The 115,343-nt window shown below is 42.3% G+C and carries 85 protein-coding genes (1 of these 85 running past the window's edge); 46 read left to right on the forward strand and 39 right to left on the reverse strand.

From position 1 onward, the window contains the following. The first annotated feature begins 99 nt into the window (after nt 1-99). On the forward strand, nt 100-630 hold the full coding sequence (locus DXB58_RS00005; RefSeq protein WP_122135507.1) for a DUF4376 domain-containing protein: 531 nt from the start codon (nt 100-102) through the stop codon (nt 628-630). Here DXB58_RS00005 and DXB58_RS00010 read toward each other — a convergent pair. The 5 genes from DXB58_RS00010 to DXB58_RS00030 are packed head-to-tail and all read right to left on the reverse strand — an operon-like array spanning nt 600 to nt 2,694. Next, the gene (locus DXB58_RS00010; RefSeq protein WP_122135508.1) at nt 600-1,142 is read right to left on the reverse strand and encodes a DUF4376 domain-containing protein; all 543 of its coding nucleotides are present in this window, start codon (nt 1,140-1,142) and stop codon (nt 600-602) included. The genes DXB58_RS00005 and DXB58_RS00010 overlap by 31 nt on opposite strands. Nucleotides 1,143-1,154: 12 nt before the next feature. Beyond that, nucleotides 1,155-1,643 (reverse strand): hypothetical protein, encoded by a 489-nt coding sequence (locus tag DXB58_RS00015; protein ID WP_147338711.1) that lies wholly within the window; start codon nt 1,641-1,643, stop codon nt 1,155-1,157. Continuing rightward, nucleotides 1,570-1,983: a hypothetical protein gene (locus DXB58_RS27835; protein ID WP_199613110.1), complete on the reverse strand. Its 414-nt coding sequence runs from the start codon at nt 1,981-1,983 to the stop codon at nt 1,570-1,572. The genes DXB58_RS00015 and DXB58_RS27835 overlap by 74 nt, the downstream gene beginning before the upstream one ends. 25 nt (nt 1,984-2,008) lie before the next feature. Then, nucleotides 2,009-2,413, reverse strand: a complete 405-nt coding sequence (locus DXB58_RS27840) for a hypothetical protein (protein WP_199488025.1) — start codon at nt 2,411-2,413, stop codon at nt 2,009-2,011. A 26-nt stretch (nt 2,414-2,439) separates the two neighbouring features. Then, nucleotides 2,440-2,694, reverse strand: coding sequence for a hypothetical protein (locus DXB58_RS00030; protein ID WP_122135510.1), 255 nt, complete (start codon nt 2,692-2,694; stop codon nt 2,440-2,442). A 233-nt stretch (nt 2,695-2,927) separates the two neighbouring features. On the opposite strand from DXB58_RS00030, the gene DXB58_RS00035 reads away from it, so the two are divergent. Next, on the forward strand, nt 2,928-5,117 hold the full coding sequence (locus tag DXB58_RS00035) for an alpha-galactosidase (RefSeq protein ID WP_369906964.1): 2,190 nt from the start codon (nt 2,928-2,930) through the stop codon (nt 5,115-5,117). A gap of 169 nt (nt 5,118-5,286) precedes the next feature. On the opposite strand, the gene DXB58_RS00040 is transcribed toward DXB58_RS00035, so the two are convergent. Next, nucleotides 5,287-7,716, reverse strand: a complete 2,430-nt coding sequence (locus tag DXB58_RS00040; protein ID WP_233527199.1) for a glycoside hydrolase N-terminal domain-containing protein — start codon at nt 7,714-7,716, stop codon at nt 5,287-5,289. A 169-nt stretch (nt 7,717-7,885) separates the two neighbouring features. Between DXB58_RS00040 and DXB58_RS00045 the strand changes: the two genes are divergently transcribed. The 4 genes from DXB58_RS00045 to DXB58_RS00060 all read left to right on the forward strand — a co-directional run bounded on the left by DXB58_RS00045 (nt 7,886) and on the right by DXB58_RS00060 (nt 17,609). Beyond that, complete coding sequence (locus tag DXB58_RS00045) at nt 7,886-11,905, forward strand: hybrid sensor histidine kinase/response regulator transcription factor (protein WP_122135680.1); 4,020 nt, start codon at nt 7,886-7,888, stop codon at nt 11,903-11,905. Between the two features lie 141 nt (nt 11,906-12,046). Then, entirely contained in the window at nt 12,047-14,071 is a 2,025-nt protein-coding gene (locus DXB58_RS00050; RefSeq protein ID WP_199487911.1) for an alpha-galactosidase, read from the forward strand. 18 nt (nt 14,072-14,089) lie between these two features. Then, nucleotides 14,090-15,640, forward strand: coding sequence for a glycoside hydrolase 43 family protein (locus tag DXB58_RS00055; RefSeq protein ID WP_122135514.1), 1,551 nt, complete (start codon nt 14,090-14,092; stop codon nt 15,638-15,640). A gap of 10 nt (nt 15,641-15,650) precedes the next feature. Then, complete coding sequence (locus DXB58_RS00060) at nt 15,651-17,609, forward strand: sialate O-acetylesterase (protein ID WP_122135681.1); 1,959 nt, start codon at nt 15,651-15,653, stop codon at nt 17,607-17,609. A 144-nt stretch (nt 17,610-17,753) separates the two neighbouring features. Here DXB58_RS00060 and DXB58_RS00065 read toward each other — a convergent pair whose 3' ends face one another. Continuing rightward, complete coding sequence (locus DXB58_RS00065) at nt 17,754-18,662, reverse strand: NAD kinase (RefSeq protein ID WP_122135515.1); 909 nt, start codon at nt 18,660-18,662, stop codon at nt 17,754-17,756. An 87-nt stretch (nt 18,663-18,749) separates the two neighbouring features. Then, nucleotides 18,750-20,438 carry a leucine-rich repeat domain-containing protein gene (locus tag DXB58_RS00070; protein ID WP_122135516.1) on the reverse strand — a complete coding sequence of 563 codons (1,689 nt, stop codon included), beginning with the start codon at nt 20,436-20,438 and terminating at the stop codon, nt 18,750-18,752. A gap of 250 nt (nt 20,439-20,688) precedes the next feature. On the opposite strand from DXB58_RS00070, the gene DXB58_RS00075 reads away from it, so the two are divergent. From DXB58_RS00075 to folE, 14 genes are all read left to right on the forward strand, one after another. Further along, the gene (locus DXB58_RS00075; protein ID WP_004297247.1) at nt 20,689-21,405 is read left to right on the forward strand and encodes a pyridoxine 5'-phosphate synthase; all 717 of its coding nucleotides are present in this window, start codon (nt 20,689-20,691) and stop codon (nt 21,403-21,405) included. Continuing rightward, nucleotides 21,402-22,118: a MotA/TolQ/ExbB proton channel family protein gene (locus tag DXB58_RS00080; RefSeq protein ID WP_122135517.1), complete on the forward strand. Its 717-nt coding sequence runs from the start codon at nt 21,402-21,404 to the stop codon at nt 22,116-22,118. Before DXB58_RS00075 ends, DXB58_RS00080 begins: the two co-directional genes overlap by 4 nt. Before the next feature lie 7 nt (nt 22,119-22,125). Then, nucleotides 22,126-22,542: a biopolymer transporter ExbD gene (locus tag DXB58_RS00085; protein WP_004305499.1), complete on the forward strand. Its 417-nt coding sequence runs from the start codon at nt 22,126-22,128 to the stop codon at nt 22,540-22,542. 6 nt (nt 22,543-22,548) lie between these two features. Beyond that, the gene (locus DXB58_RS00090) at nt 22,549-23,424 is read left to right on the forward strand and encodes a cell envelope integrity protein TolA (protein ID WP_122135518.1); all 876 of its coding nucleotides are present in this window, start codon (nt 22,549-22,551) and stop codon (nt 23,422-23,424) included. A gap of 27 nt (nt 23,425-23,451) precedes the next feature. Beyond that, nucleotides 23,452-24,003 (forward strand): DJ-1 family glyoxalase III, encoded by a 552-nt coding sequence (locus DXB58_RS00095; protein ID WP_117934574.1) that lies wholly within the window; start codon nt 23,452-23,454, stop codon nt 24,001-24,003. Between the two features lie 7 nt (nt 24,004-24,010). Continuing rightward, nucleotides 24,011-24,670 carry a 2-C-methyl-D-erythritol 4-phosphate cytidylyltransferase gene (locus DXB58_RS00100; RefSeq protein ID WP_122135519.1) on the forward strand — a complete coding sequence of 220 codons (660 nt, stop codon included), beginning with the start codon at nt 24,011-24,013 and terminating at the stop codon, nt 24,668-24,670. After that, nucleotides 24,671-26,767: an ATP-dependent DNA helicase RecG gene (gene recG / locus DXB58_RS00105; RefSeq protein WP_122135520.1), complete on the forward strand. Its 2,097-nt coding sequence runs from the start codon at nt 24,671-24,673 to the stop codon at nt 26,765-26,767. A 223-nt stretch (nt 26,768-26,990) separates the two neighbouring features. Further along, nucleotides 26,991-27,455 carry a nucleoside-diphosphate kinase gene (ndk, locus tag DXB58_RS00110; protein ID WP_122135521.1) on the forward strand — a complete coding sequence of 155 codons (465 nt, stop codon included), beginning with the start codon at nt 26,991-26,993 and terminating at the stop codon, nt 27,453-27,455. 19 nt (nt 27,456-27,474) lie between these two features. Continuing rightward, nucleotides 27,475-28,344 (forward strand): peptidoglycan DD-metalloendopeptidase family protein, encoded by an 870-nt coding sequence (locus DXB58_RS00115; protein ID WP_122135522.1) that lies wholly within the window; start codon nt 27,475-27,477, stop codon nt 28,342-28,344. A 123-nt stretch (nt 28,345-28,467) separates the two neighbouring features. Then, the gene (locus tag DXB58_RS00120; RefSeq protein WP_004297257.1) at nt 28,468-29,010 is read left to right on the forward strand and encodes a DUF1599 domain-containing protein; all 543 of its coding nucleotides are present in this window, start codon (nt 28,468-28,470) and stop codon (nt 29,008-29,010) included. Further along, nucleotides 29,000-30,358, forward strand: a complete 1,359-nt coding sequence (locus tag DXB58_RS00125) for a BT_3928 family protein (RefSeq protein ID WP_122135523.1) — start codon at nt 29,000-29,002, stop codon at nt 30,356-30,358. The genes DXB58_RS00120 and DXB58_RS00125 overlap by 11 nt, the downstream gene beginning before the upstream one ends. Before the next feature lie 106 nt (nt 30,359-30,464). Beyond that, complete coding sequence (tpiA, locus tag DXB58_RS00130) at nt 30,465-31,220, forward strand: triose-phosphate isomerase (protein WP_122135524.1); 756 nt, start codon at nt 30,465-30,467, stop codon at nt 31,218-31,220. A gap of 118 nt (nt 31,221-31,338) precedes the next feature. Continuing rightward, nucleotides 31,339-31,782, forward strand: a complete 444-nt coding sequence (locus DXB58_RS00135) for an SPOR domain-containing protein (protein WP_004297260.1) — start codon at nt 31,339-31,341, stop codon at nt 31,780-31,782. A gap of 7 nt (nt 31,783-31,789) precedes the next feature. Next, nucleotides 31,790-32,380, forward strand: coding sequence for a GTP cyclohydrolase I FolE (folE, locus tag DXB58_RS00140; RefSeq protein ID WP_004297261.1), 591 nt, complete (start codon nt 31,790-31,792; stop codon nt 32,378-32,380). Between the two features lie 29 nt (nt 32,381-32,409). Here folE and dnaG read toward each other — a convergent pair whose 3' ends face one another. The 8 genes from dnaG to recJ form a co-directional block, all read right to left on the reverse strand. Beyond that, nucleotides 32,410-34,491, reverse strand: a complete 2,082-nt coding sequence (gene dnaG, locus DXB58_RS00145) for a DNA primase (protein ID WP_122135525.1) — start codon at nt 34,489-34,491, stop codon at nt 32,410-32,412. A gap of 106 nt (nt 34,492-34,597) precedes the next feature. Continuing rightward, complete coding sequence (locus DXB58_RS00150; RefSeq protein WP_055167702.1) at nt 34,598-35,371, reverse strand: prephenate dehydrogenase/arogenate dehydrogenase family protein; 774 nt, start codon at nt 35,369-35,371, stop codon at nt 34,598-34,600. 57 nt (nt 35,372-35,428) lie between these two features. After that, entirely contained in the window at nt 35,429-36,490 is a 1,062-nt protein-coding gene (locus DXB58_RS00155; RefSeq protein WP_004297264.1) for a bifunctional 3-deoxy-7-phosphoheptulonate synthase/chorismate mutase type II, read from the reverse strand. Between the two features lie 87 nt (nt 36,491-36,577). Beyond that, entirely contained in the window at nt 36,578-37,756 is a 1,179-nt protein-coding gene (locus DXB58_RS00160) for a pyridoxal phosphate-dependent aminotransferase (protein ID WP_055167701.1), read from the reverse strand. Further along, entirely contained in the window at nt 37,731-38,579 is an 849-nt protein-coding gene (locus tag DXB58_RS00165) for a prephenate dehydratase (protein ID WP_122135526.1), read from the reverse strand. Before DXB58_RS00165 ends, DXB58_RS00160 begins: the two co-directional genes overlap by 26 nt. Nucleotides 38,580-38,879: 300 nt before the next feature. Next, nucleotides 38,880-39,842: a lipopolysaccharide assembly protein LapB gene (locus tag DXB58_RS00170; RefSeq protein ID WP_004297267.1), complete on the reverse strand. Its 963-nt coding sequence runs from the start codon at nt 39,840-39,842 to the stop codon at nt 38,880-38,882. 38 nt (nt 39,843-39,880) lie between these two features. Further along, entirely contained in the window at nt 39,881-41,791 is a 1,911-nt protein-coding gene (locus DXB58_RS00175) for an ATP-dependent DNA helicase RecQ (RefSeq protein WP_004324713.1), read from the reverse strand. Further along, nucleotides 41,784-43,502 carry a single-stranded-DNA-specific exonuclease RecJ gene (recJ, locus tag DXB58_RS00180; RefSeq protein WP_122135527.1) on the reverse strand — a complete coding sequence of 573 codons (1,719 nt, stop codon included), beginning with the start codon at nt 43,500-43,502 and terminating at the stop codon, nt 41,784-41,786. Before recJ ends, DXB58_RS00175 begins: the two co-directional genes overlap by 8 nt. Before the next feature lie 232 nt (nt 43,503-43,734). Between recJ and DXB58_RS00185 the strand changes: the two genes are divergently transcribed. From DXB58_RS00185 to DXB58_RS00210, 6 genes are all read left to right on the forward strand, one after another. Continuing rightward, nucleotides 43,735-44,265: an RNA polymerase sigma-70 factor gene (locus tag DXB58_RS00185; protein WP_009000286.1), complete on the forward strand. Its 531-nt coding sequence runs from the start codon at nt 43,735-43,737 to the stop codon at nt 44,263-44,265. Between the two features lie 179 nt (nt 44,266-44,444). After that, the gene (locus DXB58_RS00190; RefSeq protein WP_122135528.1) at nt 44,445-45,380 is read left to right on the forward strand and encodes a FecR family protein; all 936 of its coding nucleotides are present in this window, start codon (nt 44,445-44,447) and stop codon (nt 45,378-45,380) included. A gap of 174 nt (nt 45,381-45,554) precedes the next feature. Further along, nucleotides 45,555-49,112 carry a TonB-dependent receptor gene (locus DXB58_RS00195; protein ID WP_122135529.1) on the forward strand — a complete coding sequence of 1,186 codons (3,558 nt, stop codon included), beginning with the start codon at nt 45,555-45,557 and terminating at the stop codon, nt 49,110-49,112. 21 nt (nt 49,113-49,133) lie between these two features. Continuing rightward, entirely contained in the window at nt 49,134-50,882 is a 1,749-nt protein-coding gene (locus DXB58_RS00200; protein WP_122135530.1) for a RagB/SusD family nutrient uptake outer membrane protein, read from the forward strand. 11 nt (nt 50,883-50,893) lie between these two features. Then, the gene (locus tag DXB58_RS00205; protein ID WP_122135531.1) at nt 50,894-52,894 is read left to right on the forward strand and encodes a phosphodiester glycosidase family protein; all 2,001 of its coding nucleotides are present in this window, start codon (nt 50,894-50,896) and stop codon (nt 52,892-52,894) included. A gap of 41 nt (nt 52,895-52,935) precedes the next feature. Next, a complete protein-coding gene (locus DXB58_RS00210; RefSeq protein ID WP_122135532.1) occupies nt 52,936-53,796 on the forward strand; it encodes a phosphodiester glycosidase family protein in 861 nt (286 codons plus the stop codon). A 339-nt stretch (nt 53,797-54,135) separates the two neighbouring features. Here the strand turns inward: DXB58_RS00210 and DXB58_RS00215 are convergent, their stop codons facing one another. The 23 genes from DXB58_RS00215 to DXB58_RS00325 form a co-directional block, all read right to left on the reverse strand. Further along, nucleotides 54,136-54,705 carry a hypothetical protein gene (locus DXB58_RS00215; protein WP_122135533.1) on the reverse strand — a complete coding sequence of 190 codons (570 nt, stop codon included), beginning with the start codon at nt 54,703-54,705 and terminating at the stop codon, nt 54,136-54,138. A 56-nt stretch (nt 54,706-54,761) separates the two neighbouring features. Next, nucleotides 54,762-56,057, reverse strand: coding sequence for a phenylacetate--CoA ligase family protein (locus tag DXB58_RS00220; RefSeq protein ID WP_004324722.1), 1,296 nt, complete (start codon nt 56,055-56,057; stop codon nt 54,762-54,764). After that, nucleotides 56,041-57,738 (reverse strand): C45 family peptidase, encoded by a 1,698-nt coding sequence (locus DXB58_RS00225; RefSeq protein ID WP_122135534.1) that lies wholly within the window; start codon nt 57,736-57,738, stop codon nt 56,041-56,043. The genes DXB58_RS00220 and DXB58_RS00225 overlap by 17 nt, the downstream gene beginning before the upstream one ends. After that, nucleotides 57,731-59,221 (reverse strand): NAD(P)/FAD-dependent oxidoreductase, encoded by a 1,491-nt coding sequence (locus DXB58_RS00230; protein ID WP_122135535.1) that lies wholly within the window; start codon nt 59,219-59,221, stop codon nt 57,731-57,733. Before DXB58_RS00230 ends, DXB58_RS00225 begins: the two co-directional genes overlap by 8 nt. Before the next feature lies 1 nt (nt 59,222). Next, a complete protein-coding gene (locus tag DXB58_RS00235) occupies nt 59,223-63,080 on the reverse strand; it encodes a trifunctional MMPL family transporter/lysophospholipid acyltransferase/class I SAM-dependent methyltransferase (protein WP_122135536.1) in 3,858 nt (1,285 codons plus the stop codon). Then, entirely contained in the window at nt 63,077-64,267 is a 1,191-nt protein-coding gene (locus DXB58_RS00240) for a DUF2062 domain-containing protein (protein ID WP_004324726.1), read from the reverse strand. Before DXB58_RS00240 ends, DXB58_RS00235 begins: the two co-directional genes overlap by 4 nt. Then, nucleotides 64,264-64,698 carry a 3-hydroxylacyl-ACP dehydratase gene (locus tag DXB58_RS00245; RefSeq protein WP_122135537.1) on the reverse strand — a complete coding sequence of 145 codons (435 nt, stop codon included), beginning with the start codon at nt 64,696-64,698 and terminating at the stop codon, nt 64,264-64,266. The genes DXB58_RS00240 and DXB58_RS00245 overlap by 4 nt, the downstream gene beginning before the upstream one ends. 3 nt (nt 64,699-64,701) lie before the next feature. After that, the gene (locus tag DXB58_RS00250) at nt 64,702-65,262 is read right to left on the reverse strand and encodes a hypothetical protein (RefSeq protein ID WP_122135538.1); all 561 of its coding nucleotides are present in this window, start codon (nt 65,260-65,262) and stop codon (nt 64,702-64,704) included. Then, a complete protein-coding gene (locus tag DXB58_RS00255; protein ID WP_122135539.1) occupies nt 65,237-65,872 on the reverse strand; it encodes an outer membrane lipoprotein carrier protein LolA in 636 nt (211 codons plus the stop codon). Before DXB58_RS00255 ends, DXB58_RS00250 begins: the two co-directional genes overlap by 26 nt. Nucleotides 65,873-65,885: 13 nt before the next feature. After that, nucleotides 65,886-66,563 (reverse strand): polysaccharide deacetylase family protein, encoded by a 678-nt coding sequence (locus DXB58_RS00260; RefSeq protein WP_122135540.1) that lies wholly within the window; start codon nt 66,561-66,563, stop codon nt 65,886-65,888. Beyond that, nucleotides 66,560-67,558: a beta-ketoacyl synthase chain length factor gene (locus DXB58_RS00265; protein WP_122135541.1), complete on the reverse strand. Its 999-nt coding sequence runs from the start codon at nt 67,556-67,558 to the stop codon at nt 66,560-66,562. The genes DXB58_RS00260 and DXB58_RS00265 overlap by 4 nt, the downstream gene beginning before the upstream one ends. A 24-nt stretch (nt 67,559-67,582) precedes the next feature. Next, a complete protein-coding gene (locus DXB58_RS00270) occupies nt 67,583-68,773 on the reverse strand; it encodes a beta-ketoacyl synthase (protein ID WP_055167673.1) in 1,191 nt (396 codons plus the stop codon). A gap of 3 nt (nt 68,774-68,776) precedes the next feature. Continuing rightward, complete coding sequence (locus tag DXB58_RS00275) at nt 68,777-69,058, reverse strand: phosphopantetheine-binding protein (protein ID WP_099146015.1); 282 nt, start codon at nt 69,056-69,058, stop codon at nt 68,777-68,779. After that, nucleotides 69,051-70,823 (reverse strand): beta-ketoacyl-[acyl-carrier-protein] synthase family protein, encoded by a 1,773-nt coding sequence (locus tag DXB58_RS00280; RefSeq protein ID WP_122135542.1) that lies wholly within the window; start codon nt 70,821-70,823, stop codon nt 69,051-69,053. The genes DXB58_RS00275 and DXB58_RS00280 overlap by 8 nt, the downstream gene beginning before the upstream one ends. Continuing rightward, entirely contained in the window at nt 70,808-71,251 is a 444-nt protein-coding gene (locus tag DXB58_RS00285) for a thioesterase family protein (protein ID WP_122135682.1), read from the reverse strand. Before DXB58_RS00285 ends, DXB58_RS00280 begins: the two co-directional genes overlap by 16 nt. Next, nucleotides 71,248-71,685 carry a hydroxymyristoyl-ACP dehydratase gene (locus tag DXB58_RS00290; protein ID WP_122135683.1) on the reverse strand — a complete coding sequence of 146 codons (438 nt, stop codon included), beginning with the start codon at nt 71,683-71,685 and terminating at the stop codon, nt 71,248-71,250. Before DXB58_RS00290 ends, DXB58_RS00285 begins: the two co-directional genes overlap by 4 nt. Continuing rightward, on the reverse strand, nt 71,682-72,752 hold the full coding sequence (locus DXB58_RS00295) for a class I SAM-dependent methyltransferase (protein ID WP_122135543.1): 1,071 nt from the start codon (nt 72,750-72,752) through the stop codon (nt 71,682-71,684). The genes DXB58_RS00290 and DXB58_RS00295 overlap by 4 nt, the downstream gene beginning before the upstream one ends. 25 nt (nt 72,753-72,777) lie before the next feature. Then, nucleotides 72,778-73,689, reverse strand: coding sequence for an acyltransferase (locus tag DXB58_RS00300; protein WP_122135544.1), 912 nt, complete (start codon nt 73,687-73,689; stop codon nt 72,778-72,780). Nucleotides 73,690-73,691: 2 nt separating this feature from the next. Next, nucleotides 73,692-73,943, reverse strand: coding sequence for an acyl carrier protein (locus DXB58_RS00305; protein ID WP_004305450.1), 252 nt, complete (start codon nt 73,941-73,943; stop codon nt 73,692-73,694). Between the two features lie 21 nt (nt 73,944-73,964). After that, nucleotides 73,965-75,188: a beta-ketoacyl synthase gene (locus tag DXB58_RS00310; RefSeq protein WP_122135545.1), complete on the reverse strand. Its 1,224-nt coding sequence runs from the start codon at nt 75,186-75,188 to the stop codon at nt 73,965-73,967. Between the two features lie 26 nt (nt 75,189-75,214). Next, a complete protein-coding gene (fabG, locus tag DXB58_RS00315; protein WP_004297297.1) occupies nt 75,215-75,943 on the reverse strand; it encodes a 3-oxoacyl-ACP reductase FabG in 729 nt (242 codons plus the stop codon). Nucleotide 75,944: 1 nt separating this feature from the next. Then, a complete protein-coding gene (gene hutH / locus DXB58_RS00320) occupies nt 75,945-77,468 on the reverse strand; it encodes a histidine ammonia-lyase (protein WP_117934509.1) in 1,524 nt (507 codons plus the stop codon). A gap of 185 nt (nt 77,469-77,653) precedes the next feature. Next, the gene (locus DXB58_RS00325; protein ID WP_004324741.1) at nt 77,654-78,085 is read right to left on the reverse strand and encodes a thioesterase family protein; all 432 of its coding nucleotides are present in this window, start codon (nt 78,083-78,085) and stop codon (nt 77,654-77,656) included. A gap of 489 nt (nt 78,086-78,574) precedes the next feature. On the opposite strand from DXB58_RS00325, the gene DXB58_RS00335 reads away from it, so the two are divergent. The 20 genes from DXB58_RS00335 to DXB58_RS00430 all read left to right on the forward strand — a co-directional run. After that, the gene (locus DXB58_RS00335) at nt 78,575-81,601 is read left to right on the forward strand and encodes a TonB-dependent receptor (protein ID WP_233527201.1); all 3,027 of its coding nucleotides are present in this window, start codon (nt 78,575-78,577) and stop codon (nt 81,599-81,601) included. 24 nt (nt 81,602-81,625) lie between these two features. After that, a complete protein-coding gene (locus DXB58_RS00340; RefSeq protein ID WP_122135548.1) occupies nt 81,626-83,251 on the forward strand; it encodes a RagB/SusD family nutrient uptake outer membrane protein in 1,626 nt (541 codons plus the stop codon). Between the two features lie 201 nt (nt 83,252-83,452). Then, entirely contained in the window at nt 83,453-84,016 is a 564-nt protein-coding gene (locus tag DXB58_RS00345) for an L-threonylcarbamoyladenylate synthase (RefSeq protein WP_004297304.1), read from the forward strand. After that, nucleotides 84,017-85,810, forward strand: coding sequence for a chloride channel protein (locus tag DXB58_RS00350; protein WP_004324749.1), 1,794 nt, complete (start codon nt 84,017-84,019; stop codon nt 85,808-85,810). Nucleotides 85,811-85,881: 71 nt separating this feature from the next. Beyond that, a complete protein-coding gene (gene fmt, locus DXB58_RS00355) occupies nt 85,882-86,853 on the forward strand; it encodes a methionyl-tRNA formyltransferase (RefSeq protein ID WP_122135549.1) in 972 nt (323 codons plus the stop codon). Nucleotides 86,854-86,951: 98 nt separating this feature from the next. Then, entirely contained in the window at nt 86,952-87,602 is a 651-nt protein-coding gene (gene rpe, locus DXB58_RS00360; protein WP_004297307.1) for a ribulose-phosphate 3-epimerase, read from the forward strand. Nucleotides 87,603-87,610: 8 nt separating this feature from the next. Then, nucleotides 87,611-89,704, forward strand: coding sequence for a ComEC/Rec2 family competence protein (locus DXB58_RS00365; protein WP_122135550.1), 2,094 nt, complete (start codon nt 87,611-87,613; stop codon nt 89,702-89,704). Nucleotides 89,705-89,750: 46 nt separating this feature from the next. Next, a complete protein-coding gene (locus tag DXB58_RS00370; protein WP_004297310.1) occupies nt 89,751-90,788 on the forward strand; it encodes a bifunctional oligoribonuclease/PAP phosphatase NrnA in 1,038 nt (345 codons plus the stop codon). A 118-nt stretch (nt 90,789-90,906) separates the two neighbouring features. Then, the gene (locus DXB58_RS00375) at nt 90,907-91,599 is read left to right on the forward strand and encodes a DUF4827 domain-containing protein (RefSeq protein ID WP_122135551.1); all 693 of its coding nucleotides are present in this window, start codon (nt 90,907-90,909) and stop codon (nt 91,597-91,599) included. Between the two features lie 43 nt (nt 91,600-91,642). Beyond that, a complete protein-coding gene (gene glmM / locus DXB58_RS00380; RefSeq protein WP_004305440.1) occupies nt 91,643-93,031 on the forward strand; it encodes a phosphoglucosamine mutase in 1,389 nt (462 codons plus the stop codon). Nucleotides 93,032-94,006: 975 nt separating this feature from the next. Beyond that, the gene (locus DXB58_RS00385; protein WP_122135552.1) at nt 94,007-97,957 is read left to right on the forward strand and encodes an AraC family transcriptional regulator; all 3,951 of its coding nucleotides are present in this window, start codon (nt 94,007-94,009) and stop codon (nt 97,955-97,957) included. A 240-nt stretch (nt 97,958-98,197) separates the two neighbouring features. After that, nucleotides 98,198-101,350 (forward strand): TonB-dependent receptor, encoded by a 3,153-nt coding sequence (locus DXB58_RS00390; protein ID WP_122135553.1) that lies wholly within the window; start codon nt 98,198-98,200, stop codon nt 101,348-101,350. Between the two features lie 22 nt (nt 101,351-101,372). Beyond that, on the forward strand, nt 101,373-103,337 hold the full coding sequence (locus DXB58_RS00395) for a RagB/SusD family nutrient uptake outer membrane protein (protein WP_122135554.1): 1,965 nt from the start codon (nt 101,373-101,375) through the stop codon (nt 103,335-103,337). Nucleotides 103,338-103,391: 54 nt separating this feature from the next. Continuing rightward, entirely contained in the window at nt 103,392-104,918 is a 1,527-nt protein-coding gene (locus DXB58_RS00400; RefSeq protein WP_122135555.1) for a C2 family cysteine protease, read from the forward strand. Nucleotides 104,919-104,943: 25 nt separating this feature from the next. After that, the gene (locus DXB58_RS00405; protein WP_122135556.1) at nt 104,944-106,182 is read left to right on the forward strand and encodes a hypothetical protein; all 1,239 of its coding nucleotides are present in this window, start codon (nt 104,944-104,946) and stop codon (nt 106,180-106,182) included. Between the two features lie 185 nt (nt 106,183-106,367). After that, entirely contained in the window at nt 106,368-108,653 is a 2,286-nt protein-coding gene (locus tag DXB58_RS00410; RefSeq protein ID WP_122135557.1) for a GH92 family glycosyl hydrolase, read from the forward strand. Nucleotides 108,654-108,691: 38 nt separating this feature from the next. Further along, the gene (locus DXB58_RS00415; RefSeq protein WP_369906965.1) at nt 108,692-111,007 is read left to right on the forward strand and encodes a GH92 family glycosyl hydrolase; all 2,316 of its coding nucleotides are present in this window, start codon (nt 108,692-108,694) and stop codon (nt 111,005-111,007) included. 12 nt (nt 111,008-111,019) lie between these two features. After that, nucleotides 111,020-111,817 (forward strand): basic secretory family protein, encoded by a 798-nt coding sequence (locus tag DXB58_RS00420; RefSeq protein ID WP_122135559.1) that lies wholly within the window; start codon nt 111,020-111,022, stop codon nt 111,815-111,817. Nucleotides 111,818-111,826: 9 nt separating this feature from the next. After that, nucleotides 111,827-114,160, forward strand: coding sequence for a GH92 family glycosyl hydrolase (locus tag DXB58_RS00425; RefSeq protein WP_122135560.1), 2,334 nt, complete (start codon nt 111,827-111,829; stop codon nt 114,158-114,160). Between the two features lie 62 nt (nt 114,161-114,222). Continuing rightward, on the forward strand, nt 114,223-115,343 hold the 5' portion of the coding sequence (locus tag DXB58_RS00430) for a glycoside hydrolase family 97 protein (RefSeq protein WP_122135561.1). It continues 826 nt past the right edge of the window; only the first 1,121 of its 1,947 coding nucleotides appear in the window; its start codon is at nt 114,223-114,225; its stop codon lies beyond the right edge, outside the window.

Consider the following 115,343-nt stretch of genomic DNA (forward strand, 5'->3'; position numbering starts at 1 on the left):
AATAGAAATTATGCAAGTGGGGGTACTACTGGATTATCACAAGAATCTTTTGACTGGTTAACAATAGGACGTTGGAAATAATTTAAAAATATAATCATTATGAAGTATTGGAAAAATGGATTCTACGACGAATTAGTAGAAGGTACAGTAGAAATTACTGAAGAATATTACAATCAACTTTTAAACGGTCAATCAGCCGGGTTACTTATAGTTGATAATCAAAACGGGTATCCTATTTTGGTAGAATATGAGTACTCATTTGAAGATGTAATAAAAAATAAAGTTGCTGAAATACAGGAGTTTGACAAATCGGAAGATGTCAATTCTCTTGTTTTAGGCGAGAATGTTATGTGGTTTGATAAAAGTACACGTGTTGGATTATTTAACTCAATTTCGATTGAAAAACAAATGGGTAAAACAAACACGGTATTGTGGTATGACGCAACAAAGTATATCATTCCAATTTCTGACGCTTTATCAATGCTGGATGAGATTGAAATGTATGCATTAAACTGCTACAATGTAACACAATCGCACATTGCAGCAGTCAGATCATTGCAGACTATTACAGAAGTAGAAAACTACAATTTCAAAGTAGGTTATCCGGCAAAACTCAAATTCCCCGGATAGCCTACATAATAGTTGTATGCTTCAATTTCCTCTTTTGTCTCTAGCTGTTGAATAGCCTTCGTATGCCTTTGTGTCGTGTTAAAACAAGCAAGGGCATACAATTCTAGCTGTTGTAAAATGTCAATAGCTCTTTCGATTGATAAGACAAACCTTGTATCACCAATCCAAATACTTGTTTCAGATCGCCCGGCTTCTTTCTCAATATTTATTGAGTTCACAAGCCCTACACGATCACTTTTGTTTAACCAACCGAATACATTATCAATACTAAACTGATTCACCGATTTAGACGCGTCGTATTCGCGTAATGATTCTAACTTTTGATTTTTAATATCTTCAATAGTAAATTCATATTCGATCAAAATGGGAAACCCATTATTGTTTTCAGCGATCTGCAAACCGGTTGATTGACCGTTTAAAAGTTGATTATAATATTCTTCAGTAATTTCTACTGCACCTTCTACCAATTCATCGTAGAATCCATTTTTCCAATACATTTTTTGTTCTTTCATAATTATACTTGTTTATTTCCAACGTCCGATTGCCGTCCAAAAAAAAGCCCCTGAAGTAGTCCCCGGCCCACTTGGTGAAGCGAAATTTCTATCTACATAAAAATAAGTAGTATATAAACTGGTTGGACATATTGCATATACATTAGAATCTGTACTTGCTTTCTTTACGTTACCTGTTACTATATATGATGAATTATAAAAAGCAATAGGTAAATTAACTCTTAAATTTAGAACTGTAGAACCGGAATTATATCCCCATTGAATCAAAAAACCATCCGAGTATTTTACGTATCCATTTTGTCCCAAATTATAACCATCTAATAAAATTGCATTAGTTCTAAGAGAACTTTGTGCAAAAATGACTATTAAAACTATTACTACTTTTCTACTAAAATCCCTCATATTCAAATTGATGTTATAATATTTTCTACTTCCAACGACCAATAGCCAACCAATAAATTTTCTCGGTTGATTGCAAATATCCATAATCGCCATTTTCATATTGATAAGTACCATTCACAACAAAATTAGATTTTGTTGTGAATAGTATTGAAGATGAAACGACTGACATTGTTGCTCCTTGTGATTTTGTTACATTTGTGACAAGACTGTAATAGGTATCATAAAATGAAACAGGAAGGTATATTGTCCTACTTGAACCTGCAACTTCTGAAAGCCCCCATTGAATCATTAGCCCATCCGGTAGCTTATAATATCCATTTTGGGAAAGGCTTTTTGTTGATACATTGGAAAAATCTTTTAATGCAGCGTTCGTCCTAAGAGAACTTTGTGCAAAAACGACTATTAAAAACATTACTACTTTTCTACTAAAATCCTTCATATTCAAATTGATGTTATAATATTTTCTACTTCCAACGACCAATAGCAAGCCAGTTGAACCCACCCGTATAAGCTCCGTTATTAATATCTGTCGCATGGAATAGCCCATACATTATAAATGATGATTTACTTTGATTCCAAACGTCTGACGTGAGATTAGTTGTGCTATCCTCTTTTCGCTTCATTGAAATCACTACTGTGTAATAAGTATCATAAAAAGATACTGGTAAATAAACCGTTTTATTTCTGCCGGATGTAGATGAATAGCCCCATTGTATAATTAGCCCATCCGGTAGCTTATAATATCCGTTTTGAGAAAGGTTTTTTGTTGATACATTGGAAAAATCTTTTAATGCAGCGTTCGTCCTAAGAGAACTTTGCAAGAAAATGACTATTAAAGCTACTACTATTTTTCTACTAAAATCGTTCATTGTTATCTTTATGTTACAAATTTATACTACTTCCAACGTCCTATTGCAATCCAATGAAATTCCGAGCTAGATTGTCCGTTTCCTTCTGCTGCATAAGTACATATATAGTTGAAACTAGACTTAGTTTTCTTTAAATAATTAACAACCCAACTTGATAGATCAATCGTATTACCTTTGATAGCACTACACGCCAATGAATAATAATCATCATAGAAAGAAAGTGGCAACGTAATAGTTCCCTGATATGAACTACCGCCAGCTTTTTTTCCCCATTGAATCATTAGCCCATCCGGTAGCTTATAATATCCATTTTGGGAAAGGCTTTTTGTTGATACATTGGAAAAATCTTTTAATGCAGCGTTCGTCCTAAGAGAACTTATGTAAAAAGTGATATTGTGATGTTCCCAAAACGAACCGCTTCGTTTTGGAAATATTGGAAAAATTAAATCATTTCGTTTTGAAAGTGCGAACGGGTGGTTTTGCGGATTCTAGTTAAATTATAAAATAAAGTATGATGAAGAAAATTCTTTTTGTGACATTGGCGTGTATATGGAGTGTGGTCTCAATGTATGCGTGGGACCGGAATATCTTGATTTCGACTAAAAATACCTCGTTGCTGTTTGCGGCACAGAACGATGGAGATTTACGGTTTGCATATTACGGTGATAAAATAACTCCAGATCAAATAAATCAAATTCATGATATATGGGCAGGTCTGAACAGACCTGCATATCCAACGTTCGGTTCGGAATATTCGTCGGCTACAGCGCTCCAAGTGGTGCATTCGGATGGAAATATGACTTTGGATCTTATCGTGAAAGATGTAACGACAAAAAATGTAGAAGACGGAGAACAGACAGTGGTGACTTTAAGAGATAAGTACTATCCGCTTGAAGTGAGGATGAATTACAAAGCCTATAATAATTCTGATATCATCGAGATGTGGGCAGAGATCTCCCATACAGAAAAGAAAGCGGTTGTCTTGAAACGATTTGATTCGGGATGTATGCCTATCCGTAGAGGAGACGTATGGATTTCGCATTTACACGGAAGCTGGATTGCAGAATCGGATGTTACTTCCGAGCCATTGAAGCCGGGTATGAAAACAATAAAGAATATGGATGGAGCTCGCAATGGTCAGGGAGACCATGCGGAGATTATGTTCTCTTTGGATGGGCGTCCGCAGGAAAACACGGGGCGTATGATTGGAGCCGCCTTGTGTTGGAGTGGAAATTACAAACTTCGTATTGATACAGATAATAATTATTCTCATAACTTCCTGGCAGGAATCAACGATGAAGCATCCGAATATAAACTGGAACCCAAAGAGGTTTTCGTAACCCCTAAACTTGCCTTTACTTATAGTGAAGAGGGGTTGAGTGGCGTAAGTCGTAATTTTCATCGTTGGGCGCGTAACGGCCAGATTCATGGGGGTAATAAACTTCGTGACATTCTGTTGAATAGTTGGGAAGGTGTCTATTTTGATATTGACGAGCAGAAAATGGACCAGATGATGGGAGACTTTGCTGCAATGGGAGGTGAGTTGTTTGTTATGGACGATGGCTGGTTTGGTGACAAGTATCCGCGAAATAATGATCATTCATCATTGGGTGACTGGGTCGTGAACAGACGGAAGTTGCCTAATGGAGTGGACGGTCTGATTGCGACAGCCAAGAAACATGGAATAAAATTTGGAATCTGGATTGAACCGGAGAGTGCCAATACTGTCAGTGAGTTGTATGAGAAACATCCGGATTGGGTATTGAAAGTTCCCAATCGTGATCCTCGTTATGGCCGCGGTGGTACGCAGATGTTGTTGGATTTGTCCAATCCCGAAGTACAGGACTTTGTATTTCAGGTAGTCGATGATTTAATGACCAACTATCCTGATATCGCCTATATCAAATGGGATGCTAATGCGTCTTTGGTAAATTACGGATCTCCTTATCTGCCTAAAGACAAGCAATCTCATATATACATTGATTTTCATCGTGGATTGCAGAAGGCGGTAGAACGTATTCGTGCCAAATACCCAGATCTGGTGATGCAGGCTTGTGGTGGCGGCGGCGGTCGTGTTGATTATGGAGTGATGCCCGGATTCGATGAGTTTTGGGTGAGTGATAATACCGATGCAATGCAGCGTATATTTATGCAGTGGGGTACCTCTTATTTCTATCCTTCTATGGCTATGGCACAGCATGTCAGTGCTTCTCCCAATCATCAGACAGGACGGGTAATCCCTTTGAAATTCCGTTTTGATGTTGCTATGAGCGGTCGTCTCGGAATGGAAATTCAACCAAAGACCATGTCCGACGGGGAGAAAGAATTCTCGAAACATGCGATTGCTACTTATAAGGAAATCCGTCCGGTTGTTCAGTTCGGAGATTTATACCGGTTAATTTCTCCTTTTGATAAGTTGGGTGTCGCTTCTTTGATGTATTGTACTCCAGAGAAAGATCGTGCCGTGTTCTTTGCTTATAAAATTGAACATTATATGAATCAGGTATTACCTCGTTTCCGTATGGCCGGACTGGATGCGAACAAAAATTATCGTATTCGCGAACTGAATTTGCCGCAAGGCGAGAATCCGTGTTATTTGCATGACAAGGTGGTGGCAGGTAGTATTCTGATGAATACAGGAATGGAAGTTCCTTTGGGTTCAGAATATGCGAGTCGGGTGTTTGAACTCATAGAGGTTAAATAAAAGAGCGTAAGTAAATGAATAGAAAGCCCCGGACGAAATTTCGTCCGGGGTTTTCTATGTAATATCGGTATTCTAACTTAAATACCGGCTTTTCTTCTTATAAAGTCTCACTTAATAAACTGACAAACAGGCAACTTGTCGATATATAATTTGATAGTTGTTTGTTCGGCTATTTGATTTCTAATAAATCCCCGGCTTTCATAGATATAGTTACAATACGGTGAGTGTCAGGAACCGTTTCGATTGTTTTTCCATTGAGCAGGATTCTGTAAGGTTTGTTTTTGTTTTGAGGTATTTTTATGGAGAAAGAGTTTGCAACAGTAGCTTTAACCGAAGCATAACTGATGATAGAGTTGTTCCAGTCAGCAGAGACTTCCGCGCCACCACGGACACATAGTCCTTTATAACTTCCTTTATTCCATTGTTCCGGTAAGCAAGGAAGGAACTCAATATATCCTTCATGGCTTTGAATAAGCATTTCACCGATACCGGCAGCTCCTGCTGCATTTCCGTCAAAAATGAATATGTCATAAGGCGCTCCTGCAATGCCTGCCGGAGATATGCTCAGCAGATTTTCGCGGGCAAAATCGCCAACTAAAATACCAATACTCTCATGCGCTTTAGAAGCATCTTTGAGCCGGGCATAAAAACAAATCATATTGGCCCTGCTCCATTCTACATCTTCCCAGCCCGGTGCGCTAAGCCTATCTTCTATTGTTTTTCTTGCTCCTGCTGCTAATTCCGGAGTTTTTGTCAATGAGATCTGATTGTAGGGGTATAATGCCAACAAATGAGAAGTGTGTCGGTGATTGGGACTGGCTTCTTCATAGTCTTCGTACCATTCACGAATCGCTCCGTTAGCACGTAAACGAATTGGAGGAAACTTGCTCAGTGCATTCTTTAGACTGTCGCTGAAGGCTTTATCAGTATTAAGTATTTGGGCAGCTTGTATGCACGAACGGAATATTTCATAAGCTAAAACGCGATCGCAGGTGGGCATCATTGAGGCACATAAAGTAGTGCCCTGGTAACGGAAATTATTTTCAGGAGAAATACTGGGACCTGTGACCAAATGACCGCTGTTTGGGTCCTCCGTCATATAGTCTAATAAAAATTCCGCATTTCCCTTTAATAAAGGATAGGCTGTCTTGGCTAGAAATTTTTTGTCCAACGTATACTCGTATTGGCTCCATAGATGTGAGGCAAGCCATGAACTGGCTGTGGGAAAAAGTCCCCAGCCTATGTTGCTTGAAGGTGCTGTACATCCCCATATATTAGCTGTTGTATGTGCTGTCCAACCTTTGCAACCATATACTATTTGTGCGGTTTTAGTGCCGTGTATGGATAAATCTTTAATATAGTTGAAAAGGGGAATGTTGCATTCCGATAAGTTTCCGATGTTGGATATCCAATAGTTCTGTTGGGTGTTTATATCCAGATGATAATCGTTGGTCCAACTCATGTTGCATGCCAGATTGTCGTTGAAGAAACCTTGTAATGCTACGGGTAGCGGAGAGTTTTCTCGTGAAGAAACGAGTAATAAATAACGTCCGTATTGAAAGAAAATTGCATCAAGTCCGGGATCAGTAGCACCCGACTTGATACGTTCCCACCTTTTGTCAGTAGGGAGTTTATCATACTGGTTGTTGCCGAGGGTGAGGGAGACGCGGTCAAACAGAGAAGAAAAATCTTCAATGTGCTTACACTTGAGTTCTTTATATGCTTGAGTCGCTACATTCTTAATTGTTTGCTCGCATAATTGCTTATATTGATTATTCTTGTAGTTGGTGCGTACATCAATAATAATAGTCAGTTCATCAGCATTTTGTACGGAAAGTAACCCTAGCTTCGTTTGAAAAGTTCCTTTGGGAGCAATAACGGATATTTTGCCTATAAAGGAAACCCCGCCGGGACCTTGCTTGGGAAAAGATACATCTCCTTCAAAAGTTATCTGCTGATCTTTTACCTGCACAGAAGCCTCCCGCAGCAGATCAAGAGACAAGTCGGCCGTGATGCTTCCTTTTTTATCGGCAGACATATGGAGGATTATTGCGTCGTCCGGATTGCTCGCAAAACATTCACGAGTGTATTGTATGGCTCCAATTTTATAAGAAACTGTACTCAATGCCTGATTCATATTCAATGAACGTTTATAATTGGTTATTTTTCCTTCAGGATATGTGAAACTTAGTTTCAAGTCTCCGATAGGTAAATGGGTACCGAACGAATGTAGTAGCCCTCTCAGTTTCTCGCCGGCAATCTGATTTCCTTCAACCAGTTTTCCGTCAAAGAATAATTGCCGTAACTCCTTCATCTTTTCTTTTCCGAAAGGCTGCTCCTGGTACGGATCGTGAGCTCCAGACCACATGCTGGATTCGTTTATGGCGATAATCTCTCCCAATACTCCGCCATAAACCATAGCGCCTAAGCGTCCGTTTCCGACAGGAGTCGATTTCATCCATTCGTCCGCAGGCTGGTCATACCATAATTCTATGGGGGGATTAGATTTTTTGGCTGACAGGATTTCCGGAAAGATAAATACTGCTATTATACAACAATAACGGATTAATGTAAATTTCATGTGCTCGATAGTTTTCATTGATAGATAAATTTATGATTGAACACACAAATGTAGCCTGTTTCGGAAAGCGGTAGAATTACAGGTGCGTCAATAACTAACAAAAATGACGCAAATGTAAATTTTCACCATTTAAAATGCCTATATTTCGTGCGTTTGCGTATTTTTGTACCACAATAATATGAATGATATGAAAAAGACACTGTTGACTTTATTATTGGTTTTATTACATTTATCTGCTATACCCAATAATTATTCTAGTTACTCTTTCTTGCATATAACAGGTGATAATGGACTGTCACAAAGCCATGTGAAGGCTATTTTGAAGGATAGCTATGGCTTTATGTGGTTTGGCACCAAGAATGGCTTGAATCGTTATGATGGTACTTCTATTTTACAACTTGATTGTGATGATTACGTAGCGAAGAAAGGGAATCATAATATTTCAGCTCTTTTTGAAGATAAAGATAAGAAGTTGTGGGTAGGGACTGATAGAGGAGTGTATTTATATGATATGATGCTGGATACATTTACAGTTTTGGATGATAAGGCAGAATCCGGTGCCAGTTTGGATAATTGGGTATCTAATATCGTTGCCGATTCTGTGGGGAATATCTGGGTGGTGATACCGGACCAGGGAGTGTTCAGGTACGCTAATAAAAAACTATACTTTTATGAAATTATAGACCGGAATAACTTTAAAAAGGAAACTCCGGATTGCATTCATGTTACCTCGAAGGGAGAAGTCTGGGTCGGAACCTGGGGCGCGGGCTTGTTCCGTTATGACACTGCGAAAGATAAATTTGAGCAGTATAAAGTAGATAAAGATAATAATTCTTTGACTGCACTCTCTATCAACTCTATATGTGAGAGTGACGGTTGGTTGATAATGGCTATCCAGAATGGGCGTATTATGAAGTATCATCCCTGTCAAAACATTCTTCGTAGTCTGGATATTGCAGACGTCAGTCATACATTTGTCAGGAATGTTCTAATGCATGGAGATGAAATCTGGGCAGGAACTCATGAAGGAGTATATATTATTAATGAAAAGAAAGGGACTGTGGTACATTTAAAGTCCAATCTTATTGAGCCTTTCAGTTTGTCTGACAATATAATATATACAATGTATGAGGATGATGAAGGTGGTATGTGGATGGGCACTATGTTCGGAGGGGTTAATTACTTGCCTAATCGTGGGTTGATTTTTGAAAAGTATGTTCCTTTGAATACCGGGCAATCGTTGAGTTCCAAGAGGATACGCGAACTGGTTGAGGACAGGAAAGGGAATGTATGGATCGGAACAGAAGACGGAGGCGTTAATATTTTATCTGCATCGGGACAAATCACCCGGATGAAATCAAATGGTAAGGAACAACAGAACCGGACTATTCTGAATATGTCCATATATGGGGAGAACATCTATTGCGGGCTGTTCAAGGATGGGGTTGATGTGATAAAACCAACAGGGGAAGTTATTCATTATTCAGACAGATCTTTGAATATTGAGGAGGGAAGTGTTTGGGCATTTTGTATTGATAAGAAAGGATGCAAATGGATAGGAACCGGTTCCGGTTTGTTTATGGCGGATAAGGATTCTTTTTCATTTTCGAAAGTGAATGAGGTAGGATATGACTGGATTTTCGACATCTTTGAAGATCGTGAAGGTAATTTGTGGTTTGCGTCTATGGGCAGTGGAGTCTGGAAACATAATCCGCAGGTGAATTCTTTCGAAAAGTATATCAATAAGGAAGGTGAGCCTAACAGCTTAAGTTCGAACTCGGTCAGTTCGATCATGCAGGACAGCAAGGGTGGGATATGGTTCTCGACTGATAGAGGTGGCATTTGCCGGTATAATGCAGAGACGAATGATTTTACTTCTTTTTCTATAAAAGAAGGGTTGCCGGATGATGTGGCCTATGAGATATTGGAAGATGATGCTTATAACCTTTGGTTCGGGACTAATAAAGGGCTGGTGAAATTCAATCCGGAGACGAAAGATATTCGTGTCTTTACTACCAAAGACGGATTGCTGGGGAACCAGTTTAATTACAAATCGGCTTTAAGGGTAAGCGACGGCAGGTTTTTCTTTGGAGGAATCAATGGACTTATTGCTTTTGACCCGAATATCTCCCAACAACAGTTAGCTCCTCCTTCTCCTATTTATATTTCAAAGTTCAGCATTTACAATAAAGAAATAACGGTACATACTCCCAATTCTCCTTTGAAGAAGAATATTGTAGGTACGGAAGAGATAGTCCTGCCTTACAATCAGTCGAATATCAGTTTTGATATTGCTTTGTTGAGCTACTCTACCACAAAATCTAATCAGTACTATTACCGTTTGGATCCGTTGGACAAGGATTGGATAAAGGCGGTTAGTAATCAGAATATCTCGTATGCCAAACTGTCGCCGGGTAAGTATGTTTTTAGGATACAGGCCGATAATAGTAACAGCCGATTGGCCAAGCGTTCTTTGTCTATTGTTATTTTGCCTCCTTGGTGGCTGTCCGTATGGGCGTATGGTTGCTATGTCTTTATTTTCGTGTCTTTTATTTGGGCTTGTTTCTTTTGGTATAAGCGACGTAAGGAACGGCAAATGACGGAGAACCAGAAACTTTTTGAAATACAGAAGGAGAAAGAACTTTACGAGTCGAAAGTGGAGTTCTTCACCGAAATTGCTCATGAGATACGTACGCCGTTGACACTCATTAACGGCCCTTTGGAGGTGATCCGAGAGATGCATTTTGAAGATTCAAAACTGAACAAGAACTTGAATGTCATTGCGCAGAATACAAAACGCCTCTTGGATTTGGTCGCTCAATTGCTCGACTTCCAGAAGATAGGAGCAAATAAACTGAAACTCAAATTTGAAACGGTAGATATAACGTCGTTATTGAATGAAATCTGTGAACGTTTTGAGCCTACTATACAATACGAAAAGAAGGAGTTGGCTCTCCAAATTCCAGAGGAAGTGATTAAAGCTGTCGTCGATAAGGAGTCTGTCACAAAGATAGTCAGCAATCTGCTGAATAATGCATTGAAATATGCGAAGAAAGAAATACAGGTGAAGTTGGAGAAGAGAGATGAAACTCTGACTATTCGCGTGGTGAGTGACGGAGAGAAAATTCCGGAAGATATGCGCGAACAGATATTTACTCCTTTCTATCGAATGGAATCTAATATGCAAAAGGCGAAAGGCATAGGAATCGGGCTGTCTTTGGCTAAATCATTGGCAGTCTTGAATAAGGGAAAACTGTATCTGGAAATGGCGGACGAAGCATATAATACATTCGTACTGACACTTCCGCTTAGTTTGACCGGTCAGGTGGAACAACAGCAACAAGTGGCGGATTCGTTGCCGGGTTTATTGCCGGATGACGGCTTGGTGGAGAATGAGGAAATAGATAAATATACGATTCTGCTGGTTGAAGACAATGATGATATGTTGAATTTCATACTGGAACGATTGAAGGAGAATTTTATAGTGGAAGTGGCTCATCATGGTCGGGAAGCATTAGATATATTGAGAGAAAAGCGAATCGATTTAGTGATAAGCGATGTGATGATGCCGGTTATGGACGGCTGGGAATTGTGTCGGACATTGAAGTCGGATATGGAATTATGCCATATACCTATTATTTTCCTGACAGCCAAGAATGACTTGGATAGTAAGATAAAAGGCTTGAAAATGGGGGCGGAGGCTTATGTGGAAAAACCTTTCTCGTTTAATTATCTGAAAGTTCAGATTTTATCATTGCTGAATAATCGGAGAAAGGAACGTGAAGCATTCTCCAAACATCCTTTCTTCCCTGTACATAATATGCAGGTGAACAAGGCTGATGAAGAATTTATGGATAAAGTTATTGAAATCATAAACGAGAATCTGACGGATGAGAATTTTAATGTGGAACGTATGGCGGATATCTTGTGTATGAGCCGTTCCGGACTATTGCGTAAGATAAAAATGTTATTCAATCTTTCTCCTGTGGACTTTATTCGGTTGATACGTTTGCGAAAAGCGGCGGAACTCATTCAAACAGGGCAATATCGTGTTGGAGAGATCTGTTATATGGTCGGCATTAATTCACCGTCTTATTTTAGCAAGCTATTTTTGAAGCAGTTTGGTATGTCGCCTAAGGATTTTGAGAAACAAAGTTTGGGCGGGAAGGAAAAGATTGATATTGACAGTTATTTAAAAATGAAATAAATGAAGATAAAGATGTAAAATTTGCGGATTTGTAGTGGGGTATCCGTCGGTTTGCATCAAAAATTATATTTTATGTCCTATTTATAGGAGGACTCTTCTTCTGCATCGTTTAAATTTGCAGTGTTTTTTAATACTGATATTATGAAGAAAGAATGTAGAAGAATGTTTCTCTGTATGTTTCTGTTATTGGTGGCCGTCCAGTTTTCGGGATGTAGCCGGTCTACTTCAGAATGTTTAAAGGTAAAAGATTGGGAGATTATTTATAATAGTCACTCCGGAGGAGTTGATATTTATAAGAATTCATTGCCTCTTTGCGGTTCTGTTTATTCTTCCTTTAAATATAAGGAGAATTTGATAAAGTCTTGTGATTATCCTAATCACCGGATATCTTCCCGGAAGTATGAAGATGAGTTTGGAAAAGGATACTTATATCAGGTTGTCTATACGGATTCTGTTCTTCCTATGCTGGTTCATACTTTTTATATTTATCCGGATTACGACTACATATTGACTGACTTTACAGTAGAGGGCGATCAGGAATTATCCTCCAACTATATGGCTCCGCTTATTATTGACTCACTGGCGAATAGCTCTCTGAAGTGGAATGAAGATAGCCGTGTCTTAAAAGTTCCGTTTGATAATGATAAATGGGGACGTTATCATTCGGTGCCTTTGCCTTTCGAACAACTTACGAGCTATGAAGTGACGGCACTTTTTAATAATGAAGAACGGAATGGAATAATTGTCGGCTCGGTAGAGCACGATACATGGAAAACAGCAGTTTCAATAGGTAAAAGTTCTCTATATAACAGAGGGAGTTTATGTTGCTATGGGGGCGTGGCGGATGAATATACACGAGATTCTAAACCTCATGGGAGCCTTGTGGGACGGTGTTTGAAGTCACCCAAAGTCTTTATTGGCTACTTTTCGGATTGGAGGAACGGGTTGGAAGCATACGCGAAGGCGAATGCTACCATCACTCCTCCCCGGAAATGGGAGGAAGCTGTTCCTTTCGGCTGGAATAGTTGGGGAGTTTTGAAGTTTGATTTGACATATCAGAAAGCGATAGAGGTTTCGGAATATATAAAAGATCATTTGCAAAACCGGTCTTTTGTTAATCCGGCAGGTGCAGTGTATATAGGACTGGATTCTGGCTGGAATAGCTTCACGGAACAACAGTTGGCTTCTTTTGTGAAGAAATGTAGGGATAACGGACAGAAAGCGGGAGTCTATTGGACGCCTTTTACGGATTGGGGGCGCAATCCGGAGAGGGTATTCGAGGATTGTCCTGAATATAAATATAAGGATGTGTATCTTTATGCAAATGGGGTACCACAGGAACTGGACGGAGCTTATGCACTGGATCCTACTCATCCTGCGGTAGAGGCTGCCATGAAAAACAAATCGGATTTGTTCCGCCGGGCAGGATTTGAGTATGTCAAGATGGATTTTATGACTCACGGATCAATGGAAGCCGATCAATGGTACTGTGATACTATCCGGACAGGAATACAGGGATATAATCACGGAATGAAGTTACTGAACAAGTATTTTGAGGATATGTATATCAACTTATCTATATCCCCGGTTTTCCCTTCCCAATATGCGCAGTCGCGGCGGATAGCCTGTGATGCTTGGAATAAGATAAAAGATACGGAATATACGATGAATGCCGTATCCTATGGCTGGTGGCAGGAGTTGGTTTATCAATATAATGACGCCGATCATATTGTTCTGAAAGATGCGACCGAAGGAGAGAACCGCGCCCGGATAACTTCAGGGATTATTACGGGATTATATATCTTGGGAGATGATTTCAGTGTTGAAGGAGATGCATCGGCAAAAAGTAAATCTCTCAGTCTGTTGACTAAGGAAGAAATAAATCGTGTTGCAACGGGAGTAGCGTTTCGTCCCGTAGAAGGGAATGGAGAGGCTTCGGAAAACCAGTTTATGAGATTCAATGAAGACGGAAGCTGTGATTATGCAGTATTCAATTATTCTGATGAAGAAGTGGAAGGAACGGTGTCTTTGGATAGGCTTGGGTTGAAGACAAATAAAAAATATACAGTGAAAGAGCTGTGGAGAAACCGTGAAGCAGAGGTTAAAACAAGTATGAATTATACAATTCCGGCTAGAGATGTCTTATTATTCAGATTCTATAAATAAACTAAACACTGTCTTACTATGGTGCGATTTTCTATCTTTCTTTTAGTGATGCTGATATCTGTTTCCCTTTCCGCGCAGAAGAAAACAATGAGCTGGGGAGATCAAGGGAACGGGACGTACGTTAATCCTATTTTGAATGCGGATTACTCTGATCCGGATGTGATTCGGGTAGGAGAGAAATATTATATGATCTGTTCCGATTTTCATTATTTGGGCATGCAGGTTCTGGAGTCGGATGATATGGTAAACTGGAAAGTGATTACTCAAATCTATTCCCGTTTTTTCCATGATGACTGGAATCATAATAAGAGATACGGAGCCGGTTCGTGGGCACCCTCTTTACGTTTTCATGATGATAAATATTGGATGTTTGTCTGTACTCCTCATGAGGGGCTGTTGATGAGCTATGCGACAGATCCTAAAGGTCCGTGGTCGCCGCTGCATGTGGTTGAGGCTGCCGAAAGGTGGGAAGATCCATGTCCTTTGTGGGATGATAACGGAGAAGCTTATTTAGGGCGTAGCCAGTGGGGAGGGGGACCTATTATCGTTCACCGTATGAGTCCGGACGGCAGAAAATTGTTGGATGAAGGAGTCACGGTTTATACCGGACCGGTTGCAGAAGGTACAAAGTTTTATAAGATGAACGGATATTATTATATCAGTATTCCAGAAGGTGGGGTGAGCACCGGTTGGCAGACAATCTTGAGGTCAAAGAACATCTATGGACCTTATGAGAAGAAAGTCGTATTAGAACAAGGTACTACCAACGTAAACGGTCCTCATCAGGGAGCCCTGGTAGATACCCCTTCCGGTGAATGGTGGTTCTATCATTTTCAGGCGACGGAACCTCTGGGACGTGTCGTACATCTTCAACCGGTTTGCTGGAAAGAAGATTGGCCTATGATCGGAGTTGATATAGATATGAACGGTATCGGTGAACCTGTGCGCACTTGGACAAAACCGGACATAAACAAGATGTCTGATCGATTCTTACCCCAAACGGATGATGATTTCTCAACGGAAAAGCTGGGATATCAGTGGCAATTTAATCATAATCCGGATGATGAAAACTGGAGCTTGTCTGAACGTAAAGGCTGGATGATGATTCGTTCGACCAAAGCGAAAAAACTGCGTGAAGCACGTAACATGATGACACAGAAATGTATGGGATACATCAGTGAAGCTGTAACGGAACTAGACATCAAGCAAATAGCCGACGGGCAACGTGCAGGAATATTGGGAATCGGCAATGTATTCAATGGGGCGGGGATAACGCGCATCAAAGGAAAAAATTATGTATATTTGGAGCAGAATGGGGTAGCAAAGACTATTTGTGAATGGAAGAGCAACAGGATATTTCTGAAGGCTCGTTTCAATGTTCCGGAGAATCTTCATCAATTCTATTATAGTGCGAATGGAAAGGACTTTACGGCCTGTGGTGATTTATATTCGTTGCATAGTGGAGACTGGAAAGGTATTCGTACAGGCATTTACTCCTATAATGTGAATGATGAGAGGGGGAAAGTGTTCTTTAATAGTTTTATTTATCGCATGGATGACTTTAATTAGTATGAGTAAGATGAAAAGGAGATTTATACTATTACTACTACTGTGTATTGCCCATATGGGTGGGTATGCAAAGATTACTTTGCCTGGTTATTTTGCGGACAACATGGTGCTGCAACAACAAACTAAAGTTCTTATTAGCGGACAATCTTCAGGAAAAGGTTTCGTTGAACTAAGAGTGGGTTGGGATAAAAAAGTGTATAAGGCAGATATTGGCATAGGCGGTGAATGGAGTATAGAAGTGGAGACTCCCAAGGCCGGTGGTCCCTATGATATAGTTCTATCTGACGGCGAGGAGTGTTTTTTGCATAATGTACTGATCGGTGAGGTTTGGCTTTGTTCCGGACAGTCAAATATGGAAATGCCGCTTGCCGGCTGGGGTAAGGTTATGAATTATGAGAAGGAAATAGCAGAAGCCGATTATCCGTATATCCGGTTGTTTCAAGTTAAAAAAGAAACCTCATTGACTCCTAGAAAGAATTTGGCTTCTACTATGGGAGGTTGGAAGGAATGCTCTCCCACAGTGATTCCAAACTTCTCGGCAGTCGGTTATTTCTTTGCACGTAACCTATGGAGAGAGTTGGGCGTGCCGATTGGAGTGATTGATTGCACGTGGGGTGGAACCCCTGCGGAAGGGTGGGAAAGTTATGATGCGATGAAAAAGATACTAGGATTTAGCAAAGAAGTGGAAAATGCCCAAACGCTAAAGTTTAATGCAGATCTGCTAAGGAAGAAATATGACGAGGATAGAAAGGAATGGCAACAAAATTTGAATGACGCCGACAGAGGTTATTCGGGTAACCGGAGTCTTTGGACACTATCCGGCTATCCGGACGAGAATTGGACTACCATGTCTCTGCCCGGATATTGGGAAAACAAAGGAATGAGTAATTTTGACGGCATTGTATGGTTTCGTAAGACCATTGACATACCGGCAGACTGGAGTGGAAAACAGTTAAAATTGAGACTGGGTATGATTGATGACGAAGATGTCACCTATTTTAATGGGGTTGAGATAGCTCGTGGGTATGGATACAACTCACCACGTGAATATACTGTCCCCGCTGAATGGGTGAAAACGGGGCAGGCGGTCATTACAGTTCGTGTTTCAGACTTTGGGGGAGAAGGTGGAATTCATGGGCAACCGGAGGATTTGTGGATCTCTTGCAGTGAAGCGGATAAGATTCCGTTGGCTGGAGAATGGAGATATAAGATTGGGGTTTCTATGAAAGAAGTTCCGCGTGTTCCGCTGTCACCGGTTGATAATGCCAGTTATCCGGCTGCAATTTACAATGCAATGGTGAATCCGTTGATACATTTTCCTGTGAAGGGAGTTATTTGGTATCAGGGAGAAGCCAATGTGGGACGTGCTGCTGAATATACAGACTTGTTTCAGTCGTTGATTCAAGACTGGCGCGATAAATGGCAAAACTCGGAGATGCCTTTTTACTTCGTCCAGCTAGCTAGTTATTTGGAACGTAAGGAGATACAGCCGGATTCGGAATGGGCTGCTTTGCGGGAAGCACAAAGTAAAGCATTACATCTATGTAATACAGGAATGGCAGTAGCCATTGATATTGGTGACGCTAACGACATTCATCCCAAAAACAAACAGGAAGTGGGACGCCGTCTGTCCTTGCTTGCTTTACAGAAAACGTATGGCAAAGGGAAAGTAACGGATATCATGTCTTATAAGGATTATGTTGTTGAGAAAGGCATAGTCCGTTTGATGTTCAAAGGCAATACCAAAGGATTCCAACCCTCGGATCTTCTGACTGGATTTACAATTGCAGGTGCAGATCATGTGTTCTATCCAGCAAAGGTGGAGATAAAAGGGGATGAATTATTGGTTTGGTCGCCGGACGTCTCCAATCCGGTAGCTGTGCGCTATGGTTGGGCTGATAACCCAGATTGTAATTTATATGATAGAACAGGACTGCCAGTTGCTCCTTTTAGGACAGATTGTTGGTAATATTTTACTTTCATTATTTAGTTAATAAAGCCTGTTGTGAGAGAACGCTGACAGGCTTTTTGCTATTTGTCAACAGATGAGGGTTGTAGAGTGAAGTTGGTGGCTTGTAGTAATAGAAAATAAAAAGGATGGCAAAATGAGAAACTATCTTCTTCCGTCAGCTCCCCACATCATTTTGCTGCGGAGCGTGTCGAAGAAAATATGATTAAAACGTTTCACCACCTTTACGCTGTAATCTGCCCGGCGAATGGTTAGTTGAGTCGTTTCTTTGCAGGTTTCGCTCCTTCCGTCAATGGCGACAAGGAAGTTGTGACTTCTGCTTTCCACATCTAATGTAATCTCCCAATCATCCCGGATAACGATAGGGCGGACGTTGAGGCTATGCGGAGCCACCGGAGTAATGGCGACCGTATTGGAATGAGGAACCATAATTGGACCTCCTACACTCAAAGAGTAGGCTGTGGAGCCTGTCGGAGTGGCAATTACTAACCCGTCAGCTTGATAAGTATTCAGATACGCACCATTGATTGCTGTTCGGATACTAATCATTGAGGAACTGTCCCGTTTGAGAATAGCTATTTCGTTGAGGGCATAAGGGGAATCCTGGAGATGCTTCTCGTCACAAATGAGTTGAAGTACACTTCGTTCCTCTACACTATATCTTCCGGCTTGGATTTCATCGAATGTTTCCTCCATTTCTTCCGGAGAAATATCAGCTAGAAACCCTAGACGTCCTGTGTTAATTCCCAAAATAGGAATTCCTTTCCTTCCTACACGGCGGGCAGCTTTCAGAAATGTGCCGTCGCCTCCGATGCTGATTACCATATCGGCTGTAAAATCATCACCGTCGAATAAATAATCGGCTTCTATTTCCATTTTTAGATCTGCAGTCAAGAATTGATAGAACTCTCTGCACATACAAATCTCTGCTCCCTGTCTCTTTAGAAGTTGAAACAGGGTAACAGCATGAAAAGACTTTTTGGCTTGATAAGTATTTCCGAAAATGGCAAATTTCATAAGCAACATCATTAGTTCAGGATGCAAATTTGGCATTTTTTTCCGAGATAGCCAATCTGTTTGCGAATATTCAACAGGATGATGGAATGAAAGTGAATGAAATCTTCATAGCGCTTTTTTCTTTTAGTACAATGATTTGCATATGAGCACAAATTCGCGTCCTATTTCTCTGAAAGTGGCGTGTATTTCTTCTTCTGAATAACCTTGCGCATGAAGGTTGCTCACATGGGTAGGATAACCAACAAGCTCTGTTCTTATCGTACCATCTTCATTGTCGTAACAATATCGGAGTTCTATGCCGGTTGCTTTATGAGTGCCGGATCTGTTTTCCGTATCAAACATCCATCCGCTTATCACACTGTTATAGGTCTGGATTCGTTCCTTCTTTAGTGCCGGACAGTCTTTAAATAATTCATCATTTAATGAAATGTTTTGATAAAGAAAGGTTGCATTTTCCAGTTGTGTACATCCGCAAAAAGCATGTTTCCCGATTTGGATAACCGACTTGGGTAAGATAATCTCTTTCAAATTGCTGCATCCCTGAAAAGCGGATTCTCCGATAGAACACACTCCTTCAGGTATTTTTATATATTCAAGACTGGTGACATTGGAGAAAGCAGAATCAGAAATGGACACTACGCTGTTCGGAATGTAATAACTTTCAAGGTTTTGGGGAGCTTTAAGAAGTATTCTTTTATCGGGAGTGTATTCTACTCCCATGTCATCGGTTATTATATCAATGGTTAGCTCGTGTTCTTTTATTAATTGGTACAAATATTTATTTATCACTATATGGGATAGTTTTTCCTTCAAATTTTGTATGCGTTCATTACCTTCAGGATATGAGGTTTGTTGGAGTGAGTTTAATACTTCTGTCATACTGCTCATCCCCATATCAGACAGTGATAAATGTTCTTCTTCTATCATGGGAATGAAGCTCGAAAACATTTCTTCTCTTCCCAGTAAATAAAAGGACTGTTTATCGTTTCCGTTCAGGATCTCATAAACCGTGTTGATGACGGTTTGTAGATGCTCCAGTCTATCCCGGATCATATGGAAAAACGATGAAAGACATTCATTGGATTCTATCTGTAGTTCTTGCAAATAATAGTCGGATAAAGTGGAAGCATACGCATTGAAAATCTTTTTCCCCTTAAAGAGCCGGGTGATGATATTCATTTTCTTCCATTCTTGTGTCAAGTCTTCAATTCCGGGCATTATGCTTTCTTCTATTTTTCTTTTTGTTGCATCACTGTCGGAGTAAGCAGCTTGTTCTTTGTTTTTACAGTACAAACTAAGATACTCAACAAAAAGTCGTATGTGTTCTAAGGAGTACTTCCCGCTACTCCATTGTTCATATAGCCACTGGTCTATCTCATCGCGCTTATGAAAAGAATTGGCGAGGTACTGTCTTTTATAATCTTGGCAGAAGTTGTGGATTCCTTTCTTCTTATATTGATCACGGAAATAGCTTTCACACCGAGCATGGAATTCATCCATGAGGCAGGACTTATTTTTATAAATCTGGATAACTTCTTCTTTGAAGTATTGAAATGTCTGCAGGAAATCATTGGCAGGCGATAAGGATAAACCATTGCTGCTTTCTTTGGGAGCGGGAAAAGGTAATTGAGAATCGTCCAAGCCTATTGCGGACAAGTTTTCAAGCATCTTCTCTATGTCTTCAGGAGGAGGTTTTGTATTGCCTTCCCCATATAAAAGTGATTGTGAACCACTGTTTACGATGGCTTGCAGGATTATGCTGTTTACCAGACTGTTAATATTGACCTTGATGTTGTCATTGGCTTGATCCATATGCTTTTCTATTTTGGTATAACAAAAACGAGAGAGCTACAAAAGTATGTTTTTCCCATGGTAAAAGAATTGTTTTTCAGGCTTTAACATAATTTATTATCGTAGGTTTTTTCCCATTTAATGAGTGAAAATGAAAAATCTTCTTTAAGATTCTACTTTAAATAACCAAAAAAGAACCTATAATGCGTTTCGTATTATTAGGCAACTAATAATAATATTTGTATTTTTGCGGCAAATATAACGTAGAACTATGACTAAATTAAGTGTAAACATAAACAAGATCGCTACACTAAGAAATGCTCGCGGGGGAAATGTGCCCGATGTAGTAAAGGTAGCGCTTGATTGTGAATCTTTTGGTGCTGATGGTATCACCGTTCATCCCCGCCCTGACGAGCGTCACATTCGTCGTTCAGATGTATATGATTTGCGTCCTCTGTTGCGGACTGAATTCAATATTGAAGGTTATCCGTCCCCGGAATTTATTGACTTGGTGTTGAAAGTAAAACCTCATCAGGTTACTCTAGTTCCCGATGATCCTTCACAGATCACCTCCAATTCCGGTTGGGATACGAAAGCAAATCAGGAATTCCTGACGGAAGTTCTCGATCAGTTTAACAGTGCCGGCATTCGTACTTCCGTTTTTGTGGCAGCTGATCCTGAAATGGTGGAATATGCGGCAAAAGCAGGGGCGGATCGCGTCGAACTGTATACTGAACCTTATGCAACGGATTATCCGAAGAATCCGGAAGCAGCTATCGCTCCTTTTATCGAAGCTGCAAAGACTGCCCGTAAACTGGGGATCGGATTGAACGCCGGTCATGATTTAAGTCTGGTGAATTTAAATTATTTCTATAAAAACATTCCTTGGGTGGATGAAGTGTCTATCGGACATGCGTTGATTAGCGATGCACTGTATCTGGGACTCGAACGTACCATTCAGGAATATAAAAACTGTCTACGCTCATGAATGCAATGATCTTGTTAGCCCAAGGGGCTATGAATATGGCCGACTCACTGGCTACTGCCAACCCCGTGCTGACGGAGGTAAACGCTCCGGAAATGAACATGCTTGATATGGCTATCAAGGGCGGATGGATTATGATTGTACTAGGTGTACTGTCAGTTTTCTGCTTCTATATCCTGTTTGAACGTAACTACATGATTCGCAAAGCAGGAAAAGAGGACCCCATGTTTATGGAACGGATTAAAGACTATATTCATAGTGGAGAGATCAAAGCGGCTATTAACTATTGCCGCACGATGAATACCCCTTCAGCACGTATGATAGAAAAAGGAATCAGCCGTCTGGGGCGCCCTATTAACGATGTGCAGGTAGCTATTGAGAATGTGGGTAATATTGAAGTTGCAAAGTTGGAAAAAGGACTGACTGTGATGGCAACTATTTCCGGAGGTGCTCCAATGCTCGGATTTCTCGGTACGGTGACCGGTATGGTACGTGCTTTCTACGAAATGGCCAATGCCGGAAGTGGAAACATTGATATCACTTTGCTTTCGGGAGGTATCTATGAAGCTATGATTACAACGGTCGGTGGTCTGATTGTTGGTATCATCGCTATGTTTGCCTACAATTATCTGGTGATGCTGGTAGACCGTGTGGTAAATAAAATGGAATCTCGTACAATGGAGTTCATGGACTTGTTGAACGAGCCTGCAAAATAATTGGCAGATGGGATTAAAAAGAAGAAATAGAGTATCGCCCAATTTCAGTATGGCCTCCATGACGGACGTCATCTTCCTGTTGTTGATATTCTTTATGATAACCTCTACGGTGGTGTCGCCCAATGCCATAAAGGTATTGTTGCCTCAAGGCAAGCAGCAGACTTCGGCCAAACCGCTGACAAGAGTGGTTATCGATAAGGACTTGAATTTCTATGCCGCTTTCGGCAATGAAAAAGAGCAGCCGGTGGCGTTGAACGATCTGACCTCTTTTTTGCAGAGTTGTGCAGAGAAGGAACCGGAAATGTATGTGGCATTGTATGCTGATGAATCGGTACCTTACCGTGAGATTGTAAGGGTATTGAACATTGCAAACGAGAATCATTTTAAGATGGTGCTGGCTACCCGCCCGCCTGAAAATAAATAAGGAACAATGGACAGAAGAAAAAAGGGTGAATACATAGGAGCGCTCGGTGCACTGTTGGTGCATGTGGCAGTGATTGCTCTTTTGATTCTGGTGAGCTTTACTGTCCCCCAACCGGATGAAGATGCTGGTGGAGTGCCTGTGATGCTGGGGAATGTGGATGCAGCGAGCGGCTTTGATGATCCTTCTCTGGTAGATGTGGATATCATGGATGAAGATGCGGCAGCACCGCCTGCGGAAACAGAACCGCAACTCCCTTCTGAACAGGATTTACTGACACAGACTGAAGAGGAAACGGTCACTTTGAAACCTAAGACGGAAGAACCGAAAAAAGAGACGGTGAAACCTAAAGAGGTGGTCAAGCCGAAAGAACCGGTGAAGAAGCCGGAAAAAACGGAAGCGGAAAAAGCTGCAGAAGCGAAACGACTGGCGGAGGAAAAAGCGGAACGTGAACGCAAAGCTGCCGAAGAGGCCGCTAAAAAGAGAGTAGCCGGTGCGTTCGGAAAAGGAGCGCAAATGACGGGTAATAAGGGTACGGCAACCAGTGGTACGGGAACCGAAGGTAGTAAAGAAGGTAATTCTTCTACCGGAGCGAAAACCGGAACTGGTGGTTATGGAACATTTGACCTTGGCGGACGTTCTTTAGGTACGGGTAGTTTGCCGAAGCCTGCATATAACGTGCAGGAAGAAGGACGTGTAGTGGTGAATATCACCGTGAATCCCGCAGGACAAGTAGTGTCGACCAGCATTAGCCCTCAAACGAACACTGTAAATTCTGCTTTACGTAAGGCGGCAGAGGATGCAGCTAAGAAAGCCCGTTTTAATACGATCGATGGAGTGAATAACCAGACAGGGACAATCACTTATTATTTTAACTTGAGATAGTATCATTAACCAAATATATTAAGCATTATGGGAACTGTATACGCTTTTTTTGCAGATGGTTTTGAAGAAATTGAAGCCTTTACTGCTATTGACACGTTGAGACGTGCCGGACTGAATGTAGAAATCGTATCCGTTACACCGGATGAAATTGTAGTAGGAGCACATGATGTATCTGTTCTTTGCGATATCAATTTCGAGAATTGTGATTTCTTCGATGCTGAACTTTTGTTGTTGCCGGGAGGAATGCCGGGAGCTGCTACACTTGACAAGCACGAAGGGCTGCGTAAATTGATCCTTGATTTTGCTGCAAAAGGTAAACCTATTGCTGCCATTTGTGCTGCTCCGATGGTGCTGGGTAAACTGGGACTGCTGAAAGGGAAGAAGGCCACCTGTTATCCGAGTTTTGAACAATATCTGGATGGTGCCGAATGTGTAAATACACATGTCGTACGTGATGGAAACATTATTACGGGTATGGGACCGGGTGCCGCTATGGAATTTGCCTTGGCGATCGTTGATCTGTTGGTAGGTAAAGAAAAAGTAGACGAACTGGTAGAAGCGATGTGCGTTAAACGCTAAACCGCCCATGAAGAAATATGTAATCATTGTCGCCGGTGGAAAGGGCTTGCGAATGGGAAGTGATCTCCCCAAACAATTCCTTCCCATGGGTGATAAACCTGTGTTAATGCATACCCTGGAAGTCTTCAGGAGATATGACGAGACGCTTCAAATCATATTAGTACTTCCGCAGGAGCAACAACGTTTCTGGAAGCAACTTTGCGATGAACATCATTTTACGGTGAAACATGTCCTTGCAGAAGGAGGTGAAACACGTTTCCATTCCGTAAAGAACGGGCTGGCACTGGTGCAAGAGCCGGGATTGGTGGGAGTGCATGATGGAGTACGCCCGTTTGTATCAGTAGAAGTGATTCGCCGTTGTTATGAGTTGGCAGAGGTGCAAAAAGCAGTGATTCCTGTGGTGGATGTAGTAGAGACGCTTCGCCATTTGACAGATGCAGGAAGTGAAACAGTCAGCCGGATTGATTACAAACTGGTGCAAACGCCGCAAGTGTTTGATGTAGAGTTGCTGAAACAAGCCTATGCCCAGGAATTTACCCCCTTCTTTACAGATGATGCTTCCGTTGTGGAAGCGATGGGAATGCCCGTTTATCTGGCAGAGGGCAACCGTGAAAATATAAAAATAACAACTCCTTTCGATTTAAAAGTAGGGAGTGCTCTTTTATAAATGTTCGATTTAGCCACACGCGACATAAAATTTATCTCCGGTGTAGGCCCTCAAAAAGCCGCTGTATTAAATAAGGAGTTGGAAATCTACTCCTTGCACGATTTAATTTATTATTTCCCTTATAAATATATTGACCGGAGCCGCATCTATTACATTCATGAAATAGATGGCAATATGCCGTATATCCAGTTGAAAGGAGAAATCCTCGGTTTCGAGACCATTGGTGAAGGACGGCAGCGCCGTCTGACAGCGCATTTCTCGGATGGTACAGGAGTCGTGGATTTGGTGTGGTTTCAAGGTATAAAGTATATCTTGGGAAAGTATAAACTCCACGAGGAATATATCATTTTCGGCAAACCGACAGTTTTCAACGGACGTATCAATGTGGCGCATCCTGATGTAGACAAACCGGATGATTTGAAACTTTCCTCGGTGGGGCTGCAACCTTATTACAGTACGACGGAGAAGATGAAACGCAGTTTCCTCAACTCTCACGCGATTGAGAAGATGATGGCAACGGTGATTCAGCAGATACAGGAGCCTCTATCTGAAACACTTTCTCCCAAGTTGCTGACGGAGCATCATTTGATGCCTTTGACGGAAGCGCTCCGGAATATCCACTTTCCGACCAATCCCGATGTCCTCCGTCGGGCACAATACCGTCTTAAATTTGAAGAACTGTTCTATGTTCAGTTAAACATTCTCCGATATGCCAAAGACAGGCAGAAAAGGTATCGTGGATACATCTTTGAAAAAGTGGGAGATGTGTTCAATACATTTTATACAAAGAATCTTCCTTTCCAACTGACGGGTGCGCAGAAACGGGTATTGAAAGAGATACGGAACGATGTCGGCAGTGGCAGACAGATGAATCGGCTTTTGCAGGGAGATGTAGGAAGCGGAAAAACACTGGTTGCCTTGATGAGTATGCTGCTGGCATTGGATAATGGCTATCAGGCTTGTATGATGGCACCTACCGAAATCCTGGCAAACCAGCACTACGAAACCATCAAGGAATTGCTTTTTGGCATGGATATTCGTGTTGAGCTATTGACAGGTTCTATTAAAGGAAAAAGGAGAGAAGCAATTCTGACTGGATTGCTGACCGGAGATGTGCAGATATTAATAGGAACACATGCAGTTATTGAAGATACTGTCAATTTCTCTTCTTTAGGTTTCGTTGTGATTGACGAACAACATCGCTTTGGTGTGGCTCAACGTGCCCGTCTTTGGAGTAAGAATGTTCAACCTCCGCATGTACTTGTAATGACTGCTACTCCCATTCCCCGTACGTTGGCGATGACTTTGTACGGTGATTTGGACGTGTCTGTTATCGATGAACTTCCACCCGGAAGAAAACCGATAACTACCATCCATCAATTCGACAATCGCCGGGAAAGCATGTATCGTTCGGTACGTAAGCAGATCGACGAAGGACGCCAGGTTTATATTGTCTATCCGCTGATTAAAGAGAGCGAAAAGATTGATTTGAAGAATCTTGAAGAAGGGTATCAGCATATTCTGGAAGAGTTTCCGAAGTGTACGGTTTGTAAAGTGCATGGCAAAATGAAACCTGCCGAGAAAGAGGAGCAAATGCAGCTTTTTGTCTCGGGGAAAGCGCAGATCATGGTAGCTACCACCGTCATTGAAGTGGGAGTGAATGTTCCGAATGCTTCGGTGATGATTATTGAAAATGCAGAACGTTTCGGGTTATCACAGTTACATCAGTTACGCGGTCGGGTAGGGCGTGGAGCAGAACAGTCTTATTGTATTCTGGTGACGAATTACAAGTTGACGGAGGATACCCGGAAACGATTGGAAATCATGGTGCGCACCAATGATGGCTTTGAAATAGCAGAAGCCGATTTGAAATTGCGTGGTCCCGGTGATCTTGAAGGTACACAGCAAAGCGGTATCGCTTTCGATTTGAAGATCGCGGATATTGTCCGTGATGGTCAATTGTTGCAATACGTTCGTGCTATAGCTGAAAGCATTGTAGAACAAGACCCTGCAGCGCAAAGTCCGGAGAACGAAATCTTATGGCGACAGCTTAAAGCCTTACGGAAAACGAATGTTAACTGGGCTGCCATAAGCTGAAAAACGGTTAAACATGCAGTTTATTTGCGTAAATGTGTTGCAAAACATGTTTTGGCTCTATCCTCCCTATTTATAGGCGTTTAACGCCCCAGTTTTTCCCTCTCTTCGTACTAAGCATCTGAAAAATAGTTAATAACTCTCTTGCTCTTTCATAGGAAAATACTACCTTTGGAAGAATTTTTTTAGTAAATGTATTGTTTAACCATTTGCAAAGTCGAGTATTATGCTTGAAAAAACGCTGGTCATTTTAAAACCGTGTACCCTTCAACGGGGATTGGTCGGTGAGATTACTCATCGCTTTGAACGTAAAGGATTACGGTTGGCTGGCATGAAGATGATGCAACTGACTGATGAACTGTTAAGCGAACATTATGCCCACCTTAGCGGCAAACCTTTCTTTCAGCGTGTGAAAGATTCTATGATGACAGCTCCTGTCATTGTTTGTTGTTTCGAAGGTGTGGATGCTATTCAAACAGTCCGTACGTTGGCGGGACCGACTAATGGACGTTTAGCTGCTCCGGGCACCATTCGTGGGGATTACAGTATGAGCTTTCAAGAGAATATAGTTCATGCATCCGATTCTCCGGAGACTGCAGCTATTGAATTAACGAGATTTTTTAAACCGGAAGAAATATTCGATTACAAGCAGGCGACATTTGACTACCTGTATGCAAACGACGAATATTAATTGAATTGACAAAGAACGAATGAATTTTAGCATTATTAAAACAGGATTGGTCGCTGTTGCGGCTATGGTCAGTCTGAACTCTTTCTCGCAAGACCTGATTGCCCGCCAAGCACCGATAGACAAGAAATTAAAATCAGTAGACTCTTTGGCCTTGCAGAAGCAAATCCGCGCCGAACAGTCCGAATATCCCGCCCTAAGTCTTTATCCAAACTGGAACAACCAGTATGTGCATGCTTACGGAAATGCTATTATCCCTGAAACGTATACAATCGACCTGACTGGTTTTCATATGCCAACTCCGAGTACTAAAATTACTTCGCCGTTCGGCCCTCGTTGGAGAAGAATGCATAATGGTCTCGACTTGAAGGTTAACATCGGTGATACAATTGTTGCTGCTTTTGACGGTAAAGTGCGTATCGTAAAATATGAGCGTAGAGGATATGGAAAATATGTCGTTATCCGCCATGATAATGGATTGGAAACTGTGTATGGACACTTGTCAAAACAATTGGTGGAAGAAAACCAACTGGTGAAAGCTGGAGAAGTAATCGGATTGGGTGGTAACACCGGACGTTCTACAGGTTCGCATCTTCATTTCGAAACCCGCTTCCTGGGAATTGCCATTAATCCGATTTATATGTTCGACTTCCCGAAACAGGATATCGTTGCCGATACTTATACATTCCGTAAAGCAAAAGGTGTGAAACGTGCAGGCTCTCATGATACCCAAGTAGCTGACGGTGCTATCCGTTATCACAAGGTGAAGAGTGGCGATACATTGTCCCGCATTGCTAAGTTGCGCGGCGTATCAGTCAGCACACTTTGCAAACTGAACCGCATCAAACCGACCACGACTTTGCGTATCGGACAGGTTTTGCGTTGTTCATAAGAAAATATAGCTTATAAAACAGTAATACAATATCTTTAGAAGAGGGCACTTTAATATAATTTAGAGTGCCCTCTTTCTGTTTTTACTTAATTATTGTTACCTTTGCGCACTATTTGGAAGAAGATGAAAGATACCAAGCAACAATTTGAACATGTCATCGCTTTGTGCCGTGACTTATTTTCCAAGAAGCTGCACGATTACGGGCCTGCATGGCGTATCCTGCGTCCGGCTTCGGTGACTGACCAGATTTTTATTAAAGCCAATCGGATTCGTAGTATTGAAACCAAAGGAGTGACCTTGATTGACGAGGGAATCCGTGCTGAGTTTATTGCGATTGTCAATTATGGCATTGTCGGACTCATCCAGTTGGAACTGGGTTATGCCGAGTCTGCCGACATCAGCAATGAAGAAGCGATGGCTTTATACGATAAGTATGCAAAAGAGGCATTAGACCTGATGCTTGCCAAAAACCATGATTATGATGAAGCTTGGCGGAGCATGCGTGTCAGCTCTTACACAGACTTGATCTTGATGAAGATTTACCGTACCAAGCAGATTGAGAGCCTGGCCGGCAACACATTGGTGTCAGAGGGAATTGATGCCAATTATATGGATATGATTAATTACTCTGTTTTCGGACTGATTAAGATAGAATTTGAAGGATAAGAACTTACATATCATTCAGGAGGTAGTGGCGAATACGTGTCGCTTTCTTTTGGCGGCATCGTTCATCTTTTCCGGATTTGTAAAGGCAGTTGATCCACTGGGGTTCCAGTATAAGATACAGGATTATCTGACCGCATTCGGAATAGCTTCTTGGTTCCCTTCATTCTTCCCTTTATTGGGAGGTATCATCTTGTCAGCCATTGAGTTTTTTATCGGTATCTCCTTATTCTTTGCTACCAGGAGAACGTTGGCTACTTCATTGGCTTTGATGCTGATGATTTTTATGACACCACTGACCTTGTATCTTGCCATCTTTGATCCGGTTTCGGACTGTGGTTGTTTTGGAGATGCCTGGGTGTTGACAAACTGGGAGACATTCGGTAAGAATATAATTCTGCTGTTTGCAGCAATGATGGCTTTCCGCCACAGGAGGATGCTGATCCGTTTTATCAGTGTGAAGATGGAGTGGCTGGTTTCTCTCTATACGCTGTTCTTTGTATTTACTTTGTCGTTCTATTGTCTGGACCGTCTGCCAGTTTTAGACTTTCGTCCTTACAAGATCGGAAAGAATATTCTGGAAGGGATGACAATGCCCGAAGGAGCGAAACCGAGTGTATATGAAAGCATCTTTATCTTGGAAAAGAACGGAGAGAAGAAAGAATTTACGTTGGATAACTATCCGGATAGTACCTGGACATTTGTCGACACACGGACAATTCTGAAGGAAAAAGGATATGAACCGGCTATTCACGATTTCTCTATGATTGATCTGAATACGGGTGAAGATATAACAGACGATGTATTGACGGATATAGGATACACCTTCTTGTTGGTTGCCCATCGGATTGAAGAGGCGGATGATAGTAACATTGATTTGATTAATGAGATATATGACTATTCGGTGGAGCATGGCTATAAATTTTACTGCCTCACTTCTTCACCGGAAGAACAGATCGAATTGTGGAAGGATAAGACGGGAGCTGAATATCCTTTCTGTCAGATGGATGATATTACATTAAAGACAATGGTTCGTTCCAATCCGGGATTGATACTGATTAAGAACGGAACAATCTTGAATAAATGGAGCGATGAGGATATACCGGATGAATATGTGCTGACGGACAAGCTGGAAAATCTGCCGTTAGGAAAACAGAAAGTGAGCAGTGACACTCATACGGTGGGATATGTATTCTTATGGTTTGTTATTCCGTTGTTGCTAGTGCTTGGGGTGGATGTTTTGGTCGTTCGCCGCAGAGAACGGAAAAACGCGAAGCGGAAGCAACAAGAGGAAGAGATGAAAAACAAAGAATTAAAAGCGGAGAATTCGAAAATAGAAGAACAAGAATAAAAAAATAAATGATAACGAGCGGCCTCTGTAACGAACGCTAATCCCGATCGTTCAATTGTCAATCGTGAAATCGTAAATTTATTAACCCTTTAAAATAAAAAACAAAATGAGAAAGAACATTGTTGCAGGAAACTGGAAAATGAACAAAACCCTTCAAGAGGGCATCGCTTTGGCTAAAGAATTGAACGAAGCATTGGCTAACGAAAAGCCTAACTGTGATGTAATCATCTGTACTCCGTTCATCCACTTGGCTTCTGTTACTCCGTTGGTAGACGCTGCAAAGATCGGTGTAGGTGCTGAAAACTGTGCAGATAAAGCATCAGGTGCATATACAGGTGAAGTTTCAGCTGAAATGGTTGCTTCTACAGGTGCAAAATATGTAATTTTGGGACACTCTGAACGTCGTGCATACTACGGTGAAACAGTTGCTATCCTTGAAGAAAAAGTGAAATTGGCTTTGGCTAACGGTCTGACTCCGATTTTCTGTATTGGTGAAGTGTTGGAAGAACGCGAAGCTAACAAGCAGAACGAAGTGGTAGCTGCACAGATGGAATCTGTATTCTCTCTGTCTGCTGAAGACTTCTCTAAGATTATATTGGCTTACGAACCAGTTTGGGCTATCGGCACAGGTAAAACAGCTTCTCCTGAACAAGCACAGGAAATCCATGCTTTCATCCGTTCTATCGTTGCTGACAAGTATGGCAAAGAAATCGCAGACAATACTTCTATCCTTTACGGTGGTAGCTGTAAACCTTCTAACGCTAAAGAACTGTTCTCTAACCCGGACGTTGATGGTGGTTTGATTGGTGGTGCTGCTTTGAAAGTATCTGATTTCAAGGGTATCATTGATGCCTTCAATTAAATGATAGTTGATAAATGATAGTTGATAGTTGCTATGCAGTATAGCTTGCTATCGACTATCGTTTATTTTTCAACTATCATTCTCCAACTATCATTTATCATTTATCAACTATTTAATAATGAAGGTTTTACTTACCCTATTGTTTGTTTTGACAGCTACTTTTGCGCAAGCGCAAAGTATTATCAAGAGTCTGGAACGTAACATTCCGGGGCAAGGAAAGGTGACTATCCATCAAGATCCCCGCATTGAGGCTCTGATAGGTATGGAACGTCCTGCAACAGGTGAACAGAAAGTAATAAAGACTTCCGGGTTCAGAATCCAGGCGTATGCCGGTAACAATACTCGTCAGGCGAAGAATGATGCTTATCATGTAGCATCGCGTGTGAAAGAGTATTTTCCTGAATTGACGGTATATACTTCGTTCAATCCACCTCGTTGGCTTTGTCGTGTAGGTGATTTCCGTAGCATTGAAGAAGCGGATGCAATGATGCGTCGGTTGAAAGCTACCGGTGTGTTCAAAGAGGTTTCTATTGTAAGAGACCAGATCAATATTCCTTTATAATTGTATCATGTTAGAAAAAGAAGAAATTGTTTCTCCGAATCTGGAGGAGTTGAAGAGTCATTATCGTAGTATTATAACTTTGTTGGGTGAAGATGCCGAAAGGGAAGGGTTATTGAAAACTCCGGAACGGGTGGCTAAGGCGATGTTAAGTTTGACGAAAGGGTATCACATGGACCCTCACGAAGTGCTTCGCTCTGCTAAATTCCAGGAAGAATATAGTCAGATGGTGATTGTAAAAGATATCGATTTCTTCTCTCTTTGCGAACATCACATGTTGCCGTTCTACGGAAAGGCGCACGTGGCTTATATTCCTAATGGCTATATCACAGGGTTGAGTAAGATTGCCCGTGTAGTCGATATATTCTCTCATCGTCTGCAAGTGCAGGAACGCATGACACTGCAAATCAAAGAGTGCATTCAGGAAACGCTGAATCCATTGGGAGTAATGGTGGTGGTGGAAGCCAAACACATGTGTATGCAGATGCGTGGTGTAGAAAAACAAAACTCTATTACTACTACTTCTGACTTTACCGGAGCTTTCAATCAGGCAAAGACTCGTGAAGAGTTTATGAATCTGATTCAACACGGAAGAGTATAATCCGTTTTCTACTTACTAAACAAATAAGCTTATCGTAAAACGACGCGATCTCCCAACCGTTTTGCCATGATGCTTTGTACGGTTCTCAACTCATTATAGCGTTGCATAAGTGAGTCGCATTTCTCATTATCATGGGCAAGAGCAGGATCTTGTAGGGCATAAAGCATGTGCTTTAATTCTTCTGTTACGATTGCATACTTGAAGTTAATCATTAACATCGGCACCAGTTCATAGAGCCGCTCTTCATCCGTCACGATCTTTTGGGACTTGGAGTGATATTTGCTAAGCTGATAACGCACATTAATCAAGTCTACACTCAATTTACTGATTACCGGATCAGGATGTGCCAGGAAATAACGTTCGGCAATGAAGTTGGAATCGTGCATGTGTGCAGCAGCTTCCGATAACATTTGGCGGTGCAGCGGATTATGGAAGGCTAACTCATCTTCTTTCAGATCATTAACCACATATTCTATGACGGTTACCGGAATTTCATTTCCTTCTTCATCGGTCAGGTTACACATGATTTTCTCTCCATAACGAACTACCGCCTGTAATATCAGTCGCTCGAATTTGTAGAATTCCTGCCCTTCCTTTCCTTCCTGTGGAATAAAGGAGGCATAACTGTCTTCCTGCAGAGCAGGAGGAACATCTGTATATCCGCCATCCACTTCAGGAGGTAACGGAATATCTCCATTAGGCATTGGAACATTTTCAGGAGATGTGCTGCCCTGTGACATCATAGCTGTTCTTTCAGCCATCCGGCGTTCCCGTTCCGTTTGCTCGGCTCGCTTCTCTGCTTGAGTTTCCCGCCTTTTGGCAACTTCCGATACAAGCAGTTTGTCTTCTACATGAAGTAGTTGGGCACATTCTTTGATATAAACATCTCTAACAATCGCTTCCGGAATGACAGAGATACTTTGTACCAGGTTACCAATCAGTTCCGCACGCTTGATAGGGTCTTTTCCTGCATCCTCCAGCAACAAGTTTGTCTTGAAGCGGATAAAGTCCGTTTCATGTTCCGAGATAAAGGCTTGAAATTCCGTAGAGTTATGTTTACGGGCAAAAGAGTCCGGGTCGTCTCCATCGGGAAGAAGACAGACCTTGATGTTCATCCCTTCTTCCAATAACATATCAATTCCCCGGATAGAAGCCTTGATACCTGCTGCGTCACCGTCATAAAGCACTGTCATATTGTTGGTGAACCGGTGGATCATACGGATTTGTCCTGGCGTGAGGGCTGTTCCCGAAGAAGCAACCACATTCTCTATGCCGGATTGATGCATGGAGATCACATCCGTATATCCTTCAACTAAAAAACAACGGTCCTGCTTTACAATAGCCTGTTTGGCGAAATATATACCGTATAATTCGTTACTTTTGTGGTAAATTTCCGATTCGGGCGAATTGACGTATTTAACTTTAACCCCTTTCGTTGCACTGGCAAGTACACGTCCGCCAAAAGCCACCACTTTGCCGGAAAGCGTATGGACAGGGAAAATAACACGTCCCCAAAAACGATCCCGTAACCGGTGATCATCCGTTTCATAACAAAGTCCGGTTTTTACCAGATACTCTTTCTTATATCCTTTTTGGATTGCCTCTTTGGAAAATGCATCATGACTTTCGGTACAGTAACCTAACTGAAATTTCTCAATAATGTCATCGCGAAAGCCACGATTACGGAAATAGGCCATACCGATGCTACGGCCGTCTATATGATTCTTTAGTATATTCTGGAAATAATCGCGTGCAAAGTTATTGACAATAAACAGACTTTCACGTTCGCTTTGCACAAACTTCTCCTCGTCGCTTAATTCCCGTTCCTTGATTTCGATATTATATTTCTTGGCAAGGTACTTCAATGCTTCCGGATAAGACATCTGCTCGTGCTCCATAATGAAATGCACGGCATTTCCACCTTTTCCACAAGCAAAACATTTGCATAATCCTTTAGCGGGAGAGACATAAAAAGAAGGAGTTTTATCACTGTGGAACGGACACAAACCGACGTAATTGACACCACGTTTGCGCAGGGTGACAAAGTCAGAAACGACATCCATAATTTGTGCCGCGTCCAATATCCGGTCTATGGTAATTTGATCTATCATTCTTTCTCCTGTGAATCCGTTTTTGCGGATACAAAGGTACACATAAAAAAATCCCCTGCAAAGAACTTTTTTGCAGGGGATCGTTAAATCTTGGCACCGGTATTGATTATTTAATCTTTTCCCGGATCTTCGTCAGATACTTTTTCATACCTTCCGCATCCTTGTTTTCGATGATTTCGAGAAGGTTTTTCAACTCTGTCCGGATATTAGTTACTTGTCCCGGAGTGCGTGGGTTGAACAGTATTTCCTGAAGCAGGTAATCATCTTCGCTTAGCAACCCTTTGGCGATTGCCATGTGCTTTTTGAACGTAGTTCCCGGGGCTTCCTGATGTTTCATTACGGCAGCAAATACGAACGTCGATACGAACGGAATAGAAAGCGAGTAGGCTACTGTTTCGTCGTGCTCATCGAAAGTATATTCAAAGATGTTCAACCGTAATGTCTGATAGAGGTCTTTGAAGAATATTTTTCCCAGGTGGTCGCCTTCACTGATAATGATGGCATTTTCACTGCTTAAATTGCTAAGACTTGCGAAAGTCGGGCCAAACATAGGGTGACTGGAAACGTAGCGGAAACCACTTTCTTCGTAGAACTTCTTCAGTCCGGTTTTTACAGAGGCAATGTCACTAATGATACAGTCTTTGGGTAGTACAGGCAGTATTTTGCGAAAGGCATCCAACGTGTACTTTACTGTGGCGGCATTAATAACCAGTTCCGGTTCAAATTCCTTAATCTCCTCCAATGTGGTGAAACGATATGTGTTATAGACGAAACGCAACTGGTGCGGGTTGACGTCGAACACGGCCGTCTCGTGTTGAAAGCTCAAAATATCAGTAAAGAAGGAGCCCATTTTACCAGCTCCAAGGATTAATATTCTCATAATGTTTATTATTTAGTAGTCAAGTAGTAAGTAGTAGATACTACTTGACTACTCTAACTACTTATTAATAATTTCCATCTGTTGACGAACTGATTCTTCGTGGATGGCTTCGAAAATCTTCTTCATAAACTCGCTGTCCATACCGCATTGTTCGCCCTGCGCGCCACGTTTTTCCAGAATCTCATTGTAACGTCCGGCTTGAAGGACTGTGATTCCGTGCTCTTTTTTGTAAGTACCGATTTCACGGGCCACACGCATTCTTTTTGCTAATTCCTGAATGATATTGTCGTCACATTCGTCAATCTGTTTACGGAGCTGTGCCAGACTTTCGGTAGATTGTGTTTCCGTACGGATTACCAACAGATTGAGGATATAGTCGAGTACGTCCGGAGTAACTTGTTGAGAAGCGTCGCTCCATGCGCAATCCGGGTTGCAGTGGCTTTCTACAATCAGACCGTCGAAATTCAAGTCCATAGCCTGTTGGCAAAGCGGTGCAACCAACTCACGTTTTCCACCGATATGGCTCGGATCACAGAAAATCGGAAGATTAGGGATGCGGCGGCGCAGTTCGATAGGAATATGCCATTGGGGAAGATTCCGATAGATCTTTTTGTCATAACTGCTGAAACCTCGGTGGATAGCACCCAGACGCTTCAAACCAGCGTTGTTGATACGTTCCAGTGCTCCGATCCATAATTCGAGATCCGGGTTCACCGGGTTCTTAACCAATACAGGGATATCAACCCCTTTCAGTGCGTCAGCGATTTCCTGTACGGCGAAAGGATTGGCAGTGGTGCGTGCACCTACCCAAAGAATATCGATTCCCGCTTTCAGACATTCGTAAACGTGTTTGGCTGTTGCTACCTCCGTAGAAACATACATTCCAGTTTCTTTCTTCACCTCTTTCAACCAGGCAAGACCTTCTACACCGATACCTTCGAAACCTCCCGGTTTGGTACGCGGCTTCCAGATTCCGGCACGATATATTTTTTGTCCTTTAGCAGCCAGTTGTTTGGCTGTATCCATTACTTGTTCTTCCGTTTCTGCGCTACACGGGCCGGCAATGACAATCGGTCTTTTAGCTTCAACGCCCGGTAATAAAATTGATTCGAGTTCCATATTCTTATTTGTTTTTATTCTTTTAATAACTTGTTTTCATTGAATTTGTTCTGTCTCATTCTGCTGTCGTTCTCTCTTTGGGAGAGGTTAGATTCTTTTAATTCTTTCCAGAGCTTCTGCCAGCTTATTGTCCTTGCAACAAAGTGAGATACGAATATACCTTGCTCCGTTACTGCCGAAGATAAATCCCGGAGTGATAAACACTCTTGCTTCATGCAGCACCTTTTCTGTCAGCTCCTCTACATCCTTGCAGGAAGCTGGAATCTTCCCCCAGAGGAACATGCCTACTTGTTTCTCATCGTAGGTGCATCCCAATGCTTTCATGATCTCACCGGCAAGATGACGACGGTTGCGGTAATTCTTATTATTACCTTCATACCAGTCTGTTTCAGCCTCAAGGGCGGTAGCAGCAGCCAGTTGCATGGCACGGAACATACCGCTGTCGATATTGCTTTTCACTTTCAATATCCATTGTACGAATTCAGCATTCGATGCCAGCATACCAATACGCCAGCCCGGCATATTGTGGCTCTTACTCATAGAATTGAACTCGATGCAACAGTCTTTGGCTCCCGGTACACTTAGGATACTGATAGGTTTTTCGTTCAGAATGAAGCTGTATGGATTATCATTCACAATTACGATATTCTTGCGACGGGCAAAATCAACGAGACGTTCATAGATTTCCGGAGTTGCATTGGCTCCCGTCGGCATGTTGGGATAATTGGTCCACATCAGTTTTACGCGACTAAGATCCATTTTTTCCAGTGCCTCGAAGTCAGGCATCCAGCCATCCTCTTCTTTCAGGTCGTAGTTGATAACTTCCGCTCCGAGTATTTTACTCAAAGATGTATAGGTGGGATATCCCGGATTCGGGACTAGCACCTGCTCACCCGGATTGACGAATGCCAGCGTAACATGGAGAATTCCTTCTTTAGAGCCGATTAAAGGCTGTATCTCCGTATTCGGATTCAGTTCCACTCCATACCAGCGTTGATACCAGGCAGCGAAGCCTTTGCGCAGTTCGGGGATACCTACATACGGTTGGTAACCGTGTCCGTTGGGATCATGAGCATTGTTGCACAATGTTTCGATGGTTTCCCTTGAGGGAGGCATATCGGGGCTTCCGATACCGAGGCTGATAACATCCTTCCCCTCTGCATTCATCTGTGCTACCTCTTTTAGCTTCTTTGAGAAGTAGTATTCGCTTACACTTGCCAATCTGTCGGCAGGAGCGATTTTATACGTTTGACTTTCCTTCTGCATATTCGCCTAATAATTTAAGTTCTTTGGTTAATGGAGTGATTGCAGCAATAGACTGCTTGTATCTTAGATAATCGTTGAAAGCTACATCTACGTAAAACTGGTATTCCCATTCCCGTCCGATGATAGGCAACGATTGAATTTTTGTCAGATTGATATTATAGAACGATAGAATGGATAAAACCTGTGACAGGCTGCCTTCCGTATGTGGAAGAGTGAATACGATACTTGCCTTGTTGGTTGCATTGGCATGATGTTGGCGGAGTTCGTCTACTTGCCAGGGATCGGCAACAACTAGAAAACGGGTGAAGTTGTGCTTGTTCGTTTCAATACCTTCCTGGAGGACTTTCATGCCGTAACGTTCAGCTGCTGCTTTGGAGCAGATGGCAGCGTGTCCTTTCAGATTTTCATTCTTGATGATTTCTGCGCTGCGGGCCGTGTCTTCACCTTCCACCACTTTCAACTGTGGATGTTGATTCAGAAATTCGCGACACTGCATCAGGGCGATAGGGTGGGAGTTGACTTCTGTCAGATCTTCCCAGCTCTCATCGGGGAGACAGACAAAGCTGTGCGAGATGCGCAGTTTGTATTCACCGATAATCTGTGTGCCGCTTTGTCTCAACAATTCATTGTTGTGCAACAAACTTCCCGCAATCGTATTCTCGATGGCTAGCATTCCGATAACCTGGCTGTCTTTCCGTATCGAAGTAAACACGTCTTCGAAGTTGGCACAACAGATTAACTCTATTTCTTCTCCCTCGAAGTACTTGTGTGCGGCGATATCATGATATGAGCCGAGTGTTCCTTGAATTGCTATCTTTTTCATTGTTCTAAATGTATTATATAAAAAAATCCCGCGTCCATATTGGAGCGGGATTCATATGATTGATTTCTCTATTCAGTCCTTAAGCATCACTGTCACTTGATACATACAAACTCCCGCTCTACTTTGTTGCTAAAGTAAAAGTAAAAAAAGAAGTAATATGCATAAGTAAATGATTTCATTCGAATCTATCTTTTTTGCTTTGGTTTTTAATTCTGGGGCAAAAGTAATAATTTTCTGTTAGATGCAAACAAAAAACGATACTTTTTTTGTTTTCTTGCCTAAAATAGATGAAAAGGATACTTAAAAGATGCCGGGAAGTGCTTCAGGCTTTGGTCCCAGGTTCTTGAATTCTCCGTTCAGACCAGCTTCCTCTTTCGGATTCAATTCCAGAGATTTCTTCATGTCCTCTACCGAACCGTCCTTATCACCATTCAGTAATTTAGCGCGTCCGCGTTCTTTGTAGGCTTCCGCAAAGTTCGGATTCAGTTCGATGGCTTCATCAAACAGGCCGATGGCTTCCGTCAGTTTTTTCTGGTTGATATAAAGTTGCCCTAAATAAAGGTATGCCTGTTCGTTGAACGGGTTTATTTCCGTCACCAGTTTGTAATCTTCTTCTGCCTCTTCGTCCTTGCCGTCTGCTTCTTTCACTTTTCCGCGCAGGAGCATGGCTGTCTCTTCTTCCGGATTCTGGGCGAGCACAGCATCTATATCTTCCATCATATCTTTATACTGTTTCAGGTTCATCAAAGCTTCCGCACGTAATAGGCGAGCTTCAATGAAATCATCTTTCAAAGTGATTGCTTTGGTGAGATGGGCAATAGTCATCAGGTCGTCATCCTGTCCCTTACGGGCTTTCCCTAATAGATAATGAGCCACGGCATTTCCTTCTTCGATGGCAATCGCTTTATTGGCAGCTTCTTCCATAGCCTGATAATCTTCCTGGATGAAGCATACATTGGCCAGTGTCAGGAAAGTGCTTGTGACGTCAGGTTCCATAGCAGCCATCTTTTCCAATAGCTCGCGGGCCTTTGCCGTTTCCCCCATCTGGATATAGAGTTGGCTAAGATAGCCCATTGTTTCAAACTCTTCCTTGATGGCAAGAGCTTCAATAAAACATTTTACTGCATAATCTGGACGTCCCATGCGTTGCGCACGTAAACCGTCGTATTTGAAAATCTCGAAATTTTTCTGATCGTTTTTCTGTTTTTCACTTTCCGGAGTTTCCGACTTACCGGAGAAGAAAGATTTAAAAAAGTTCGGCATGGTGTGTTATTTTTGAGTTACTTTGCAAAGGTAGTAACTTATTTTGAAATATGTATCATTCCATCCTGCATCTTCCATTCACCTTCCTCCAATAAATATTGGATGACTTCGCTGATGCTCTCTTTTTCCGCTTCTATCTTATCGGCTATTTCTACTGGTGTCAGCGGTTTCTGGGTGAGTAATTCTGATATTTTCTTTTTCAGTTCCTCGAAATCGAAAGAATTCTCGGTCAGGGCATCGGTTGCACGGTGACTAAGACAAACATCGCATTGTCCGCAGTTGTGCTCGTTCTTCTCTCCGAAGTAACGGAGCAGCATCCGGCTCCGGCACACATTCTCCGAAGTGACATACTCTTCCATCGCTTTGATGCGGGCTTCATACCGGGCTTTGCGTTCTTCGTAGACGGAAGGAGGAATATGCACAAAACGAAGTTCCTGCCGTTCGCGGGTGTATATAATATAAGGTGTCTTTTTGTGCGGAATGTAATCCACGATACGACGTTTGGTAAGCGTGACCAGTATATTATAAATTTGTTCGCGGGTCAGTCCGGTACGTATGGACAGGGTTGCTTCGCTGATATAGGCATAGTCGGTGAATACTCCGGTGTAAGAGCGGAGAATCGTCTGTATCAGTGCTTCGGCTTCCGTTCCCATTTCCCGCAATTTGTATAGTTCGTCCCGGCGAATCGTGAAAAGAATACGGGAGGCATTATCCTGTTCGTCCGTATATTCCAGATAGCCGGCTTGAGTCAATATTTTCAGTGCACTGTCCACCGGAACCGGGAAGTATTTGAACTTCCGGCAAAACTCTTCCAGATTAAACTCGCGGACACATTGGAAACCGTCGCCCATTGCCATCTGATAGTAATACTGCAGATGTTCGTAGACATTGAGAATATACTCCTTGTCGGGGAAAGTATCCACAACGCGCCTGTGTAGCGTCGTTCTGTCCGTTTTGGTGTATAAGATCACAGCATACGCTTTTTCACCGTCTCTTCCTGCACGACCGGCCTCCTGGAAATAAGCTTCGAGAGAGTCGGGGAGATCGAGATGCAATACGATACGCACGTCGGGTTTATCAATCCCCATTCCAAAGGCGTTTGTAGCTACCATTACACGAACTTCTCCGCTTTGCCAGCGTTTTTGTCTGAGGTCTTTTACGGCATTATCCAGTCCGGCGTGATAGAAGTCGGCGGTAATATCTTCGTTTACCAGTAACTCGGTGATTTCTTTGGTGCGTCGTCTGTTGCGGACATAGATAATGGCGCTGCCGGGTATCTTTCGTAAGATATGCAACAGCTCTTGAGTTTTGTTATCCGTTTGCCGGACGATATACGCCAGGTTTTTCCGTTCGAAGCTCATGCGGAAAACATTCTCTTCACGGAAATCCAGGCGAGCTTGAATATCCTTCACTACTTCCGGAGTGGCGGTCGCCGTAAGTGCCAGTACCGGAATTCCCGGTAGCAATGTCCGTATTTCGGCAATTTTCAGGTAAGCAGGACGGAAGTCATATCCCCATTGTGAGATACAGTGACTTTCGTCGACCGTAATCATGGAGACTTTCATTGATCGCAGTTTGGTACGGAATATGTCCGTGTCCAGACGTTCCGGAGAAATATAGAGGAATTTATAATTACCGAAGATGCAATTCTCAAGAGCAGTGAGAATCTCCTGCCGTGTCATGCCTGAATAGATGGCAAGCGCCTTGATGCCGCGTTTACGCAGGTTTTGCACCTGATCTTTCATCAGGGCGATGAGAGGAGTAATGACAATGCAAATCCCTTCCTGGGCGAGAGCAGGCACTTGAAAAGTGATGGACTTACCGCCTCCGGTCGGCATAAGTCCCAGTGTATCTTTGCCTTCGCCGATACTGGTGATGATCTCCTCCTGCAAGTCGCGGAAGGAGTCATATCCCCAATATTGCTTTAATATCTCCTGATACTTATTCAATCGGCTTTATATCCTCGATTTGAAGTTGTACTTCACCACGCTTGTGCGTGTTTTCTTCAATGGTGTAACAGATGTCGAACGAGCGTTTCGTTTTGATATAACGTACGTGTGAGCTCTGTCCGAACGCGATACCGTTCATTACATTATTCGATTTATTATCGACCAGTTCGAGTTTGATATGTTCCTGATCGCGTCCCACCACTTTACTTGTTCCGTAATCATAAACATGATGAGTGCAGAAAATAGGTTTCGTGTTATCAGGACCGAAAGGATTAAACTTTTTCAGGTCGCTGAAGAACTTGGATGAAATATCCCTGAAATCTATTTCAGCATCAATCTCGATAACGGCACTGGTTTGTTCCGGTAAGATATGCTGTGAAACGTATTCTTCGAATCGTTTGGTAAAGGCATTCACGTTTTCCACTTTCATCGACAGTCCGGCGGCGTATGTATGTCCCCCGAAGTTTTCCAGTAGGTCGCGGCAATGCTCGATTGCTTTATATACGTCGAAGCCGGAAACTGAACGTGCGGAACCTGTTGCCATATCATCCGTCCGGGTCAGTACCACGGCAGGGCGGTAGTACACTTCTGTCAGACGGGAAGCTACGATACCAATCACTCCTTTGTGCCATTCTTCGTTGTAGAGCACGATGGAGCGGCGATCGGCTAATCCTTCCAGATTGGCAACGATGTTGTTTGCCTCTTCCGTCATACTCTTGTCGAGGTCTTTCCGGGTTTCGTTGTATTGGTTGATTTGTCCGGCTTTCTCAAGCGCTATCGAGAAATCTTTTTCCGTCAGCAGGTCTACGGCTTCTTTTCCGTTTTGAATACGTCCTGATGCATTGATGCGCGGTCCGATTTTAAACACAATATCGCTGACGGTGATTTCCTTTTCAGAAAGTCCGCATACGTCGATAATAGCCTTCATACCAATGCTCGGGTTACTGTTCAGTTGCTTCAGACCGTGGTAGGCGAGGATACGGTTTTCATCCATAATCGGAACGATGTCCGATGCAATACTCACAGCTACAATATCCAGCAAAGGAATCAGGTGGTGGAACTCGATACCGTTACTGATAGCGAATGCCTGCATAAACTTGAAACCGACTCCACAACCGGAAAGGTGAGTGTACGGGTACGTATTGTCCAGGCGTTTGGCGTTCAGAATAGCTACGGCAGGCGGAAGCACATCATCCGGTACATGATGATCGCAGATGATGAAATCAATCCCTTTCTCTTTGGCATAAGTGATTTCTTCTACTGCTTTAATTCCACAATCGAGTACAATAATCAGTCCTACACCGGTTTCTGCGGCGTAGTCCACTCCTTTTTTAGAAATGCCATACCCTTCATTGTATCGGTCGGGTATGTAATAATCAAGGTTCGAATAGAACTGTTGAATAAACTTGTAGACCAATGCTACGGCAGTAGTACCGTCTACGTCATAATCTCCATAAATTAGAATACGTTCTTTCTTTCCCATCGCCCTGTTCAGACGTTCTACTGCAATATCCATATCCTTCATCAGGAACGGATCATGCAGGTCGGGCAATTGCGGGCGGAAAAACTTCTTGGCATCTGCTGCCTTTGTAATTCCCCGCTGCACCAAAAGTTGTCCAAGTATCGGGCTAATCCCTAGTTCCTGGGCCAATGTCTGGCTTGTCTCTGCCTGTTCGGGTGTAATGGGTCGATAATTCCATTTGTGATTCATTTTATATATTGTTTTTTCTTTTTCTGTTCTCAAGGGTTGAAAAGGCACTTCTTTCCAACAAGGGGTAAAAGTACGAAAAAAAGCGGAAGTGTATAGTAGATAAGACGAAAATATTTCAAGACTGGCTTTTGGAAGATAACTTCTTTTAGCTATCTTTGCTTCGTTAACAAAAGTCTAAACAGGTGAGAAATACGCTAAAATGAGAAGACAAAACGGTGCCATAAGCTCTAATATGACATTTGATGATATCTATATTGAGTATTATCAACGTTGTTTCTTGTTTGCTAAATCCTATCTTCACGATGAGATGCAGTCGAAAGATATAGCCTCTGAGGCAATGATAACTTTATGGAGTACGATGAAGACTGAAGAGGTGAAAAATATCCGTGCTTTTTTGATGACTGTGGTAAAGAATCAGGCCTTAAACTACCTGCGAAATGAGCATCTGCGGATGGAGGCCAGGGAAAACATCCTGGATGATGAACTTTACGAACTTGATTTCCGTATCTCTTCTCTTGACTCTTCCGATCCTAACCAACTTTTCTCTGAAGAAATAATCGCCATTGTTAATCATACTTTAAATGAATTGCCGGAAAAAACAAGAAGGGCATTTATGATGAGTCGATATGAGAATAAATCAATGAAAGAAATCGCTGAATCATTAAATGTGACAGTGAAAGGGGTAGACTATCATATTGGCAAAGCGTTGCAAGCTTTAAGGAAGAACCTCAAAGATTACCTTTATACTCTACTTTTTTTCTAATAGAATACCTTACCGATAAAGTTCTCCTTCGGCATTGATGCATATCCTCCTCGGCATTGATGAACAAATGAAGGACCTCAAAGCACTTTTTTTATTTTTCTTCTAGTGAAGTTTGTAAGTGGCGTGTCTTATATATGTAAGCCCTCAAAAAGCTTATGTCTTAACCCCAAGGAAAAAGTATGGATACGAAACTATTAAATAAATATCTTGCAGGAGATGCTCTTCCCGAAGAAAAGAGAGAAGTCGTGCGCTGGATGAAAGAAAGTGAAGAACACCGTGAACAACTGATGCAAATGCGTCATATTTATGACGCTACTATCTGGAATGGTAATTTGCAAGAAAAAAAGGCGGAAAATAAGAAAATTATGATGCGTTATCTTTGGGCCTCTATGAAGATAGCGGCAGTCATTGCCATGATTGCTTTTATTATTCATAAGGAATATCAAGAGTATCGGTTTGAACACTCTACTGAAATGCAGATGATGACGGTTCCCGCAGGGCAAAGGGCTAGCCTGGTTTTGGCTGACGGGACAATTGTCTGGTTGAACTCCAACTCTACTTTAAAATATCCGGCTACCGGATTTCATGCCAAAGAGAGGAAAGTGATTTTGGAAGGAGAGGGGTATTTTGAAGTGGCTCATAACGAGAAACATCCTTTTATTGTTGAGACGGAGAAATATGATATTCGAGTATTGGGAACTACTTTCAATGTCTCGGCATATCCTAACTCCGGTTTATTTGAAGCTTCTTTGATAGAAGGTAAAGTCACCGTATACCATCCTGAAACGCAAAACGAAATAATCTTGAATCCACATGAAAAGGTGGAAGTTAGAGACGGGAAACTTTATAAAGAGACCTTTACTTCGGATCATGATTTCTTGTGGAGGATGGGTATTTATTCTTTTAAAGATGAACCGTTGGAAACTGTCTTTAAGAAATTAGAGCAATATTATGAAGTGAAGATCATTAATAAAAACATAGAAATAGCTTCCCATCCGTGTACCGGTAAGTTCCGCCAGAAAGAAGGAATCGAACATGTGATGAGAGTATTGCAGAAATATATCAAATTTAATTATATACAGGACGACGAAAAGAATCAGATCATAATCTATTAACCCTAGTATTTAATCTAAAAAAAACACTGAAAATGAGAGCAAGAGAACCTGCCCGTTTAAAACAGAAATATCGGTAAGTGTTGCAGCACTTACCGATATGTGAGAAGTCAATAAAAAAGACTCGTCATCTGTTACAAATCTTTATGTATTAACTTAATAACTCTAGGCAAAGATATGAAAAATAATCTTTGGTGTGGACGTATTGTCCATAGAAAAACACACTGTACTCAAATTTTAAGAATTATGAGGTTAACTGTCTTTTTCCTGTTATTCATCGTTTTTGAGACATATTCCTTGAATGCTCGTTCTCAAAATCAAAAAGTAACGATGAATAAAGGAACCGCAACACTATCTGACGTTATCAGGCAGATTGAAAAACAAACAGACTATTTGTTTATTTACAATGAGCATGAGATTAATTTGAACAAGCAAATAGCAGTATCTACTCGGGAAACCACGGTTGCCGAAATTCTTAATAGAGTTTTGCAAGGAACGGGTTTCTCGTATACGATGGAGGGCAACCATATTATTCTGGTGAAAAATATGGAGAAAATGAAAAACGTAACTCCCGGCCGGAGGATAACAGGAACAGTAAAAGATGATTCGGGGGAGGCTGTTGTCGGTTGTAATGTGGCTGTTAAAGGTGAGAAAATAGGAGCCATCACCGATATGGACGGAAGGTATACTATCGAGGTTCCAGACAATAGTATATTGATTTTCTCGTTTTTAGGCTATAAGAGCGTTGAATATCCTGTCAAGAATAATTCGGTCATCAATATAACAATGCAGGAAGACTCCAGGTCTTTGGACGAAGTGGTAGTTGTAGGTTATGGAACACAGAAGAAAGTGAATTTGACAGGCGCTGTATCTGTGGTAGAGGGAGATCAATTGGCAGGGCGCTCTGCTTCGACTATGTCTCAATTACTGCAGGGAGCAGTCCCTAATATGACTGTCTCTTTTTCTTCAGGTCGTGCGGGAGATGGAGGTTCGTTTAATATCAGAGGTGTGAATTCCATCAGTGGTTCTGCTAAACCGTTGGTCCTTATTGATGGAGTGGAGGGAGATGTGAACCGTGTCAATCCGAATGATGTTGCATCCATTTCGGTATTAAAAGATGCGTCGTCTGCTGCTATTTATGGTGCGCGGGCTGCTTATGGAGTTATCCTGGTTACAACAAAGACCGGAGAAAAAGGCAAAGTCACTCTTAATTATAACGGACGGTATAGCTTTAGTGATGTGACTACGTCGACAGATTATGAAACCCGTGGATATTATGCAGCCGGTATTAGCGATATGTTCTTCTCTACCTGGCAGGGGACACCATTGCTCACATATACAGAAAAGGATTATTATGAGTTGTGGATCAGGAGAAATGATAAGACGGAACAATCCGAACGTCCCTGGGTAGTGACTGAGAACGGACAGTATAAATACTATGGAAATTTTGATTGGTACAATTATCTATATGATCATAAACGTCCGACTCATGAGCATAATGTAAGCATTGCCGGTGGAAGTGAACATCTGAAGTTCAGGCTTTCCGGAGGATACTATAATCAGAAAGGAGTTCTTAAAATACAACCGGATAAGTATGAACGCTATAATTTCAAATCAAGGCTGGAAGCAAAAGTGACTCTTTGGTTATCCGTCAGTAATAATACATCTTATTTCAAATCGAACTACTCCTATCCGGGACTTGGTGGAGTGAATACGATATTTAAGAATGCAAGTTATCGTGCCTTGCCTATATTAGTGCCTGTACATCCTGATGGTACACTGGTGTATGAAACTAATATAATGAACTATACTTTGGCGGGTACCACCGTTGCATTATCCAATAAGAAACATAATAATAAAGATGAGATAGACGAGTTTATGACTACCTTTGAAGTGGTTATCAACCCGGTAAAACATGTTGAAATCATAGGGAACTATACATATTCGAAATATGACAAGAAGTGTACCAATAGAAGTGTGGATGTGCAATACTCTAAGGTACCGGGTGTTACACTTACCATGCCTGAAAGTACAAGTGGAGGAAATAAGCTGACAGTCCTGAATACAAAGCATTTGTATTATGCGTATAATGCTTACGGAACTTATGGTAATTTGTTTGCCGGTTCTCATAATGTGAAATTGACAGGAGGTATTAACTATGAGACAAAATCTTATGAAGACCTGACAGTGAGTAAAGATGGACTGTTGTCTGATGAGTTGAATGATTTTAATTTAGCTAAGGGAGAAAATACGGTAGTCACCGGAGGAAAGAATAAATACGCCTTGTTCGGTGTCTTTTATAGGGCCAATTATGACTATAAAGGGAGATATTTGTTTGAGGCAAGCGGAAGATATGATGGCAGTTCCCGGTTTAAAAAAGGACACCGGTACGGCTTCTTTCCATCGTTCTCTGCGGGATGGCGCATTAGTGAAGAGCCTTTCTACGGAGCACTGAGAAATACAGTAGATAACTTGAAGTTACGACTGTCCTATGGAACTTTAGGCAATCAGCAAGTTGGATATTATGATTATCTGCAGCAAATAGAAACAGGGAAAGTGCTTAATTATTCGTTTGGTGATAAAGAAAAAGCCTCGTATGCCTATGAAACGGCTCCCAATGCTTCGGACTTGACATGGGAAACCGTGGTAACTAAGAATATTGGTCTCGATATCGGTATATTCAATAATAGATTGAATGTTTCGGCAGATGCTTATATAAGGGATACAAAAGACATGTTAATGCCCGGCAAAGCATTACCGTCTGTTTATGGTGCAAAATCTCCTAATATGAATGCTGCTGACCTAAAAACCAAAGGTTGGGAATTGGTCGTTGCGTGGAATGACCGTTTTAATGTGATGGATAAACCTTTTAATTATGGCATTTCGTTCGGAATCGGGGATAATATCTCCAAGATTACGAAATATGACAATCCTAATAAGGAAATTAGCTCTCCTTATGTTGGACAGAGGCTGGGAGATATATGGGGATATATGGTTGATGGCTATTTTGCAACAGATGAAGAGGCTGCTAATTATGGTGTAGACCAGAGTATTGTAAACTATATCATCAATAATGCCGTCGTCGATAGAGGACTACATGCCGGAGATATGAAATATATTGACCTCGATGGTAACAATAAGATTGAGCAAACTGTCAGTGCTAATGATATTAAGGACCAGCGGATAATAGGTAACTCTCTTCCACGCTATACATATAGTATCAGACTTAATGCTGAATGGAATGGATTTGATTTTTCCGTGTTTTTTCAAGGAGTGGGGAAACAGGACTGGTATCCGTCCAGTGATGCGTATGCCTTTTGGGGACCATATAGTGCACCTGCACCAAGCTTTATTCCGAAAGATTTCCTGGCAGACGTTTGGAGTGTAGACAATCCTAATGCCTATTTCCCACGTCCCAGAGGATATATTGCATGGAATGACGGCCGTTCTTTATCATCAGTTAATAACCGGTATTTGCAAAGTCTCGCTTATTGCCGACTGAAGAACCTGACTGTTGGATATACATTGCCAGCGAAATGGTTGTCAAAGATAAATGTACAGGAAGCTCGTCTTTATTTTAGTGGTGAAAACCTGCTCACATTGGATAGATTAGATACGGATTACATTGATCCGGAAGCAGCAGCGGCCGGAACGAGTTGGAAAACGGGTAGAACCAGTGCACTCGCTTATCCGTTCTCAAAAACCTATTCTTTTGGCATTGATATTACATTTTGATAATAACTAATATATGTATATATGAAAACTAAGTTTTGTATCATATCTATGTGGTTGTTTGCCATTCTTTTTATATCGTGTGATAAATTAGATCTTTATCCTGAAGACAGTCTGTCTCCAACCACCTATTTCAAGAATGAAAACGAACTCCAACTATATAGTAATCAGTTTTACTATAATATACTACCTACGGCGGCAGATATTTATAAAGATAATGCAGATGTGTTGATTGTCTCTCCGTTGGACGATGAGGTGACAGGGCAACGTATCATTCCATCAACAGGTGGAGGATGGAGTTGGGAGGCATTGAGAAGTCTCAATTTCTTGTTAGAGAATTCTCATAATTGTGAAGATCAAGATGTACGTAATAAGTACGATGCAATCACCCGTTTTTTCAGGGCTTATTTTTACTTTAAAAAAGTACAGCGATTTGGAGATGTCCCTTGGTATGACAAAGTGTTGGACTCGTCTGATGCAGAACAGTTGTATAAACCCCGAGATTCCAGAGAGTTTGTAATGCAGAGAATCATCGAAGATTTGGATTTTGCTATTACTACTTTATCCAAAGATAAAGAACTTTACAAAGTTAGTAAATGGGCTGCGTTGGCATTGAAGTCAAGAGTTTGTCTGTTCGAGGGGACTTTCCGCAAATATCATGGAATAGGAGATTATGAGAAATATCTGGATGCATGTATCAGTGCATCTGATGATTTCATGAGAAATAGCGGATATAGTTTGTATAAGTCGGGTGTAACCCCTTATCAGTCTCTTTTTTCTTCCTTGAATGCTATTCAACAGGAAATTATATTGGCCAGAGATTATAATGGAACTCTGAACATACGCCATGATGTTCAGGGTTTTGAAAATACAGCTTCAAAAGGCAGACCCGGTTTGTCAAAAACAGTCGTTAATATGTATCTGAACAAGAACGGTTCCCGTTTTACCGATATGCAAGGGTATGCCACTAAAGTATTCTTTGATGAATGTCAGAACAGAGATCCTCGTCTGGCACAGACCATCCGTACCCCGGGATACATACGACCGGGTACTACCAAACAAGTAGGTCCTAACTTTGCCTCCGCGATGACGGGCTACCATCTGATAAAGTATTCAGGTGATCCCAAATATGACGTGGGAGATACATCTGAAAATGACTTTCCTATTTTCAGGACAGCCGAAGTCTACTTAAATTATGTGGAAGCTAAAGCAGAAAGAGGAACTCTGGAACAGAATGATATTGACAGGACAATCAAATTGATTAGAGAAAGGGTGGGGATGCCTAATTTGAATATGAGTGACGCCAATGCTACTCCCGATTCATATCTTTTGAATGTTTATCCTCATGTTTCTGATGTCAATAAAGGGGTGATATTAGAAATCCGTCGCGAGCGGGTGATTGAATTGCTAATGGAGGGTTTCCGTTATTATGACTTGATGCGTTGGAAAGAGGGAAGCTGTATGGATAATGACTTTTTGGGTATGTATTTCCCTGGTCCGGGCAATTATGACCTGAATCACGATGGAACGATTGATGTCTGCCTATATAAAGGAGCCAAACCTACTGGAGTTAATGCGCTCGAATTCTTGGAGATCGGTGTTACTGTAGAATTGACAGAGGGAGAGTCCGGCAATATTATATGTTATAAAGACGTTCCCCGGCAATGGAATGAAGCACGTGACTACTTGTATCCGATTCCTCGGCAGGACCGTATACTCACCAATGGAGCACTGACTCAAAATCCGGGATGGAATGATGGTTTAAACTTTTAATTTAATTGATTATGAAAAGATATAGAATAATAATAGTGTTGATTTCCACGCTTTTTATAGTTACTATCGGGTGTTCCAGTCAACTGGATAATGAGGATTTTAGTGACATGATAGGGAAAGGTCAGAACTATACTCCACCTCCTGTTGTCGTAGAAGGTCCAACACTAAAAGATAAAGAAGGTTGGAAAATAGATTCTATTGATGGGAAAAACTTCATATGGTATACTTATCAGAATGGGGCTTTTAATGCCCAGCAACAAGTGAATGTACTTGAACTCGATCTTTCGAATCCCGACTATGAATTGGAATTTGTAGCTTTGCCTCAATCTGATTCTTTGTCAAGTGTTGCTTTAAAACACGATGCGGTGGGAGGAGTTAATGGTACGTATGAACTGGATGCCTCTTTCATCAAAACGAATGGCTCGATAATGTCAGCAATAACCTTACCCGAAGGTCATTTAAGATATTGGAAGCATGAAGGAGCAATCACTTATGATGGGTATAAAGCAACTATCGGGTATGGGACCAAAGAGTCGTATGCATATAACTCGGCACCTAACATCTTTTCCGGGGCACCGGTCTTGATTGAAGATTACAAACCGGTAGGAGAGACATTCATCGGTGATGTATCTGGCATCAATCTGAATACATTGGATGGAGAAGATTATCGGAGGCATCAAGGAGTACGTCACCCCCGTACTGCTGTAGCCCTGACCGAACAGAACAAGCTACTATTGATAACCGTGGATGGGCGTGCCGATTTAGCTGCCGGGATGACAGCAAAAGAACTTACCGGTTTTATTAATCGGTATTTTGAGCCTCAAAATGCATTGAATATTGATGGAGGAGGTTCCACAACGATGTATGTGAAGAATAGTAATCTTTCGACAACCGATGTGGTTAATTACCCATGCGACAATGGAAAGTACGATCATTATGGGCAGCGCAGTGTGCGGACCTTTATCCTGATCAAGAAAAAAACGAATGACCAATTATTTGATTCGGGGGATGGATCGATGGAGAATCCGTATATTATAAAGACGGCAAGACACATCCAGAATATGCATAAAGTTACTTATTCTAAAGGGACGGTTTATTTCAGGATGGAAGCGGATGTGAATATGGCAGCCGTTGAGTGGCAGCCATTAAATGCAACTTCTCCTTATGACCGAATCATTGATTTTGATGGTAATGGACACGTAATCAGAGAGCTGAAATCGAAAGGCAATTATGCCAGCTTGTTTGGAGTTCTCTGTGGTGTTTGTAAAGACTTGGGGATTGTAGATGCAGATATTGTAGCAGAAAATGGCGGTGGAATATTGGCTGGATATATAGGATCTAAAATACCTACTTCAGCAGAGTTTACTGGAAGCGTTGAGAATTGTTATACGACAGGAAAGGTGTCGGGAGCAGATGCGATAGGTGGCATTTCCGGTAATATTGGTAAACCGAGTGGAGCTACATATTCTTCTATAAAGAATTGTTATTCTACAGCTTCTGTTACAGCAAAGAATGAAACCGGGAATTCACGTGCCGGAGGTATAGTTGGTATTGTTTGGGCTGGTGGCATTTTAGAAAATTGTTATGCAACTGGTGATATAATTTCCATGAACGCAGGGGCAGCAGGTATCGGAGCTTACTTTGATACTGCACCTAAAGGATGTGTTGCTTTAAATAAATTAGTGGAAAACAAGAAAAATGGTGTAAATTTGGGGCGCATTGCGGCTTTCATGGGAGCTGCTAATATGAATGTAGAAAATTGCTGGGCAATAGAAGGCATGGAGATTTTGAGTGCAGGAGTTCCCAAAACAGATTTCTCTAGTGGGATTGTGGGAGTTCAAAAGCCTCATGATGGAGAGACTAAGTCGAAAGAATTCTTATCAAATATGCAGAACTATCTTGATGCAGGATGGGGAAATTCATGGTATTACAAGGTAAATGCGAAAGGATATCCTATTCTATTATGGCAATATAATCGGGAAGATTATAATACGGACATCACTGGTCATTAAGACTAATATATATTATACTTAACATCTTGATTCGTTAGTTTATGAAGAGAAACTTGTTAATCGTCGTTATCCTGGCTGTATGCTCCATTGGAATAGTAAAAGGGCAGACAGCAGCGGATTCATTGGCTATTGTATCTGCTTGTTGGAAGATAGACAATCCTCAAAAAGGAATTGTATATAAGTATGCTTCTATCCCTCAATTATATCAAGGTCCCCAATCTATCAGCCTGATAGAAATTGATCCTCTTGCAGGTTTGAAAGTCGGTGTTGCCGTCTCGGATAAAATGAAAGAAACAAGTAAGATTGCTTCTGAACATAACGCCATTGCAGCCATTAATGGCTCCTATTTTGACATGAAACGGGGAAACTCGGTCTGTTTCTTGAAGACGGATCGCCAAGTTGTTGATACAACGCTGCAGAGTGAGTTTAAACAGCGTGTCACAGGAGCCATTAGTGTGCGCAAAGGGGAAATGAAATTAATTCCTTGGAACAAACAGATAGAAAAGAATTATAAAGGCAAAGCAGGTACCATACTAGCTTCCGGTCCGTTAATGTTGAAAGACGGACAGGTTTGTGATTGGAACTCGTGTGAACCGAATTTTATCCGGACGAAGCACCCTCGTAGTGCTGTTGCTACTACTAAGGATGGAAAAATACTGTTGATAACGGTAGACGGGCGTTTTCCTGAACAAGCAGGAGGAGTGAATATCCCGGAATTGGCACATCTGATTCGTGTTTTAGGGGGTGAGGATGCATTAAATTTGGATGGAGGTGGATCTACTACTCTTTGGTTGTCCGGTGCATCGGATAATGGAGTCGTTAATTATCCTTGTGACAATGGGCGGTTTGACCATGCCGGAGAACGGAAAGTTCCTAATATTCTTTATATAACGCATCAATAACGTTTCCATTATTCTTCATTGTATTTAAGATCTTTCAGTGCATAGATTAAGACTTTTCAGTGTAGAAACTAGTGACTTTTTATGCAGTCGGGTAGTCGTCCCGTTGTAACGGGACAATGGGCACTTTGTAAAAAGACGAATGTCACCTTATAGGGTGACATTTATCATTCTATAAGGTGACTAGCTATCTCCAAAAGGATGAAAATTACTAAAGATACAAAATTAATTAGTGAAAAGCAATAGTAGGGTAGGAAATTTATCTGTATTGCAAACAGACTTAGAATTCAAATCCGAATCTAATACCTACTCCATGTAACCTCATACTTGTATTTTTATTGTTTATAGTTTCTTGAGTGCGCTATAGATAGAGCCTGCCCAATAGTTGCGCAATCCGAAACCACGTGCCTTGCCGTCGGTAATCCATTCTTCAATGATTTCCTTTGTTTCGGTATTGAAGAATACGACTTCATACGTACCTCTATTGTTTGATTTGTCCAGGAACTGTGCGATAAACACCATACCTACTCCGGGTGTTTTCTGGATAGGCAATGCGTTGATGGCTGCTTTGATTTGCTCTTTACTAAGAGTATATTCTCTTTTAGCAGTCATTAGTTCGGCCAGGTCGATGTTTTCGTTCACCTGATTAACGGCATCCAGTGAAATCTCTGTCACTTCTTTTTTCAATTGTTTTCCTACGTTATACTTCTTAGCTTCTGTGATGAACAGTTCATTGATACGTCTGAAAGCATCTTTGAATTGTGCCGGTGATTCATCTGCACCGAAAACTTTTACTAGGGAGTAGTCTACCCCATAGAACTTAATAGACTGAATGTCTTTCAATGCACTCTTGCCTTGTCCGAAACAGAACAGGCTCGTGCTCAAGAATAAGAATAGAATAAGTTTTTTCATATACGTTAATGTTAAAGTGATATAGTTGGTTACTAACTTCCAAAAGTAGAAAATAATTATCGTAAATCAATGAATTTTATCGTTTTTCGACTCATCGGAGGCATTTGTATCTTGGCAATGTACTCTGCCGATTCAAAATTGATGCTTGGCGCCACTCTGACTTTCGAACGGAACAGATCTTTAATCTCTTTGGCAAAGGCTTCGCTACGGTTCTCGCTTCCGATACGAATCAGAATCTCATCCGTTCCCAATTCATTGGTATAAACTTCAATAATATAGTTTTTTACCGAAGGTATATTATCCAGAATGTCGAATAATGCAGGCGGATATAACGTTGTTCCTTTGTATTTAATCATTTGTCCTTTCCGGCCGAGGATGGAGCTTAGGCGGATGGTATTTCTCCCGCAACCACAGGGCTCGGTGTGGTGGTAGCAAATATCGCCTGTTTTGAAACGGAGCAACGGCATCCCTTTGACTCCGAGCGTCGTGATCGTTACTTCCCCTGCTTCTCCCTCTTCCACGGGACGATTGTTATCATCCAGAAACTCTACAATGATAAGTTCCGGTTGCAAATGTCCTCCGTGGAATTCATTACACTCGGTAAAGGACGACTGCATTTCGGTGGAGGCATAAGTGGAATACAACTGCAAGGCAGGCCATTTATCGTGTATTTTCTGTCCGAGCGTATTCAACTGGAATTCCTGATTGCGCAATGCTTCTCCGATACAGATACACTTCTGCATGGAACAGGTATTATGGTCGATATGATTCTTTTCGGCAAACTCTATCAGTTTGATAAGGAAAGAGGGGACCACCATTCCACAAGTCGGATGTATCCGTCGAATCGTGTCCCATTGCAGTTCCGGGATGCCGTTGCCTACACGGATCACTCCCATGCCCAGTTCGCGGGCTCCCATATAATAAGCCAGGCCTGCCATGAAACGGCGGTCGATGGTAGTCATCAATTGAAGAATATCCTGCTTGGTGCATCCGGTGGTGGTGAAAGATAGGTATTCGTTGTAAGAGAGACGGTCCAGGTCTTCAGAGGTGAGAACGAAAGTGACCGGATCTCCCAATGTGCCCGAAGTCGTCACATAGTCGATAATTTCCTCTTTGTCTACGCAGATGAAATCATCGTTATGGAGTTGCAAGTCCGTCTTGGTAGTGACGGGGATCTGTTGCAAGTCTTCAATCGTCTTTATTTGATTGATATCAATGTGATGTTCGGCAAACATCTGTTGATAGAACTTGGAATGTGCTTGCAGGTAGGCTAACGCTTTGGCTAACTGTTCTTCCTGATAGCTTTTGATATCTTCCGGTGAGCGGAACTGAATTTCAGGATTCTTTTCCATCTTTGGATTGTTTTTGAATTTTCTGTTGGATACGTTCTTTCTCTTGCAACTTGGGAATAGGTCTCTTCAATGCCTGTTGCCAGTATGCAATAGCTTGTTGAGGTTGCTGCATGGTCTCGTAGTAATCTCCTATTACTTCATATACATAGTATAGGGAAGGATTGGAGGCTTGGTATGTTTTTAAAACAGATTCCTCTATCTTTTCCTTTTTTCTGATTTTCTTCAATAAAAGCGGAGTCAGTTTCTTATAAGTGAGAAGATGCTGGAACTCCGGTGTGTCGATGAATTTATCTTCCGGAATGGTCAGAGCGGAACTGTATATTTCGTGTTGCCAATCAATCGTGTCCTTGAATATCTTATTCAGGTCATAGGCTATGTATTTCCCACATTGCCAGGGAGAGGTAGATACCCACATCAGCCGTTTTTCCGGCTGGAAGATGACGGAATGATGGGCAATAAACTGATTGATGGCCATTTCGTTAGCCAGTCCCAGGTCTGTGTTTTGCAAGCCTTTGTGGTCACGCAGGATAGAGGCGGCTTTGGAGACATCTATCGGAAGATCCTCATTAATGAGTTCCGTTAATCGTGCAAAACGGTATGGGCTGTCGGAAGTGCGGATATTTTCCATGTTTCGTTCGTCCTTGCTGAATTCTTCCGATTGGTAATGGTTGGTGCAGATGAGCCGATTAGCTTCTTTTCCGGTGAAAAGCACTGTTTTCTCCGGAGATTTCTCGATAATCGCGGCCTTGCCGTCTTTGGCAGAACCTATCAATATGGATTCGGAGACGAATGTTTCCCGTTTTTGGGCGATGGCAAAGGCTTCATCAATAGTGGCTGCATATTGCAGAATCTCTCTGGTCAGGATGGAAATGGGGGTAGCGGAACCTGTCGGGACAGCAGATTTGGCAGCATTAATTGTCACGGTAAGTCCTGTCTCGTTCATGCCGGATAACACTCCTATCATACCCGGCCATCCCACGGAAGCAAACCTGTATCCTTGCTCCGGTACATAAAAAGCCACCTGCTTGTTCTCTGCGAAGGCATCTCCAACGTAGAAATCGAAGTTACGTCCAATCAGCAGGGATGAATCTGCACTTTGTGTTCCCCAAGTGGCGAACGAACTGCATCCCACTAACATATAATCCTGCATGGCGTGTCCCAGGTCGTGCGCCGAATGGTAATTCAACTGGCGTTCGTAAGGAGTGCCGATGAAGTCGTACTCATGTGTACATGATAGCGAGATTCCGTAGATCTCGTCGCGGTATTCTTCGAGAACGTTCTCACCCAGATTACGGTTGAATAATACAATGAAGAACCGGAGGAATTTCAGATAACTGTCTGAAGGAACAATTTCACGAATCTGATCCACGAACACTTTTTCTTGATAGTGGAGCAGGTCGGAAGACAGTTTCCCGATAGCTTCTCCTCTCCGGAAAGCATCCCCTTTCACAAACAATTCCCATAAGCCGCTGTCGCTGTGCCGGAGAAAGTTATCTCCATAATACCGGAGGTGGAGACTGTCTATATCAATCACTTTGTCTGTGGTCATGCTTTGCTCATGTTTGGGCGTTTGCATATCCGCAGAAAAGTAGAGATAGCTGATTCCGGCTATCAATAGAACAATGAGCGACAGGAAAAGGAAGCCCGTGTATTGGAGTGTCTTTTTGACTATTCTATGCATTTCCTACTTTTTTAGCCAGATATTCTTGTCCTACAAACTCCGCACAAGTCAGCATGGCAGTTAGTGTTACCCCTAATGCACCATGCACATTCAGGTTTTGCCCGGTGAGAAAGAGATTTCCCAAGCGGCTTCTTGTAGATACGAAACCAATTTGCGGACATTTATAATCTTTGATAATCCCATACGCGGAACCATCCACTGTTCCTGTATAGTCGCGATAGCTTAATGGAGTAGTGGTATACATCTCTTCTATGTTTTCTGAAAGGTTAATGCCATGTCCTCGGATGAAGCGGAGAATCTGCTCTGCTTTCTCCTTTTTGAAGGATTGGTAGTCTTCTCCCCGATGTTCGGGAGTCGTGTCCTTCCAGGCAGACAGTTCATCTATATACATCGGTGTCAGGATGGAAATGACACTGGCATATTGACTGTCCTCGGAAGACGCTTGCATGGAAATCATACAGTTGGTAGTCCGTCCCGGATAGAGCAGTTTATCATACCACACTTTATTGTTCGCATGCAGATACAGGTTGCGGTTCTGATAGGGAGTGCTTTTTTTCTTCATTACCAGGTAGAGCGTAAAGATGCCGTAGGTATTTTCCAGCGAACGGATGCGGGAAATATAGGCATTCTTGATGCTACGGTTTTTATCCAGTATCTCCAATGTCCGTTGGGGATGCATATTGGAGATGACGAAGTCGCTTTCCAGTCGCTCTTCTCCGTTGATGATAACCCCTTGTATCTTTTCGTTTTCAACGATGATGCGGGTGGCTTCACTGTTATTGAGCACGGTCCCTCCATTTGCCCGGATTACATTGATAAGCTCCAGACTGACTTGCATACTTCCGTCTACAAAACGGTAGGCCCCTTCAATATAAGAGTGGTTAATCATGGCATGCTGGTAGAAAGTGGAGACATCTTTCAAACCTCCGTAGAGTAAAGCTGAACCTGCCAGTACATTTCGTAAGGCGGGGTCCGGAGTGATATCCGCAATCAGATGGGCGGCAGAGGTACAAAAGTATTTCATACCCTCCAAAGCGAGTGTGCCTTGTTTCAGGTGGTCTACGCTAATCAGGTTTCCGACAGCCTGAAGCTGTTCGGCATAGCATTTCAAGTTTTCTTTCTCATGCGGGAAGGAACGGCAGATGGTTTCAATAAACTGCGGGTACCCCATTGCATAATCGTATGTTTTTCCTTTATAGTAGATCGTATCAAAAGCAGCATCGTCCAAGCGTTTTATTTTCAGCTTGTCCATGATGCCGAAATAGCGGAAATACTGGTTCATCACTTGACCCTCATCCAGGCTTCCTACATAATGAATGCCCGTATCCAACAGATGCCCTTTTCGTTGGTAAGTCTGGAAGCATCCGCCGAATTGCGCATTTTTTTCTACTACGCATACGTTGAATCCCTCTTTGCTAAGAATCGCTCCGCATTCCAGTCCGCCAAGGCCGCTGCCGATAATGATGATATCATATTTGCTCATACTAGTTCGGTTTTCTAAATATGTAAATGGTGTTTGATGTATATTTGTCATTAGGAATGATTTCGACAGCCATTCCACAGGCGACTGCTATTTCCCGTAATTGGGTTTCAGTGGTGAAATACAGCTCTCCGGTCGTCCGGTTGAAGTTGAAAATACGGGTGGATAGTAATTCCGTGAACCGGGTTAACCGGTGCTTGGAAGCGTTGGCTGAATTTCCGTCGCGTATGATAATCATTCCTTGTGAACGTAAGCGACCGGCACATTTCAACAATAGGGTTTGTTGATGTTCGTAGCTCATATAGTGAAGCATGTCGTTCAGGATAAAGACATCACTTTCCGGCAGGGGATATTCCAATGCATTGCCATGCTTGAACTGGAGATGCTCGTTACGTAACCATCCGTGCTGCGCCAGCGCTATCTTGTCTTCATCGTAATCAATACCCAGGATTTCCCGGTCCTCGGAAAGCAGAGACAGCATATAGCATAACGGGCCGAAGCCGCAGCCGATGTCTGTGATTTGCCCCTGGACGGGAATCAATTGGTTGAATAATCGGTAATTCTTTTCCATCTTTACTTTGATACGGATATACCATTCCACGACGGGACCTTTATAGATGTAGTTCTGGATAAGAGCTTCGTAGAACGCAGGATTGTCCGTCGTGTTCTGTTCACGGCAGATACGGGCATAAACCTCTTTCATGTAAGCGGATATGCGTTTGGTACGCTCCTGATAAGTACTTCCGAAAGACAGATCGTCTAATGGTATACGGGGAAGTATTTCCGTATAGATGATTCCTTTCCGGATATTGAAAGGTTGTGCTTTGGCAATGATTTTGTTATTACCGTAAAGCAGGATCGGGAGAATATCCAGTTTCAATGCTTCTGCCAGATAGAATGCTCCTTTGTGGAAACGTTTCATCTTTCCGTTATAGGTACGTGTGCCTTCCGGGAAAATGGCGATGGAGTAGCCCTCCTTCACTTTTTTCCGCATCCGTTCCATATATTGCTCGTATCCTTCGCCTATATAATAGAAGTCGACATAACGAATGATGGCTCCGAAGAAAGGAGAGTGCCATACCCAATGGTTGGTTACCATCAGGATTTTAGATGAAAGAGACAGCAATACCAGAATGTCGATGAACGACTGGTGGTTGGCAATGATAATTGCCGGATGGCGGAAGCGTTCGTTGGCTTTGTTGATATGCTCTTTTTTGACGGCGATGGCCAGTAGCAAAATTCCTTTGCAGGTGATTTGTATCAGGCGGCACACCAAACGCTGCTTGCTGCTTTTGCGCACAGGCACCGGATAAAGCAGAATAATCAATATACGGAGGACGATGCAGCCGATAAAGAAAAGCAGGAAGAGCAATACGGTACGTATCAATCCGATAAGCGTATAAGGCGGCAATCCTTTGGAAGCGGGGCCTGCGATGAAGAACCGGAAAATGAGTGGCTGAATGGTATAGGCCACCAGTACCACTGCTATCATACCCAGAATGGAAATCAGGGAAATGGATTGCAAAGCCGGGTGTTTGGCAAACACAAGTGCTCCCATACCGACCACTGTGGTGAAGGCGGAGAAGAAGATGGCTGTTTTATGGGAATTCAACACCTTCTGACCTGTACGGTATTTGTTTTGTAGCCCGTCCATAATGAAGATACTGAAGTCATCTCCAATGCCAAAGATAAAGGTGGACAGGATGATGTTGATAATATTAAACTCAATTCCCAGAATTCCCATTAATCCCAAGATGATTACCCAGCTGATTAGCATCGGGAGAAAACTCATCAAGGTAAGCTCGATACGTCCGTAGGAGAACCATAGTGCAAAGAATATCAGGAAAGAAGAGATGTATAGAATCAGGTAAAAGTCGTCATTGATGGCCGATACCCATTTGTTGGCAAAGTAGGAACGGTCGAAGATGACTACATTCGGGTCTTTATTAAAGTTCTGGTACACAGCTTCCTTATTCGGTTCGCTGATCCGTATCTGGCTGATAAGCATGGTGATGGAATCGGCAGAGGTTTGCCATTCATTTAATAGCTTGCCGGATAAATCGTCTCCTTGTGCGGCGTAATGATATTCACCGAAAGGTTGGTTCATCCATTGATAAAAAGGTTCGAAACTTCCCGGACGGAAACGATATTCGGCAGCAGCTGTTTCCAGCTGTTCACGGACTTGTTGCTGCTTTTCATCCGTCCAGTAATCTTTCCATTTCTTCAGGCGTTTCTGCTGCTCTTGCGGAGAGATCAGAAACTGCGAGGCAGAGGCATACTCTTTGATGAGTCCCTGCTCTTTCAGTGCCGATAACTTCTGATTGGTCATTGCATAAGTTTCGGTAGCCTGATTCATGTCTTTGCCCACACTGACAAAAAGCACGGTCTTTTCGTCGTTGTCGAAGAGTTGCAGTAATTTTTCTTCCGATTGTTGGAGATGGCGGGGCTCATAGTTGAGACTCATCATATCGTTGTTGAAGCCTACCTTTTGCGAAGTAAACAAACAGATCACTGTAATGAGGAGGATGCCGCCTACCAGCCATTTATTCTTTTCGTAAGAATAAGCGTTTATTTTCTCGATGATGCGTAGTATGCGTCCCTGTTTAACATCTGCCTGTCCTTTCAGAAAATGAGGCAGGTAAATGAGACAGAAGAGGGTGGTGCCCACCAATGCCAGAGAGGCAAACAAACCGAAGTCGCGTAACAGATCGGAACTGGTGAATATCAATCCCAGAAATGCGCCGATGGTGGTGAAACTACCTACCGTAAGCGGATAGGCTATCTCTTTAATAAGTTGTTGCACGGTGGAAACATGGTTCTGATGTGCCAGCATGTGAATGGAGTAGCTTAGTGCAATACCCATCACTGCCGAACCGGCTCCCACTGCAATGGCGGAGATACTTCCTTTAATAAAGAAAATGAGAAACAGGGCAAATAATCCTCCGAACAGTACCGGAGTAATAATCAACGGTATCGATCTCTTTCGTTTAAAAACGAGTGAGATAAATACAATGATGATAAGCAGTGCCAGGGAGGAGGTCAGGATGGTATCTTTCTTAATCTGACGGGCGTTGTAGACTCCCACGGAGGGACCGCCGAAATATTCAGCTCGAATGGTAGAAGATTCTCCCTGTACGTGCTTGAGCTCTTCTTCGAGTATCTTTATTAGTTCGTCGTTCTTTCCGGTGCTGCCTGTACTGAATACTGGGGTAATGAACATAAGTAAGGTGGAGCCGTCTTTGGAGAAGATATGTTCGTCATAAATCTCGTAGTTGGCTTCCAACTGGAAATCTTGCAAATGTTTCAGGGGTTCGCTTCCCAGTCCGAGCGGGTCCCGGAGAATATAACTTCTTAATGCAATTCCGGCAGGAGAGAGGAGGTTGGTATAATTCTTCTGCATGACAGCCTGTATCCCTTTATCCGTCAGTAAGGAATCGAAGCGTTGATAGTCCGTATCGGTCAGGAAAAGCGGAAGATGTTCATAAACGAAGTCTGTGGCTCCTTGGATGAGGCTTTGGTCTACCTGTGCGAAAATTCCTTTAATCAGTTTTCCTCCGGCTTTTTCAGTCAGGGTTTGTTGCAGTTGTCCGGCTGCTTCTATCAGGGAGTCGGGTTCTACGCGGTGGCAGGTATCTGCCGAGGATAACATAATGATAATCTTATCCTTAATCTTGAGATTGTCGAATACTTTGATTGTGTTCTGGGAATCTTTAGTGTCGGGGAAAAATTGTGTGATGTTCTCTTCGAACCTTACTTGCAGGGCAAAGAATCCCATTAATAGGACACAACTGATGAGTGACAAATAGAACAGAATCTTGTGCCTCTCGAAATAATCATATAGTCCGATAAAAAACTGGGTCATATCTTTTTTTTCCTACACGCCGTGAGCAGAATGAACGCGATGGTTCCTGCCAGTATGCTGCATACGACTGCAAAGATAACACTTCCTATTAAATATTGCTCTATGACTGATTTTACATTTTCAAAAGAAAGTTCGTTTAAATGCAGATTGACAGGATCTCCCAGCACTTTGCAACCGGTTACGTAACTGCCGTACAGCAAAAATGGAATCATCGGAGGGATACTGATATTGGCTGCTACAATAGCTATGACTTTATTCAGTCTGAACAAATGTGCCAGAAATAACGTGATTAGCATTTGATATCCCCATACCGGAACGATACCCATGAATACGCCGAGTGTGATGGCAGCCGTGATCCGCAGATTAGATTCGGGGGAGTGGGTGACATGATCCGAGAAAAACTGCTTGCAGTTCTTCCAGGTCAGTTTACGGAAGAAGTTTCGGGGGATGATCCAAAGGAAAGTGACGAGCACCAGTACTGTATTCAGGATACTGATACGGGTGAAATCACGGAACGGTCGGAAATGAGAAACCCGCTCTTCCTGTGGCGGATAATAAACATGTACCGGAATGTTTTTAACGGTAATGCCTCCCCAGGCTGCAAAGACAAGTGCTTCCAACTCAAATTCGTATTTGGCGGTGTAATACCACTTGTCCACATTCATTCGTTGGATGGGGTACAGGCGGTAGCCGGATTGTGTATCTTGCAGTTTAATACCAGTTTCGAGGGTAAACCAGAAGTTGGAAAACTTATTGGCAAATGTATTCTTTCCCGGCATATTGTCCGAGGCGAGGTTACGGGCACCTACCAATAATGTGTCCGGTTCTTTTTCTATGGCTTCGATCAATGCGGGAATATCCGAAGCGAAATGCTGTCCGTCGGAATCAATGGTGATTGCATACCGAAATCCTTGCTTTTTGGCAAAGGATAGTCCATGTCTCAAAGCTACTCCTTTTCCTTGATTGGCAGGGTGGGTGATGGTATGTAAGTTAGATTCTCGGCTAAGTATTCCGGCAGTTTCATCTGTAGAACCGTCGTTGACAACAAGGATATCGGGGGCGTAGAAACGTACACTTTCTATGACGTCCGCCAGTGTCTTTCCATTGTTGTAACTTGGGATGATAACGATGATCCCTAATTGTTTCAACTTCTCGTGCCAATAGGCTGTACTTATTTGTTCCTTCATACTGTCGGGGTAAGTGCAGCTTTTAATTTAATGAAACATTCGTCCTTTACGGTATTTTCCTCTACAGTGCTCTCTTTCACAGTACTCTTTTTTACAGCATCCTTTTTTACACTCCCTTCCGCTTGCAACTGAAGTGTACCTTCTTCTGTCTCTTTAAAAGTCAGTGCCACCGAAATGTGCGGTGTTTCTATCGGATTGATAGCCGAAAGAAACTTGCAGGAAGACACTTGTGTTACTTGCAATTTTTGCTGGCGAATGTCTTCTACACATTCCTTGATAAGTTGTAACAGGCAAACTCCCGGAACTACCGGATGTCCGGGGAAATGTCCCTGATAAACAGGATGCCCGGGATTCAACTTTATCTGGATAGTCCAGATCGTTGAGTCCGATGATTCGGAGGAAAGGATGGTATAGAAGTTATCAAGTAGCATATATTAAATCTCTTTAGATAGTTTATCCAGACGGATCGTTAACCGAATCCACGGATGTTTGATTTTTATTTGTGCGGGATCGCCCGGAGTATTGCCAGTGATGTAGACCACTGACTTTCCAAAGCCTTTTCCACTGGTTCTTTTTTCAGTAGCACTGTCTTTGGTCGCTTTCACATGAATATCTTTCCCACTTAAGAACAGACGTCTGAAATCCATCTCCAGAAGTTTCAGCACCTTTTCCTTTTTCATGGGTTCAATGCAACTGTTGACAGTAAACTGATCGTTGCGAAGAGAAAAATCGAAAAGGCTTAGTCCGAAGTAGGTAGACGCTACGATTCGGATTTCGTTATCAGGCATACGGCGTACTATTAGCATACCGCTCATGTGATGTTTCATGAAATCCAGTTGGATATTGTATTTTTGCGAGCTTTCTCCTTGTGTTAGTTCGATAGCGGGGGGCACGGTACTTCCTTCCCCGCTCATCCGTGGAGAGCAGGAAGTCTGGATCTGTATCCATAAGAATAGTAGAACCGTCAGACTAACGAATCGCAAACTTCGTCTCATTCTTCAGGGAGTTGAACTTTTTATTATAGAATTCGTATTCTGTATAGTTTGTGGCTGTTTCGGACAGACGGAGTTTGTGTACCGACATATCTTTCTTGTCCAGATAGATTTCTATACCGGCAATATAGGCTTGTACCGCTTTGTTGGTCGGTTTTATTTTAACCAGATAGTATCGTGCGTCTTCAAAATACTCCAGCAGGTAGTTGGACGACATTTTAGACAGGTCGCCTATCATACACGCGGTCAGCATATCCTGCATCTGTGCCATCATTTTGTTCGAACTAAGGTTCATGATACTTTTCTTGCCATCCGAAACGATTTTGAGCTTACTGCCGTTTATCACGATGAGATAATCCATCGGGCGGAAATATTCCATGCAGATTTTATGGGTCTTCTGGTAGTAGAACTTCCCTTTGGAAGTAACTTTCTCATCGAATACATCGAGATATTTCACTTGGGTGAAATCGCTTTCGATGGACTCTACGGTTTGCGCCTCCTTTGCCAGGCGGCTTTCAAACTCTGTCTTTTGCGCCATCTTTTTCATGCCCTGGGCATGGATAGAGGCTATAGACAAGAAGAAAAGCGATAAATATATTAATAAAGTTCTCATACCTTTTTTTATTTTATGCCAATAGTTTGTCCGGACGGACAACGGTATATCCTTGTTCTTTCAGCAAATCCAAGATTTGTTTCACTAGCTGGTCGCTGTCTGGCATCCGGTCGTGTAACAGAATGATGGCTCCCGGTTCAAGACGTTTCCGAATCTTGGCTAGGATTTTATCCGGTGCTTGTTGTGTATCCAGTGTACGGATGCTCCATCCTATAGAGGTATATCCTAACTGTCGAACGGCTTTCGCAATCGTTGGATTAGTGACACCAAACGGCGGACGAAACAAACTAACCGGCTGCGAAGTTACTCGTTCTAGTTCACACTGACAAGTTTGCAAGTCTTTTTTCATCTTGGAGAGCCCGTATAGCGGGAATAAACCGGAATGGGTATGCGAATGATTTCCAATCAGATGACCTTCTGCCACCATTTTTTGCAAGATTGCTTCATTCCCTTTTACCTTATGACCAATACAGAAGAAACAGGCGGTTACCTGATATTCTTTTAGTACCTGCAGAACTTTGGGAGTCTGTAGGGAGTCGGGGCCGTCATCAAAAGTCAGGGCGATAATCTTTTCCGCAGTATGCTTTTTGCAAAATGACCGGAGGTAAATTCCCGATTGAATGCTATAAGAGGCATAAACGAGAAAAGACAGGAGCAAGAGCAAGCAAAGAAGGAGGCAAACGATTATCATACGCTTTTCCGGATTAGAATCAATGAATGATTGATGGAGTGGTGATGATTGTAAATCAATATATGGGTCGAGGTAGTGCAGTTGGCCGATTCGTTCACTGCTTTCCATACCGCATACGATGTTGCGGTAGGATATTCACCACATTCATTCTTAAAACTAAGATGAACACTTTCCGGGAAAAGGTTTGTTTCAAGCTCTTCATAAATAGAGTTGCCATTGTCGACAGTTTGCTCGTGAGAGTCATCTTGATTGTGTTGCTTCTTGTTTTTCCCGGTAACCAACCACTGAATATCCTGACATTCTAAACCATTTCGTTGCAAAAAACGGATGATTCGGGAGCTGATTTCTTCTGTTGTCTGTTTCCCGATGAAAGTTTCGACTCCCTGTATTTCAGCCAACGGATGCTCTCCGGCTTCCCGACTTAACAGAAAGAATTGAGCACCTTCTCCGGCTGCTATCCCTTTCAGCATTCCCAGCCGTTGCTGAATCGTGTAACTGGTTTCTGTCATTTCATCGATGGCTCCCACAAGTATATTCTCGCTTCCTTCTTCTATTTTCATCATAGCGTCCAATAAAGCACTTTCAAAACTAAGTCCACGGTGGACATAAGTCATGTTGTAGGCATGTATTTGATGAATCAGAGCTATTTGTGCACCGATTGTATTGAATGTCGACTGGATGAAAGGAGTAGGATTCAGCATCCGCTCTTCATTATCCAATAGGTTGTTCAGGAATTTTTCCGTATCTGTCAGGCAGCCCAATCCTGTTGCTGTGATGATTCCTTGTATCTTTTCAGGAGATAGTTCACTCATACATTCCAATCCGCAGGCCACCCCCATTTTTACGATACGGCTCATGCGTCTGCGCAAGGTCGCATTGGTGATAATATCCTTATAATCGGGTTCGGAAGCCTGAAGATAAGGGCGATTATTTTCTGGTGAATGATCCTTTGGCGGATGAATGGAAGCGATGCGTTGAATATAAACTGGCTGCATAGGCTTAAATACTTAAAGGTGCGTTCATGCTGGAAAATTCGTTGCGGAAAAGAGGAGCGATGAATCGTTTCCTCCGAAACCGAAAGAGTTGGATAACACATGTCGGATGGGGATTCCTTCTTGAAAAGAGGTTTCCGGTATCAGGCCTGTTTCCGGCATCGCATCCGTAAAGTTCAGGTTGGGATAAATCAGCCCTTTATCTATTGAAAGAACGGAGTAAACAGCTTCAATTCCTTCGGAAGCTCCTAAGGTATGTCCGATAAAAGCTTTTACCGAACTAAATGGCGGAACATGTTCTCCAAAGATTCTTCGGAGTGCCATACCTTCTGACGCATCATTGCCGGGAGTACCTGTTCCATGTACATTGATATAATCGATTTCTTTGGGAGAAATGCCACTGGAGGCGATAGCTTCACTCATTGACAGAAAGGCACCGTCCCCTTCAGGAGAACTTCCTGTTTGATGATAAGCCTCATTTGTATTGGCGTAACCGCTAAGTTCGCAATAAGGAGTTCTTTGAAGTGAACTTTCCGATTGAAGTACTAAGTAACCGGCACCTTCTCCCAGATTTAATCCGGTACGTGAGCGGTCAAAGGGACGGCAATGTGTTTTGTCCAAAATCATCAGGGAGTTGAATCCATTGAGCGTAAACCGGCAAAGTGCATCTGTGCCTCCCACGATAGCAGCATCCAGTAGCCCGTGTTTAATCATTCTTGCTCCCAGCATGATGGCATTGGCTGCTGACGAGCAGGCTGTACTGATGGTGGTTATAAAATCATTGATACCCAAATACGAAGCAATCAATTCTGTGCTGGCTCCGCAGTCGTGTGAAATTACTTCCCGTAACCGTCCCTGTCCCGGGTTCTTCTTGAAAGATTCATAGAAGTGCTCGCTCAAATCCATGCCGCCAACGGAAGTGGCGGAAATAAAACCGATACGTAATGATGGTGTGAGTCCCGCATCTTTCATTGCTTCTTCGGCTGCTATCATTCCCAACAAGGCTGTACGTGATACAGTGCGTTGCGGCGGTAAAGAGATCAGTTTCTTTAGTTCCTCATTGCTACGTTTCACTTCGGATACGGGCACATCGAGAGCAGTCGGAAAAAGAGTTACTTTTCCGATGCCATGCTTTCTTTGTCTCAACGCTTCTATATTTTCGGAAACTCCGATACCGATGCCCGAAACAACTCCCAATCCGGTGACGTATATCTTCATCGGTTAAGCTTTGCGATTAGCAATGATGTAGTCTGTCAGTGTACGTACCGAGTAGAAGATTTGTTTTCCTTCACTGGGGTTCTCTATCTTTATACCGTATTCGCGTTCCAGAATCAGGATGATTTCGAGTGCGTCAATGGAGTCAAGGCCAAGACCTTCGTCGCCAAACAGAGGGGCTTCATTGTCAATATCTTCCGGAGTGATTTCTTCAAGGTTCAACTCTTCGATTAGTTTCCCTTTCACTTCGTCCATCAGTTCTCTTTTGGTTTGATCTAAATTATCCATAAATCGTTGATATATTATTAAGTTGTTTAAATTCTGCTTGATAATGTCCGTCCAGTAGTTCGCACCAGCCTATGATACAGGTGCGTAACTTACCTTTCGCCATCACAATCCTTGCATAATCTTCTAATGAGGCAGCATCGGATTGTCGACGGACAAAGAATGTATTCTCTCCCTGAATCTTGTGCCGGATACAGATTTCTCCCAATACTACATTGGGGAGAGTGTAGACAAACACGGCAGGACTGGCTGCTTTGTCTCCTTCTTTACTGATGATTGCCTGATGTTTGCAGTCCGTATCCAGAGAGGAAGAAGCATTGGCAAGAATGATTCCAATCTCTTCCGGACGGTAGTGTGTATCTTTCAGTAAATATTTGGCAGCTACATATCCCAGCTTACAGAGGTTGTCCATCTTATAGAACTTCATATTGTTTTCTCCCAGATGCTTGTATGCTTCCCGGATGAATGGTGCAAAGTCTGTTTCCGAAGAGCTGAATACAGTTGTTCCTTTACTTTCTACTGCTCCCGGTCTGATTTTGACCATGTTGCCCGATTCCACCACTGCTTTGCAAACTGACGGAGCACTCGCTTTGTCGGTTGCCTGTGAGTTTGCTTTCTGTTTCAGATGAGCATCGGGGAGGGATAATACCAGTGCGGCATTACAGCCTCCGAAACCGGAAGCGGTTTTGATGCAGCATTTCATCGGCATCGACTGATGAGTGGCATAGACAGTGATAGGCATGGGAACACCGAGCGTTTCATACCCTAAAGTTCCGTAGTATCTTCCTTCTTTTAGTTGCTCTATGCAAAGTATGGTTTCGATAATGCCCGAAGCTCCTAATGTATGACCGAAATAGGGCTTAAGGCTATTCACCGGAACTGTAGCTAATCCCGCCAGATGTATGGCTTTGGATTCCATTTCGTCATTGTAAACCGTAGCTGTTCCGTGTGCATTGATAAAGCTAATGTCTTCGGGGAGTGCTCCGGCTTCTTCCATTGCCTGATTGATAGCTAGAGCTAAACCATCCCCTGTTCGGGAAGGACCGGATATATGGTTGGCGTCATTACTGATTGCTCCTCCGGAGAGAATAATATGATTCGCGTTTTCTTGAGTTTCTAAAAGAACAGCTCCACAGGCTTCGCCCAGACTTAATCCATCTCGTTGTATATCGTATGGTCGGCAGGGGTGTGCGCTGACAGATCGGAATGATAGAAAGCCGCTGGTAATGAAATGAGAAAGAATATCCCCACCTGCTACAATCACTCGTTTGTAACGTCCTGATTCTATCCATCTCTTAGCGACGATTAGTGCCGAGACTCCTGATATACAGGCATTGGAGATGACCTCTACCTGATTTGTCGCTCCAAAGAAATCTCCGATTCGTTCCGCCATTTTCCAAAGAAAAACCGGACTGTCAGCAGGTAATTCACTCAATAAATCAACATTTCCTTTAGTGGTAGATAATAACAAGGTGCAATCCGGTTCCCGCAAGTCGGCTCCCGATTGAGAAATAACCTCTTGGATAGCCAGTATGAATAATTGCTCCATCCGGGTATAATCCGTAATCTGCATCAGCTTCGCCCGTTTTTCCAATTCCACAGAATCAATCATTCCCGCCAATAGGGGATGATCGGAAATTAGGCCGGCTTCTTGCATACGGATTCCGCTTCGGTAGTTATGGATGGCCTCCAGATTTTCCGGGATGCCGAAACCTAACGAACTAATCAGCGTATGGGCTGTGATGTATATGTTTAAAGGATATTCCATTTCTTTTTCCATTCCAGATAAAACGGAGGGTTCATAAGCTCCAATTCTTTATTCAGGTTCAGGAACACTTGTATGGTGCTTCCGGTAGCTACTATACTCTGGTCGGTAGCCCGGTAGATAACGTATTCAAATTTTATCTTGGCTGCCTCACAGGCAATATAGCGCGTCTCGACAATCGCTTTTTCACCAAAAGATAGTGATTGTTTGAACTGACAGGTTAAATCCACGATAGGAACCATGTATCCCTCCCGGTAAATACTCATATAATCCAAACCATACTGTTTGCCAAAAGCTTCTCTTCCATCTTCAAAGTAGCGCACATACTCACCATGCCATACAATCTGCATGGAGTCTATTTCGCTGAACCGCACTCTGAAGGTAGTCCGGTTAGTCAAAGCTGCAACCTGTTGATTCGTTTTCCGTTTCATTCTTTTTTTATAAATATTTTCATCCTGCATTCAGCTATCAGCTTGTCTTCCACTTTCACTTGTGCAGAAATCAATGTAATGTCGAATACCTCCTGTACAACGGTAATCTCGGTAAATAGTTTCATCCCGTTCTTTGGCAAATCGTAGATTTTAAGTTTGTCTACCGAGCCGATAAACCCTAACGGTACTTTTTCACCCTGCCGGGTATAAAGAAATCCGATACGTGCTGCTGCCGATTGAGCGATGTGTTCAATAATTCCTGCCTCTTGCAGTTTTCCGGTTTCGCAGAAAATATTATCAGCAGTAACAGTCAGTCCGGAATAGGAATGATTCTCTTCGATACCAAAGAAACTGTCCACCATCACGATGGGAGGACGCTGTGGAATCAAATTGAGTATTCCTTCTCCTTGTATGATAACTTCCCTGTTGTTCATTTCAATCTGCATTGTACAATGCTGTGTCCCATTCCTAAATGGTCATCTATCTTTTCGACTTCCAATCCCGCTGCTTTGATGCACCGTTCCATATCATCCGAATGATACATTTTGCTGTTACCATTTGCCATGGCTGTGAAATAAAGACTGATTTGTGTCAGGCAATAAGCGGCTGTGTCAAACTTTTGCCGGTTCCAGAAAGTTTCCATGATATAGAGGCGGCTCTCCCGGCTCATAGAGCGGGCTGCACGGGTCAGTATGCTGGTTACTTCTTCTTCCGAGAAACAATCAAGGAACTGGCTCATCCAGATAGCATCGAACCCTGTTGGGAAAGGAACTTCGGGATCGAGCAGATTGGCGCCATACCCGTGGATACGCATTGCTCCGGGCAGTTCTTTAGTTTGTTGACGCATCATCTCCAATTGTTGCGGAAGATCCATTATAGTTACTTCCACCGCGTCGTCATAGCTTACGCACTTGGTTGCCCATCGACCGGTATTACCTCCCACATCCAGTAAAGTCTTGGGATGACGGGCGAAAACAATCGCCAAAGCTTCGTCAAACGAGCAATCCGAGTAATAATGATCGAAACCGAACCAGCTCTTTTGTACCTGTGAGGGCAGACTTGACAGCCCTTCATAGATGGTACTCCATTCGCCGAATACTTTCAGCCCTTCGGGACGTCCGTTGGTGAGAGCCTCTTCAAGATGGAACATTCCCAGATAGTTGACATCGTGGTTGAAATCCATATTGACACGTACCATCTTGTCGTTGAGCAGGAACCATCCGGCTTTGGCAAGGCGGTAACGGTTTTCGTGCTGCAATACGGTACCGATGGTTAATGAGGCTTCCAGCAATACTTGTGTCGCATAAGAAGACAACTCACAAGCCTTGCTGATTTCTTCTTGTGTCATGCCAGCGCGTTCGTCGGCCAGTAACTGAAAAATACCGAATTTGAGCATAAGGCGTGATACCTGAAACACGACGGGCCCGAAAGCTATTTCTTGTGCCAGGCGTTGTGCCTCTACCGCGGTCAACGGTTCCTTATCATATTGATTCTGTTGCATCTTTATTTTGTTATATCTTTCTATTTCAATCCTTTGAGAGCGAACCGTCACTTGTGGTTTCCCAGAATGAGTAATAGTTAAACCATTGTTCCGGATAGCGTTTCAGTATCTGGTCCAAAGCGGCCGTATATTGTTCGAGCAGAGCTGTCTCTGCTTTCTTTTCTTTGGTTCGTATGATTGGTTCCGTCCTTATAAAATGAAAACGGTAGGTTCTGCCCGGCTCTCTCATGGCAAAGTAGAATACCACCGGAACTTTCATTCGCGAACCAAGCAGGAAAGGACCGGCAGGGAAAGGAGCTTTCTGTCCCAAGAGTGTTCCTGTCAGCAGTTTCTCTTTATTCAGATAACGGTCGCCCTGGAAGCATACATATTCTTTCTTGTTTAACGCCTCGGTAATACGGAAAACGTGTGTCAGGTTATCTTCGTTGACGGGGATAATCTTAAAATCCTTGTCCTGACCATTTTTCTCCAATATCTCTTTGATTCTACGATGTTCGGCATCATACATCACGATATTGATTTTCTTTCCGTAATCATCGAAGAAAGGAACGCCTATTTCCCAGTTTCCCACATGGGCGCCAATCATAATCACTCCCTGGTCGCTGTTCAGCAATTGCAGGAACTCCGGATACCGTTCGAACTCGAACCGGTATTGATCGACTTTTCCGTTGCCAATGGCTACTTTGTCAATCAGGATTTGCCCTAACCGGTAATAGTTGCGTAGCAACATACCCAAAGAGCGTATTCGGTTGTATTTCAGAATGTGGCGGGCATAAAACCAGGTGCTTTTGGTGGCTTTCGGAGCAAACGGTATGAAGTACAATACTACCAGACTTAGAAATATATAAGCGGCAGTAATGCCCAGATACTTAATCAGGTAAATAAAGAATAAGTATCCGAATGTTCCTCCCCGGGTTTTGCCTTTCCACGTCGACATATTTACTTGGCTTCCTGCATACGGGTGATAACGAGATCGTAGAAGTCCTGGAAGGTTTTGATACCCGCAAAATCTTGTCCGGTTACGTTGAAACCGAAGTTCTTTTCTACCAGTACCACCATATCGACCAAGTCCAGGCTGTCCAGTTCAAGAGTTTCCATTAACGGTGCATCCGGCTGGATAACGTCGATGTCTACTTCAAACTCTTCTGCCAGAGTGGTTCTTATTTTCTCGATGATTTCTTCGTTTGTCATATATCTGTTTTCTTTAGTAAATTATGGATTGATTTTGCGTATGATTAGCGTGGAATTGGTTCCTCCGAATCCGAATGAGTTGGAAAGGAACGTATCAAATTCCAGGTTTACCCGTTGGGTAGGTATATTTAATTGTGCAGAGGCCTCGTCCGGTTCCTCGAAATTGAGGTTGGGAGCGATGAAACCGTTGTTCATCATGAGGGTGGAATAAATAACTTCACTGGCACCGGCCATCCACATTTCATGTCCTGTCATAGACTTCGTGGAAGTCACATACGGGTGATGCCCTTCAAATATTTCTGCAATGGCTTTCGCCTCGTTCAAGTCACCTACCGGAGTTGAGGTGGCGTGTGCATTGATATAACTGATCTGTTCGAGTGCAATCCCTGCATCTTTGATAGCCATTTGAAGAGAACGTTTCGGGCCGTCCACATTAGGCACGGAGATGTGATCTCCATTGGATGAAAAACCGTAACCGATGACTTCGGCCAGAATGGGAGCTCCCCTTTTTACAGCCGATTCATAACTCTCTAATACCAGACTAGCGGCTCCTCCACTCGGAATCAGTCCGTCACGTCGTTTATCAAAAGGTTTCGAGGCTTTCTCGGGGACTGCTTCCTGGGTGGAAAATGCGCTTAGTCCGTCGAAACTTCCTACCGCATAAGGATTGACTTCTTGTGCGCCACCGCAAAGAATACAATCCTGTAATCCCGATTTTATAAGCAGGTAACCCATGCCAATAGCGTGAGAACCGCTTGCACAGGCTCCGGCAATGGTGAAGTTGACCCCTCTTAGTTTGAAAATAACCGATAGGTTCATCGTCACGGTGGAATTCATCGACTGGAAAATAGAACCGGAACCCACTAGCGCCGTATTTTTCTTTTCACGAATGATGTCCACTGCATTAATAACAGGAGCGGCACTACTATCATTGCCATACAAGATACCAACTTCATTGGCTTCGAGAAAATCCTCATCAATACCGGCATTACGGAAAGCTTCTAATGTAGCGAGATAAGCATATTCTCCCTGCTCCGGTAGACAGAGACGTTTACGGCGGTCCAACAACTTCTTCAAATCGGGACGTTCCAATATCCCCGTTAATGCAGAAAAATAGCCCAATTCTTTCCGTACCGGGTCTATGCCAATTCCCGATTTCCCATGATATAGTGAGTCTTTTACTTCATCCAGATTCTTGCCGATGCAAGAGTAAATCCCCATTCCCGTGATAACAACTCTTTTCATTATTTTGTCTATTCTATGCTTTTATTTTAAGTATATAGTCCTCCGTTGATGGAAATCACTTCTCCTGTGATGTAGGATGAGGCTGGAGATGCCAGGAAACCGACCAGGTCGGCAACCTCTTCCGGAGTGCCGAAACGTCCCGCGGGAATATGTTTCTTCCATTCGTTCTCATCAATTCCTTCCGTCATATCCGTACGGATGAATCCCGGAGCTACTGCATTGACTGTTACTTTCTTCTTGGCAACTTCCTGTGCCAGTGCTTTGGTAGCGGCTATTACGCCACCTTTGGCTGCGGAGTAATTGGCTTGGCCGGGCATTCCCTGAATGCCCGACAATGACACGATATTTACGATACGTCCATAACGTTTGACCAGCATATTCTTCAATAAAGGCTGTGTCACGTTGAAGAAGCCGTTCAGGCTGATATCGAGCACTTTGCTCCATTCTTCTCCTGTCATCCAGAGCATCAGGTTGTCTTTGCGGATACCTGCATTGTTTATCAGTACCTCGATATATTCGTCAGGGTGTTGGGAAGCCCAGTTGCCCAAAGCAAGGGTGATAGCGGCAGGGTCGGTCACATCGAACTTCATCAACTCGCCATTACTTCCTTTTTCTTGTACTAACTGCAACGTTTTCTCCGCTTCTGCGTCGTTATTCTGATAATTTATCAGTATAAAGTAGCCCATTTCCGCCAGTTTACAACTGACAGCACGGCCGATACCTCGGCTTCCTCCGGTTACTAATGCATATTTCATTTTATTTATCTTCTTTTTTGAGATAGTCTATCATCATTTCTATCTCTTTATATTTAGGTGTGTCATTGGTAAATACAGGGAAGAAACTGCGTATTTCTTCATAAACCTGCCTGCTTTTGGAACTTAGGCGATCCTGTATTTTCAGGTAGTCGATAGCTTGTGCCATTCCCATGAACTGGATAGCCATCACCTGATAAGAATTCTCAATGACTGTTTTTGCTAATAGAGCCGAGTTGGTTCCCATGCTGACAATATCCTGATTATCATTGTTGTTGGGGATACTGTGTACATACATCGGATTTGATAATGTCTGACACTCCGCTGTGGTGGAGGTTGCAGTGAATTGCGAAGCCTGTAAACCATAGTTCAATCCAAGCACTCCCAAATTTACAAACGGAGGCAGGATGCCATTGATACGGTCGTGGAACAGATAGTTAATCTGTCTTTCGCAAAGCATAGTCAGCTTGGTCACGGCAATTTTCAACTTGTCCATTTCGAAAGAAATGTAATCTCCGTGGAAGTTGCCGCCATGATAAATATTTTGTGTATCCGGATCGACAATCGGATTGTCACAGGCGGAATTTATTTCGTTTATTAATACTTCTTCCGCATTCTCCAGTTCATCGTAAATAGGACCGAGTATTTGCGGAACACATCGCAAGGAATAATAGGGCTGTACTTTGTGTTCGAAGATTTTCTCTTTATGCACCTGGTTGTATAGCTCGTTCTCTCTTTGAAGCACGCATTTACTGCCTGCCACCCATTCTCTCATCATAGCAGCTATCTCTTGTTGACCTTTATGATGCTTGGCCTCGTTTAATGCCTGTGCCATAAAATCATCATAAGAGGCGGCAATCTCATTCATCATTACAGAGGCAGCCACCGACCAATGGAGTAGTTTTTTTGCATAAATCAGATTGACAATACCGATGCCTGTCATTACAGAAGTACCGTTTGTAACGGATAAACCTTCACGAATACGCATGGAAAAAGGTTTCAGGCCGTTTTCCTGAAGCACCGTAGCTGCGTTACACAATTTACCCTGATAAAAAACTTCCCCTTCCCCTATTAATGTCAGGGCGATATGGGCCAGTTGTACGAGATCGCCGCTGGCACCTACACTTCCATGTTCGGGTATGAACGGATAAATTCCGCGGTTGATAAATTCACAGAGGAGAGAAACCAGTTCCAGATGCACTCCTGACTTCCCTTGTAGAAAAGTGTACAAACGGGCAATCATAGCTGCTTTTACATAAAGTTCGGGAAGCGGTTTGCCGGCACCGGTGGAATGGCTTCGGATGATATTATACTGAAGGTCGATCAATGACTGATCTTCTATTCTGTATTGTGCCATTGGGCCGAATCCCGTATTGATACCATAAATAATCTTATCGCTGGAAAAGGATTGCAGAAAATCGAAGCTTTCCTCTACTTTTCGAATACATTCTTCAGAGAGTTCCAGCTTCTCATTATCAAACAATACTTTATGAAGGGTATCTAAATTTATACTTTTGTCAGCTATCATTTTCTGTACTAGATATTTTATGCCTTAATAATAAGGTGCAAAAATAGGCAATTTCTGTTATATAGCGGACATGAATCAGGATAAAACTTTTTCTAAGGAATTGGTTTTGCTTGTTTTGTTTCTTATTCGTGGGAGATTTGTTCCCCGGTGTCGGAGGGTGTCTTCATCGGTGGGGTGGAATCAATCTATGCTTTTTGCAAATCCCGTCCTTCATACTTGCAGATCGCTTCTATCCATTCCTTGGTCAGTGGCATGGACTCATGTCTTTCAAGATCGAAAGTAACCATGATGGACTTGCAAACACATTTCACCTCATTGGTTTTCGTGTCAATGACTTGTTGAACCAGATGAAAGCTTTTGGTACCTATCTTAGAGACGGCGGTTTGTACAGCGATGTGGTCCGATGCGAAAATTTGCTTAACGAAATTCGCTTCAATATGAACAACGACAATGCCAATCTTTTCCCAATCTACTCCCGGGCATACTGAACCGAAGTATTCAGTCTTTCCCAAGTCGTAAAAGGAGAAGTAAACCGTGTTGTTGACGTGACCAAATTTGTCTACATCATTGAATCGCAATTGGATAGGTAATGTGTGATGAAATACGATTTCTTCCATTGTTTTCTCTTAAACGTTTTAAATTCGACACAAAAATAGCACTTTTGCTTTCTTGCTTGAAATTGGGACAAAGATAGATATTTCTGCTGATTCTGTTCTCGGAGACGGGGGAGAAATTAGTTAATAATCGTTTAAACTGGAGTTTTGGAACGTTTATTCTGACTTCTGATATGTGGAAACAATCAGAAGGATGGAAAGGAACTTTTAAATACGGATTATTCTTAACTTATTATCTTGTGGATTATGTCCACATTTCTGTGGAATTTTTGCACAGGATCGTGCTTGAAACTTAATCTGGCTATTAATGCTTTTTTTCTTTATTGCAAATTGTTTATGTGTTTGAAAATGAGTGATATAATCTCTTTTGTTAAACTTGGCAAGTCTCGTTGTATCAGTCTTTTGTTATGCTTTTGGCACATAAATTGCCTAATATTGATGGTAATCTATCCTAATAACTATTCTAATTTTAGAACAATAATGGAAGTAATAATGAAAAACAAATGGCTATTATGCATTCTTTTAATGCTGTTTCTGCCTTTCGGATTATTCGCGCAGGTTGCTCCTCCTCTTGAAAAACAGAAGACAGAAACACAGGAAGCCTCGGAAAATAACAATGAAGTTACGACAAACAGTGATACTAATACCGACGGGGATGCTGGAAAGACAATCAAAGGAGTGATTAACGACGAACAGGGAGAGACAATCATTGGTGCTTCCGTCATTATCAAAGGTGAAGATACCGGAACTACCAGTGATATGGATGGTAGGTTTACTCTCGAAGCTCCGGAAGGAGCGATTTTAGTGATCTCTTACATCGGTTATCATACGCAAGAAGTGAAAGTCAGAAAGAGATCTCTTCTTCGTGTTGTGTTGAAAGAAGACAATCAGTTATTAGATGAAGTGGTAGTGGTAGGATACGGAACCGTCAAAAAGAGTGACCTTACGGGTGCTGTGTCCGGTGTATCCAACAGACAATACAAAAATCAACCTGTACAACGGGTTGAAAATATACTCCAGGGTCGTACTCCCGGTGTAGAAGTCACTGCTACGAGTGGTATGCCCGGAGCAAGTATGAAGGTGCGCGTTCGTGGAACTACCTCTATTAATAAAAGCAGTGATCCTTTATATGTGATTGACGGTATCATCTCTTCCAGTGGCTTGGACGGTATTAACCCTTCTGATATCCAGTCGATGGAAATACTGAAAGACGCTTCCTCCACTGCCATTTACGGTTCCCGTGGTTCGAATGGCGTTATCCTGATAACCACCAAACAGGGTAGTGAGGGAAAAGCACAGGTAACGTTCGATGCATCGGTAGGGCTTTCGACTGTCAGAAAACAGTATGACCTGCTGAACGCTTACGAATATGCAACTGCACTGAATGACATTCGCGGATCGTCTACTATCTCTGCCGAAGATCTTGAGGCTTATAAAAATGGAACGAAAGGAATTAACTGGACTGATCTTCTGACTCGTACAGGTATCACCCAGGATTATCGGCTCGCCATATCCGGAGGAAATGAAAAAGTGAAATACCTTATTTCGGGAAATGTGCTCGATCAGGAAGCCATCACCATCATGTCCGATTATAAACGCTATGGAATTCGGGCAAACATCGGCTCGGAAGTGAAACCCTGGTTGACAATCTCTGCAAAATTAAACGCATCCAGTCTTCACAAACACAATGAAGGTGGGGCGAACTGGTTGCATGTCACTAACTTTTCACCTACCATGGAGCTGAAAGATCCCGAAACCGGCGTGTACAATACAGACCCGTATAATATGATCGGTTCCAGCCCTTACGGTGAAATGATAGTGAACAATAGCGATAGCTATAGCTATAATTTAAACGCTAATCTGACATTGCTGTTTAAGATCATGAAAGGACTGACGCTTTCCGTTCAGGGAGGTTATGACTACGATAATAGTCCTTCTTATTCTTTCCGGTCGAAACTGGATTCGCCGGGTGCTATCAATAGCGCAAGCAATACCAACGCATTGCATAACTATTGGCAGAATACTAACAATCTGACCTGGCAAAAGCAATTCGGAGATCATAGCTTCACTGCCATGGGCGTATGGGAAATAAGTCGTTCGTGGGACTCACAACTAAAGGGAACCGGTTCCAATCTGAACAATGAAAGTGTTGGGTACTGGAATCTTGGTAATGCTGCTATCAGAGATGCGAGCAATTCATACACGGAATTTTCTTTGGCTTCCGGTATCGTGCGTGCTAATTACGATTATAAGAAACGATATTTTATTACCGCTGCATTAAGAGCTGACGGTTCTTCTAAATTTCAGGGAGACAACAAATGGGGATATTTCCCTTCCGCAGCTGTGGCTTGGGATATTGCACAAGAATCTTTCATGAGCAACCAGCACGTGCTCGATCAGTTGAAACTGCGTGCCAGCTTTGGTGTCACCGGAAATCAGGATATTGCTGCTTACAGTACATTGGGTATGTTGTCGGGGGCATCTTACGGCTGGGGAACTTCCACTTCCTCTACGGGATATTGGGGATATCAGTTTGCTACACCCGGCATTACCTGGGAAAAGACTTACCAATATGATTTGGGATTGGATATGAGTATCGGAGGCTTTAATATTACAGTGGACTGGTTCAAGAAACAAACGAAAGATCTGCTCTTTCAGAAACAAGTGCCTAAATATAACGGAGGTGGTACTTATTGGGTGAATCAAGGAAAACTGAACAATACCGGAGTCGAATTATCCCTTACCACTTTTCCTGTAAAGGGGGCTGTGACGTGGGAAACCAGCCTGAATGCTTCTTATGTGAAGAATGAAGTAGCAGACCTCGCAGGAGATGACTTTGTACTCACTGCTAACTATAGCGATTTGGGAGGTCCTCTGCAGATTATGAAGCCCGGTTATCCTATGGGATCTTTCTATGTCTATCAATGGAAAGGATTCGATGATAAAGGCGCCAATCTTTATCAGAAAGCAGATGGTAGTCTGACAACGAATCCGACTTCCGATGATCTGGTTGTGAAAGGACAGGCAAGTCCCAAATGGACAGTAGGTTGGAACAACACTGTTACTTGGAAAAACTGGACGCTGAATGTCTTTTTCAATGCTGCCACCGGATATGACCGGTTGAATATCAGCCGTTTTATGGCGGCATCCATGACTGGTGTCTCTCGTTTCGTAACCTTGCGTGATGCCTACTTCAAAGGATGGGATCATGTTGCCAACAAAGCGGACGCTCTTTATCCGAGTCTTACCAATACCGACAACAAGAGTTATGCTAATTCGGATTTCTGGCTTGAAGATGCTTCTTTTATCAAGTTGAAGAACATTAGCCTCTCGTACCGCATTCCTCGCCGTGTACTGAAGTTTGCAAGTGTACAACTGTCCGTCAGCGCACAGGATCTCTTTACAATCACCCGCTACAAAGGAATGGATCCTGAAGTGTACACCAGTTATGACGGACTGGATTACGGTGCTTATCCGATTCCTCGGACAATCACCTTTGGAGCCAAATTCAGATTTTAAACCGTGTATTAAGACAATAACCGTATGAAAACAGCATATACCTTTATAATGAAAGCCTTGCCTGTGCTTCTGACAGCTTTGTGTTGGACTTCGTGTAGTGATTTTCTGGAAGAAGATCCGAAAGGGCAGTTACCTTCGGATACCTATTTCAGTAATAAAGAAGACTTGGACGCTTCGCTGACGGCTCTCTATTCCGTGATCGCAAGTTCACAGGCTAGTAATAATCTTTGTGGAACGAACTTCCTGGTGGGAGATGATATCTCCACTCATCCTTCCAGTAATAAACAACCTCTTCGTGAACACGATCAGTTTGATGTGAAAGACAATAACTCGTGGTTGTCCAGTATGTGGGAGCAGCGTTTTAAAGTCATCAAGGCTGCCAATTTTATTATAAATAATGCGGAGCGTACGCCGGAGGTATCAAAAGACGATATAAAAGTGGCTATTGCACAAGCACATTATTGGAGGGCCTACTCTTATTTTTATCTGGTGACCACTTGGGGGCGGGTTCCCATTATGCTGAAAGAAGAAATAGATTATAATGCTCCGTTGAAGACGGAAGAAGAAGTGTACGAATTGATTCTGTCTGACCTGAAAATAGCAGAAACCGATTGCCCCGCACTGTACACGAAGGAACCGTATGGTAGAAATGGAATGAACATTGCTGTAAGTGAGGGAGCCGTAAAAGCAACGATGGCTTATGTCTATATGTGTATGGCAGGATGGCCGCTTAATAAAGGAGTAGAATATTACAAGCTGGCTGCCGCCAAAGCCAAAGAAGTGATAGACGGTGCAGATGGTGGTAGCTACTATTATAAACTGCTGCCGGAATATAGCCAGGTATATTCATGGGAATACAATAATAAGAATACGGAACTTCTGTTGGGTATCTATTATAATAGGGATGCAGCAGGACAATCCGCTCCCTTGACCGATTTCCTACAAGATATGAAACAGGCCGGTTGGGGAGATACGAATGGAGAAATTAATTTCTGGATGAACTTCCCCGAAGGCCCTCGTAAAGATGCTACGTATTTCCCGAAAATCATGCTTAGCGACGGGAAACTATATGATTGGTGGTATGATACCGATCCTGCTTCCCGCGAGGTAGTGGCACCTGTCTTTATGAAGACCGTGGAAGGTGCTGTACGCGGAACTGAATTTGATTATACAAATCCTGCCGTAGTCAATGCATCGGGGGAGAAAACATTCCAGTTATTACGTCTTTCGCAAGTATATTGCTGGTATGCCGAAGCAACAGGCCGTGCGGGAGAAATCAATGAACAGGCGGTTAAAGTGTTGAACGAAGTGCGCAACAGGGCAGACGGTGAAAAAACAAATAGATATACGACGGATATGTCTCCTGATGAACTGGCGGAAGCAGCCTACAATGAACATGGTTGGGAAATGGCCGGTTATTATTGGGGCGGTATTGCGAGCAGAGCCAGGGATATGTTCAGAATGTACCGGTATAAGGATCATTTTGAATTCCGTAAGAAAAATGAGCCTATTGAAGTGGCGTCCGGGGTTTTCAGGAAAGAAGCAGTAACGGTCACCGGAACTTGGGATGACAGTAAGATGTATGTTCCTTATCCCTATGAAGATGTGATTTTGAACCCGAATCTGGACAATAGTTGGAAGAACAGATAGCGTTAGGGGTTGATTTTTTGAATGATCTGTTTTTTATAGAACGATGTAGGTTATCTCTTAATTTACATCGTTCTTTCTTTTTTGTATGGTTTGTTGTGTCAATCTACATTTTTGTGGACTTAAAAACGTCGGGATAGATTTCACTAAATGGAATAAAAGTGTTATTTTTGCGTCTTGTTCTTAACGGAAATTAATCAAGAAATGATAGAAGATATTAAAAAAGCCTGTCAGGTGATGAATGAAGGAGGAGTGATCCTTTATCCCACCGATACCGTATGGGGTATAGGTTGTGATGCGACTAATGAAGAGGCTGTACGCCGCGTGTATGAGATTAAGAAACGCGCTGACAGCAAGGCTATGCTGGTCTTGGTAGACTCTCCGGTTAAAGTAGATTTTTATGTACAGGATGTGCCTGATGTTGCATGGGATTTGATTGAAGTTGCCGACAAGCCGTTGACGATTATTTATTCCGGAGCACGTAACTTAGCATCGAATTTGCTGGCCGAGGATGGCAGTGTAGGGATTCGAGTGACGAATGAAGACTTTTCCAGACGACTCTGTCAGCAGTTCCGTAAAGCAATCGTTTCTACTTCGGCTAATGTCAGCGGGCAGCCGGGTGCGGCTAATTTTAGTGAAATCAGTGATGAAATCAAATCGGCGGTAGATTATATCGTTGGCTTTCGCCAGGACGATATGAGTCGGCCGAGACCCTCAAGTATTATTAAGTTGGAAAAAGGTGGAGTGATAAAGATAATTCGCGAATAAATGAAGGGAGAAAAACTTAGTTTATTACAGCGTTGCATCAAATGGCGGGAAGCGAATATAAAGGAGAAGCAATTTATCCTGATATTAAGTTTCCTGGTCGGAATTTTCACAGCGTTTGCCGCATTAATATTGAAATTCTTTATCCATCAGATACAGAATTTCCTAACTGATAATTTTAATGCAACGGAAGCTAACTACCTGTATTTGGTATATCCGGTAGTCGGGATTTTTCTTGCAGGTTGGTTTGTTCGTAATATTGTAAAGGATGACATCAGCCATGGAGTCACCAAAATTCTATATGCTATTTCCCGTAGACAGGGACGTATCAAGCGACATAATATCTGGTCCTCTACCATTGCCAGTGCCATCACCATCGGTTTTGGTGGGTCGGTCGGAGCAGAGGCGCCGATTGTACTGACAGGTTCGGCAATCGGTTCCAATTTAGGGAGTGTATTCAAGATGGAGCACCGCACGCTGATGTTGCTCGTCGGCTGTGGTGCGGCAGGTGCGATTGCCGGCATTTTTAAAGCTCCGATTGCGGGATTGGTATTTACATTGGAAGTCTTGATGATCGACCTGACCATGTCCTCTTTACTTCCTCTGCTGATTTCTGCCGTGACAGCGGCAACCGTTTCATATATAATCACCGGTACGGAGGCTATGTTTAAGTTTCATCTGGATCAGGCATTCGAACTGGAACGTATTCCTTTTGTTATCTTACTGGGAATTTTTTGCGGACTGATTTCATTGTACTTTACGCGTGCCATGAATTCGGTGGAAGGTGTCTTTGGTAAACTCAACAACCCTTATAAGAAACTGGCTTTCGGTGGTGTGATGTTGAGTATATTGATCTTCCTTTTCCCGCCTCTTTACGGTGAAGGATATGATACCATTAATCTTTTGCTGAATGGAACGTCTGCGGCAGAGTGGGATACGGTCATGAACAATTCTATGTTTTATGGCTATGGCAATTTACTGCTGGTTTATCTGATGCTGATTATTCTGCTGAAGGTCTTTGCTTCCAGTGCAACGAATGGTGGCGGTGGTTGTGGCGGTATCTTTGCACCTTCGCTTTATCTGGGATGTATCGCCGGGTTTGTCTTCTCTCATTTTAGCAATGACTTTGCTTTCTCCGCTTATTTGCCGGAGAAGAATTTTGCATTGATGGGGATGGCGGGAGTGATGAGTGGCGTTATGCATGCTCCATTGACAGGGGTGTTCCTGATCGCCGAATTGACAGGGGGATATGATTTATTCCTTCCGTTGATGATTGTATCCGTAAGTTCATATCTGACCATTATTGCTTTCGAGCCTCATAGTATCTATTCGATGCGTCTGGCCAAGAAGGGACAGTTGCTTACACACCATAAGGATAAAGCCGTATTGACGTTGATGAAAATGGAAAATGTGGTGGAGAAAGATTTCGTTGTCGTACATCCGGAAATGGATTTGGGCGAATTAGTGAAAGCAATAGCTGCTTCTCATCGAAATGTGTTCCCGGTGACAGATAAGAAAACGGGTGGATTGTTGGGAATTGTACTTCTCGACGACATTCGTAACATTATGTTCCGGCAAGAACTTTATCACCGTTTCACTGTTAATAAATTAATGACATCTGCCCCTGCCAAGATATTTGATACGGATGGAATGGAACAGGTGATGCAGACGTTTGATGATACGAAAGCCTGGAATCTTCCGGTAGTGGATGAAGAAGGGCGATATCAGGGATTTGTTTCTAAATCGAAGATATTTAATTCATACCGGCAAGTATTGGTACATTTCTCTGAAGACTAACCGACAATCGGCAAGATGCCGGAGCCGGGCTTATGTAGATAACAGGTTTCTATGCAGATTATAAGACGATTATGAAAAAAGAAGATTTAAGAATAGTATATATGGGGACTCCTGATTTTGCGGTAGAGGCCCTGCGTCAATTAGTAGAAGGCGGTTATAATGTAGTGGGTGTGATTACAATGCCCGATAAGCCTGCCGGACGCGGACATAAGATTCAGTATTCTCCTGTAAAGCAATATGCGCTTGAACAAAATTTACCGTTACTTCAACCGGAAAGGTTGAAAGATGAGGCTTTTGTAGAAGCATTGCGTGAATGGAAGGCGGACTTGCAGATTGTAGTTGCTTTCCGTATGTTGCCGGAAGTGGTATGGAATATGCCACGACTGGGTACGTTCAATCTTCATGCTTCTTTGCTTCCTCAATACCGTGGAGCTGCCCCCATTAATTGGGCGGTAATCAATGGTGATACGGAAACCGGAATTACTACTTTCTTTTTGAAACACGAGATAGACACCGGAGAAGTCATTCAGCAAGTGCGTGTGCCTATTGCAGATATGGATAATGTGGAAGTGGTACATGATAAGTTGATGGTGCTGGGAGGAAAACTGGTTCTTGAAACGGTAGACGCTATATTGAATGGAACGGTAAAACCGATTCCTCAAGAAGAAATGGCAGTTGTCGGTGAACTTCGTCCTGCTCCGAAGATCTTTAAAGAAACCTGTCGGATTGACTGGAATCAGCCGGTGAAGAAGATATACGATTTTATCCGTGGATTATCACCTTATCCTGCTGCCTGGAGTGAACTGATTACTTCTGAAGAAGGAGCAGCAGTGGTCGTGAAGATCTTTGAAAGCGAGAAGATTTATGAATCACATCAATTAGCTACAGGAACAATCGTGACCGATGGAAAGAAATTCATGAAAGTAGCTGTACCGGATGGATTTGTATCTATTCTTTCTTTACAGCTTCCCGGTAAAAAACGTTTGAAAATAGATGAATTGCTTCGTGGATATCACCTGGAAGATGGTTGTCTGATGAAGTAATTAATCGGATGAGCAGATTAAAACGAGTAAGCCATTAGATTATAAATAGAATAAAACGTCCCGAATAAGAGACGGCTAGAACCTAAAATAAAAGAATTATGAAACCGATTATCGCTCCTTCCATTCTTTCTGCCGATTTTGGATATTTGGCAAAAGATATTGAAATGGTAAACCGCAGTGAAGCGGAGTGGGTACATATTGATATTATGGACGGAGTATTTGTTCCGAACATTTCATTTGGCTTTCCGGTACTAAAATATGTGGCGAAGTTAAGCCAGAAACCGCTGGATGTGCATTTGATGATTGTGAATCCGGAAAAGTTTATTCCGGAGGTAAAAGCGTTGGGCGCCCATACGATGAATGTGCATTATGAAGCTTGCCCGCATCTGCATCGGGTGATTCAACAAATCAGAGAAGCCGGGATGCAGCCTGCTGTAACTATCAATCCGGCCACTCCTGTAGCTCTTTTACAAGATATTATCCGGGATGTATATATGGTGCTTATCATGAGCGTGAATCCGGGATTTGGCGGACAGAAGTTTATCGAACATTCAGTAGAAAAAGTTCGTGAACTGCGTGCCCTGATTGAACGGACAGGTTCGAAAGCGCTGATTGAAGTAGACGGTGGGGTGAATCTGGAAACAGGTGCCCGTTTGGTTGAGGCGGGAGCCGATGCGTTAGTGGCTGGTAATGCTGTCTTTGCGGCACCGGATCCGGAAGCGATGATTCGTCAGTTGCACGAACTGTAACTCTTCTGTTGAGTACTTTTTACATCCATCGATATCCCTATATACGCCTGATTATCCCTTGGATAACAGGCGTTTTTTGTGGAGATCATTTTTTTGACCGTTCACGGGAACCTTTTTGGAGTATTCTAACCCTTGGACTTTGTATTGCTTTATTGTTTGTTCTTTATTTCCTGAAACGCCATTCTTTGCGATGGTGCTTTGGATTAGCCGTCTCTATCCTTTGTTTTATAGGAGGATGGCTTGGAATAACTTGGCAATTACAACACGCTGTCTACTCTTTTCCGGAAGAAGAAACAGTGTATCGGGTTTTAATAACGGATGCACCTCAAGCGAAAGAACATACTTACCTCTGTCAGACATTATTAAAGGAACGGCGTGATACTACCGGCACATATCCGATAGAACGTGCTGCAATCCTTTATCTACAGCAAGATTCGGCCGTCACTCGATTGAAAAGTGGAGATGAACTGCTGATTTCTGCCCGTATTTCTCCCCCTCTCAACAATCGCAACTTTGATGAATTTGATTATGCCCGCTTCCTGATGCGGAAAGGAATCAGTGGAACAGGATATGTTGCATCCGGGAAATGGACAAAACAGGACGGAATGAATAACCTTGATCTCAAAAGTATAGCCAGCTCTTGCCGAAGAAAGATGATTTCACTTTATCAGAAACTAGGGTTTTCCGGCGATGAACTGGCTGTACTTTCAGCACTGACCATAGGAGACAAAACGGAATTAAGTGATTCGGTTCGTGAGAGTTATTCGGTGGCCGGTGCAAGTCATATTCTAGCTCTATCCGGTTTGCATATCGGGCTTTTATATACATTGCTCTTTTTCATACTGAAACCTATTGCCCGAAGAGGAAATATAGGTAGAGTTATACGTTCTGTTCTTCTTCTTATCCTATTATGGGCTTTTGCCTTTTTCACAGGACTTTCTCCTTCGGTAGTACGCTCGGTCAGTATGTTTTCGATTTTAGCAATGGCAGATATGGTTGGTCGCCAACCGCTATCTTTAAATACATTGGCGGCAGCTGCATGGTTGATGTTATTCTGCAATCCGGCATGGTTGTTTGATGTTGGTTTCCAGCTCTCTTTCCTTGCTGTTGCTTCCATCCTATTGATTCAAAAGCCAATCTATCATCTGATTACGGTGAAAGGTAGAATAGGAAAATATATTTGGGGACTGATAAGTGTGTCTGTTGCTGCACAAATAGGAACGGCTCCGCTTGTCATGTTTTATTTCTCCCGGTTCCCTGTGCATTTTCTATTGACGAACTTGGTTGTTATCCCTTTCATTACGATTATCCTGTATGCTGCTGTCATTATGCTTCTTCTGACTCCTCTTTCGTGGCTTCAGATCGTAGTGGCCGAAGGTGTTAAGAAACTATTGGAAGGACTTAATTTCTTCGTCCGATGGGTGGAACAGCTTCCTTACGCTTCTATAGATGGAATCTGGCTTTATCAGTCAGAAATATTGGGTATCTATATCGTTGGCTCTTTGTTAACCTATTATTTCATGAACCGTCGATACCGGAATTTATTGATTTGTCTTTTTTCTATCTTATTACTGGGGACTTATCATGCAACATTATATTGGCTAGATCGTCCCCGGACAAGCCTGGTCTTTTATAACGTGCGCGGTTGCCCTGCAGTACATTGCATTGAGAGCGATGGACGTTCCTGGATAAACTATGTAGATACTATCCCCAATGAAAAACGTCTGAAACACATGACTGCCAACTATTGGAAGCATCATCACCTTCTGCCTCCCAAAGAAATAACTGGCGATTGCCGGTGTATGGAACTTAACCGTCAGCAGCAGATTATATCCTATCATGGCTGTCATATTTGTGTAATAAATGATAACCATTGGCGGAACAAAACCACCGTTTCTCCGTTATATATTCAGTATCTTTACTTATGCAAAGGGTATGACGGACATCTGGAAGAGCTCACCCGAATCTTTTCTTTCTCTTACGTCATATTGGACGCATCTCTCTCGGAATACCGCAGACACCTCCTTGAAAGCGAATGCAAGCAATGCGGTCTGCGGTTTATCTCGCTATCCGACGAAGGTTCTGTCCGCTTTTTGCTCTAAGTACAAAGATTTATCGTACATTTGCACCTTGATAAAGTATAAGAGTATGTTGACGAAAGTAATTGAACAAGCCAAAATAGACCATTTTACCAAATGGTTTGAACGAGCTGACAAAATAGTAATTGTATCTCATGTTTCTCCTGACGGCGATGCTATCGGTTCTTCACTGGGATTATATCATTTTTTAGATTCACAAGAGAAAACAGTAAACGTAATTGTGCCGAATGCTTTTCCCGATTTTCTGCGGTGGATGCCGGGCAGTAAGGATATCCTGTTGTATGACCGTTACAAAGACTTTGCAGATAAATTGATCGCCGAAGCAGACGTCATCTGTTGCCTCGATTTCAATGCACTGAAGCGTATCGACGATATGGCAGATGCTGTGGCCGCTTCTCCGGCACGTAAAATAATGATCGATCATCATTTATATCCCGAAGATTTCTGTAAGATAGTAATGTCTTATCCTAAAATATCCTCTACTTCCGAACTGATATTCCGTCTCATCTGCCGTATGGGATATTTCAGTGATATCTCCAAGGAAGGTGCAGAATGTATTTACACAGGGATGATGACAGATACCGGTGGGTTCACCTATAACTCGAACAACCGGGAGATTTATTTTATCATTAGTGAACTCCTTTCTAAAGGAATCGATAAAGATGATATTTATCGTAAGGTGTACAACACCTATTCGGAGAGCCGTTTACGTTTGATGGGATATGTATTATCGAACATGACTGTGTATTCGGAATCTAATTCGGCTTTAATCACCCTGACAAAAGCAGAGCAAAGCAAATTCAACTATATAAAAGGCGATAGCGAAGGCTTTGTTAATATTCCCCTTTCCATTAAAAATGTCTGTTTCTCTTGCTTCTTGAGGGAAGATACCGAGAAACCGATGATTAAAATATCCCTTCGTTCAGTAGGAACATTCCCATGCAATCAGTTAGCTGCCGAATTCTTCCATGGAGGAGGCCACTTGAATGCTTCGGGCGGTGAATTTTTCGGAACGATGGAAGAGGCAAAAGCGGTCTTTGAGAAAGCGCTTGAGAAATATAAACCTTTACTAACAGCGAAAAGCTAAAGATGGAAGGTTAAAAGTGAATATGGAAAGGTTAAAAGATACGAACTTTCAACTTCCCCCTTTCAACTTTTAATGATTTTGAGATACATTTGTGCGGAATATAGCTAAATAACAGATAATGAAGAAACTTGTATTTTTATTTCTCTCTTTGTTAACCGCCGGAAGTCTGTTCCAGGCATGCGACAATTCGAAGACTTATGCAGAAATGCTGGAAGACGAGAAAAATGCGGTGAATAAGTTCATCAAAGATAATGATATCCGTGTCATTTCACTGGAAGAGTTTGAACGGGATACTATTACAGCTTCTAAAGAAGCGGGGAATGGATATGACGAATACGTTGCTTTCTCCAATGGCGTATATATGCAGATCGTAGATCGTGGAGGAAAAGAGGATAAGAATGGAGTTGAAGTTATTAATGAGGTAGATACTTTTGCTAACAATAATGTCATTTGTACCCGCTATGTAGAACAGGATATGATGACAGGAGATACTACATGTTTCAATGTTCCTTTGGAAAGATGGATGGATGTTCCAGATTATTATAAGTTTCCATTAACATTCCGTTATGTGCAAAACGTGTCTACTGTTTATGGAATCGTTTTATCCGGTAGTTTGGATTACGATTTATTATGGAATAGTAATGGTTATGGAACTGCAATTCCATCCGGATGGTTGATTGCCTTACCTTATTTGCGTAATAATGCACATGTACGTCTGATTATACCTTCCAAGATGGGACATACACTTGCACAACAATATGTCAATCCTTATTTCTATGATATCCGGAAGTTTGAGAAAGCAAAAAGCTAAAGCACTAACATTTAGATAAATCAAATCTTTAAGTAGAGAACCTATGACTCTAATCAAATCTATCTCTGGAATCCGCGGAACTATCGGCGGAGGAGCGGGAGAAGGACTGAACCCGCTTGACATTGTAAAATTCACCTCGGCTTATGCTACTTTGATTCGTAGAACCTGCAAGGCAAAGAGTAATAAGATTGTTGTGGGACGTGATGCCCGCATTTCCGGTGAAATGGTAAAAAACGTAGTAGTCGGCACATTGATGGGAATGGGCTGGGATGTAGTAGACATTGATCTTGCTTCTACCCCGACCACAGAACTTGCTGTAACAATGGAAGGCGCCTGTGGCGGTATTATCCTGACAGCTTCTCATAACCCGAAACAGTGGAACGCGCTGAAATTGCTGAATGAACATGGTGAATTTCTGAATGCAGCCGAAGGTAACGAAGTACTTCGTATTGCTGAAGCTGAAGAATTTGACTATGCCGATGTCGACCATCTGGGATCTTACCGCAAAGACCTGACTTATAATCAGAAACATATCGACAGTGTATTGGCTCTCGACTTGGTAGATGTAGAAGCTATCAAGAAAGCCAATTTCCGTGTAGCGATTGACTGTGTGAACTCTGTAGGCGGTATCATTCTCCCTGAACTTCTTGAACGTTTGGGTGTGAAACATGTAGAAAAACTCTATTGTGAACCTACCGGAAACTTCCAACACAACCCTGAACCGCTTGAAAAGAACCTCGGTGACATCATGAACCTGATGAAAGGGGGCAAAGCAGATGTAGCATTCGTTGTAGACCCGGACGTTGACCGTTTGGCAATGATCTGCGAAAATGGTGTAATGTACGGTGAGGAATATACACTGGTTACTGTGGCTGACTATGTGCTGAAACATACTCCGGGTAATACAGTTTCCAATTTGAGCTCTACCCGTGCCCTGCGTGACGTAACCCGTAAATATGGTATGGAATACAGTGCTTCTGCAGTAGGCGAAGTAAACGTTGTAACGAAGATGAAAGCAACCAATGCCGTTATCGGTGGTGAAGGAAATGGTGGAGTGATCTATCCTGCCAGCCACTATGGTCGTGATGCATTGGTAGGTATTGCTTTATTCCTTAGCCATCTGGCTCATGAAGGAAAGAAAGTTAGCGAGCTTCGTGCCACTTATCCTCCTTACTTCATAGCTAAGAACCGTGTCGACCTGACTCCGGAGATCGATGTAGATGCTATCCTTGCAAAAGTAAAGGAAATCTATAAGAATGAAGAAATCAACGATATCGATGGTGTGAAGATTGACTTTGCCGATAAATGGGTACATTTGCGTAAAAGTAATACAGAGCCGATCATCCGCGTATATAGCGAAGCATCTACCATGGAAGCTGCCGAAGAAATCGGTCAGAAAATTATGGATGTAATTAATGAATTAGCAAAATAATATCCTGTAGAATAGGATCTTGTTTATAACATTAGAGTCTCGTATATCATAAAGATAGCTGAATGAGCTGTCTCACATGATATACGAGACTTTTTTTATTAGGATGATGTCCAACTGAATGATAGTTATTCTCTTTCTTGAGTATTAATAATAAAGTTTCTTTTGATTAAGTCTAAACTTCCTTTTGTCCAATAGTAAACTTCTCTTTTATTATTTACAAACTTAAAATGCAAGCTTCATTTTTATAAATGCAAGCTTTGTTTTTAAAAACGGAACCTTTGTTTTTATAAATGAAGGTTGCATTTATAGATTGGAACGGATGAAAAGCAACTTTACTGTTAATAAAAAGAAAGTTTGAACTTAATCAAGAGCAACTTTTCTATTAATAGATTACATGAGAAGTAAGCGGTATTGAGAAAACAGTGGTCAATATAGCTTACTTCTTTTCTTCGTTACAATAAATATGACACAAGAGTCTTGATTGATATACAAAGCTTTATAGCTCTTATATCAATGATAAATAAATGGTTTATATATGTAGATTTGATATATGAAAAGGATAATTAAAGGAAAATTGTAGTATATTTGTACTGTCCTTTGGGACGTCTTTATTATAAGGAAGCGTTTAGTGCTTTTTCTCAAGTGCGAATCTGGACAATTCGAGCTGTGTTGAGGAAATAAACAAAACGTTCTCCCTTTGGTTTGTATGCTGCACTTAGGTGCTGATATACAGTCAAGGGCGTGAGCTGTTTTTGCTTATATTCAACACAGAGGTAGTCCAGAACCTGCACTTGGATATAAGTTTAGCGGTCTCACGCTTCTTTTGTGTATATACTTCTGGTGGGACTAGGAAGAATTTAACAAATCAAAAAACATGCGAACGGTACCAATTTTATCAGTAATGTTGCTAATGTCCGTAACAATATCAGCAAGAGACCTAACAGGTTTTGAACAGCTTATTGATAAACGTACGACATGAAAATAAAGCTGATTGCATTATTTATAATGATGAGTTCATTGGCTGCTGTAGCTGATAATGATACTTATTTCTTCTCGAAAGTAGACTATCAGCAGGGGCTATCCAATAGTGCAGTACTTTGTCTTTTTCAAGATAATGTAGGACTGATGTGGTTTGGCACGTATGATGGGGTGAACTGTTGGGATGGAAAGACGATGGAGGTGTTTCGTTCTGATTTTTCTGAAAGCAAAACGTTAAGTAACAACGTAATCCATTCTATTTCGCAGGCTGATAGCAGCTGTTTATGGATTTCTACTCATTTAGGGGTAAATCGCTTTTCACAAAAGACAAGACAGGTGGTAGGTAACTACGATTTTTCAGGTGATTATTATGTCCATTCCAATAATCAGGGAAATACATGGATTCTTGCCGGCGATGGGATTTACTATTATAATACGAAGCATCAAAGTTTTATCCGGACACAGACTTCAGCTTTACCTATGGATAATATGGAACAGCGTGCATTTGTGACTGATGATGGAGTTCTTTGGCTGTTTCCTCTTTATACAGGACAGATTCAGAATTATTCTTTGAATGCTTTTGATGTGGATAGCCTATCAGTAAAGTTGTCTGTCTCAACAAACAAGTTTCATTCGAAAGCCATTGAAGATATATTCTATCAGAACGGTATTTTTTGCTTTATAGATTGCGACAAGGATTTGTATATGTATGATATCTCCCGTAAGTCTAAAATTTATATCCGTAACCTTTCATCGCTAGTGCAAAAATATGGGGTGATAAAGGGAATCGTTCCCTTTTATGAAGATATTGTTATTGGATTTCGTGCCAATGGACTGATTCGGTTGCGTACCTCCAAGAAGTATGAAGAAGAGGTGGTTAATCGTAATATCCGTATCTATGGGATTTACCGGGAACCGCGCCAAGGACTACTTTGGATTGCGTCGGACGGACAAGGGGCGGTGATGTATGCTAAGAAATATTCGATAGCTACGAATTTGATGCTCAACCGTATGTCGGCCAATTTGAGCAGGCAGGTACGTTCGGTAATGACTGATAAATACGGAGGACTATGGTTTGGAACAAAAGGAGATGGGCTTTTGCATGTGCCTGATTACCATCAGGCAACGAGAAACACTCCTCTGGGAGCTACGGTTTATTCCCCCGGCAAAAAGCAAGTGGTATCATCATATATAAAATGGAATCAAGAGTTTCATGCCTATAAGCTGGTTCAGAGTCGTTATATGGATGGTTTCTGGATTGGGGCGGGAGATCCGGGTTTGTTCTATTATTCGTTCAGGGATGATGCTGTGCATCCGGTGGAATATTCTTCCGGTGGCCAACCTGCTATTGAAATACATGATATTTATGAAGAAAGTGATAGCATATTATATGCTGTAACTGCAGGAGTCGGTTTCTATAAGATGGTGCTTGAGAAAAAAGCAGGGCAGATTAGTATTCGTCGACAGAAACGATATCGTTTTTTTCATGAGCAACAGGAGATCACGATGTTTTATCCCATGTTGGCGGAAGGTGATTCTATCTTATGGTTGGGAAGCCGTGAAAAAGGACTTGTGCGTTTTGATAAGCGAACGGAAGAATATCAGGTTATTTCTCTGAAAGAGATGCTCCGCAAGTCAGTGGATGATATATTGAGTTTGTATCGTACCCAAGACGGTAAAATGTACGTAGGAACTACTTCCGGTTTAGTCTGCCTCACCTTTCATGAGAAGAAGATAGAAGCTGCTTATATCGGTAGGGAACAAGGGTTGCTTAATGATATGATACACGGTGTATTGGAGGATGGTAATGGTTTTCTATGGTTAGGAACTAATCGTGGGCTTATCAAATATAATCCTCAAAATGGCTCGTCACATGATTATTATTACAGTGCCGGTGTACAGATAGGGGAGTTCAGTGATGATGCTTATTACCAATGTCCATATACGGGTAGTCTTTTCTTTGGAGGAGTTGATGGATTGTTGTATTTGGACCGTAAGGTGGCAGCTGCTCCGGAATTCAATCCGGACATTCTGCTACGTCGATTATGGATCGGACGAACGGCAGTAAATTTAGGGGATTATTATGCAGCCGATGGAAAAAGCTTGCAACTGGAAGGGGCAGTAGTCTCTTTCTCTCTTTCTTTTGCTGTTCCTGATTATTTGACCGGAGAAGAAGTAGAGTATTCTTTTATCCTGGAAGGGTATGATAAACAGTGGACTTCATTTAGTAGTCTTAATGAGGCATCCTACACCGGGGTACCTTCAGGGGATTACATTTTTAAAGTCCGCTATAAGAAAGATGTTTTCGATACGGAATATAAACTCTTTTCTATTCCCATACATATTCTTCCACCTTGGTATCAGTCGATGTGGGCTTATGTCTTTTACATTTTGTTAGGGCTACTCTTTGTGATCTATTTGCTTCATTTACTTCGCAAGTATATTCTTCACGAGCAAATACTGAACCGGCTACTTACTACGGAAAGTAATAAAGAGGTATCGGAAAGTGGTAGTTATAATCGTGATTTATTAGATCGTTTCACTCTCATTTATCATGCTTGCGATCAGTTGCGTGCAGAAAATGTTTCTTATAATCAACGTTGTGAACAGGTAGAATTAATACGTGAAACTGCGATGAATGCTCTTTTCCGTCCGGAGACTCTCTATTCAGAAAAACTGAAGCATTTTTATCCTATCACTTTTGTTTTGTCTGCTCGTATGTGTATGCAAGAGCTGTCTGTAGAAGTACTTCGTGCACTGAAAGCAGAAGGTGTAAATATTACTTCGGTACTATCTTCTATTCCCGAAAGCCTTATCTTCCCTGTTTATAAAAATGCTTTGCGTTGCATCCTATATTATTGTTACCGGTATGTTTGTCAAAAAAACTCTTCTGAAGTTGTGGTGAGTGCACAAGAAGAAGATAACAAGATGTTGCTGGTTATGTCCGGTGAGGAAGATATGCTCAAAGAGTTACGGGATCAACTGACCGGAACTTCCTGTCTTGTATATGATAAAAAAGATGTCGACGAGTCTTTTAGTATTCAATTAATGCTGTGCTTTGTGCAATCAGCCTTAGAACAACTTCATACAGCTATCCATTATGTAGAATCTGAAGATGGCGGACATCGCCTGATGTTTACCTTTGAACCTGCTATATTAATTGGAGGCCAGTCGAATGATAAAAAGACTATTCTTCTATTGGAAGATCGTGAAGAGATGGTCTGGTTAATAACGGGATTACTTTCTGAAGAATATTCGATACGTTCGGTGAAAAGTGTACAGGTCGCATTTGATGAAATTCGCAATTCGGCTCCTGCTGTTTTTTTAGTCGATATGGCTATGTATACAAAAGAGGAGAGTACATTTATGGAGTATGTGGGTAAGAATCGTTCTGTACTGTCGAAGACCGCCTTTATTCCTTTGTTGACATGGAAGGCGAGTTCATCTATTCAACGTGAACTGATTAAATGGTCTGATTCCTATATCGTGCTGCCCTATGATATTCTATTCTTGAAGGAAGATGTTCATAAAGCTATCTATGGTAAGCGGGAAGCCAAACAGATCTATTTGGAAGATCTGGGTGAACTGGCGGGACAAATCGTTTGTACCACGACAGAGCAGGCGGATTTTGTTCGTAAGTTGTTGCAAGTGATTGAACAGAATCTTGCAGAGGAAGAATTGGGGTCGACATTGATAGCCGATCGCATGGCAATGAGTCCACGCCAGTTTTATCGAAAATTTAAAGAAATCTCTTCCATTGCTCCCGGCGATTTGATTAAAAATTATCGAATGGAGAAAGCAGCACGTCTTTTGAGAGAGGAAGATATTTCTATTCAAGACGTAATTGCTGATGTGGGGATCGCCAGCCGCTCTTATTTTTATAAAGAGTTTGCCCGGAAATACGGCATGACACCTAAGGATTATCGTGAACAGCAAAAAAATATATAATTCTTACTTGTACTTTGTGTTGTGCTCTCGTTGTACTGTTTGTATGTAAACTCCTTGATTTATAGTATTATATAATGTGCTCTCATTGCACTTGTTGTGTCCTTGTCTACCAACTGATTTTTGTCTGTTTTTTGTCACTACAGAGGATTAATAATAACTGGAAACGGGTTTAATTTGCTTCCGTTAACAAGAAATTAAACATGTTTGATAACCTTATTATTAATCAAAAAAACAAGTAACATGAATTTGTTTGGAATGGAAAAACATCACACGAAGTCGTTGTGGCTATTGGCAATTTTAATAGCGTTTAGTACAACGGTGTGTGCACAGGGCACTTCGGTTACAGGACGTGTCTCTGACGAAAAAGGAGAGTTGCTCATAGGAGTGAGTGTTCAGGAAAAAGGTACTACCAATGGTACTATTACCGATACCAATGGGCAGTATAATCTCAAGTTATCTTCTAAAAATCCTATTCTGGTGGTTTCTTATATAGGATATAAGCCTCAAGAAGTAAAGGTTGCCAAGCAGAAAGTGCTTGATGTAATTTTAGTAGAAGATGTGTCTTCTTTGGATGAGGTAGTAGTAGTGGCTTATGGACATCAGCGTAAGGTATCAGTAGTTGGAGCACAGTCTTCAATGAAGATAGAGGATATAAAGATGCCGACAGCTAATTTATCTTCTGCCATTGCCGGCCGTTTGCCGGGTGTAGTAGCTGTACAACGTACAGGAGAGCCGGGACACGATGATTCGGACCTTTGGATTCGTGGTATTTCTACACTGGCAGGCCAGAACTCTAAACCACTGGTATTGGTGGATGGTGTGGAGCGTAGTTTTAACAATATCGATCCTGAAGACATCGAATCATTCACTGTATTAAAAGATGCTTCGGCTACAGCCGTGTATGGAGTGCGTGGTGCTAATGGTGTAATTTTGATCAAGACTAAGCCGGGTAAAGTTGGTAAGCCGCAGTTCTCTGTTGATTATTATGAAGGTTTTGTGACATTGACCAAGAAACCGGAAATGGCAGATGCTTTTACCTATATGGATGCTGCCAACGAAGCTTATATGGATACTAAAGGTAGTATGCTATATTCTCCACAATACATTGAGGCAACAAAGAAGGCTCACGGATTACTACCGAATGATAACCCGCTGATGTTCAATCCTTATCTGTATCCGAATGTGAACTGGATGGACGAATTGTTTAATGACTGGGGACACAATCGCCGTGTAAATGTCAGTGTACGTGGTGGTGTGCCTAATGCCACTTACTACGTTTCATTAAGCTATTATAATGAAAAAGGTCTGACTCGTACTGCTGAAATGGAAAATTACGATGCGAATATCCGCTACGACCGCTACAATTATACAGCTAACTTGAATCTGAAGCCAACGGAAACAACTACTATCGATTTGGGTTTCAACGGTTTCCTTTCAATGGGTAATTATCCTCAACAGTCTACCAGCGACTTGTTTGCGTCAGCTATGGAAATCAATCCGGTGTATTTGCCGTTGATGATGCCTGATGGTTCTGTGCCGGGTATCTCTACCAATGGTGATCTTCGTAATCCATATGCTGATTTGATTCGTCGGGGATACAAAAATGAGGCAAGAAATCAGCTGAACTCCAATATTCGTTTGACACAAGATCTTGGTTTCTGGAAATGGAGTAAAGGTTTTTCTGTTTCTGCAATGTTAGCTTTCGACGTACATAATAGTCGTGACTTGAAATATAACAAGCGTGAAGATACATATAACTTTGCCGGAACCAAAGATGAAAACGGCTTATGGAATGACGATGTGTTTGATGAAAACGGTGACTATCGTTATGCATTGACATATACAGGACATAAAGATTTGGCCTTCGACCAAAGTGCATCTGATTCCAGAAGCACCTATTTTGAGGCTTCATTAAATTATGACCGTTCTTTCGGTTTGCATCGTATAGGCGGACTCTTGCTATATAATCAGAAAATTTATCGTTCAAGTTCCGATAATTTGGTAGGCTCTTTACCTTATAAACAACAAGGGTTGGCTGCCCGTGTCACTTATTCTTGGAATGACCGCTACTTCTTCGAAGCAAATGCCGGATACAATGGTTCCGAGAATTTCAGCCCCGACAAACGTTTCGGTTTCTTCCCTGCATTCGGTATTGGTTGGGCTGTTTCCAACGAATCTTGGTGGACACCTTTGCAAGATGTTGTTTCTTACTTTAAGGTGCGCTATACGGATGGTTTGGTTGGTACGGATGCTGTAACAGGACGTCGTTTTATGTACCTCGATCAGATGGCTAGTGTAGATGGTTATCGTTTTGGCGATCAGAATAATGGTGTTGGTGGTTGGGGATTCAGTAAATATGGAGCCAATGTAGGTTGGTCTACTTCCCGTAAACAAGATTTGGGTGTTGATTTAAAATTCTTCAAAGACAATCTTTCATTGACATTTGATGTCTTTAAAGAACATCGTAAGGACATTTTTATTACCCGGCGTGTTATTCCTGATTATTCAGGATTTGTAGAAATGCCTTATGCCAATCTGGGTGTAGTAGACAATAAAGGATTTGAAGCTACATTAGAATATACCCAACAACTCGGCAAACAATGTTTCCTGACTGTTCGCGGAAATTTCTCATGGAATGAAGATAAAATCATAGAGAACGACGATCCTCGCGTACAATATCCATGGATGGAAAAGAGAGGAACAAACGTAAACGGACGTTGGGGATGGATTGCTGAAGGATTATTTACCAGCGAAGAAGAAATTATGGATCATGCCAAGCAGTTTGGTGAAGGACATCCGGGACAGATTTCGAAAGTGGGTGATATTAAATATAAAGATTTAAACGGTGATGGAGTGATTGACGATTACGACCAATGCTTGATAGGACAAGGGGATGTGCCTAAAATTTATTACGGCTTTGGTGCAGACTTACAACTGGGTGATTTCTCTATTGGTGCACTCTTTGCCGGAAATGCCAAGGTGGATCGCTGTTTGAGCGGCAACGCCATTTATCCTTTTAACGATGGTTCGGGTATTACCAACTTGTTTGCAAACATTACCGACAGATGGTCTGCTGACGATCCGACCAATCAGGATGTATTTTATCCGCGTCTGCATCATGGAAACAATGCTAATCAGAATAATATGAAAACCAGTACATGGTGGCAGAAAGATGTCAGCTTCCTGCGTCTGAAACAGTTGACAATCGCTTACCAACTTCCTAAGAAATTGATTAACCGGTCATTCTTGAAGAGTGCGCGTATTTATGTGATGGGAACTAATTTGCTGACATTCTCTAAGTTTAAGATGTGGGATCCGGAATTGAATACCAATAATGGTACATCTTATCCGAATGTACGCACATATTCAGTGGGTGTGAATGTGAGTTTTTAAATAATAATTAGTTAGCAAGGATATGAAAAATATATTTAAGATAGGAACTTTGGCACTGTCTTTGGCAGTCGGACTTAGTTCGTGCAATGACTTTTTTGATGCAATCCCTGGTCAGCAATATGATTTGGAGGATACGTTTACCAATCGCTCGAAAACGGAACAGTTTTTGAACAATGTGTATAACTATGTGCCCGACGAAACACTTGAACGTAGTGCAAGAAACACCATGTCTGGAATTTGGACGACCGGCTCGTTAGAATGCAAGCTTTCATGGGACGGAAATAATGGTAGCGAGTGGGCTTCAGGAGCTACCTATGCCGGTTCTTCATGGATTAACTTCTGGTACATCGAGTACTACAAAGGTATTTCTCGTGCCAGTACGTTTATAATGAACGTAGATCGTTGTCTGGAAGCTTCGGCTGCACAACGTAAACAATGGAAGGCGCAAGCCAGAGCGTTGCGTGCTTTCTATTATTTCATGATTTTCCGCTCTTATGGTCCGTTTGTGATTTTGGGAGAAGAGCCTATACCATTGGATATTTCAACAAGTGAACTGTTGAAGGAACGTAATTCGGTAGACGAGTGTGTGGATTTCATGGTAAAGGAATTTGATGATGCGGCAAATGATCTTCCTGACAGATATGATGGCTCTAATTTGGGACGTATAGATAGAGCTGCTTGTAAAGCTTTTAAAGCAAAAATGTTGTTATATGCAGCGAGTCCGTTGTTTAATTGCAATACAGACTATGCCGGTATCGTTAACCCGGAAAGTGGCAAACAGCTTTTCCCGCAAGATAAATCACAGGAAAAGGTGAAGTGGGAAACTGCACGTGACGCGTATAAGGCATTTTTCGATGAATATGGAAACATCTTCTCTTTGTATACGGAAAAGACTTCAGATGGAAAGATCGATTTCTATGAGTCTTATAGAAAAGCAACATCGGGAGTACTTTATGGTGCCGAGAACAAGGAACAGATCTTTATCCGGTTGGCAGATCATGATTATCGTGCTTATGAAACTACCCCTTATCATAAAGGATATGATGATAACAATGGTGCTTTGAGAGGTGGTTTGGGATTTGGTGTGCCTCAAGAAATGGTAGACTTGTACTTTATGAAAGATGGTCGTAGAATTGTAGACGATGAGAACTACGAGGAGTATGAAGGGGTACCTTCCAATGTGCATCTGGGTTGGTCTACGGATTATAAAGATGCTGTAGTCAGTACCAGAACTTATTTCAAAGCCAATTCAAATAAAACGTTGAAACAATGGGCTGATCGTGAGCCGCGTTTCTATGCAAATATCACGTTTAACGGCTCTACTTGGTTGAAGACAGATACTCCACGTGGAGAGGTGACGACAGAGTTGACTTTTAACGGTAATTCAGGCTATGCAAATGCTAACTGGGATGCGCCTTACACCGGTTATGGTATGCGTAAGATGGCACCGAAAGAAGGACGTAGTGGAGCTAACAGGCATTGTGCCACTTTGCTTCGTCTGGCCGATATGTATTTGGGGTATGCTGAGACGTTGAGCGCATGTGACCAACGTGATGAGGCCATTAAATATGTGAATAAGATACGTGCCCGTGCCGGTATTCCGGGGTATGGTGTGGCAGGTACAACTGACGATAACGGATTTGCATGTATTCCTTATGAAGACACACGTGATGAAGTAGATAAACGTATCCGCCGTGAACGTCTGATTGAACTGATGTTTGAATGGAATCATTTCTTTGATGTACGTCGTTGGAAAGTGGCTAATATGGCTGTGGGTGATGACTGGATTTATCCTAACTATCACAGAGGAGGTGAAGGTGGAGCAATTCATGGTATGGCATTCCGTTCGGATGCTCCTGCATTCTTCGAAAAAGTAGTGGTGGAGACACGTACATTCTTACCTAAACATTATCTCTTCCCGATTCCGGACGAAGACGTGCGTCGTAACCCGAAAATGGTACAAAATCTTGGATGGACAACGGAGTAATATACTCCGTTTGCCAACCTATGAATAATTTTAGAATTTAATGAGAAGAAAACAATGAAGATACCTCAAATAAGATTTAACGATACGAACGTAGTGAAGAAATTCTTTTTTCTCTTTGTTCTTTTTATTCCTGTCTGTTTTGCAGGCTGTTCATCCGACGACGATGAAGGGGGCAATGGAGGAGAAGATCCGAACGGAAACGCTCCGGCTTCTTATGTGCTTGGTTCGGGAAATACGAATATGCCGTCTAGTGGTACAATTATAGCCGAATATGCGGATGCTCCTGCCGGTTCGGAGATTAAGAATCTGGTAGATGATAATGCCGATACGAAGTATGTCACTTATCACAACAGTTTCCATATCACTTGGAATGGAAACAGTAGCAAGGCCGTGACTGCATATTCCCTGACATCTGCTGCCGACACACCCGAAATGGATCCGAAAGCATGGACACTTTACGGTTCGAATGACAATGCAACGTGGACGAAGCTGGATGCACAGACTAATCAAATTTTTGCAGCAAGAAAAGAAGAAAAGAACTATGAGGTAGATAATGCAACTTCCTATCGTTATTACCAGCTTTCTGTTGAAGCAAATAATGGTGGTACTGCTACACAGATAGCCGAATGGAAGTTGGTGGCTATGCGTTCTTATACAGAGAATATCAATGACCTGATTGCCAGCAAAGGCTCCAGTACGTTTAGTGCTATTACTCCAATGGGTAAACAGCATGAGAATGATTTGGAGGCTACGGCAGCGGATTTGAAATGGCTTGCTGATCCTACGGAAGAGCCGGAACCATTTGGAGACAACGGAACGAAGATGGCTTGGAATACGTTCAATGTAGTATCGCTTTATCCGAATGGAAGTCCTGCCTTATCGGATGTAAATCAGCGTTGGGTGGGTGACTGTTGCGCGTGTGCTGTTTTTGCTTCGATGGCTTATCTTTATCCCCGTTTCATTAAACACATTATTAAGGATAATAAAGACAAAACATACACGGTTACTATGTATGATCCGACAGGAAAGCAAATACCGGTAGGTGTAAGTGGAGATTATTTTATCGGTAATAGTGGTGATTTAGGTGCATTAGGTGGCAGAAACAAGGAGGTTACATGGGCTACGATCCTTGAAAAGGCGATGATGAAGTGGCGTCAGGTTTATCTGGGTAGTTCTAATGTCGGAGGTATCGGTACGGAATATGTATCTGCCATCTTTACCGGCGATGGAGAAAGTGTAGGTTTTGGTGCAGGTGCATTAATTGCTGAAGACTTGCAACGTGCTGTAGAAGTATCACTTAAACAAGGTCGTTTGGTTATTGGTGGTTTCACAAGAAGTGGTGAACAAGTGGATGAAAACTGGCAGACGACCAGTGGACATGCGTTTACCTTCATTTTGCCGGACGATGACTCTCATCTATTCAAGATGCGTAATCCTTGGGGAGGCACTACTGACGGTGTGATGAAAGTGAAAAATGATAACCGGATTCCACCGATGATTGACTTGCGTATTTGTGCCCCGGGAGCAGCCAAAAACTATGGGGTGGGACCGGACTTGGGAGGATATATCCCTAATTTTTAATTTCAAATCTTAAAAGAAGAATATCATGAAGAAATTGACTTATATAATGTTGTCGTTGTGCTGCTTTGCTCTTTATAGTTGCGGCATGACGGAACCTTGGAAAGACTGGGAGAACGAAGGTAATATGAGTGAAGACCGCCTGCGTCCTTCGGAAGTGAAAGATTTGTTATGTACGGCAGGAGGATGGAAAATGGCCTATGAAGGAGTTACTTTCTATTTCCAGTTTAGTGAGGACGGAGCAGTGACTTCGGATTCTGATGAAAGTTTGTTGAAGAATGCAGTTGGAACTGATTATTCTTTGGATTTTGAAGGTGAAAAGGTTGTTCTGCTTACGTTGCAGAATGGAGGTATGTTACAATATTTGGGAGAAAATCAGGAAAATACATTTGTTATTACGGGGTATTCTGATTCACAGATTGTTGCAACGGGCCAAGTGAATGGCAAAACGATGATTCTGAATTCGGTAACTACTGTAGAACTGCAACAAGCGAAGGAGAGAAAACGGCTGGCTATTATTGCTTACAATAAAGCTCAATCTATGGAAATACTTAAGACGGACTTGAGTAATGGATTACTTCGTAATGCATCAACCAATCAGTTTGCAGCACATTATGCGATGTCTTGTGATGACGATGATAATTGGAAGATTAAAATCTCATTGTTGGATGGCAAAATATTGAAGCATACGGAATATGCTATGACAATTAATACTACCAATGATGAGAAGGCTACATTAAGTATTGATGGTTTGACTGTGAATGGTGTGGCTGTTGGAGCACTATATTATAAATATGATACAGGAGATTTGAGCACGGATAATCCGGCCTTTAAGGTGGATTTGAATAAAAGCTCTGATATGTTGAAAACATATACAAGTTCTTGGAAAACACATATTGTTGATAGAGATAATATTTGTGATAAATTGACTGGATTGCTTACACAAATAGAATTTGATGACCGTTCTCCAAGGAATATTATAGTTTGTCCGGGAGAGACTGGTGCTGGTAAATGGCATTATGTAGGTTTTGTAATAAATGCTACAGCCAATGACGCGACCGGTTGTGTCTATCTTGAAAATACAGGAATTAATTACATTCTTGGAAGCTATGGTGATGATGCAGGAGTTGTACGGTCAATCCCGGTTTATAGTTCCTTCTTGGATTTCTGTTTTTCGGATAAGGGTGTTTGGATGTATGAAGATTCAGATTCATATCTTTATGTGATCAGTCCGGTCTCCGATGAATGGTTCAGAATGAAGATATAAAATGAAATAACTATTTTTTGAATCAAGCAAGAAAGTAAGAAGTACAACTTTTCTTTCTTGCTTGTACTTTCTGTTCCCGACAAATCATTTTATCATGATAGTTTTAGCTAAAGAATACCTAACTTTGCTGGCAGAAACGACGAAATAAATATATTCACCAATTATAATAGCTTAATTCGCTAACCATGAATAAAAAGAACCTATTGTCTCTTGGGACTGCCCTATTATTGGGTACTTCTCTCCTTTTTGCTCAAAAAGAACCAGTAGACTATGTCAATCCCCTGATGGGGACTGACTCTAAAATCTCGTTATCCAATGGAAATACCTATCCCGCCATCGCCTTACCGTGGGGTATGAATTTCTGGATGCCGCAGACTGGGAAAATGGGTGATGGCTGGACCTATACTTACGCTTCGGATAAAATCCGTGGCTTCAAGCAAACCCACCAGCCCAGTCCCTGGATCAATGATTACGGTCAGTTTTCAATCATGCCAATGACCGGGCAATTAAAAATAGACCAGGAACAGCGTGCCTGTTGGTTCTCTCATAAGGCAGAGAAGGCAACTCCTTATTATTACAGTGTATATCTGTCAGAATATAATCTGACAACAGAAATTGCTCCGACCGAACGTTGTGCCTATTTCCGTTTTACTTTTCCCGAAACGAAAGATGCCTATGTGGTCATAGATGCTTTTGATCGTGGCTCGTATATCAAAGTGATTCCCGAAGAAAATAAGATCATCGGATATACCACACGCAACAGTGGGGGCGTACCCCAAAATTTTAAGAACTATTTCGTGATAGAGTTTGACAAACCTTTCACCTTCAATAAAGTATGGGCAGATTACCATCTGGTAGAAAAACACCTGGAATTACAATCCAATCATGTAGGAGCGGCTATCGGTTTTGCAACGAAGAAAGGTGAACAGGTACATGCCAGAGTCGCTTCTTCTTTCATAAGTCCGGAACAGGCGGAACTCAACCTGAAAGAGATCGGTAAAAAAACATTTGAACAGACAAAAGATGCAGGACGTAAGGCTTGGAACGATGTGTTGGGACGTATCAGGATAGAGGACAATGATGAGAACCGTATGCGTACATTTTATTCCTGCCTGTATCGCTCCGTACTTTTCCCCCGTATGTTCCATGAGGTGAATGCCAAGGGAGAAACAGTGCATTACAGCCCTTACAATGGTGAAGTTCGCTCGGGCTATATGTTTACTGATACCGGATTCTGGGATACCTTCCGTTGTTTGTTCCCGTTTGTCAATCTGGTATATCCTTCCATGGGCGAAAAAATGCAGGAGGGATTACTCAATACTTATCTTGAAAGTGGCTTCTTCCCCGAATGGGCAAGTCCGGGACACAGAGGATGTATGGTCGGCAATAACTCTGCTTCGGTAGTGGCGGACGCTTTCATGAAGAATATCACTAAGGCGGATGCTGAAAAAATGTATGAAGGACTATTGACCGGTGCCAATAGCGTGCATCCACGGGTTTCGACTACCGGACGCCGCGGATATGAGTATTACAATAAACTGGGATATGTGCCTTATGATGTGAAAATCAATGAGAGTGCCGCACGTACATTGGAGTATGCATACGATGACTGGTGTATCTACCGCATGGGCGAGAAGTTGGGACGCCCGGCAGAAGAACTGGAGCTCTATAAGAAGAGAAGCCAGAACTACCGCAACTTGTTTGACCCGGAAACGAAACTGATGCGCGGCAAAAATTCCGACGGAACTTTCCAGACACCTTTCAATCCGTTTAAGTGGGGAGACGCCTTTACCGAAGGAAACAGCTGGCATTATACCTGGTCTGTCTTCCACGATCCGCAGGGACTCATCGATCTGATGGGCGGTAAGAAAATGTTTGTGAGCATGCTTGATTCGGTATTCAATCTTCCTCCGGTATTTGATGATAGTTATTACGGTGGAGTAATCCATGAGATCCGCGAGATGGAAATAGCTAACATGGGCAATTATGCACATGGCAATCAACCGATCCAGCACATGATTTACCTGTATAATTATGCCGGCGAACCTTGGAAAGCACAATACTGGCTGCGTGAGGCAATGACCCGCTTGTACTTTGCCACTCCGGATGGATATTGTGGTGACGAGGATAACGGCCAGACTTCCGCCTGGTATGTGTTTACAGCGCTGGGCTTTTATCCGGTATGTCCGGGTAGCAATGAATATGTGATGGGAGCTCCTTATTTCAGGAAAGCAACCATTACCCTGGAGAATGGCAGGAAGCTTGAAATTTCTGCTCCTAAAAATAGTGATGAGAACCGTTATATCCGTTCCTTGAACTATAATGGAAAGAACTATACGAAGAATTATCTGAATCATTTTGATTTATTGAAAGGAGGGCGATTGCTGTTTGATATGGATAATAAACCCAATAAGGGAAGAGGTGTGAATGAAACTGACTATCCATATTCTTTCTCTCGTGATAAAAAGTAAATAGATATATGTACGGTATAAAGAAGACAATAGGGATAATGGCTGTGGCGGCGGTTGCAATGTCGTCCGCCACGGCTCAACAGCCGGTAGATTATGTGAACCCGATCATCGGAACGAACGGTATGGGACATACCTTTCCGGGTGCCTGCACCCCTTTCGGATGTATACAGTTAAGTCCGGACACAGACACAATTCCACATAACATAAATGGGGCTTATCAGAAGAACGCTTATGAATATTGTGCCGGTTATCAGTATCGGGACAAGACGATTGTCGGCTTCAGTCATACGCATCTTAGCGGGACGGGACATTCGGACTTGGGTGATATTTTGTTGATGCCTGCTACCGGTGCACTGAAATTGAGTCCCGGCAGGGCGGATCATCCGGATGAGGGTTATCGTTCCCGTTTCAGCCATGCTACGGAAAAGGCAACTCCCGGATATTATGAAGTGATGCTGGATGATTATGGCATAAAGGCACAGCTGACAGCAACGCAACGGGTAGGAGTTCATAAATACACTTTCCCTAAAGGAAAAGACGGTCATCTTATCCTTGACCTGGTTCATGGCATTTATAACTACGACGGCAAAGTGCTCTGGGCCAACTTGCGGGTGGAGAATGACACGTTATTGACAGGCTATCGCATCACAAATGGATGGGCGAGAACCAACTATACTTATTTCGCTATTTCTTTGTCGCAACCTGTCAGAGACTATGGCTATAAGGATAAAGAAAAGGTGCTTTACAATGGCTTTTGGCGTCGCTTCAATATGGACAAGAACTTCCCGGAGATTACGGGCCGTAAGATTGTAGCCTATTTCAATTTCGATACAGCCCAAGAACCGGAACTGGTTGTGAAAGTAGCACTCTCTGCTGTCAGCACCGAGGGAGCTGTTAAGAATCTGCGCGCCGAAGCTTCCGGAAAGAGCTTTGAACAGCTGGCTGAAGCAGCCCGTACAGACTGGAATAATGAACTGGATCATTTTGAAGTGGAAGGAACTGCTGATCAGAAAGTAATGCTTTACACTTCACTTTATCATACGATGATTAATCCGTCTGTCTATATGGATGTGGATGGAGCTTATCGCGGTCTGGATCATAATATTCATCAGGCGAAAGGCTTCACCAATTATACCATATTCTCGCTCTGGGATACATACCGCGCAGAACATCCGTTTCTGAATTTGGTAAAACCTGAACGAAATTCGGATATGGTGGAATCCATGATAAAGCATGAACAGCAGAGTGTGCACGGAATGCTGCCTGTCTGGAGTATGATGGGGAATGAGAACTGGTGTATGAGCGGATATCATGCTGTATCAGTGTTGGCGGATGCCATTACTAAAGGAGTCTTTTCCAATGTTGATGAGGTTTTGGCTGCCATGGTAAGTACTTCTACCGTACCTTATTATGAGGGAATATCGGATTACATGAAGCTGGGTTATATCCCATTGGATAAGAGTGGTACAGCCGCTTCCTCTACATTGGAATATGCCTATGATGACTGGACTATCTATCAGACTGCCTTGAAATCCGGTAAAAAGGATATTGCAGAAACCTATCGGAAGCGTGCCTTGAATTACCGTAATATCTATGATACTACGATTGGCTTTGCCCGTCCCCGTTATAGCGACGGTTCATTCAAGAAAGATTTCGATGTATTGCAGACCTATGGCGAGGGCTTTATTGAAGGGAATTCCTGGAACTTCTCTTTTCACGTGCCGCATGACGTGTTTGGGATGATGGACCTGATGGGAGGAGAAAAGACGTTTGTCGATAAACTGGATAAACTGTTCTCCATGCATCTACCGGAGAAATATTACGAGCATAACGAGGATATCACGGCAGAATGTCTGGTTGGCGGGTATGTGCATGGCAATGAACCGAGCCACCATGTCCCTTATCTCTATGCCTGGACCTCCGAACCATGGAAGACCCAGTACTGGCTGCGTGAAATCCTGAACAAAATGTATAAGAACGATATCAACGGTTTGGGTGGTAATGATGATTGCGGACAGATGTCTGCATGGTATCTTTTCTCGGTGATGGGGTTCTATCCGGTTTGCCCGGGAACGGATCAATATGTATTGGGATCACCGTATCTGCCTTATCTGAAGTTGAAGCTTCCCAATGGAAATACGTTGGAGATTAGGGCTCCCGGTGTCAGTGATAAGAGACGTTATGTACAGTCGCTGAAGCTGAATGGAAAAATCTATGATAAGATGTACCTCACGCATGAAGATATACTGAAAGGCGGGGTACTTGAGTTTAAGATGTCTGCATCGCCGAACAAGCGTCGTGGTTTGTCGGCAGAAGACAAGCCTTACTCATTAACCAATGGTATTAATAAATAATAGAATAAAGATATGAAAAAGAGACATTTGATCTATGTAGCCTGCCTGTTGGTAGCTATGGGGGCTTGTTCGGCAACCTCAAAAGAACGCGCTAAAATAACGCCTGATGCATGGGGTAAATATAATGTAGGAACCGTCTTATTTGAGGATAAAGCACCGGAAACGAAGGGTTCGGATATTTATCACCGGATTATCCCCGATGCGGAATCTTATATCAAAGCCCAGGCGCGTGAAGTATTGGCTACGCTATATAATTCACCGGAAGATAGTATTCCTACGGTAAATAAAATACATTATACGTTGGAAGATATCGAAGGCGTTTCTGCCAAAGGTGGTGGTAATGGGGATGTTACAATCTTCTATAGCACACGGCATATTGAGAAATCATTTGCTGCCAATGATACGGCAAAATTGTTTTTTGAAACACGCGGAGTACTCTTACATGAACTGACACATGCTTATCAGTTGGAACCGCAAGGAGTTGGTTCTTATGGAACTAACCGAGTGTTCTGGGCATTTATCGAAGGTATGGCAGATGCGGTGCGTGTGGCAAATGGTGGTTTTGACGGTCCTAACGCACGTCCGAAAGGCGGGAACTATATGGACGGGTATCGCACAGCGGGTTATTTTTTCGTTTGGTTGCGTGATAATAAGGACCCGGAGTTCTTGCGTAAATTCAATCGTAGTACGTTGGAGGTGATTCCCTGGTCGTTTGACGGAGCGATCAAGCATATTTTAGGGAATGAATATAACATTGATGAACTGTGGCACGAGTATCAGGTAGCTGTGGGAGATATACAAGCACAATAAAGAATAAATATGATTTGTAGATTTGGTAAAAAGAGATTGTTTTTGGTTTGGTCGTGTCTGGTGAGTATCTTGCCGGGCATGGCTCAAACCGAGAAACTGATTGATTACGTGAATCCGTTTGTTGGGACAGATGGTTATGGGAATGTTTATCCGGGTGCACAAATTCCTTTCGGAGGAATTCAGATGAGCCCGGACACGGACAGTAAATACTATGACGCAGCCTCCGGTTATAAATATAATCATTCTACTCTGCTGGGATTCAGTCTGACTCACTTAAGTGGGACGGGCATACCTGATTTAGGAGACTTTCTATTCATTCCCGGAACTGGAGACATGAAACTGGACCCGGGTACTCGTGAGGAACCGGAGAAGGGATATCGTTCCCGCTATTCACATGAGAAGGAATGGGCTTCTCCTAATTATTATGCTGTGGAATTGACTGATTATGGAGTGAAAGCTGAAATGACATCAGGAGTGCGCAGTGGGATGTTTCGTTTTACTTATCCACAGTCGGAGAAAGCATTTATCATGATTGATATGAACCACACTTTGTGGCAATCTTGTGAATGGGCGAATCTGCGGATGGAAAATGATTCCACTATTACCGGTTATAAATTGGTGAAAGGTTGGGGACCTGAACGACATGTCTATTTTACGGCTACTTTCTCAAAGAAATTAACCGGACTGCGTTTTATGCAGGATAAGAAACCGGTGATTTACAATACTTCCCGGTTCCGTAGTAGTTATGAGACTTGGGGAAAGAATCTAATGGCTTGCATTTCTTTCGAAACGAAGGGCGGAGAGGAAGTGATTGTGAAAACTGCTATTTCGTCTGTTAGTACCAACGGAGCAAAAAATAATATGAAAGAGCTTGCGGGGCTGACTTTTAATGACCTGAAAGCGAAAGGTGAAGCTCTGTGGGAAAAGGAATTGGGAAAATATACACTTACCGCTGATCGCAAAACGAAAAGAACTTTTTATACGTCAGCTTATCATGCTGCTTTGCACCCGTTTATTTTTCAGGATGCGGACGGTCAGTTCCGTGGCTTGGATAAGAATATAGAGAAAGCAGAGGGCTTTACCAATTATACGGTCTTCTCTCTTTGGGATACGTATCGTGCTCTGCATCCCTGGTTCAATTTGGTTCAGCAAGATGTTAATGCTAATATTGCCAATTCAATGCTGGCACATTATGACAAGAGTGTGGAGAAAATGCTTCCCATCTGGTCTTTCTATGGAAATGAAACCTGGTGTATGATTGGTTATCATGCTGTTTCCGTACTGGCAGACATGATTGTGAAAGGAGTGAAAGGCTTTGATTACGAACGTGCGTACGAAGCCATGAAGACCACAGCGATGAATCCGAATTATGACTGTCTGCCGGAGTATCGTGCCATGGGATATGTCCCATTTGATAAAGAAGCGGAATCGGTGTCGAAAACATTGGAGTATGCATATGATGATTATTGCATTGCACAGGCTGCCAAGGCTTTGGGTAAGGAAGATGATTATCGTTATTTCCTGAATCGTGCGCTTTCTTATCAGACCTTGATTGATCCTGAAACGAAATATATGCGTGGTAGGGACAGTAAGGGAAACTGGCGTACACCATTCACTCCAGTGGCTTATCAAGGTCCCGGTTCTGTGCATGGATGGGGAGATATAACGGAAGGTTTTACTGTTCAGTATACGTGGTACGTTCCTCAAGATATACAAGGTTATATGAATGAAGCTGGTGAAGATTGGTTCCGTAACCGATTGGATGAATTGTTCACTGTAGAATTGCCGGATGATATTCCGGGTGCACATGATATACAGGGACGTATTGGTGCTTATTGGCATGGCAATGAACCTTGTCATCATGTAGCCTATCTTTATAATTATCTGAAAGAACCTTGGAAGTGTCAGAAATGGGTTCGTACTATTGTTGACCGTTTCTATGGAGATACACCGGATGCGTTGAGTGGGAATGACGATTGTGGACAGATGTCAGCCTGGTATATGTTTAACTGTATCGGTTTTTATCCGGTTGCTCCATCGAGTAATGTGTATAATGTCGGTTCTCCTTGTGTAGAAGCGATAACCGTTCGGATGAGTAATGGAAAATCTATTGAAATGGTAGCGGATAATTGGTCACCGAAGAATGTGTATGTGAAGGAATTGTATGTCAATGGTAAGAAGTATGATAAATCTTATTTGAGATATGAAGATATACGTGATGGCGTGAAGTTACGTTTTGTGATGAGCAGTAAACCGAACTATAAACGTGCGGTATCGGATAAGGCAGTGGCTCCATCGTTGTCTCTTCCGGGAAAAACAATGAGGTTTCAATACGGACTTTAAACAGAATCTTTATCTTTGCATAAAGGCTTTCAAATAATATGGTATAACATAAAATAAAAACAATGAGAAAGTATTTATTGCTATCAATGTTCCTGTGCTTGGTATCGTTACTTCATGCCCGGAATAAGTTTGAGTTAGTTTCTCCTAATGGAGAAATAAAAGTGTCATTCAATCTCTCGGATAAAATCTATTATAGTATAGATTATAACGGAGATGTATTGTTGAAAGATAACTATCTTCAGTTGACACTAAAAAATCAAGTGTTGGGGCAGAACCCCAAGTTGCGTCGTCAGAAGCGTACGAGTATCGACGAACATTTGACTCCTGTTGTACCTTTGAAATATTCGAAAGTCAATAATCGTTATAATCAATTGCTGCTGACCTTCAAAGACTATTCAGTAGAATTCCGCGCTTTTGACGATGGAGTTGCTTACCGATTTATTACTTCACGAAAAGGTGATGTTGAAGTAATGGGCGAAGAGTTTGCGATCAACTTTCCGTCGGATTATTTGCTTCACTTGCAACAACCGGGAGGATTCCATACAGCTTATGAGGAACCTTACACACATGTTCAAAGTAATGCATGGAAGCCTGAAGAACGGATAGCAGTTTTGCCGGTATTGATTGATACACAAAAAGACTATAAAATATTAATCAGCGAGTCGGATTTGGCTGATTATCCATGTATGTTTCTCAAAGGAACGGGTACAAACGGAGCAATCTCTGTTTTTCCTAAAGCTCCGTTTGCGTTTGCCGAAAACAGTGATCGTAGCGTGAAGATTACTCAAGAAGCAGATTATATTGCCAAGACAAAAGGTACAAGAAATTATCCTTGGCGTTACTTTGTGATAAGTAAGAATGATAAGCAGTTGATTGAAAACATAATGACCTATCGGCTTGCTGAAAAGAATCAACTTCAGGACGTTTCATGGATAAAGCCGGGGCAGGTAAGCTGGGAATGGTGGAACGATGCCTCCCCTTACGGACCCGATGTGAATTTTGTTTCCGGCTATAATCTGGAAACTTACAAGTATTATATCGACTTTGCTTCAAAATTCGGCATTCCTTATATTATTATGGACGAAGGTTGGGCCAAAAGTACTCGTGACCCTTACACACCGAACCCCAAAGTCAATTTGCATGAACTAATTCGTTATGGCAAAGAAAAGAATGTAGGGATTGT

The sequence above is a fragment of the Bacteroides sp. OM05-10AA genome (assembly GCF_003439055.1).
Lineage (GTDB): Bacteria > Bacteroidota > Bacteroidia > Bacteroidales > Bacteroidaceae > Bacteroides > Bacteroides intestinigallinarum.

What these genes read in the sequence shown, in the direction of transcription:
- DXB58_RS00225 (WP_122135534.1), bottom strand. Translation starts at nt 57,738, where the DNA reads ATGCATAGAATAGTCAAAAAGACACTCCAATACACGGGCTTCCTTTTC.
- DXB58_RS00335 (WP_233527201.1), top strand. Translation starts at nt 78,575, where the DNA reads ATGAAAAACAAATGGCTATTATGCATTCTTTTAATGCTGTTTCTGCCT.
- DXB58_RS00245 (WP_122135537.1), bottom strand. Translation starts at nt 64,698, where the DNA reads ATGCTACTTGATAACTTCTATACCATCCTTTCCTCCGAATCATCGGAC.
- rpe (WP_004297307.1), top strand. Translation starts at nt 86,952, where the DNA reads ATGAAACCGATTATCGCTCCTTCCATTCTTTCTGCCGATTTTGGATAT.
- DXB58_RS00420 (WP_122135559.1), top strand. Translation starts at nt 111,020, where the DNA reads ATGAAAAAGAGACATTTGATCTATGTAGCCTGCCTGTTGGTAGCTATG.
- DXB58_RS00030 (WP_122135510.1), bottom strand. Translation starts at nt 2,694, where the DNA reads ATGATTCAATGGGGAAAAAAAGCTGGCGGTAGTTCATATCAGGGAACT.
- DXB58_RS00165 (WP_122135526.1), bottom strand. Translation starts at nt 38,579, where the DNA reads ATGAAAAAGATAGCAATTCAAGGAACACTCGGCTCATATCATGATATC.
- DXB58_RS00290 (WP_122135683.1), bottom strand. Translation starts at nt 71,685, where the DNA reads ATGAACAACAGGGAAGTTATCATACAAGGAGAAGGAATACTCAATTTG.
- DXB58_RS00215 (WP_122135533.1), bottom strand. Translation starts at nt 54,705, where the DNA reads ATGAAAAAACTTATTCTATTCTTATTCTTGAGCACGAGCCTGTTCTGT.
- DXB58_RS00285 (WP_122135682.1), bottom strand. Translation starts at nt 71,251, where the DNA reads ATGAAACGGAAAACGAATCAACAGGTTGCAGCTTTGACTAACCGGACT.
- DXB58_RS00220 (WP_004324722.1), bottom strand. Translation starts at nt 56,057, where the DNA reads ATGGAAAAGAATCCTGAAATTCAGTTCCGCTCACCGGAAGATATCAAA.
- fabG (WP_004297297.1), bottom strand. Translation starts at nt 75,943, where the DNA reads ATGAAATATGCATTAGTAACCGGAGGAAGCCGAGGTATCGGCCGTGCT.
- DXB58_RS00200 (WP_122135530.1), top strand. Translation starts at nt 49,134, where the DNA reads ATGAAAACTAAGTTTTGTATCATATCTATGTGGTTGTTTGCCATTCTT.
- DXB58_RS00235 (WP_122135536.1), bottom strand. Translation starts at nt 63,080, where the DNA reads ATGACCCAGTTTTTTATCGGACTATATGATTATTTCGAGAGGCACAAG.
- glmM (WP_004305440.1), top strand. Translation starts at nt 91,643, where the DNA reads ATGACTCTAATCAAATCTATCTCTGGAATCCGCGGAACTATCGGCGGA.
- DXB58_RS00400 (WP_122135555.1), top strand. Translation starts at nt 103,392, where the DNA reads ATGAAGATACCTCAAATAAGATTTAACGATACGAACGTAGTGAAGAAA.
- DXB58_RS00295 (WP_122135543.1), bottom strand. Translation starts at nt 72,752, where the DNA reads ATGCAACAGAATCAATATGATAAGGAACCGTTGACCGCGGTAGAGGCA.
- DXB58_RS00255 (WP_122135539.1), bottom strand. Translation starts at nt 65,872, where the DNA reads ATGAGAACTTTATTAATATATTTATCGCTTTTCTTCTTGTCTATAGCC.
- DXB58_RS00090 (WP_122135518.1), top strand. Translation starts at nt 22,549, where the DNA reads ATGGACAGAAGAAAAAAGGGTGAATACATAGGAGCGCTCGGTGCACTG.
- DXB58_RS00340 (WP_122135548.1), top strand. Translation starts at nt 81,626, where the DNA reads ATGAAAACAGCATATACCTTTATAATGAAAGCCTTGCCTGTGCTTCTG.
- DXB58_RS00410 (WP_122135557.1), top strand. Translation starts at nt 106,368, where the DNA reads ATGAATAAAAAGAACCTATTGTCTCTTGGGACTGCCCTATTATTGGGT.
- DXB58_RS00375 (WP_122135551.1), top strand. Translation starts at nt 90,907, where the DNA reads ATGAAGAAACTTGTATTTTTATTTCTCTCTTTGTTAACCGCCGGAAGT.
- DXB58_RS00310 (WP_122135545.1), bottom strand. Translation starts at nt 75,188, where the DNA reads ATGAAAAGAGTTGTTATCACGGGAATGGGGATTTACTCTTGCATCGGC.
- DXB58_RS00210 (WP_122135532.1), top strand. Translation starts at nt 52,936, where the DNA reads ATGAAGAGAAACTTGTTAATCGTCGTTATCCTGGCTGTATGCTCCATT.
- DXB58_RS00395 (WP_122135554.1), top strand. Translation starts at nt 101,373, where the DNA reads ATGAAAAATATATTTAAGATAGGAACTTTGGCACTGTCTTTGGCAGTC.
- DXB58_RS00135 (WP_004297260.1), top strand. Translation starts at nt 31,339, where the DNA reads ATGAAGGTTTTACTTACCCTATTGTTTGTTTTGACAGCTACTTTTGCG.
- DXB58_RS27835 (WP_199613110.1), bottom strand. Translation starts at nt 1,983, where the DNA reads ATGAAGGATTTTAGTAGAAAAGTAGTAATGTTTTTAATAGTCGTTTTT.
- DXB58_RS00300 (WP_122135544.1), bottom strand. Translation starts at nt 73,689, where the DNA reads ATGTCGACGTGGAAAGGCAAAACCCGGGGAGGAACATTCGGATACTTA.
- DXB58_RS00350 (WP_004324749.1), top strand. Translation starts at nt 84,017, where the DNA reads ATGAAGGGAGAAAAACTTAGTTTATTACAGCGTTGCATCAAATGGCGG.
- DXB58_RS00415 (WP_369906965.1), top strand. Translation starts at nt 108,692, where the DNA reads ATGGCTGTGGCGGCGGTTGCAATGTCGTCCGCCACGGCTCAACAGCCG.
- DXB58_RS00265 (WP_122135541.1), bottom strand. Translation starts at nt 67,558, where the DNA reads ATGCAGCCAGTTTATATTCAACGCATCGCTTCCATTCATCCGCCAAAG.
- tpiA (WP_122135524.1), top strand. Translation starts at nt 30,465, where the DNA reads ATGAGAAAGAACATTGTTGCAGGAAACTGGAAAATGAACAAAACCCTT.
- DXB58_RS00100 (WP_122135519.1), top strand. Translation starts at nt 24,011, where the DNA reads ATGAAGAAATATGTAATCATTGTCGCCGGTGGAAAGGGCTTGCGAATG.
- DXB58_RS00325 (WP_004324741.1), bottom strand. Translation starts at nt 78,085, where the DNA reads ATGGAAGAAATCGTATTTCATCACACATTACCTATCCAATTGCGATTC.
- dnaG (WP_122135525.1), bottom strand. Translation starts at nt 34,491, where the DNA reads ATGATAGATCAAATTACCATAGACCGGATATTGGACGCGGCACAAATT.
- DXB58_RS00155 (WP_004297264.1), bottom strand. Translation starts at nt 36,490, where the DNA reads ATGGAACTCGAATCAATTTTATTACCGGGCGTTGAAGCTAAAAGACCG.
- DXB58_RS00275 (WP_099146015.1), bottom strand. Translation starts at nt 69,058, where the DNA reads ATGGATAATTTAGATCAAACCAAAAGAGAACTGATGGACGAAGTGAAA.
- DXB58_RS00115 (WP_122135522.1), top strand. Translation starts at nt 27,475, where the DNA reads ATGAATTTTAGCATTATTAAAACAGGATTGGTCGCTGTTGCGGCTATG.
- ndk (WP_122135521.1), top strand. Translation starts at nt 26,991, where the DNA reads ATGCTTGAAAAAACGCTGGTCATTTTAAAACCGTGTACCCTTCAACGG.
- hutH (WP_117934509.1), bottom strand. Translation starts at nt 77,468, where the DNA reads ATGATAGCTGACAAAAGTATAAATTTAGATACCCTTCATAAAGTATTG.
- DXB58_RS00405 (WP_122135556.1), top strand. Translation starts at nt 104,944, where the DNA reads ATGAAGAAATTGACTTATATAATGTTGTCGTTGTGCTGCTTTGCTCTT.
- DXB58_RS00260 (WP_122135540.1), bottom strand. Translation starts at nt 66,563, where the DNA reads ATGATAATCGTTTGCCTCCTTCTTTGCTTGCTCTTGCTCCTGTCTTTT.
- DXB58_RS00045 (WP_122135680.1), top strand. Translation starts at nt 7,886, where the DNA reads ATGAAAAAGACACTGTTGACTTTATTATTGGTTTTATTACATTTATCT.
- DXB58_RS00170 (WP_004297267.1), bottom strand. Translation starts at nt 39,842, where the DNA reads ATGCCGAACTTTTTTAAATCTTTCTTCTCCGGTAAGTCGGAAACTCCG.
- DXB58_RS00195 (WP_122135529.1), top strand. Translation starts at nt 45,555, where the DNA reads ATGAAAAATAATCTTTGGTGTGGACGTATTGTCCATAGAAAAACACAC.
- fmt (WP_122135549.1), top strand. Translation starts at nt 85,882, where the DNA reads ATGAAAAAAGAAGATTTAAGAATAGTATATATGGGGACTCCTGATTTT.
- DXB58_RS00280 (WP_122135542.1), bottom strand. Translation starts at nt 70,823, where the DNA reads ATGGAATATCCTTTAAACATATACATCACAGCCCATACGCTGATTAGT.
- DXB58_RS00385 (WP_122135552.1), top strand. Translation starts at nt 94,007, where the DNA reads ATGAAAATAAAGCTGATTGCATTATTTATAATGATGAGTTCATTGGCT.
- DXB58_RS00095 (WP_117934574.1), top strand. Translation starts at nt 23,452, where the DNA reads ATGGGAACTGTATACGCTTTTTTTGCAGATGGTTTTGAAGAAATTGAA.
- folE (WP_004297261.1), top strand. Translation starts at nt 31,790, where the DNA reads ATGTTAGAAAAAGAAGAAATTGTTTCTCCGAATCTGGAGGAGTTGAAG.
- recG (WP_122135520.1), top strand. Translation starts at nt 24,671, where the DNA reads ATGTTCGATTTAGCCACACGCGACATAAAATTTATCTCCGGTGTAGGC.
- DXB58_RS00085 (WP_004305499.1), top strand. Translation starts at nt 22,126, where the DNA reads ATGGGATTAAAAAGAAGAAATAGAGTATCGCCCAATTTCAGTATGGCC.
- DXB58_RS00010 (WP_122135508.1), bottom strand. Translation starts at nt 1,142, where the DNA reads ATGAAAGAACAAAAAATGTATTGGAAAAATGGATTCTACGATGAATTG.
- DXB58_RS00070 (WP_122135516.1), bottom strand. Translation starts at nt 20,438, where the DNA reads ATGGATCAAGCCAATGACAACATCAAGGTCAATATTAACAGTCTGGTA.
- DXB58_RS00075 (WP_004297247.1), top strand. Translation starts at nt 20,689, where the DNA reads ATGACTAAATTAAGTGTAAACATAAACAAGATCGCTACACTAAGAAAT.
- DXB58_RS00370 (WP_004297310.1), top strand. Translation starts at nt 89,751, where the DNA reads ATGTTGACGAAAGTAATTGAACAAGCCAAAATAGACCATTTTACCAAA.
- DXB58_RS00270 (WP_055167673.1), bottom strand. Translation starts at nt 68,773, where the DNA reads ATGAAGATATACGTCACCGGATTGGGAGTTGTTTCGGGCATCGGTATC.
- DXB58_RS00190 (WP_122135528.1), top strand. Translation starts at nt 44,445, where the DNA reads ATGGATACGAAACTATTAAATAAATATCTTGCAGGAGATGCTCTTCCC.
- DXB58_RS00050 (WP_199487911.1), top strand. Translation starts at nt 12,047, where the DNA reads ATGAAGAAAGAATGTAGAAGAATGTTTCTCTGTATGTTTCTGTTATTG.
- DXB58_RS00040 (WP_233527199.1), bottom strand. Translation starts at nt 7,716, where the DNA reads ATGAAAACTATCGAGCACATGAAATTTACATTAATCCGTTATTGTTGT.
- DXB58_RS00035 (WP_369906964.1), top strand. Translation starts at nt 2,928, where the DNA reads ATGAAGAAAATTCTTTTTGTGACATTGGCGTGTATATGGAGTGTGGTC.
- DXB58_RS00345 (WP_004297304.1), top strand. Translation starts at nt 83,453, where the DNA reads ATGATAGAAGATATTAAAAAAGCCTGTCAGGTGATGAATGAAGGAGGA.
- DXB58_RS00120 (WP_004297257.1), top strand. Translation starts at nt 28,468, where the DNA reads ATGAAAGATACCAAGCAACAATTTGAACATGTCATCGCTTTGTGCCGT.
- recJ (WP_122135527.1), bottom strand. Translation starts at nt 43,502, where the DNA reads ATGAATCACAAATGGAATTATCGACCCATTACACCCGAACAGGCAGAG.
- DXB58_RS00150 (WP_055167702.1), bottom strand. Translation starts at nt 35,371, where the DNA reads ATGAGAATATTAATCCTTGGAGCTGGTAAAATGGGCTCCTTCTTTACT.
- DXB58_RS00055 (WP_122135514.1), top strand. Translation starts at nt 14,090, where the DNA reads ATGGTGCGATTTTCTATCTTTCTTTTAGTGATGCTGATATCTGTTTCC.
- DXB58_RS00015 (WP_147338711.1), bottom strand. Translation starts at nt 1,643, where the DNA reads ATGAAAATGGCGATTATGGATATTTGCAATCAACCGAGAAAATTTATT.
- DXB58_RS00240 (WP_004324726.1), bottom strand. Translation starts at nt 64,267, where the DNA reads ATGAAGGAACAAATAAGTACAGCCTATTGGCACGAGAAGTTGAAACAA.
- DXB58_RS00425 (WP_122135560.1), top strand. Translation starts at nt 111,827, where the DNA reads ATGATTTGTAGATTTGGTAAAAAGAGATTGTTTTTGGTTTGGTCGTGT.
- DXB58_RS00065 (WP_122135515.1), bottom strand. Translation starts at nt 18,662, where the DNA reads ATGCCAAATTTGCATCCTGAACTAATGATGTTGCTTATGAAATTTGCC.
- DXB58_RS00080 (WP_122135517.1), top strand. Translation starts at nt 21,402, where the DNA reads ATGAATGCAATGATCTTGTTAGCCCAAGGGGCTATGAATATGGCCGAC.
- DXB58_RS00250 (WP_122135538.1), bottom strand. Translation starts at nt 65,262, where the DNA reads ATGAGACGAAGTTTGCGATTCGTTAGTCTGACGGTTCTACTATTCTTA.
- DXB58_RS27840 (WP_199488025.1), bottom strand. Translation starts at nt 2,413, where the DNA reads ATGAACGATTTTAGTAGAAAAATAGTAGTAGCTTTAATAGTCATTTTC.
- DXB58_RS00305 (WP_004305450.1), bottom strand. Translation starts at nt 73,943, where the DNA reads ATGACAAACGAAGAAATCATCGAGAAAATAAGAACCACTCTGGCAGAA.
- DXB58_RS00205 (WP_122135531.1), top strand. Translation starts at nt 50,894, where the DNA reads ATGAAAAGATATAGAATAATAATAGTGTTGATTTCCACGCTTTTTATA.
- DXB58_RS00390 (WP_122135553.1), top strand. Translation starts at nt 98,198, where the DNA reads ATGAATTTGTTTGGAATGGAAAAACATCACACGAAGTCGTTGTGGCTA.
- DXB58_RS00185 (WP_009000286.1), top strand. Translation starts at nt 43,735, where the DNA reads ATGACATTTGATGATATCTATATTGAGTATTATCAACGTTGTTTCTTG.
- DXB58_RS00160 (WP_055167701.1), bottom strand. Translation starts at nt 37,756, where the DNA reads ATGCAGAAGGAAAGTCAAACGTATAAAATCGCTCCTGCCGACAGATTG.
- DXB58_RS00005 (WP_122135507.1), top strand. Translation starts at nt 100, where the DNA reads ATGAAGTATTGGAAAAATGGATTCTACGACGAATTAGTAGAAGGTACA.
- DXB58_RS00060 (WP_122135681.1), top strand. Translation starts at nt 15,651, where the DNA reads ATGAAAAGGAGATTTATACTATTACTACTACTGTGTATTGCCCATATG.
- DXB58_RS00230 (WP_122135535.1), bottom strand. Translation starts at nt 59,221, where the DNA reads ATGAGCAAATATGATATCATCATTATCGGCAGCGGCCTTGGCGGACTG.